Origin of the sequence: Devosia riboflavina (assembly GCF_000743575.1) — a bacterium.
Taxonomy (GTDB): domain Bacteria; phylum Pseudomonadota; class Alphaproteobacteria; order Rhizobiales; family Devosiaceae; genus Devosia; species Devosia riboflavina.
In genome coordinates, this window is sequence record NZ_JQGC01000002.1 from 1 (window position 1) to 112983 (window position 112983).

The following is a 112983-nucleotide window of genomic DNA, read 5'->3' on the forward strand; positions in this document are numbered from 1 at the left end:
CGCCCTGCCATGCCGCAGGGGCCGCTCACCTATGGCCCGCCCGCGGGGGTGGCCGGCGCAACGCCCGGCGCTGCAGCGCCGCGGGCGGGAGCAACGGGGCTGGCTGCCGGCATTGCAGCGCCCGTGGCCGCGTCAACTGCCGCGCCGGCACCGTCGGCGCAGGCCGGTGGCCCGATCATTGCTCCGCCGGGCGCTGCCGTTGCGCCATCCGGGCCCGCATTGCAGCGGCCGGGCGCGGCGCCTTATGGCATGGCGGGGCTCGGTGCGAACCCGACAGGCTCGCCGCCCGGTACCGTGCCTGCGCAGGGTGCATTGCCGGGTCCCCAGGCGGCAGCGCTGGCGCAAATGGTGCAACAGGCCTTGCCGGGCCAGGGCAGTATCGGCGCGCTTACCGGCATGCTCGCTGCAGCCATCGGACGGGCGGGCCTACCGGAACCGGTGCTGAAGGCCGCGCGGCAGATCCTCGACAACCAGTTGACCACACGAGACGGCAAGATCGATGCTGGCGCGCTCAAATCTGCGCTGCGCAGTTCCGGCATTTTCCAGGAGGCGATGCTGGCGCAGGGATCTCCGGCGGCCGCAGGCGCCGACACAAAGTCGGGGCTGCTTGCCATGCGACAGGGCCTTGCCCAATGGCTCGGCAACCAGCCGCAGATTGCTCAGATTTCACAGATTCCGCCGCCGCTGCGGCACGTCCTGCCGCGCGCAAAACTGCCCGAGGTGCCACTGCTCGATTTGCCCGACGAGGCAGAAGACCTCGGGCGCTTGCTGCTGGAGCGTACCGAAGGCGCGCTGTCGCGGGTGCGTCTCCATCAGCATGCGTCGCTGCCAGAGGCCCAGAGGGGCGGCGAGAGCCAATGGAACATGGACCTGCCCATTGCCCTCGGCCAGCAGCAGGCCGTGCTGCAATTGCAAATCCATCACGATGGCGGGGGCGACGCCAATCGACCCGAGGATCGTGGCTGGCAGGTGCGCTTTGCGGTCAATTTGCCCGATCTGGGCGAGGTCGGCGCGCAGGTGTCGCTGCGCGGACAGACGACCGGCATTATGCTCTGGGCCGATCGCGACGAAACCGCCAAGGCGTTTTCTGACAATATCGAGGAGCTGCGCACCAGCCTTGAATCCGTCGGCCTCAAACCCGGCGCGCTCGTCGTTCGCGTCGGCGCCCCGGGAGAAACGCATGCTCCGGCTGCCGCCGGTCACTTTGTGGATGCGAAGCGATGACGGACGAGCCGAAAGTGACGCCGCTGGCCGTAGCGCTGCAATACGAGAAGGAAAGCGACCAGGCGCCGCGTATCGTGGCCAAGGGCAGGGGGCTGATTGCCGAGCAGATCCTGGCCATTGCCACGGAAAACGACATCGTCATCGAGGCCAATCCGGTGCTGGCGGAGGCGCTGAGTCATGTCGAGGTGGACGATACCATCCCGGTCGAGCTCTATGAGGCCGTGGCGGCAGTGATCGGCTTCGTGCTGCGGCAGAGCCAGGCGACCGGCTGGAAACCGGACGAACCCGAGCTCCAGTGAAATCCATGTGACCGCCGCCTTGCGCCATTGCATCGCGGGCAAAGTCTTCCCATGTCCAATCACAGACGAGGGAGACCATCATGATCAGACCCGAAGACGAACGCGCCATCGACGATCTGTTCGAACGGCTGCACAATGTGGAGCGCAACAGCGATCCGCGCGATGTCGACGCCGAGCGGCTCATCCGCCAGCGTCTCTCCGAAAATCCGGCTGCGGCCTATTACATGGCACAGACGATCATCGTGCAGGAAGCCGCCTTGCGCGAGGCTCAGGAGCGCATCGAAGCGCTGGAGGCCCGGCAGGGGCAGGGCGGCTTTCTCGGTGGCATCTTCGGCAATGACCGTCCGACACCGCCCCGCGCTCCGCAGCGCAGCCCGTGGGGCCAGGGTCCCGATGACGCCGACCAGTATGACCGGCGCCGATCGGCCGGCGGCGGCGGGTTCCTTGCCGGCGCAGCACAGACCGCGCTTGGCGTAACCGGCGGGCTACTGCTCGGCAGTGCGTTGGCGGGTCTCTTTACCGGCGACGCTCAAGCGGCGGAACCGGAAGTGCCAGCCGAACCGCAGGATCCCGGCATCGATGATGGTGGCGGCGATTGGGGTAGCGATTTCGATATCGGCGGCGACTTCTAGCGGGTTCGCTTCTCGTAGAATTCGTTGCCGCCGGCTTCGAGCACGTAAAACATGTTGTCGTAGGGGAAGCGCAGGCCTGCCGTATGGAAATGCTGGGCATTCTGGACACCCGGATGACGCGCGCCGCGCAGAACCTGATCGGCGACCTGCGAAGCCAGCACAGCGCCGCTATCGGTCATCGGCTTGGTGAGAACGCCCTGGGCGAACTGGTTCTTCTGGCCGACGACGCCGCAGACGCTCTTGGGATAACGCGAGTCATAAAGGCGATTCATCACCACGGTGCCGACGGCAAGCATGCCGTCGGGGCTCGACCGGTTGGATTCGAAATACATGGCCCGCATCATGCATTCCTTGTCGCTCATCTGGGCCATGCCGAAATTGATGCCGAGAAAGCTGCAGCCGGCGAGGCTGGTGGCGACGACGGCAAGGGCCGAGATTTTGATGGCGAGGCGAGCAAAGGGGGCCAAGGTGCATCTCCGGAGTGTTGCCGAGTTGCGGCTTGGTCCGAAAATGCGCCGACAGCCTTAAGGAAGACCTCAGAAGGAGGGTTAAGAGATTGCTAGCGCCGACGAGCGATGAGACTGGCCAGCAGAACGGCCGTTCCGAGGACCGCAATGACCGGCACGGGATCGCGCTGCACCGCGCGAGCACCCTGGACCGCCTTGCGGCTGGCAACGCCGGCGAGCCAGGCGCCCTGACGGGCCGCGTCATGGCCCCAATCGGAAAGGGTATCGCCGAGATCGCCCGCTACGTCGCCGGCATTGTGCGACAAAGTGCGGCTGATATGCCTCGTCTGGCGGCGCAATTCGCCGATCTGGGCGGCAAGGGCGTCAAGCGGATCGTGTTGACGGCGGCGGTTCGTGAACAAATCTTCAAGATGCATGGGTTACTCCCTGATTATGGGCGCAACGCCATTGGCCGGACACAAGTTCCGTACACAATCAATGACTTCGACCCCGCGACCCGGGGCCGAGAGCTAGGGAGCCGGATGGTTTCGACATGACGAGCAAGCACGCCCAACGTCTCAATCGACTGTTCGACAAGCTCGAGCGCAGGATTCCGCGCACTGCCGGCGGCTGGCTGGCACGCCTGCGCCGGCCGGAAGCACGCTGGATCCGCATCCCGCTCGGCATTCTGCTGGTGCTCGGCGGGATTTTCAGCTTCCTGCCGGTCCTCGGTATCTGGATGCTGCCGCTGGGCCTTTTGCTGCTGGCCCTCGATCTCATCTTCCTGCAAAGCCCGGTTAACCTGGCTATCGTGCGCGGCAGCCGCAAATGGACCACGTGGCAGCGCAAGCGCCGCGACCGCAAGAACACGCCTAAGGCGTGAGGTCGATTTCGCCCGAAGCATAGGCCGCTTCGATAATATCCACGGCCGCGGCAAGCCGCTCGTCGATGATGTGCAGGTATTGCGTCCAGTCCTCGATGCGGCTGACCGTTTCGGCACCATCGGAAATGCCGCGCAGGCCGAGCAGCGGCACGCCAAAACCCTGGCAGGCGCGCTTCACGGCAAAGGTCTCCATGTCGACCATGTCTTCGGCAATGGCGTCATAGGCCTTGCCGGTCACGACATTGCCGCCGGTGGAGAGCGTCGCGGGCACGAGGCCGGCAACAGGCGGCACAAGGCCAAGCGTTGGCGGCAGGTCCGTCAGGGGCGTGACGCCTTTCGGAAAGCCCAGGGCCGAAGCATCCATATCGCGGTAAGACGCGGAAATTGCCTGGTAGATGCCAAGCTGCTCCAGCCGGTTTGAACCCGCCGAACCCAGGCAGACGACCAGCTTGGGCAGATTGTCGCGCCGTTCGAGGAGAGCTCTGGTGGTTGAAACTGCCGCCTCGACCGGACCAATGCCGATCATGACGGGCTGGATGCGGGCGGCCAGGTGCGGGCCGAATTCTGCCTTGGCGGCCATGAGATAGAGAATAGACATTCCTCAAACTAGCATGGCTGCCATGCCGCTCAAGTACTGGTCGTTACCGGTTATGTAACGGAATGATGACATATTGAACCATGCTCCCGGCGTTTGGGGAGCGGGAAGGCAGGCGTATCGTGCGGTTCGCAGTCATCAGTGGGTCACGGGAGTGGACGGAAGCATTGCCTGAAAGGGCCATGCCACAGCGTGCCGTCGAGGTCGAAGACGTGCAGTACGAAGCGCGCCGCCGCCTGAAGTCGCTCAAGATCGAAGAATGGCGCGTTCGCGAATTCGTCACCGGCACTCCGGTTCCTGACAATATCCGCCACCTTGCCCTGCAGATCGAATATGCCGCCCAGGCCATCGGCCGTCTTTCGCCCATTCCGGCCGATTATGCCGACGACGTCTACTGGCCGCGCGTCTGGTAAAAGAAAAGCAGGAGCGGCGGCGGACCACTCCTGCTGCTATTTCCGTCCCGACAACCCAATCAGGCTCAAGCCGCGACCTTCTTGGCGCGCGGTGCGGCGCGTTTGCGCGGCGGCTTGATGGTCTTGGCGGCGTCTGCCGCGATTTCGGACACGGCTTTGAACCAATAGGTCTGGTCCATACCTTCGGGGCGACCATCGGCCTCCCACAGATGATAGGCGCGTCGCTGGATTTCGTCCTGCATGGTGCTCTCCGTTCAAGCGTAACCAGAAGCGAGCGTGAGGGGTTTTGGTTAACGTCCTGTTACGCGTAGCAAGCGCTTGAGATCGCTGGGAGACTGGCGGCGAAGGGGAGAATCGCGGGCGCAACCGGGGCCGGCGGCAGTGGTGATCTCGGCGGGATTCGAACCCACGACCCCAGGATTAGGAATCCTGTGCTCTATCCTGCTGAGCTACGAGACCAGCCGGGATTGGACCTACCAGCCAAGGCCGCAACATGCAAGATGGGCGCCCCGAGGATGCTGATTTGACCAAAGTCGACCCCTTCATTTTCTATCCCGATTTGCGGCTCAACGAGGCCGCTTCCGCCCACCCGGTGGACGCCGATCTGCTCGATGTCGGCCGGCGCCTGCGGGCTGCCGCCGAAGAGGCGCGAGCCTATGGGCTTGCCGCCGTCCATATCGGCATTGTGGCGCCCGTTGCCGTGGTCAGCCTGGGCGATCCCACAACGCGCGACTATCGCGTGCTCTACAATCCACGCGTGCTTTCCACCGATGGACCGCAGGAGCTTGGGCCGGAAGGCTCGGTTTCCATGCCCGGCATCGAGGTGGAGGTCCTGCGCGGCCACTCGGCCGTGATCGCCTTTGACGGTGAGGCGGGGCAGGGGCAGGAACTCGCCCTTTCCGGCTTTGCTGGCCGCGTGGCCCAGCACGAGATCGACCAGGTCAATGGCGTGTTCTTTCTCACCAAAATCTCGCGGCTGAAGCGCGAGGCGGCTATTCGGCGCTTTGCCAAGCTCGGCCGCCGCTGACGCAAAGGTTGATCCCCGGGCGTCGCTCCGCTAAACGGGGCGCACTTTCGAAAAGGAACTTTTGATGCGCGCGGAAATTGAAAAGGCCGTTGCCGAAATCGAGCAGGTGCTTACCCTGCTGAGGAGGCATCTTTGACTGGGATACTGCACAACTCCGTCTCGATGCGCTAACGGCGCAAACTGAATCTCCCGAATTCTGGAACGATCCGGAAAAGGCCCGCGTAACCATGCGCGAGCGCGACGAACTTGATGTGGCGGTGAAGGCCGTGCGCGAGTTTGAATCCGGCATTTCCGACAATATCGAACTGATCGAACTCGGCGAAGCCGAGGGCGATGCCGATATCGTGCGCGATGCCGAAAACGCATTGCTCGAACTCAAGCAGGCGGCCCGCCGCCAGCAGATCGAAACGCTGCTCTCCGGCGAAGTCGATTCCAATGACTGCTATGTCGAAATCCACTCCGGCGCCGGCGGCACCGAGAGCCAGGATTGGGCCAACATGCTCCTGCGCATGTACACCCGCTGGGCCGAACGCCGGAAGTTCAAGGTCGACGTGCTGGAAATGCACGACGGCGAAGAAGCCGGCATCAAGTCCGCGACCATCCAGATCAAGGGCCACAATGCCTATGGGTGGCTCAAGACCGAAAGCGGCGTGCATCGTCTCGTCCGCATCAGCCCCTATGACTCGGCCGCGCGTCGCCACACCAGCTTTTCGAGCTGCTGGGTCTATCCGGTGGTCGATGATTCCATCGAGATCGAGATCCGCGAAGCCGACCTCAAGGTCGACACCTATCGAGCCTCGGGCGCTGGCGGCCAGCACGTGAACACCACAGACTCGGCCATCCGCATCACCCACGTGCCCTCGGGCATCATCGTGGCGTGCCAGCAGGAGCGCAGCCAGCACAAGAACCGCGCCACGGCCATGGCCATGCTGAAATCCCGTCTCTACGAGATGGAATTGCAGAAGCGCGAAGAAGCGGCAAACGCCCAGGCGGCCAACAAGACCGATATCGGCTGGGGCCACCAGATCCGTTCCTACGTCCTGCAGCCATATCAGATGGTGAAGGACCTCCGGACCGGCGTGGAAAGCGGCCAGCCTTCCGTCGTGCTCGATGGCGATCTCGACGAGTTCATGGAAGCAGCCCTGGCGCAACGCGTCGGCGTGGCCACGGACGTGGCGGGCGAGGCGTAAGCGTCGTTGGAAGCCTCAATACCGCCAAAATAACTGTGCTGCCCTCGGGCTCGACCCGAGGGCCAGTCGGTGAGCCGCGTCAGCTTTTGATACGCGCGGATAGCGACCCTCGGGTCGAGCCCGAGGGCAGCCCGGTGGGTTGGCTTGGCAACCTGCAAACTACCCGATCACAGCCACGAGCCGCTTCCCCGCATCCAAAAACGCCTTGGGGTTGATCGCCTCATCCGCCTTGCGGATTTCAAAGTGCAGGTGCGGCCCAGTCGAGCGCCCCGTGGAGCCCACCTTGGCGATCGGCGTGCCGGTATTCACCGCCTGACCTTCGCGAGTAAGATAGCCGCTCAAATGTGCGTAGCGGGTGACGAGACCATTGTCGTGCGTCACTTCCACCACCATGCCATAGCCCGACTTCGTGCCCACATAGGTCACGACGCCGGCCGCCGCACTCATGACGGTCGTGCCGCTCGGCGCAGCAAAGTCCATTCCCGAATGAAAGGCGCGGCCCCCGGTAAACGGGTCCTTGCGATTGCCGAAGTTTGAGCTCTGCCGGAAATTGCCTGAAATCGGCATGTGCACCGGCGCGGTATCAAGACTTTCGCGCGCCGCCTTGTAGCGCAGCAGTGCCGACATGACGGCATTGGCGTCGTCGAGCATCGGCGTGCCGTTGAGTTCGTCCGTCGCCGGCAGCAGCGGGCCGCCCATGGCGTCGGCTTCGGGGTCGGGCAGGGCGAAGGGAATGCCCAATTGGCGCATTTCCGTGGCGATTTCGTCGGCGCGGGTCGAGGCGACGGCGGCGATGCCGTGCATGGCCATCTGCGTCTCGCCCATCATGCGTTCGAGGCTGAGAGCCGTGGCGTCGACATCGGGATTGCCGGTCATGCTGGCGAGAGGCAGAGTCTCGGCCATGTCAGTGCTTGGCAGGTCGGCAGCGGCTATCCCCAGGGAATCGGCTTTCTCCACCAGCACCTTTACGAGCTGGTGCTGCTCCAGCAGCACTTCCTGCTGCTGGGAAAGCTCCTGCAATTGCAGGTTGATGTCGCCCGCCTGGGCAAAGCTGCGCGAATGCAGGCGGTCGATCTCGACCCGCATCTGCGCAATCCGGTCCTCATAGGCGCCGATCACTTCATCGGTGCGGCCATTGAGCAGCCGGGCAATGTCGGGCGAGAGATAGAGGGCGGTACCGGCAAAGACATTGCCGGCAAAAAGCAGGGCGAACATGCCATAGAAAATGCCGGGATGAACGCCCCGCATTGGCGGCTTGCCCTGGCGTTTGCGGTCTGCGAACCCGGCCGTGGTGACCACCTTGCTTTCCTCACGCTACGAACACCTATGGTAAGTAGACTATGAGCGCGCATGGTTAAGAAAACCCGAAGGATGCCAGAGACTTCAGGCGGCGGGGCCCAATTCCTCAAGCGCGGCAAGCATTTTGGCGGCATGGCCCTTGATGCGCGTGGCCCGGATGATGCGTTCGACCTTGCCATCGGCGCCGATGATGAAGCTGGTGCGGATCAGGCCCATGAATTCGCGGCCATAGAGCTTCTTCATCTGCCAGAGCCCAAAACCTTCGATCGCCAGATGACCTGGATCGGCAGCCAACGGCACCTTTAGCCCATATTTGGCGCGGAATTTCTGGTGGCTCGGGATTTCGTCGGGCGAGATGCCGACGAGCACGGCGCCACGCGCCGCAAATTCCGGCGAAAGGTCTGAGAATTCGATGTTTTCGTCGGTGCAGCCGCCGGAATCGTCTTCCGGATAGAAGTAGATCACCACCCGTTTGCCGCGCTGGGCAGACAGGGTGAAGCTGCTGCCATCGTCACGGGGCAGGGTGAAGTCTGGAGCGGGATCGCCCGGTTTCAAATGCGTCATGATCGACTCGCCTTTGGAAGCAAAGCATTAGAGGGTGTCAGCGCCACAATCCAGCCGGTATCATTGGGCATTGCAGCCCGGCTGGCGGATGATTCTGCAACGAATTAGCACTGCTTAAGATGTGTTGAGGTAGATTTCTGGACGAGCCGAAAAACTGCGATGGGCAGGCCGTCTTCTTTTGCATCTCCATGCACCTTTGGGTGACCCTGATCTGGATAGACGTGAGCGAGTGACAATTTCGGCAGATCAGCCCGCGCCAACATCGCCGCCTCGTCCTCCCGTTGCACCACGGCGCCGGAAACGGCGCATTCTCGGCTGGCTCCTCGGCGTTCTGGCCTGCCTGCTGCTGGTTCTCTATCTCGTTCTGCTGATAACCCCGATCCGCCTGCCATTTTCGGGGGATGCGACCCGCGGCTTCGTGCAATCCATGCTGCCGGCCACGTCAAAGCTCGAAATGGGCGATCTGGCTATCGCCGTCGAGAATGGTGTCTGGCCGGTCGTGCGGTTTTCGCCCGTTGTGCTCACCGACACGCTTTCGGGTTCGCGTATCGCCATGGAGGCGCTGGAAGTCGGCTTTTCGCCCCTGCGCGCGCTCATGGGCCAACCCGGCGCCTCGATCACCGTGGTGGGGCCGCACCTCCAACTGGTGCAGGACCTGCACGGCCCGCGCCTTGCGCGCATGGAGATCGTCGAAGATCCCGAGGGCGGCGTGCCGACGCTGCGCGTGCTCGAAGGCGAACAGGCCTATTCCCCCGTGGGCATCGGCGCCGAAGGGCTGAACCTGGGCGCTGACGGCACCAAGCTGCGCTCGGACAACGACTGGCTAGTCTACAATCTTGAAGCCATGGAAGTCGGCATCGACGATTTCGTCGAGATGACCCAGCAGGGCCGCTTTTCAAAGCTCGTGGTCCGCGACGCGACCATCGACATGACCGATTCCGTCTACGGCCTCTATCGCCGGTTCGACGATGTCGCTCTGGAAGTCGGGCCATCCGCCGATGGACGGCAGACGACGGGCGAATTTTCCGCAAGGATCGGCGGACGAACCGTCACCGGCACGATCGATCGCGTGGTCGAGGACGATGGAACGTCACGGCTCAAGGTCGATGCGACCAATATCGATTTTGCCGCCATGCTGCCCTTTATCGACGATGCGACGAGCATGGCCGCGATGCGTGGCACTGGTGCGCTTTCCATCGATATCGGTTTCGATCCGGCCGGCGGCAAACTCGTCGACGGCACCTTTCGCGTAGACCTGACCGGCATCGACCTGCGCATCGGCACAGATTATTTCCCGGTGGTCAGCTCGATCATGGAAATCGACTGGAATCCCGATCTCGGGCAGTTCCGGCTCGCCGATTCCGCCATCCAGATTGGCCAGAGCAAGGGGCGCATTTCAGGCATTTTTGCCATGGGCCTCGACCAGAAATATGGCCCGACCATAGGCATGTCGGTGCGCGCCACCGACGTGGCACTGCACCCCAATGACATGGCGGCGCCCGAACAGCCCTTCGACACAATGGATTTTTCCGGCTGGTCGGCACCGCTTTACGGCGCAGTCGGCATCGACCGGTTCGTTGCCAAGAAGGGCGACGCCATCATCGAGACCACGGGTCGCATGGACATGCTGCAGACCGGCCTCGGCATAGACATGACCGTCGCCGGCAAGGGCGTCACGGCCGACGACGTCAAGCGCATCTGGCCCTATTTCATGGGGGGCGAGAGCCGCGACTGGTTCGTCGCCAATGTCACCGGCGGTCACGTGGTCGAGGGGCGGCTGGAATTCGATTTTCCCGTCGGCACGCTTTCGGTCGATGGCTCGGCCAAGGCCATGCCCAAGGACGCGATGGATATCAACATCGTCGGCGACGACGTGGTTATCCGCGCAACCGAAGCCATGGACCCGATTGCTCTCGATGGCCTGACGCGCCTGCAGGTGACCGGCACCAAGACGACGATTTCCGCCGATGGCGGCAATATCGACACCGATGAAGGCACGATCGCCGTCAGGCGTCCCGCCATGATCTTCGAAACCTCCAATCCCGAGGAGAGCATTTTCGAAGTGTCCGGCAGCCTCGGTGCGCCGATCCCGGCTCTGCTCTCGCTGGCCGAACAGTTACAGCCCGAGGCGCTGGACCAGATCGAGCTTCCGGTCGACCTCGCCGCCATTACCGGCAATATCGATCTCGGCCTCGTCGCCACCATCGGTCTGCCCGCCGAGGAGACGGGCAAAGAGATGGATATCGACTATGCGGCCAATGGGACCGTCACCAATTTCGCCAGCAGCGAGCCGATACAGGACCGCACGATCGGCAATGGCCAACTGACCTTTTCGGCAACGCAGGACAGCTACCAGCTTGGCGGCACGGCCGAAATCGACGGCATGGCGGCCGATCTCGCGGTCACCGGCACGCCGACCACCGCGCCGGTTTTCCAGCTTGGTTCGACCGTCGAGGTGGCCGATCTCGCCAAGCTCGGTTTCGACGCCTCGGAATTCCTGTCGGGCAAAGTGCGGTTCGTGGCCGAGCCGGCAGCAGACGGCACGATGAAGATGTCCGTCGATCTCGTCGATGCCGGCCTCACCATCAAGGACCTTGGCATCACCAAGGCCGCCGGCACGCCGGGCAGCCTCACCGCCACCGTGAAGATGGATGGCGAGGTGACCCATCTCACCGATATCAGCCTCGGCTTTGGCGCGGTGCAGCTATCGGGCAAGATCGACTATCACGCGACTGACGGTCTGGTGCTCGCTGAGTTCGACAAGGTCGCCCTCAGTTCCGGCGACAGCGCGCAGCTTACCCTCAAACCAAATGGTGGCGGGTTCGATGTACAAATCCGCGGCGCGCAACTCGACCTGAAACCGCTCCTCAGCCGCTTCTTCAGCCTCGGCGAGGGCAGTGGCGGCGTGCAGACCACGCAGATCGACCAGGCCATCAATCTCGACGTCCAGCTCGACCGCGCCATCGGCTTCTATGCGACCACGGCCTTCAACGTCGATCTCAACCTCAGCCTGCGTGGCTCCGATCTCCGCCGCGCGACGGTCTCGGCTCAATTCGGCGAGGGTAATGGACTCTCCGTCACTACCAATCCGGCGCCCAATGGCCGCACGCTCAGCGTCGCCTTCAACGATGCCGGCACGGTGTTGCGCTTCCTCGGCGTCTATTCCCAGCTTGCCGGCGGCAGCGGCAGCCTCGTGCTCACCACCGACCGAGAAGCGGACGCCGAAGGCGGGCGCCTGCTCATGCGCAATTTCGCCATCGTCGATGAAGCCAATGTGGCGCAAATCCTGGGCAATCACTCCGATTCCCGTGCCGCCATCGCCCGCAGCAATCGCCTCGATTTCGACGCCGCCGAAGCCGATTTCATCCGCCGCAGCGATCGCGTCGAAGTCACCCGCGGCGTGCTCTCGGGCAGCACGGTCGGCGGCACCATGCGCGGCTTCATCTACACCAATAGCCGCCAATACGACCTGACCGGCACCTATGTACCGCTCTTCGGCCTCAACAACGCCTTCCAGCAAATCCCGCTCCTCGGCCCGCTCCTGGGCGGCCGCGACGGCGAGGGCCTCGTCGGCGTCACCTTTGCGGTGCGTGGGCCGCTGGACAATCCGCAGTTCCAGATCAACCCGCTGTCCCTGCTGGTCCCCGGCGCGTTCCGCGAGCTGTTCGAATTCCGGGCGCGGGAATTGCCGCAGGAATGAAAAAGGCGCCGCACCGACGTGCGACGCCTAAAAATCAAACCCATCCTTCGTCGTCATTGCCGGGCTTGTCCCGGCAATCCATCTCGCCTCCGCTGGGGACCACCGGGACAAGCCCGGTGGTGACGATGGAGGGGAGGGGCTAGCGAGCTGTCAGATCGGCTTGATCAGCGCGTGGCGCTTCTTGCCGACTGAAAGCTTGATGACGCCTTCCGGCAGCAGCGCCTTGTCGCCAAGGCTCAGCTTGTCGTCCTCTACGCTCGCATCGTTGACCTTCACGGCCCCCGAAGCGATATGTCGACGCGCTTCGCCGTTCGAGGCAGCAAGACCGGCCGTTACCAGAGCGTTGAGAATGCCGATGCCGGAATTGAGTTCGGCATGCGTCACTTCAGCCGTCGGCAGCGACAGATCGATGGCGCCGGATTCGAACGTCGCCAAGGCCGTTGCCGCCGCCTGAATGGCCGCGTCACGGCCATGGACGATGGCGGTCACTTCCGTGGCCAAAATCTTCTTGGCCTCGTTGATCTCATTGCCACCGAGCGCACCGATGCGCTCAATCTCCGAAATCGGCAGGCGGGTGAAAATCTTGAGGAATTTCACCACGTCGGCGTCTTCGGTATTCCGGAAATATTGCCAGAAATCATAGGGCGAGAAGAGGTCGCCATTGAGCCACACGGCGCCGGAAGCGGACTTGCCCATCTTTTCGCCGGAGGACTTGGTCAACAGCGGCGTCGTCAGCGCGTAAAGCTGCGGCCCGCCCATGCGATGGCTGAGGTCGACACCATTGATGATGTTGCCCCACTGGTCCGACCCACCCATCTGCAACACGGTGCCATAGCGCCGGTTGAGCTCGGTAAAGTCATAGCCCTGCATGATCATGTAGTTGAATTCGAGGAAGCTCAGCGACTGCTCGCGGTCGAGGCGCAGCTTTACCGAATCGAACGACAGCATGCGGTTGACCGAGAAGTGGCGGCCTACATCGCGCAGGAATTCGATGTAATTGAGCTTCAGGAGCCAATCGGCATTGTTCACCATGATGGCCGGGTTCGAGCCTTCATAGTTGAGAATATTGCCGTAGACGCGCTTGATGCTGGCGATATTGGTTTCGATCTGCTCGACCGTGAGAAGCTTGCGCTGATCGTCGCGGAACGAAGGATCGCCCACCATGGAGGTGCCGCCGCCCATCAGGCTGATCGCCTGGTGCCCGGTTTCCTGCAGCCAGTAGAGCATGGTGACGGTGATCAGATTGCCGATATGGATCGACGTCGCCGTCGCGTCATAGCCGACATAGCCGGTGATCTTGGATGTCGCCGCGAGCGTATCGAGGCCCTCGGGATCGGAAATCTGATGGATGAAGCCGCGCTCATCGAGGACGCGCAGGAAGTCGGATTTGTACTTGGTCATTTTGGTGCGATCCAGATGCTGCCCCTCCCACAATGTCATTCCCGCAAAAGCGGGAACCCCTGTTGAAAGGCCGGCGGTAGAAAACGGAGGTCCCCGCTTTCGCGGGGATGACAATCCAGTGGGTGTGACCGCAATGATTGCGCTCTAAATCAACGCCCGCCGCCGTCCGCGATCTCCTGACGGCGGCGGTCGAGATATTCGGCACACCGGGTCGTCAGTTCGTCGATCTTGCCTTCGTAGAAGTGGTTGGCACCCTCGACGATCTGCTGGTCGATGGTGATACCCTTCTGGGTCTTGAGCTTGTCCACGAGCTTCTGCACCGAAGTGGGCGGTGCCACGCGGTCCTTGTCGCCATGGATGATCAGGCCCGAAGACGGGCAGGGGGCCAGGAACGAGAAGTCGTAGAGGTTTTCCGGCGGGGAAACCGAGATGAAGCCTTCCACTTCCGGGCGGCGCATCAGCAGTTGCATGCCGATCCAGGCGCCGAAGGAGAAGCCGGCAATCCAGCAGCCGCGAGATTCGCGGTTGATGATCTGCAACCAGTCGAGCGCTGCGGCAGCGTCCGAGAGTTCGCCAATGCCGTGGTCGAATACGCCCTGCGAGCGGCCGACGCCGCGCGAATTGAAGCGCAGCACCGAGAAACCGCGCTCGGCGAACATATAGAAGAGGTTGTAGACGATCTGGTTGTTCATCGTCCCGCCGAACTGCGGATGCGGATGCAGCACGATGGCGATCGGCGCGTTCGGTTCCTTGCCCGGCTGGTAGCGGCCTTCGAGGCGGCCCTCGGGGCCATTGAAGATAACTTCAGGCATGGTGTCTTTTCCGGCCTTTTTCGGCTCTGTCACTAAGTTGATCCGACTATTCAGGTTTGCTTTCCGCGCGGCTTGACTAAGCGCGGGAGCCTCCCTAAAACATGGGTCGAAAAAACCAGTTTAGAATGGTTCGAAATTCGGTTTTTGGCCGCAAGCGGCCATGTTGAGCGCCCCTTGTAATGAAGTTGGGCGGCAAATTTCAAGAAGTGTTTGGTTTGCGGGATGTTCCAGCGTCCCGATCCCAGCATGGAAGGTATGTCGGGCACGAGAGCCCCAAAGAAGGCAGATGGCGAAAGAGAGCATCTATCTCGATCACAATGCCACCGCTCCGCTTCGACCAGAAGCGCGCGCGGCGCTCTATGCTGCGCTCGATTTGACCGGCAATCCGTCCTCTGTTCACGCCCATGGCCGCAAGCTGCGCGATCTCATCGAGACCGGCCGCCAACAGGTCGCGCGCCTTGCCGGCGCCGAGACCCGTCAGGTCGTCTTTACCGGTTCGGCCACCGAAGCCCTGACCCAGGCCGTTGTCGGCGGCGCGCGCACCTTCTCGGCAGGCGCCGTGGCGATCAGTGCGGGGGAGCATGCTGCGGTCGCCAAGGCGGCCGACGCCACGGGCCTGCCGGTCTGGACAATTCCACTTCAGCCCGATGGCCGTATTGATCTGGATCAACTTCGCGCCGCTTTGCAGCGCGCGGATGATGAAGGCGTCACGCTGCTCGTTGCCGTTCACTGGGTGAACAACGAGACCGGCGTGGTTCAGCCGATCGGCCCGATTTCCGTTCTCGTCGGCCCGACGCGCCATACCCTGGTCATCGATGCGGTCCAGGCCTTGGGCAAGGTCGATCTGGATTTTGCCGCCTCGGCTGCCGATATGGTGGCTATCAGCGGCCACAAGATCGGTGCACCGGCCGGTATTGGTGCGCTGTTGGTAAAAGGCCATGCCGATACAGTGCGGCTCATTCCCGGTGGCGGGCAGGAGCAGGGCCGTCGTGGCGGCACGGAATCGGCGCCGCTCATCAGTGCCTTCGGTGCTGCGGCCGCTGCGGAACGTATGAATATGGAATCCGTCCGGGCGCTCACGAAGCGCGTGGAAGATGGACTTCGGGCCATTGCGCCCGATGTTGTGATTTTTGGCGACAGCGTCGAACGCGTCGGCAATGTGGTCAATTTCGCCGTGCCGGGCGTAAGAAATGCCACGGCAATGATGGCGCTCGATCTGGCTGGCCTCTCGGTTTCGGCCGGCTCGGCCTGTTCATCGGGGAAAGTTGGCGCCAGCCATGTGCTTCTCGCCATGGGCGTCGAGCGCGACCTTGCCGATTGCGCTTTGCGCGTGAGTTTTGGCTGGAACTCCAAGGCAGAAGATGCCGAGGCGTTCCTGGCCGGTTTTGAAACGATCCTTGCCCGCCACAAGCGGACGGGACAAGCGGCTTAGGCTGCTGGGAATAAAAATGTTCGCGGCGGCCTTGAACCGCCGAGGGACGAAAAGGAGAGCCTGATGGCGGACTACGATATTCCGACGCTCAAGGAAGAAATCGACCGGGAAACGGTTGAGCAGGTTTTGGCGCTCGACGTCGACAAATACAAATACGGCTTCGAGACCGACATCGAGTCCGACGTGCTGCCGCCCGGCCTCACCGAAGAAACGGTCCGCTTTATCTCCGCCAAGAAGGACGAGCCGGAATGGATGCTGGAATGGCGTCTCGACGCGTTTCGCCGCTTCCAGACCCTTGAAGAGCCAACCTGGGCCAAGCTCCACTATCCCAAGATCGACCTGCAGGAGATCAGCTTCTACGCGGCTCCCAAGTCCTTCAAGGGCCCCAAGAGCCTCGATGAAGTCGATCCGGAACTCCTCAAGACCTATGCCAAGCTCGGCATTCCGCTGAAGGAACAGGCCATCCTCGCCGGTGTCGAAGGCGCCGCTGAATCCGTCGGCACGCCCTTCGGCGCCAATGTGGCCGTCGACGCCGTGTTCGACTCCGTGTCGGTCGTCACCACGTTCCGCGAAGAGCTGGCCAAGGTCGGCATCATCTTCTGCTCGATCTCGGAAGCCGTGCGCGAGCACCCCGAGCTGGTGAAGCAGTATTTGGGCTCAGTGGTTCCGGTTTCGGACAACTACTATGCGACGCTGAATTCGGCTGTCTTCACCGATGGGTCCTTCGTCTACATCCCCAAGGGCGTTCGCTGCCCGATGGAACTGTCGACCTATTTCCGCATCAACGAGAAGAAGACCGGCCAGTTCGAGCGCACGCTGATCATCGCCGACGATGACAGCTACGTCTCCTACCTCGAAGGCTGCACCGCACCCTCGCGCGACGAAAACCAGCTTCACGCTGCCGTCGTTGAGCTCGTTGCCCTCGATAATGCCGAAATCAAGTACTCCACCGTCCAGAACTGGTATCCGGGCGACAAGGACGGCAAGGGCGGCATCTACAATTTCGTCACCAAGCGTGGCGACTGCCGCGGCGTCAATTCGCACATTTCCTGGACCCAGGTCGAAACCGGTTCGGCCATCACCTGGAAGTATCCGAGCTGCATTCTGCGCGGCGACGGTTCGCGCGGCGAATTCTACTCGATCGCCATTTCGAATGGCTATCAGCAGGTCGATAGCGGCACCAAGATGATCCACCTGGGCAAGAACACATCCAGCCGCATCATTTCCAAGGGCATCGCTGCCTGCTTTTCGGACAATACCTATCGCGGCCAGGTCTCGGCGCATGCCAAGGCCAAGAACGCCCGCAACTTCACCCAGTGCGACTCGCTGCTCATCGGCGACAAGTGCGGCGCCCACACGGTTCCCTATATCGAGAGCCGCAACGGCACCGCCGTCTTCGAGCACGAAGCGACGACTTCGAAGATTTCCGACGACCAGATGTTCTATTGCCTGCAGCGCGGCCTCAACGAGGAAGAGGCTGTGGCCCTGATCGTCAATGGTTTCGTCCGCGACGTGCTCCAGCACCTGCCGATGGAATTCATGGTCGAAACCCAGAAGCTGATTTCCATCAGCCTCGAAGGATCAGTCGGCTAACATGACGATGGAAACGCGCAGTCCGGTTGTTACCCTTGCCTCCCTGGCGCTCGACGCCTGGGAGCAGGGCACGCTTTACAAGTCTGCCGACACCTCGTTCGGCAAGCTCCTGGGTCTGCGCGCACTCGGCATCAGCTACAACGAAGTGCCGCCCGGCAAATCGAGCTGCCCCTTCCACAACCATCACGTCGAAGAAGAGCTCTTCATCGTGCTGGAAGGCGAGGGGACTTATCGCTTCGGCACCGAGCGCTATTCGTTCAAGGCGGGCGATGTACTTGGCGCGCCGACCGGCGGCCCGGAAACGGCGCACCAGATCCTCAATACCGGATCGGTGACGCTGAAATATCTGGGCGTGGCCAACAATGCCGATACCGAAGTCTGCGAATACCCTGACTCGGGGAAGTTCCAGGTCTCGAGCCGCTCTTCGGCTACCCGTCGCCTGCGCCACAATGGCCGCGAAGGCCAGAACAACCTTGATTATTGGGATGGCGAGCCGGGCGCCTGAGGCGCTGCCAGCTATCCCTTCCGCAATTGGAGAAGAAAATGACCACTCCCGTTCTTGAAATCCGCAACCTGCACGCCCGCATCGAGGAACGCGAAATCCTCAAGGGTGTGAACCTCGTCATCCCGCAGGGCGAAGTCCATGCCATCATGGGCCGCAATGGCTCTGGCAAGTCGACGCTGAGCTATGTGCTCGCCGGCAAGGAAGACTATGAGGTCACCGAGGGCGAAATCCTGCTCAACGGCGAGAACATCCTCGAGATGGAACCACATGAACGCGCTGCTGCCGGCCTGTTCCTGGCCTTCCAGTACCCGATCGAAATCCCGGGCGTTGCGACCATGACCTTCCTCAAGGCCGCCATCAATGCCCAGCGCAAGGCCCGCGGCGAAGGCGAGTTGACGACGCCGGAATTCATGCGCGCCGTCAAGGAAGCCGGTGCCCAGCTCAACGTCGATAGCGACATGCTCAAGCGCCCGCTCAATGTCGGTTTCTCCGGCGGCGAAAAGAAGCGCGCCGAGATCATGCAGATGGCGCTCCTCAAGCCCTCGCTGGCCGTGCTCGACGAAACCGATTCCGGTCTCGACATCGACGCGCTGCAGGTCGTGTCCAAGGGCGTGAATGCGCTCCGCGATGGCAAGCGCTCCATGCTGGTCATCACCCACTACCAGCGCCTGCTGAACCACATCGTGCCCGACGTCGTGCATGTGTTCTCGGATGGCCGGATTGTCGAAAGCGGCGACAAGGACCTGGCGCTTCAGCTCGAAGCCAAGGGCTATGCCGACTATGACGGCCAGGCGGCGTAACCAACCATGCGCCAGACCTTTCCTGTCCGCCTCGGCGCTGCCGAGGAATCGCTGATCGCCCAGCTCAAGGCTGCCGGCGCCGACCAGGCCGCCGAACGCGTCACCGTGGCCGGCCTGCCGACCCGTCGCGTCGAGGCCTATCACTATACCGACCTGAAAACCCTGCTGCGGGCCATCCCGCCGCTGGCACAGGCCGCCAACGAGGCCTCCGGGACCGCTCTGCGCGTTCCGGGCGCCTACGCCCTGTCGATCGTCAATGGCGCCGTTCTGAACGCCGCTACGGCGCCGGAAGGCGTCAAGGTGGGCAAGACCCACGGTGGCGTTCTCACAAACCGCGATGACGTGATTGTCAGTGTTAGCAATGCGCTAGCAACAGAGACGCTTAGTCTCGACCTGAAGGGCGCTATCGAGCAGGTCGTCCAGATCGACCACCGCATCGAAGGCGAAGCCGGCCATGTCGCCGACGCCACCAAGATTTTCGTTGCTGACGACTCCTCCGTCGTCGTCCTCGAAACCTTCTCGGGCTCCGACGCCGCTCACGTGGGCAATCACGCGACCTACCTCGCGCTCGGCAAGAATGCCGTCGTGACGCACGTCACCATCGATCTAAGTGGCCGCGCCACCTCGCATTTCGCGACCAACGAATATCATCTCGCCGACGGCGCACAGCTCCGCACGCTGGTGATCCACGCCGGTGCCGGCCTTGCCCGCACGCACCTCTTCCCCAAAATGGAAGGCGAGGGCGCACATGCCGACGTGACCGGTCTCAACCTCGTGTCAGACGGCCAACACTCTGATATCACGATGGAAACGCAGCACGCCGTGCCGTACACTTCCTCCCAGCCGCTGTTCAAGTCCATCACCCGCGGTCGCTCTAAATCCGTGGTGCAGGGCAAGCTGATCGTCGCCCGCGACGCGCAGAAGACCGACGCAAAGTTCATGCATCAAGGCCTGATGCTGTCGGACGAAGCGGAAATCCTCTCGAAGCCCGAACTCGAAATCTATGCCGACGACGTCGTCTGCGGCCATGGTTCGACCTGCGGCAAGCTGGATGAGGACAGCCTGTTCTATCTCCTCAGCCGCGGTATTCCCAAGGCCGAGGCGGAAACCATTTTGGTCCGCGGTTTCATTGCCGAACTCATTGATCCGATTGAAGATGAAGCGCTGAACGAAGCTCTTCAGGGTATCGTCGACGGCTGGCTGCTGGGTAACTGAAGCCGCAGGTGGCGCCCGATGGTGTCACCATCACTGCGCGGCACCTCCCCCTTGACGGGGGAGGTTGGGAGGGGGTGCGAGAGCCACAAAATAGTGGCTGCCATACCCCCACCCTTGATCCCTCCCCGCAAGGGGGAGGGTGACGACTGAAACATCGCAGGTTCACTAGGACCAACAAGATGACCCTCGACCTCGAAAAAGTGCGTGCCGACTTTCCGATCCTGTCGGAAGTGATCCACGGCCATCGCCTGGTCTATCTCGACAGCGGCGCCTCGGCCCAGAAGCCGGTACAGGTGCTCGACCGGATGGACCATGCCTTCCGGCACGAATACGCCAATGTTCACCGTGGCTTGCACACGCTCGCCAATCGCGCCACCGACGCCTATGAGGCCGGCCGCGAAAGCGTGCGGCGCTTCCTCAATGCTGGCCGGATCGAAGAAATCATCTTCACCCGCTCGGCCACCGAAGCGATCAATCTCGTTGCGCAATCCTTTGCCGGTCCGCGCATCGGGGCAGGGGACGAGATCGTCACCACGATCATGGAGCACCACTCCAACATCGTGCCCTGGCATTTTCACCGGGAGCGTAAGGGCGCCGTCATCAAGTGGGTCGACGTCCTCGACGACGGCAGCTTCAGCCTGGACGCCTTCGCGGCCGCGCTGTCGGACAAGACGCGTATCGTCGCCGTTACGCATATGTCGAACGTACTCGGCACAGTGACGCCAATCAAGCAAGTGATTGAAATCGCTCATGCTCGCGGCATCCCGGTGCTGGTCGATGGCTCGCAGGGCGCAGTCCATACCAAGGTCGATGTGCGCGATCTCGACGCCGATTTCTACATCATGACCGGCCACAAGCTCTACGGCCCGACCGGCATTGGCGTGCTCTATGGCAAGTACGATCTCCTCGCCGAAATGCAGCCCTACCAAGGCGGCGGCGAGATGATCGACACGGTCACCCTCGACAACGTCACCTACAACGAGCCGCCGCATCGTTTCGAGGCCGGCACGCCGCCCATCGTCCAGGCCATCGGCCTAGGCGCGGCGCTGACCTATATGGAAACGCTTGGCCGCGACGAGATCGCCGCGCATGAGCACGACGTTGCCGCTTATGCCCACGAAAAACTCAGCCGCATCAATTCGTTGCGGCTGATCGGCACGGCGCCTGGTAAGGGCGGCATCTTCTCCTTCGAGATCGCGGGCGCCCATGCCCACGATGTTGCCACCATTCTTGACCGCTACGGCATCGCAGTCCGTGCCGGCACCCATTGCGCGCAGCCGCTGCTGAAGCGATTTGGCGTCACCTCTACCTGCCGGGCATCCCTCGCCCTATATAACGGCAAGGACGATGTTGACGCGCTCGTGGATGGCATTGAGCGCGCCCGTAAATTTTTCGCCTGAGAGACCTATGATGAGCGAAGACACCACACCAACAGCCGACGAACAGATCGATGTCCGCATCCAGCCGACCATGCCCGAAAACCTGGGCGACGGTGAAGTCGAGCGCATCACCACCGATCTCATCGGTGCGCTGAAGACCGTCTATGACCCGGAAATCCCGGTCGATATCTATGAGCTCGGGCTGATCTACAAGGTCGATCTCGACGATGACCGCAACCTGACCATCGATATGACGCTGACCGCGCCAGGCTGCCCGGTTGCCGGCGAAATGCCGGCCTGGGTCGAAAACGCCGCCCGCGGCGTCGAAGGCATCCAGGACGTGAAGGTCAACATGGTCTTCGATCCGCCCTGGGATGCGAGCCGTATGAGCGAAGAAGCGCAAGTTGCGTTGAACTGGTGGTAATTCCACGCGTTTAGTTCTATATATCGCAAAGTAACGATAGAGGCAGAGCATCCATGGCCTTCAAGATCATGTCGCTGTCCGATGCGGCAGCCGAGCGCATCAAGGAAATCATGGAAGATTCCGATAAGCCGGTCATCGGCCTGCGCGTCGGGATCAAGAATGCCGGCTGTGCTGGCGTCGCCTATACGATGGACTATGTCAGCGAGCCGCTGAAGGGCGACGACCACGTCACCGATCGCGGCGTTGATGTCTGGGTCGATCCCAAGGCAACCATGTATCTGCTTGGCACGGTCATGGATTTTGAGCAGACCAAGATGTCCTCGGGCTTCACCTTCAAGAACCCGAACCAGACCGGCGCCTGCGGCTGCGGCGAGAGCGTCACGCTCAAGGCTGCGGACCTGAAGGCGATTGCGGACGCGCGGGCGGCGGCGGTTTAACGGCGCTCCTGCGTAGCTCTAGGCATCAGTAGTAGACCTCATCCTGAGCCTGTCGAAGGACGAGGTCGTAGCAGGATGCTACCATGTGCCACGCCCTCGTGGTTCGAGGCTTCGCGTTGCTCCGCACCTCACCATGAGGTCTACTGAAATATCGCCGGAAGCGGATGACGGGATTTGTGCGATAGCGGATAGCTATCCGGTTGCGAATATATTTCCGCTGGTGCATTGATCCGGCATCATGCCGAAAACGCTCCCGCCTGCCTACACAATCGTCCCTCCTGGTCGTCCGCTTTCGGGTCGCGTTTCGCCTCCCGGCAGCAAGTCCATTACCAATCGCGCTCTGCTGCTCGCGGCCCTGGCCAAGGGCACGAGCCGCCTGACCGGCGCGCTCAAGAGCAAGGACACGGTGCTGATGGCGCAGGCTCTGCGCCAGATGGGCGTTACGGTCGAAGAGCCTGATGCGACAAGTTTTTTGGTAATCAGCAGCGGCAAGTTGACGGCGCCTGAAGCCCCGCTCTTTCTTGGCAATGCCGGCACCGCCACGCGCTTTCTGACCGCCGCAGTCGCGACTATTGATGGCACTGTGGTCGTCGATGGCGACGAGGACATGCGCCTTCGGCCGATCAAACCATTGGTGGATGCTCTGCAGTCGCTGGGCATCGATGCGGAAGCCCCGACCGGTTGCCCGCCGGTGACCATTCGTGGCACTGGCCGTTTCGGCAAGGGCAGGGTGGAGATCGACGCTTCGCTCTCGAGCCAATATGCTTCAGCGCTGCTGATGGCCGCGCCGTTTGGTGACGGGCCCATTGAAGTGGCACTGGCTGGCAAGGACATTGGCGCCCGCGGCTATGTCGACCTGACGCTGGCTGCCATGCGCTCGTTCGGCGCGAAGGTCGAAGAGACTTCGCCAGGCACGTGGCAGGTTGAGCCGACCGGCTATGTCGCGACGGATTTCCATATCGAGCCCGACGCCTCCGCCGCCACCTATCTCTGGGGCATCGAGGCACTGACGGGCGGCAAGATCGATCTTGGCGTGGCGGCAGATGCCTTCACGCAACCGGACGCAGCCGCACAGGTCGTTATCGCGCAGTTCCCGAATATGCCAGCGATTATCGACGGCTCGCAGATGCAGGATGCCGTGCCGACCATGGCTGTGGTCGCCGCCTTCAACAATCAGCCGGTCCGCTTCGTTGGCATTGCCAATCTGCGCGTCAAGGAAACCGACCGCATTCGGGCCGTCGCCAACGAGCTCAACCGCATTCGTCCCGGTTTGGCGAAGGAAGAGGGGGACGACCTGCTCGTTGCATCCGATCCCGCTCTGCTCGAAGCGGCGCAGCGCAATGTCACCTCGCGCATCGAGACCTATCATGATCATCGCATTGCCATGAGCTTTGCGTTGGCAGCGCTGCGCGTGGGCGGCGTGACCATTCTCGATCCGGCCTGCACGAGCAAGACCTATCCGGATTATTGGGACATGCTGGCTTCGCTCGGCGTCGAACTGGTTCCGACTGCTTGAAGGATCAGGCGGCGGTGACGCCGCCTCGCGACTCGTTGATCTCGGCGAGGCTCTCTTCGGTCAGCACGCGATTGCGGCCGGCATGCTTGGCCGCATAGAGGCACCGGTCCGCGCGTTCGATCAGCGAGCCAGCCGTGTCCGAGGCATGAAAGGCCGCGATGCCGAACGAAGCCGTGATGCGGCCGAGCTTTTCATTGGTGGAACGCTTCAGCAGTTCCTTGCCGTGGATGGCCTGGCGCACATTCTCTGCAACGATGGTTGCGCCCTTGAGGTCGGTATTGGGCAGGATGGCGACAAACTCTTCGCCGCCATAGCGAGCGGCCAGGTCTCGCCCCTTGATATTGGACTTGATGGTCATCGCCACGAGCCGCAGCACCTGATCGCCGGTCTGATGGCCATAGGTGTCGTTAAAAGTCTTGAAGTGGTCGATATCCATCAGGATGAGGCAGAGCGGGTTGCCGGTCTGCCGCGCTTCGGCAATGGCGGAGCGCAGGCCTTCATCAAAACTCTTGCGGTTGGCAATCTTGGTCAGCGGATCGAGCAATGACTCGCGACGAACATCATCGAGATCGCGCTGCAAGGCCGCAATGTCATCGCGCGAGGCCTCAAGCTTCTGCTCGAGCATGCGGTTGGTATCCTGCATGCGGCGCGTTTCGGTCAACAAGCGCGCTGCCAGCGTTTTCAGGTCTTCCGGTTCAATATCCCGCTCAAGATCGCCCTGGGCCGCCTGCAACGAGCCCGAATAGGCATTGGCCGTCGTCATCGCGTGATCGATGGCCAGATGGACCGCCTCGATGCGCACCTGCATGCGCTCGGACACGGTCGACATGCGATCGTTGACGTCAGACTTCAGAAATTCATTGTAGAGCGTTTCGGCAAGGCTCGCCGAAGGGGACTCGCCGGACGCAAAGATGGCGTTGATCCGGTGATTCAATGTGGGATTTACACCGGTCGCATAGGTGTAAAGCAGTTCATAGAACTGCGGGTAGGGCGGGATACTGCTCTTCTTGAGAAGATCGAGCGCTGAATTCGCATAGCCCAGCGCTCGCTTGAATTCGTGATCCGACACAGACTTCCCCGCGCCCCGTTACGCCGACCACCGGCCCTGAATCTTTACCTTAAAGTCATCTACAAGTCATAACGGCAGGCAACACAACGTGTCGACTAGCAAATTTTCGAAAACTGGCAGTATTTTACTCAGATTCCTGTTCGGCCGTACGGGTCGAACGCAGCAGGAAAGCCGGAATTGGTCCAGCGTCGCCGAACGGCGAATCGGGCACGATGTCCGAGATTGGCGCCGGAGTGTCCTTTGGCCGGCGACGGGCGTTGCGGGCCGGAGCCTTTTCAGGGGCCGCCTCGGCCGGTTGCGGCTCGCTCGCGCGCGCCGGAGCCTTGCGTCGGGAGGTGCGGGCAGGCCTTGCAGCCGGAGCTTCCTCTTCGTCGTTCTGGCTTGATGCGACCGGAGCCACATCGAGCCATTCGATCGGCTTCTGGATCAGTTTCAGAATGGCATCGAGATGTTTCTCGTCGCCGGGGCCCACCAGAGTATAGGCCGTGCCCAAACGTCCCGCCCGACCGGTGCGGCCGATACGGTGCACGTAGTCCTCGGCGTGAACCGGCACGTCGAAATTGAACACATGGCTCACGGCCGGAATATCGAGACCGCGCGCGGCCACGTCGCTGGCGACGAGCAGCGTCAGGTTGCCCGACTTGAAGGCGTCCAGAGTTTCCATGCGGCTCTTCTGGTCCATGTCGCCATGGAGCGAGCCGGCACTGTAGCCGTGGCGCTGCAAGGAGCGGGCGAGGGTCGCCACATCGCGCTTGCGATTACAGAAGATGATAGCGTTGGTCAGGCCTTCGGCAGCATTGATCCGGGCGCGCAGCATGGCGCGCTTCTGGTCCGGACGTCCCGAAACCTTGACCAGCTTCTGGTCGATGGTGTCGGCAGTGGACGCCGTGCGCGAAACCTGCACATGCACCGGATCCTTGAGGAAGCGCTTGGTCAAGCGCTCGATCTGCGGATCCATGGTGGCCGAGAACAGCATGGTCTGGCGGCGCGGCGGCAGGCGAGAGCAAATCTTCTCGATGTCGTCGATAAAGCCCATGTCGAGCATGCGGTCGGCTTCGTCGATGACGAGGATTTCGACACCCGTAAGCAGAATCTTGCCGCGATCGAATTGATCGAGCAGGCGGCCGGGCGTCGCGATCAGGACGTCCACGCCGCGATCGAGCTTCTTGTTCTGGTCTTCGAAGGAGACGCCGCCGATGATCAGGGCCATCGAGAGGCGGTGGTTCTTGCCGTACTTTTCGAAATTTTCGGAAACCTGCGCCGCGAGTTCGCGCGTCGGTTCGAGAATGAGCGTGCGGGGCATGCGGGCGCGGGCGCGTCCGGCCTCGAGCAGCGTGAGCATGGGCAGCACGAAGGATGCCGTCTTGCCGGTGCCGGTCTGAGCAATGCCGATCAGGTCCTTCTTCTGCAGAAGGTGCGGAATCGCCTGCGACTGAATTTCAGTCGGACGCGTATAGCCGGCTGCGGCAACCGCGTCGGTAACTTTGCTCGAAAGGCCAAGGCCAGAAAAATCGTCGGTCAACGTCAGAGATTCCACTCGTGGGTCATCCGGGTGGCTGAGCGAACCGAAATGTCCGGTACGGCGCACCGCGGAAAATATGTGCAAGGCCCGTGCTTTGGGGCTGTGGCCCTAGACCCAATGTCGAATGGAGCGTCGAATACTTGTTTTCCTGCGCGGGCCCGTTGCCGGGCAGAGAAGACGCAATAGAAAAAACAGGCAATCCGGCAAACCTTGCGGCGCGGACCATAGCGCAAACCCCTTGCGTGTCAACGGTCTTGGCCGGTTTTGGGGTTAACGCGAGGCTTAGCCAACCTTGGCGGAGCTGGCGCGAGCGACGACGCGCGGGGTTACGACGAAGTGTTCGGATTGAGAACGGCCATCAATACGCTCGATCAACAGGCGCGTTGCTTGCAAACCTAGCACTTCGCCGGACTGGTCTATGCTGGTAAGGCGGTTTTGCGCGAATTCGCAGAAAACCGTGTTGTCATAGCCGACAATGGCAATGTCTTGCGGAATAGAAAGCTCGAGTTCAGTCGCCACGCTGATGGCTTCGAATGCCATGAGGTCGGTCCAGCAGAAAATGGCATCCGGGCGGTCACGACTTTCCAGCAGCCGCCGCACGGTTAGCTGCACGTCGCGCAGAACCTGCGGGGCGCGCACAATGTTGATTGCGGCGCCAAGCCCCTGTTCGGTCATTTCCAACCGATAGCCGAGCTCGCGCTGGTTTATGACGGTCGATACGGGCGCTGCGAGGCTGAGCATGGCCACCTTCTTGTGACCATTCTGGCAGAGGTGGCGAACGGCGAGGCGAGCACCCAGTTGATCGTCATTATTGACCGTGTCAAAACGCGCTTCCTTGAGATCGTGGTGGCCGATGGCCACCAGCGGAATGCGGTCGGCAATGTCGTTCAGCCGCTCATTCGTTTCATTGGGGCCGATGAGCACCAGGCCGTCCATCTGCCGGTCGATCATGGCTTCGACCAGCGAGGAGGCGGATACGCTAACCCCTTGCATGGCTTGATATTGCGTCCGCTCCAGCGCGGCGTTCACGCCGACGAAGATATCGGCAAAGAACGGGTTGCGCAGGTCGGGAAAGACGAGGCCGAGCGTATAAGTGCGGCCACGAAGGCCACGGGCCGAGGCGAGGGGACGATAATTGAGCTTGTCCATGGACGCCTGGACCTTGGCGCGCAGCGCGTCGCTGACGCCGTAAGCGTCTCGCAGCACTTTGGAAACCGCCGCCACCGACACCCCGGCATCGCTGGCAACTTCCCGGATGGTGATGCGCGGCGTTCTCGCTGGGCTCTTCTTGGTCATGACGTCCTCCGCCTCAGTCTTCGCACCTAATCTAAAAAAGGCCTATTGCGAAGATCGCAAAAATGTAGAACGCTACACGTAGAACAGTTTACAGCCGCACCAAGCGGCCTGAGGAGACTACCCCCGTGTTGAACGAAACCGCGGCAGAGCTGGCTTCCAGCTCTCGATCTTTCACGCGTGCATGGACCGCAAAGATGGTTCGTCCGCTCGCTGACAAGGGTGTCGGTACCCCAGCGACTTTCGTCGCGAAGACCTTCAACCTCGACGCCGTCTCCGGCGCCGAAATCCTCGACATCACGGCCCTCGGCCTCTACATCGCCTTCATCAATGACAAGCGCGTCGGCGACGATGTGCTGACGCCGGGCTGGACTGCCTATGACGCGCGCCTCAGCTACCAGACCTATGATGTCGGCCCGCTGCTCGTTGCCGGCGAAAACCGCATCGAGATCTGGTTGGGCGATGGCTGGCTGCGCTCGCAGCTCATGTGGGGCAAGTTCCCGATCTACAATACCTGGGGCAGCGAAATTGCGGCTCTGGTTGAACTTCGCGGCAGGGCAGGGGACGCCGAGCCGACCCTGGTGACCGACGCCTCCTGGGAAAGCGGCGAACTGCCGATCCGCAAGTCGGGCATCTATTTTGGCGAAACTTTTGACGCGCGCATCACCCCGTCCGTTTCGGGCGCAACTGCCGCGATCGATTTCGACCATGCCCGCCTCGTCGCCCATGAAACGACGCCAGTGCGCGAGCTTGACCCGCTCACCGCCATCAAGACCTGGACCGATGCCGAAGGCCGCACGATTTTCGACTTCGCCCAGAACGTCGGCGGCTATGTCGCCATCTCGGTTGCCGGTTCTGCCGGTGCCAAGGTGACCGTCGAGCATGCCGAAGTCCTCGACAAGGACGGCAATTTTTACAACGTCAACTACCGCACCGCGGAAGCGACGATCACCTATGTGCTGAACGGGCAGGGGACCGAGAACTACCGTCCGCACTTCACCTTCCAGGGTTTTCGTTACGCCCGCGTTGCCATCGAAGGCGATGCCAAGCTCGTCGACATCAAGTCGATCCCGATCAGCTCGGTGACCGAACAGAAGGCGACCTTCACAACCGGCAATGAGCTGGTGAACCGCCTTTTCCTCAACACGCTCTGGAGTCAGCGCGGCAATTTCATCGAAGTGCCGACGGACTGCCCGCAGCGTGACGAACGGCTGGGCTGGACCGGCGACGCGCAGGTCTTTGCCGGCGCCGCCGCTTATTTGGGTGAAGTGCAGGGCTTCTTCCACAAGTGGGTCCGCGACCTGATGGTCGACCAGCGCGAAGATGGCGCTGTCCCACACGTTTGCCCCGATCCGACCCGCATGCAGCCGGAACACTATCCGGGTTTCTACGGCTCGACCGGCTGGGGCGATGCCATCTATCAGGTGCCGTGGCAGGTTTATCTGCACTACGGCGACAAGGACTTCCTCAAGGAAGTGCTGCCCAGCATGGTCAAGTGGGTCGATTTCGTCTGGTCGATCAGCGACGGCCCGATCGTTTCGCCGCCGCGCGAATGGGGGGCTCGTGGCTTCTCGTTCGGCGATTGGCTGCAGCCCAAGGGGCCGAGCGCCAAGCCGCTGCCGACTATCGGCGACGATGCTGCCGCGACCATCTACCTCTACATCGCCGCCAAGCAGGTGGCCGAGATTGCCGGCATTGTCGGCGATGCGGTCACCGCACAGCGCCTTGCCAAGATCGCAGCCGACGTGAAGACCGCTTTCCAGGGCGAATTCATCACCGTGTCCGGTCGTCTGGCCTATGACGACCAGACCTCCTATGCGCTGGCCATCGTTCATGACCTGATCCCGGCGGACAAGTACGAAGCCGCCAAGGGCTACTTCAAGAACACCATCGCTCGCGCCGAAGGGCGTATCGGCACCGGCTTTATCGGCACCCCGGCGCTGCTGCCGGCGCTGATCAAGATCGGTGAATGGGGCCTCGCCAGCGAAGTCTTCCTGCAGGAAGAAGTCCCGGGCTGGCTTTATCAGGTGAAGATGGGCGCCACCACGATCTGGGAACGCTGGGATGCGATCCAGGCCGATGGCTCGATCTACAACCCGCAGATGAACTCCTACAACCACTATGCCTATGGCGCCGTTTGCCAGTGGCTCTTGGAGGGGGTTGCAGGTTTCCGCCCGGACGAGAAGGATCCCGGATTCAAGACGGTTGTCTTCGAACCGCTGATCCTGCCCGAACTGTCCCCGGTCAAGGCCGACCACCACAGCCCGGCCGGCAAAATCCGCGCCGAATGGACCATTACCGGTGAAGCCGTGCGCTACGAAATCGAAGTGCCGGCGGCAAGCCGCGGCGTTCTGCGCCTCGCCTCCACCTATCGCGACGCTACCCTCGATGGCCAGGCCATCAGGGCGGGACAGGACGCGGCTCTCTCGGCCGGCAAGCACGTCGTAACCTTCAACTACACGGCACCAAAGCGCGAGGAGCGCCAGAAGTCGCTGGTGAACGCCAACACGCCCTAAGGCGCGTATCTGCAAGTTAAGCACGGCTCGCCGTGCTCGAAGGTGATCAGCCGCTGAGCTGACGGCGCAAAGAGTCTCCTCCCAACAGGGCTCCGGCAATGCCGGGGCCCTTTTTCCTTGGCCTGTCGAAATTGCGGGGCGCCGAACGTCGCTGACACATCCTGTCTCAGTGCAGGGCTACGCCATTTGACTTGCCGCCATGGCCGGGAGAGGGGAAAGTGCTCCGCCCGGCTGAAATGACCTGAAATTCAGAGGACTAAGCAATGCGTCCCTTTCATCGTCTGCTGGTGAACAATCTCGTGGCCAATGTCACGAATTTCACCGTCTGGTTTGCCGTAACCTTCTGGGTTTTCATCGAAACCCAGTCGGTTTTCGCGACCGGCATGATCGCCGGCATCTATCTCGTCTTTACAGCCGCCTTCGGCATCTGGTTCGGCTCGATCGTCGACCACAATTCGAAAAAGCTCGCCATGCTGGGCTCCAGCGTGGTCTCCGGGCTTTGCTATGTCGTGGGCCTCGCCATGGTGCTCCTCGAACCCGAAGGCGCGTTCCGCAACCCCTATGGGCCTTATCTCTGGCTGTTTATCCTGGTGGTCATGCTGGGCGTGATTGCCGGCAATATCCGCGCCATCGCGCTGCCGACGCTCGTCACCATCCTCATTCCCGAGGACAGCCGGGACAAGGCCAATGGCCTTGTGGGCATGGTGGGCGGCATCGGCTTTCTCACCACCTCGGTCATTTCCGGCTTCCTCGTCGCGTTCACCGGCATGCTGGGCGTGATGGTGCTGGCGCTGGCGGCGACTGCTCTTGCCTTCGCGCATCTGGCCTTCGTGACCATCGACGAGGGCAGGGCGCCTGTCGACCCCGAGGTGCCGGCCGAACCCAAGCGCGTCGACATTGCCGGCACCATAGCCGTCATCGCCGCCGTTCCGGGTCTCTTCGCGCTTATCTTCTTCGCGACGTTCAACAATTTCCTCGGCGGCATCTTCATGGCGCTGCTCGATGCCTATGGATTGTCTCTCGTCTCCGTCGAAGTCTGGGGGCTGCTGTTCGGCGTTCTCTCAACCGCCTTCATCGCGAGCGGCATTATCATTGCCAAGACCGGCCTGGGCAAAAATCCGCTGCGGACGCTGCTGATGGTCAATGTCATCACCTGGGCGGTGTGCTGCGTGTTCACGCTGCAATCGTCCATCTGGCTGCTGGCGGCCGGCTGTTTCGTCTGGATGCTGCTCGGCCCCTATGCCGAAGCCGCGGAACACACGACACTGCAGAAAGTGGTGCCGCTCGAACGCCAGGGCCGCGTCTTCGGCTTTGCCCAATCGGTCGAGCAAGCCGCCTCGCCACTGACCGCTTTCCTCGTCGGGCCGCTGACGCAGTTCGTGGTGATCCCATTCATGACGGATGGGGCAGGGGCCCAAACCATCGGCTCCTGGTTCGGCACCGGTCCCGCTCGCGGAATTGCCCTGGTCTTCACCGTCGCCGGGTTCCTCGGGCTCCTCGTCACCATCCTGGCCTTCAACTCCCGCTACTATCGGGAGCTGTCGGCGGCTTATGCCAATAACAAGGATGATGATGAGGACGGCGGGGCGACTGTCGCCAGCCCCGCCTGATCGTTCTCTACGCCGGCAGCGCGTCTGCCGGCGTTTCCTTGACGGTCTTGGGCGGGAATGCCAGCGCCAGAGCGGCAGCGGCAAGGCCAACACCGGCCGACGCGACATAAAGCCAGTGATAGTCACCGAAAGTATCGAAGAGCCAACCGCCGCCGACCGGCCCAAAAGCCATGCCGATGGAGGAGGTCATGGTGATACCACCGAGCACGGTACCCATGACATTAGGCCCAAAATAGTCGCGCGCCAGCACCGAATAGAGCGGCATCACACCGCCATAGACGAGGCCGAGCACCACAGCCAGCATGTAGAAATGCGGCAGCTCGCTGACATAAATATAACTATAAATACCAATGGCTTGCAGTGCGAGGCCAATGACGATGACACGCTTGACGCCGATCCTGTCAGCCAAAACGCCAAAGATGACGCGGCCAAACAGTCCGGCAAAACCTTCGACGCTGTAGATGCTGGCCGCCGCCAACGCCGAGGCGCCGCAGAGCATGGCATAACTCACCGTGTGGAAGATCGGGCCCGAATGGGCCGCACAGCAGAGGAAGAAAACACCGGCGAGAATGAAGAACTGCGGCGTGCGGAAAATCGCGCCCATATTGGTGGGCGTCGGCTCGGCAGGCGCCACGTCGCTGCCCGGTGACGGCGCCTCGGCCATAACCGCGGGTGCGCGGCGGATCAGGAATGCGGCGGGAATGATGAGCACGGCTGCCGCAATCGCCGTCATCATCATGGCATTGCGCCAGCCATAATTCGCGATCAAGACCGTGGCCAGCGGGGTAATCGTCATCGGCGCGATACCGCCGCCGAGCGAGACCAGCGAAACCGCAAGGCTGCGGTGCTTGTCGAACCAGCCGAGCGTCGTGGCGATCAGCGGGGCAAAGAAGGCGCCACCGGATGCGCCGATAAGACCGCCATAGGCAATCTGGAACATCAATAGATCAGTCGCACGGCTGGCAATGAAAAGGCCGAGACCAAGTAGCACGGCCGCGACCAGGATAACCGGACGAGCGCCAATGCGGTCCGTCAACGTGCCCCAGATAAAACCCGCCACACCCATGACGATGAAACCGACCGTCATTGCGCCAGAGATGCCGGCTCTGGTCCAACCGGTTTCGTCCGCAATGGGCTGAAGATAGACAGGCAGGGCGAACATGGCGCCCATTGCCAGACAGGTAATCACCGCGCCGGCGGCGACGATGACCCAACCATAATGCCGTTCCATTCCGAAGGTCCTCCAAGTGGAATATGCCTTCACGACGGATGAGACGCGCGGATTTCAACACGCGCAACGAAAAATCGTGGAATGCCGAGGGATCGGCCCACAAACTTATCCACGCGAGCCCGGCAGCTTGTATCATGGCAGCCCAAAGCCCCGGTTAGTGCGCTTTCGCACATATAAAAGTTCCATAATATATATTATGCGAAAACTGGATGTAGCGAATTGGGCGTCTCAACTGGCGCATATTCTGGTGCTGCAGCCCTCTCGCGACATCCTTGCCCCAGACGAAGATGACGCTACGCTCGCACTCGTCCACGACGGGGCGAAGAAGTGCCAACGTCCAGATGACGCGACGTGAGCTCGAGCGTAAGCGTAAGGCAAGACAGTCCCGACGAACACGAAAAGGACCTCAGGACTGGAGGAAGAAGCGTGGCAAGGACAATCCCTTCCTCTCATCTAATTTGGCCACCTAGCGAAACCATCGTGGGGGCCTCTCCCGCCCCTACCCTGCTTCGTGCCGCCCCCCCCTGACCAACCTTTTCCAGTCAATCATGATATCTGGCTACCTTGGCCATTTTTAGTTGCCTCTACCAACTCCTGTCGCATGGCGTGCCGAAGTCCCCCTCTCCGTGATTCCGGTACACAGAGCTCCTCGAACAAAGGGGTCGAACGCAGTCGATGGCCACGCCTGCCATTTGACATCGCCCTAGACGACGAGCGTCTTGTCCAACCACAGGGCGAAGCCGCCCTTGAAGGCGTTGGTATTGTCGCCGCGTCGGGCTTTTGGCGGCAGTTTGTCGAGCCTGGCGACATTGCCACCGCCGATGACCACATAGTCCGGCTCCAGAGCCGCGGTGAGCTGTTCCACGGCGTCGAAGACGTGCTTTTGCCATTTGTCATGGCCACGTTTTTCGCGGCTGGCTTCCCCAAGATAGTCTTCGTAAGTGCTTCCCTTGCGATAAGGCAGATGCGCGAGTTCCATGGGCTGGGCGACGTTTTCGACGATCATGGCGGCCCCAAGCCCTGTGCCGAGGCCGAGGAAAAGCATTCGACCGCCTTCATAACTGCCGATGGCCTGCATCAGCGCGTCGTTGACGATCCGTACTGGCTTGCCGAAGCGTTTGGCAAAGTCGAAACCGACCCAGCCGGGCGCGAGATTGTGCGGATCGCTGAGAATCTTGTCGTGGACGACCGGGCCGGGATAGCCCATGGCGATAACGTCGAAAGCGATGCCATCGGCCAGCTTTTCGACGATGTCGGCCATCGACGCCGCGTTCATCGTGGGGCCGGAAACGGCTTTGCGTTCTTGACCGCCGGCGCTCGACAGGATCTTGACGTGTGAGCCGCCGATATCGATGGCGAGGACGATTGGTTCTTTATTTTCCATGGATGATCACTCCCTCCTTGCCGGGATCGACCCAGCCGCGGGGCGGCTCAAAGCCCTGCATCGCGGCCAGTGGTCCCCAGCTGCCGGGAGCATAGGGCGCCGGCTCGGATTTACGGGCAAGGACGGGGTTGACCACGCGCCAGGCGAGTTCGGACGCGTCCTGCCGGGTGAAAAGCTGGCGCTTGCCGTCCATGGCGTCGCCGATCAGGCGCTCATAGGGCATCATATCGTCGGTGGTGTCGTCCACCGCGTCGAGTTCGACGGGTTCGCCGATCATGTCGCTGCCCGGCGCCTTACGGCGCGCGCCTATGCCGATCATCACCTGCGGGCCGACGCGGAAACGGACATAGTTGGCATCGGCGTCCTCGACGTCATCAAAAAGTGCGACGGGCGGCTTGCGGAACCGCACCACGACTTCGGTGGCGCGAACCGGCAATTGCTTGCCAGCGCGGATGTAGAAGGGCACGCCCTTCCAGCGCCAGTTATCGACGAAGAGGCGGACGGCGGCGAAGGTCTCGGCCTTGGAATCCGGGGCGACGCCGGGCTCATCGCGATAACCGTCGAACTGGCCACGGACCACATCGGCTTCGGTCAGCGGCCGCATTGCCTTGAGAATCTGGACCTTTTCGTCGCTGAGGTCGTCTGAGGCACTGGTGATCGGCGGCTCCATGGCGAGCAGCAGCAGGACATTGACCAGATGGTTCTGTATCACGTCGCGAATGCAGCCGACCTCGTCGTAGAACTTGCCACGGCCGGCAATTCCAAAATCCTCGGCCATGGTGATCTGCACGCTTTCGACATAGGTGCGGTTCCAGACCGGCTCGAGGAAAGCATTGGCGAAGCGGAAATAAAGCAGGTTCTGCACCGCCTCCTTGCCGAGGAAATGGTCGATGCGGAAAACCGCATCTTCGGGGAAGGCACGATGCAGCACGGCGTTGAGCGCCTTTGCCGTCGCAAGGTCATGCCCAAAGGGCTTTTCGACCATCAACCGGGATTTCTTGGCGATGCCAGCGGCCTTAAGCGCGTCGATAACTATGCCGAAGAGCGAGGGCGGGATGGCAAGATAGTAGAGCGGGTGCGTGGCACCACCGAGCGCTTCGCGTAGCTTGTCGAAGGTCTCTGCATTCTTGTAGTCGCCGCTGACATAGCGCAGTTGCGACTTGAAGCGGGCAAAGACTGCCTCATCGACACCACCAAATTGCCTGGTGATGCCGTCTCGGGCGCGCTCGGCCAGTTTGTCGGTGTCCCAATCGTCGAAGGCAACACCGACTATGGGTTCGCTGAGATGGCCACGACGCACCATCTGGTACAGCGATGGCAGGATCATCTTGTGTGCGAGATCGCCCGTCGCGCCAAATACCACGAGCGCGTCGGAGCGGTCGTCCACGGGTCTGGTTGTGCTCATTTTTCTTCGTGCCCACCGAAGGAATAGCGCATCGCCGAGAGGAGCTTATTGGCGAATTCGTCGTTGTCGCGCGAGGCGAAACGGTTGAAGAGCGCGGAGGAGAGGACTGGCGCAGGAACGCCGGTTTCGATGGCAGCCTGCAATGTCCAGCGCCCTTCGCCGGAGTCCGAGACCTTGCCACCGAAGCGCGACAGCGTTGCGTCATCCTTCAAGGTTTGAGCGGTGAGGTCGAGCAGCCAAGAACCGATGACGCTACCATGGCGCCAGACTTCGGTGACGGCGGCGAGATCGATATCGAACCGATAGTATTCGGGATTATGGAGGGGCGCAGTCTCGGCGTCGGCGGCGCGCTTCTCGTTGCCGGCATCGGCGGCCTTGAGAATGTTCAGGCCCTCGGCATAGGCGGCCATGATGCCGTATTCGATGCCGTTGTGGACCATTTTAACGAAATGCCCGGCCCCGGGCGGGCCGCAGTGGAGATAGCCCTGGCTGGCCGTGTCAGTCGTGCCCGGTGTGCCGCCGGAGCCGTCATGGCCAGGGGCGAGCGAGGCGAGGATCGGGTCCATAGTCTTCACAGCCTCGAAGGGGCCCCCGACCATCAGGCTGTAGCCGCGCTGCAGCCCCCAGACGCCACCGCTGGTGCCGACATCCACATAGGAAATACCCTTGGAGGCAAATTCGGCGGCAAGATCTACCGCATCGCGATAGTTGGAATTGCCACCATCAATGAGAATATCACCCGGTTCCATCTGGCTGGCGATCTGGCGAGCGACCTTGCCGGTGATCGCGGCCGGGAGCATCAGCCAGACGGCGCGGGGCTTTTCGAGCTTGCTCAGCAGGTCAGCAATGTCGGCGGCGCCGATGGCGCCTTCGGTAACCAGAGCTGAAACGCTTTGCGGGTTGAGGTCGCTCACGACGCACTGGTGGCCCGCCTGCATGAGGCGTCGGACCATGTTGGCTCCCATGCGACCCAGACCGATCATTCCCAATTGCATATGACTACTCCTGTTTGACGCCTATTCGCCGACGACTTGAACCCTGAACTCGGACGCATCCCAGCGCTTGCCATCGAGCCAGAAGAACGTGAAGACCACCGCCCTGCCCGGCTCCAGCGCGGATAGGTCGAGATCGACCACATGGGTTCCGAGGCCACTCGCGCGCGTCTTCGTGTCAGTTACCGCCTGCCAGTCGTCGAGCCCCCAGTGGACGAGGGCGGCCTCGGCCAGTTCGAGCCGCAGCGTCTTGCCTGGTGGCAGGCGCGTGATGGCGTTGTTGAGCCGCCAGATGCGCAAGTGTGACGGGGATTTGTTGGCAATGTAGCGCGCATGCGTCTGGGGTGGCTTGTCGAAAACGGTGCCATCGGCGAGCGAGCGCAGGAGCTTGATGTGTTCGGCATGGGCCCAGACGAGCGGCATGGCGCTACCCGAGGCGCGACCGAGGAACAATTCGCGAGCGGGAATGTCGGGCGCGTCCCAGCTTTGCTCGGGCAGCAGGCCTTCGACGCTCGCCGACGCTTCGAGCGTCTTCAGCAACCGCTCGGCCTCCTCTGGACGACCGGCGCAAAGCTCGTAGTGGGCGCGTTCGCCTGCGAGCAGTGGCCATGCACGTCCCTGCCCCGTGCCATTGAAGGCGGAGCCATCGATATGTTCGCCATAGCCGTCACCCGTATAGCGATACCAGAGCGGGCCTTGCGGCAGGTCGACCTTGAGGGTGGCGTCGATCATCCTGACAGTATCAAGGATGCGCGGATCGTCGGCCGCCCGCAGGCCGAAACGCACCAGAGCAAGTGCATCGGGGCTCAGGACATTACGGGTCGGCAGTTCGGATTTGCCGATAATCTGGTTGCGGATAGTGGTCACGCCGGAACCGGCATCGGCAATGTCGGTAGTCAGATCATTCCCCACGCGGACATAGTAGCCGGCAACGCCGAGACTGGGGTCGGGATCGCCGACATAGGTCCAGTTTTCGATCTGCTCGTTCCAGCAATCCGCCGTCTCGCGCAGGTGCTGCCCGGCCTGTTCATCGCCGAGAAGATCGGCCGCTGCGAGTAGGGCGGCGATCTCGACTGCAAGCGTGAAGGGGCTGTAGCCCCCGTCCTCCTCCCAACGGTCCTGTCGGCTGGCCGGGCCATTGGCGATGATATAGCCGGCAGCGGCCCGAACCATAGGCATATAGCGATGCAGGGCCTCGCCCTTGAGAACACCCTCGCGCCGCAGCAGGTCCGTGAGAAGGATCGGAAAGGCGCATTCATCCATCTGAACGCCGCGCCAATAGGGCCTGCCATCGAGCCACATATTCTGCGCCCAATGGCCTGAGGCCAATTGCACCTCGCGCAGATATTCGAGGATGCTCCAGGCCTCGCGGTGATCGCCGGCCGCCAGAAATCCCCCCGCGGTTTCCACGAGGTCGCGCGGCCAGACGAGATGGTAGCCTCCCATATCGTCGTCGCCCTTGCTCGTACCCCAGGGGATCGAGAGGCTGGCGACTACGGCTCCCGGGCGGTCAACTGCGCGATGGCTGGCGAGAACGGCGGTCGACACCCGATAGGCATTGATCTTGCCCGGCTCGGCCAGATCAAGGCCCTTGAGGCCGGATTGCCAGCCGCGCCAATTCTTGCAGTAGTCGGCCAGCGCGATGTCCCAGCCGCTGCGTAGACTTTCGAGCACATTGGCCCCAGCCTCGGTTTCGGATTGGCCGAAACCGAGCACAAGATCGACCGTGTCCCGATCGCCGAAGCCGATCTCGGCGGTGATGGCGACATTGCCATCGTCGGCGCGCTGATATTGCGGGTCGAGCCTACCGGTCCTGGTCAGTTGCTGGAAGCCATCGGACTGTCCGACAAAGCCCACGGAACGGCTGCGCCAGGGGAGCGAACTGCCGAGCGCCAGGTAGCGCGAGCGGCCACTGGCATAGAGCAGCGTGACGTCGCGTTGCGTGCTGATCCAGGCGGAATTGCCCATGCCGGCATTGACGAGATGCGGCGCGAGCAGCGCGTAGACGCGATAATCGGCCAGCGCCCCGACCAGCGGAATGAAGGTGATCCGCTGGATAAGGCTGGGGCGCGAGGGATCGGAGATGATCTGTTTTTCGATGCGGTAACGACCGTCTCGCGCCGTGTTGGTCACGTTGAACGCGGGCACGCCGTCTTCGTGGTGCGAGGTCGTGCTGTCGCAATCGCGCTTTTCTTCCGAGAGGTAGCCATCTGGCCCCGCGATCAGCAACTCGAAGTCGCGCGTGCAGGCACTGTCGACACGAGGGTAGTAAACCTCGTTGAGAACTCCGTGGCTGAGCGTGAACCAGACGGGGGACTTGCGCGACAGGGCCGTACCGACGCCACTCTTGGCGCTGGACGTCCATCGGGGAGTGATGCCCGGCGCGCCGGGAGCAAAGTCAAGAAGATCGCCTTTTGATAGTGCCATGGCAGAGCCTCGTCGCCCCACGACCACCGGCGCTTCACGAAAGCGTGCCGGAAAATGCGTGGCCGTTAGGTCGTTTATGTCTCCGGTGACTGTCACCTGCAAGGCCCTCCACAATGCCGGATTCATGTACTGCGGTGTCGACGGCGATCGCCGAACAGGTGAAATGCGAGAAGAAAGGCGCTCCAGCCAACTGAAACCGCGAGAGCCAGAAGCAGGGACCAGGTGTTGCCAAGTGAGACCGCGGTCAGGTGCATGACGAGGAACGCGGCGACGACGCCCACAAGGCCGGGCAGAGCGTGAGCCATGACGGCCGCCGATGCCGGACCGCCGTGACGAGATTGAATGATGACCATCATGGCGATGAAGGTGACCGGAACCGAGGCGAAAATACCGGTGGTCTCGGGGCCAGCAAAGGCGGCAGCTATTTCGACGCCGGCAACCATGGCCGCAACGGCGAGGCCGCGCATGGCGAAATCCTGCCATTTGCTGTGACCGGAAGACAGGGGCACATTGCCGAAACGACGGACCAGTGCCGAGCCACCGGCAAAAACGATGATGCTGAGGACGACGGATACAGTGGGGTGCACTTCGAGGCCCAGCAAAAGCACCGTGGAGACAGCCCAAATGATGAGGGCCGATATGACGGAAACCAAGGTTTTCGCTCGTTGGGCGAGGAAAATATAGGCCACTAGCATGATGCCGGCGGCAACCAACCCGCTGAAACTGGTGATCGCGGCGTCGGCAATGAAAGCCGGCGTGTGGCCGAGTGCCAAGAGGTAGTAGACCGGCGCTGACGAGATCGGCAGCGTGGCGATCAGGCCCCCGATGACGGGCCCGGCCCGCTCGGCAAGGGCTGTCGAGGCGACTACCATGAAGGCGATCAGCACCATCTTGGGGATCAGGCCGAGCGTGAACGGCCAGGCCTCGTAAATGAGATGCAGCATCGGGAAGCTCCGCGCTCAGCTATCGGTCGGCAGATCGGCAAGCGATACGGGTGGGCCAAGAAAATCGACCTCCCACTGCACGCCAAAGGCATTGAGCGCGGTGCGGTCGGGCACCCCGTCATGCATGACCCCGGCGAGGCCGGAGAAGAAAGCGGCGGCGTCGAGCGCGGGCGTTATGATGATGTATTGACGTGCCGGCTTGTCCGAAACGTTGACGAAACCATGCTCGACATTGCCGGGAATGGCGACCACGTCGCCTTCCTCAGCGTAAAATCGGCGACCATCGAGCTCATAGAGATAGCGCCCTTCCAGCACGCGGAAAATCTCTGCCTGCGGATGACGGTGTCGCGGCGGCCCCTTGCCCGGCGCGTTGATGGTTTCGATGATCGACATGACGCCAGCGCTTGCGGCTGGCGGCAGATGAACAACGAGGTCGAGGCCAATCGCGGGTATGGCTATCGGCCGGTTGCTGCGGGAATGAATAAACTGAATGCTCATCGTCCTGTCCCTAGCTGCGGTCCGGGCCCCTCAGAGGCCGAGATTGCTCTTCTCGTTCTTGAGAAACATGATCTGGTCGGTATAGGCGCTGACGAGACAGTCGATGTCGGCGCCACAGGCATTGCGCGTCTCCAAGAACTTACCCTGCTGGGTCTTGACCAGCGCGACGGTCGTTGCCGGGGCGCCGCTTCCCACGATGAGAAAATACATGCCGGTCGTCTGCTCATCGAGACTGCTGAGATTGGCATTGCCGCAGATGGCCGTCTCGGCGGGCAGCACTGCGTGGGCGCAGTTGAAGGACTGGGCAATAGCCGGGGGCGGCGTGATGGCGAGGGTCATACCGGCAGCGGCGGTGAGGATCAGCACCGCGGGTATGATCCCGGCCAGTATCTTGCGGATTTGACGCCGTATCATTGCGCACCCTTGGAGACTTCGCAGGTCTCACTCTTGCCGTCGCGCGTCAGGGTAGCGGAATTGCCCTTGATCCAGAATTCGTTGTCCGCATCGGCGTAGCGCCCTCCATCGGCGGACATCGCCTGCGGCAGCACGAGGTCGCCGTCTTCTCCGGCGAACAGCAGTTCCACCTGTCCAGGGGTCGATCCGACAGGCGAGAAGATTGCGGTGAGTTCGGTGCCGCCGTCGCATTTGTAGCTCGCCTCGGTGGCGGAGGCGGTGCCGGTGGCAAGAACAGCAATGGCGAACACGGCGGGGCCGCGCATAAGGGTGATCATGGAAATTTCCTGCATTGGTGGGCGGAGAATGCAGGTCAGATAGACCCGGGCAGAATCTTCCGCGTCCTCAGAAGTGGTGATGCACCTCAATTGGGTGCCGGTTGTCTCGCACGCCCCTGACCTTTGCCCCCTGCACACCATCCTCTTGCCAGTCTGCTGGCCATGATCTGGCGCCACGAGGAAAAATCCGCAGGACGACGGGGCAAGCGGACGACTGCGTCGAGAATGGAACCGTCTAGCTACGAGGCGCGCGAAAGCATCCTTTGCAGGCCGTGCGACTTGGGATTGTCGAGGAGATCGGCCGGCGGACCTTTCTCGACTACGCGCCCGTCCTCCAGGAAAACCAGTTGATCCGCGACATCGCGGGCAAACTCCATCTCATGGGTCACGACGATCATGGTGATGCCTCCGGCAGCCAGATCCCGCATCACCTTGAGGACTTCCCCCACGAGGAGGGGATCGAGCGCGGAAGTGGGCTCATCGAAAAGCAGGGCCTTTGGCTTCATGGCGAGCGCGCGGGCAATCGCGACGCGCTGCTGCTCGCCACCGGAGATATCCCCCGGCCGATAATCGGCCTTGTCGCCCATGCCGACCCGTTCGAGCAGGACCCGAGCCGCGGACATGGCCTCTTCCCGGCCGAGACCACGTACGACGCGGGGCGCCACGATAAGGTTTTCCATGACCGTGAGGTGAGAAAAAAGATTGAACGACTGGAAAACCAGTCCTAGATCGGCGCGCCTACGGGCGAGGACGGCTTCACTGACTTCATGCAGTTTATCCTCGCGCAAGTCGTAGCCCAGGAACCGTCCATCGACCAGGACGTGGCCAGCATCAGGAACATCGAGGTGGTTGATGCAGCGCAGTAGCGTACTTTTGCCGGATCCGGACCGTCCTATGATGCAAGTCACTGTGCCGGCTTCCACGTCCAGACTGACACCATCAAGCACCCGGACGGGCCCGTGACTTTTCGTGACGTCCCTGACGGAGATCATGGCATGGGTGGAACCGTGGCTCATTGGGCACGCCAAAGGTTACGCAGGCCAGCGCCGGCCTGACGGAGCGGCAGCGACCAGGAACGTCTCGAGCGCCTGTCGAACTGGCCAAAATGCGCTTCGAGGAACCCCTGCCCTATCGACATGACAGTCACGACCGCCAAGTACCAGAATGCGACGACGACCAGCAGAGGAATGGTCTCGAAAGTGCGGGCATAGATGCTTTGTGCGGCATAGAAGAGATCGTCGACCGCCACATAAGTCACGAGCGAGGTCAGCTTCAGCAGGCTGATGGCCGCATTGCCGGTGGGCGGAATGACAAAGCTCAGCGCCTGCGGCGCGACGATGCGCCAAAATGCCTGCCGCCGGCTCATGCCGAGACTGCGCGCCGCATCCTCCTGCCCGACCGGCACCGACAGGATGCCGGCACGAACGATCTCCGCCATATAGGCCGCCTCGCAGAGCGATAGCGCGATGACCGCCGCGGTATAGGGCGACAGCACATCGTTGGTATTGAGGGTGAACAGGGTGCCGAACCCCGGCAGAACCACGGAAATCTCGCGGATGACAAGGCCGAGATTGAACCAGAAGATCAGTTGGATAAGGGCCGGAACACCACGGAAAATCCAGACATAGACCAACGCAATTGTTGCTAGAATCCGGCTTGAGGACAAACGCATCAACGCGACCGCCGTGCCCAATAGGGTGGCGATCAGCAGCACCACGGCCGTGAGGGCCAGCGTAATTGCCAGACCACGCAGGATTGCCGGGTGGAAAAGGTAATGGCCGACCGCTTCCCACTGGAAATTGGCATTGCCGCCAATCGACACGATCAGGGAGAGTGCCAGAAAACCGGCAATGCATGCGGCAATCAGCGTGCCGTAACGGGGACGATGGATGATGCGATAGGCGGTGGGAGCGGCAGTATCCTCAGACATCGGTGTTTCGGCCATCGATGCGAAATCCGCCGCTTATTTGCTACGCAGGTCGTCCAGGCTGTCGACGAAGTACGGTGCTTCGACCGCGTAGGCACTCATGCCATGCCTCTCAAGCACCGTCTCATACACGCCATTTTCGAACAGCCTCTCAAGGGCAGACAGCATCATCTGCGCCGTTTCGGCATCATCATTGGCTATGGCCAGGCCGAGCGGGGTGACGTCGTACTGAAGCGGCGTGACGACGAGTTGCCCGCCACTCACGCGCTCAAAATAGCTTGAAGCGGTCGCATCATCGACCCTCGCATCGATCCTGCCGGAAAGCACGGCCTGCACAATGTCCTGCGAGGAGCCGAAGATCGACTTGTCCACCGCCTCCGCCCGCCTCGCGACGCATTCCGCGTCAAGCCGATCGACCAGGAAATCGGATGCGCTGCCGGCAGAGACGCCGACGTGCTTGCCGCAAATGTCCGCTTCGTCGGAAAACTGCTCCAGCAGATCGGGCCGGGTCGACACCGCAAGCCCCCCTTGAAGAAAGACGATAAAATCGACCTGTTCGAGCCGTTCAGGCGTAACGGAGAAGGTTTCCCAGGCGATGCTGAAGCGGCCGGAGGCCAAGCCCGGCATCAAGGCAGGAAACGGGGTGCGCTGCAGGTCGAGTTCGACGCCAAGGAGTTCGGCCACCGCCCCGGCGAGTTCGACGACGATGCCGGTGGGCTTGCCGTCCTCCCCGATATATTCAAACGGCGCATAGTCGATCGTATTGGCGATCGAGAGCTTGCCGCTGGCAGCAACCTCTTCCGACGGGACAATGTCTTGCCCGGCTCCATTGGCCAGGGTGGCAAACGTGCAGAACGAGACGGTCCCAAGCGTGTAGCTGTTCCGGATAAGCGTGCTTCGTCCGGTCTTTCTCCGAGTCACGAAGAAAGATCTCGCCGAAGACTTGACCAAGGCTCCGCCCAGACCTTGCATGAATTGGCCGCTCGATGATTACCAATCCCGATAGTAGACTCAAAATGATCAGCGGTCTACTTTGACGCCATTAATAAAACACTCTGGCTTAAGCAAAACCCCTCATCCTCCCCGCTAATCACAAAATCTTGGGTTCAGGTTGCAATCACCATAAAGAACAGTACTGTATGTCATCGGGCCAAGTGGCCCGGTAGTGACCATGATACAGGCAGACTCGACTTGGATACGACAGACGGCTCCAGCGGAGCAAATGCGGGCGGCCAAGGCGCCACCCAGCGCAAGACCCTAAGCCGGGAAACCTGGCTGGAAGCGGCCCGCAAGGTCCTTGAACGACGCGGCATTTCGGCCGTCAAGATCGATGCCCTGGCCCGACAGCTCAAGGTTACACGCGGCAGCTTTTATTTCCATTTTGCCGGACTGAGCGACCTGCATGCCGGTTTGATCGACATCTGGCGGCAACGCAATTGCGCGCCCTTCGAGGCACTGAAGCAGGCGAGCATCGAAGGGCAGGTTCTGTTCGAGACGGTGGTTCGGGTATGGGTAGACGAAAAGACCTTTGTGCCCTCGCTTGACCTGGCCATTCGAGACTGGGCGCGATCCTCGCGCATTCTGGCGACCGAAGTGGAAACCACGGATCGGTTGCGTCTCGACCTTCTCACCCGCGCCTTTCGCGGCATGGGATATTCAGACGACGAGAGCGTCGTACGCGCGCGGATCACCTATCTCCATCAGATCGGCTACTATGCTATCGGCTTCAAGGAGCCCGCAGCGGACCGCAAACGCTACCAGCCGATCTATGGCCGCGTTCTCGAAGGACCGTTGTCGCAATAGGTCACCGCTCCTCATCAGTTCTGAGGATGTTCATCTCCACGCAGGGGAATAGCTCGTCTTCACACCGATCCGCTGTACCGCGATAATTTCTGGAGACGAGAATGACACTCACCACCGCCGCCTGGCTCGCCGTGGCAGCCTATTCATTGCATATCATGGAGGAATACAGCTTCGACTGGCGAAGCTGGGCGCGCGACGTCATCAAGCTGCCGGTCGAGTGGCCTGACTTCTACGTCACCAATGCGGTCGTCGTTGCCGTGGGCATCGCCCAGGCCATGCTTGCCTCGAGCATGCCGCTCATCGCCCTGGGCTATACGGGGCTCATGCTGATCAATGCGCTGTTCTTCCATTTCCTGCCCATGATCCGGGCAAAGGGGCGCTACTCGCCCGGCGCCTTCACCGCCCTTTTGCTCTTCCTGCCATCGATCGCCTGCTCGTGGTCCGCGGCACTCTCGACCGGTGTCGCCGATATTGGCACCATCGTTCTTGGCGTGGTGATCGGTGCAGTCCTGATGGCTTATCCAGTGGTCATGCTGCACCTGCGTTCACACCCCTATTTCCAGCAGCCACAGCGCGAAGCAACGCGCTGACGGTCACAACCTCACCCCTAAGCAGGAGCTCCAAAATGCTGGTCACTCGTCTTGGCAAGACGGCGATGGTCGCGGCGACGGCGTTCTATGCCAGCCTCGTCGCCTTCGGAAACATCACCGACTACGGCACAAACTACGCCTTTGTCGAACATGTGCTGAAGATGGACACGATCTTTCCAGGCGCCTCCATCACCTATCGCGCGATCGACAATCCCATGCTCTGGCAGGCTTTTTACCTGCTCATCATCACCGCGGAGACGTTGACGGCCATTCTGTGCTGGATCGGCGCCGGAAAAATGCTGGGAAGCCTCAGGCGCGATGCCGCGACCTTCAACCGCTCCAAGGCCTGGGCGATAAGCGGGCTGGGTTTCGGTTTCCTCGTCTGGCAGGTGGCGTTCATGTCCATCGGCGGCGAATGGTTCGGCATGTGGCAATCGACGACCTGGAATGGCGTGCAGTCGGCCTTCCGGATTTTCATCACCATCCTGGGCGTATTGATTTTTGTCGCGCTCAAGGATGATGAACTGCACGATTAGCTCATCAAAAATAGCTAAAGAAAATCAAAGCCCTGCCGGCCATGTCGGTGGGGCTTTTTCGTTTCGGCCGCACGCGTCTCGCTTTTTTTGGCTCATCACCAGTTCTGAGGATGCTGGCGTGGCTGGGGCGGGACTAATCCTGCCGCCATCTTCGGGGCGGACGGTTTTGCCGGTCCGCACAGGCGCACCCGGCCAACGGCCAGCGCTTCAACACCATGCAAGGATACCGAAATGACCACGACCTATACCAGCGCAGCTATCGCCACCTACGACAGCCATATCGATGCCGAGGCCGCCGTGAAGACGCTGACCGCGGCCGGCTTTGCGCCCGGCACATTGAGCGTTGTCGGCAAGGGCTACCACACCGAAGAGAAGGTGATGGGCTTCTACAATGCCGGCGACCGCATCAAGATCTGGGGCAAGCAGGGCGCCGTCTGGGGCGGCCTCTGGGGCGCGTTGCTCGGCGGCCTGCTCGTGACCGCTCCGGCGATCGGCCCGGTCGTGATCGTCGGTTATCTCGGTGCCGTCGCCGTTACGGCGATTGAAAGCGCCGTCGTGGTCGGCGGCGTCAGCGCCATCGGCGCGGCGATCTACAGCATCGGCATCCCGAAGGACAGTGTGCTGCGCTACGAGACCGCGGTGAAGGCCGACGGCTTCCTGGTCATGGTGCACGGCGATGCCGCCGAGGTGGAGCGCGCACGCGCCCTTCTCGCCCGGTCCGCCAGGTCAGTCGATGTGCATAACGACCTCTCGGTACCCGCCGACGCCGCGAGCGCTGCCTGACCAACAGCGCCGGCCCGAGAAACGGCCGGCGCACCTTCCCATTCAATTCTGGCGGCTGCGGGCTGCCTTCGGAGCCAATAGATGTCCCTTTCCAGATTTCTCAAGATTGCAGTTGCCAGCCTGATCCTGGCCATCGCCGCCGCACCCGCGATGCCGGCCGTGGCTCAGGATATGAACGCGACGATCATCGTGCCGGACGCTCCGGGCGGCGCTCGCTTCACCGGCTGCTACAATGTCGGCCAGCGCCTTTATGGCCCCTATCGCATGAGCTTCTGCCTCGAACAGCGCGGCAGCTACACGGTGACCGGCGGCGGCGTGACTTGTAACGGTCGGCTCAATTGGTCTGCCAGCGGCCGCACCATCGAGGTTGATCTCTCCCGCACCTCCTGCGGCAATGGCGTTGCCTGGACCGCAGACAGCATGAGTTGTCAGGGCACGGGTCTTTTCCCGGGATCCGGTGCGGGTTCGATCATCGGTAACGCCGTAGCCAAGGTCATCGCGCCCAACCTGCCCACCGTCAATGGCCTGAGCTGCACCTACTATCCCAATGCTCGTGGCGAACAGCCGACCCAGATCACCGCCCGGCGCATGAGCTGACCCAAGGTCGGCATCGCCCCTGCTCACAAGGATGAGGTTTGAAATGTCTCACGAACAATTGGCGACGACGACCGGGCTTGCCGGCCTGATCACCGTGCGAAATGTAAGCCGCCTGGCGCTTGTCGTCATGGCTCTTTTCCCCACGCTCTGGGGCTTTCTCGGCCTCGTCAACGACGCCACCGACTTCAACGACACGGTCGTTAACGCGGTCAAGCCGATGATCGAGATGACCAATACCTATGGCAATCCGCTCCAGCAGGTGCGTGCCATTACCGCGCCCTGGGCCGCTACGGCCGGGCTGATCGGTATCATGTCCGTCGAAACCCTGGCGGGAATTTTCGGCCTCGTTGGTCTTCTCATGATGATCCGCAATCTTGGCAGCAGCACCGCGGACTTCGCACGGGGCAAGGCCTGGATGATGCTGGGTTGCCTTTTCGCGGTCCTCGTCTGGGGCGTGGGCTTCATGGTCATTGCCGGCGACTACTTCCTGTCCTGGGAAGCCAAGACCATGCCGCTCTCCAATCAGCTTGGCGGCATGATCTACTTCCTCCCCAATGCACTTGGGCTGATCCTCGTTACCCTCCATCGCGAAGACGCTTGAGTTTCAGCCGATGCCCGCGCCGCAATGGCGCGGGCCCATTGACCAAGGATAGATCCCATGTCCATTTCCGAAGATGCGGCGGCACAACTCTATCAGGAGGCGGTGCGAAACAATGTCCGCAAGTCGTCCTTGCGTTACCTGATCCAGGCCGGAGTGATGATTGTCGCCGGTATCCTGGCCATTCTCTTTCCCGTCATTTCCTCCGAGGCACTGGTCCTGACGATTGGCTGGCTGCTGGTGATAAGCGGCCTCGTACAGGCGGTTGGCTTCATCTTCGTGCACAAGGGGCCCTTTGCTGGCCTGCAGATGGTATCAGTGGTGCTGGCCTTGCTGATCGGGTTCCTGATCCTACGCGATCCGGCCCAGTCGCTCGTCACGTTCAGCCTGCTCATCGTGGTGTTCTTCATGATCGAGGGGATTTCCAAGACCATGTGGGCGCTGACCATCCGACCGCTGGAAGGCTGGATCTGGGTGATGTTGAGCGGTGTTCTGGGCGTAGCCCTTTCCATCCTCTTGCTGCTGACCATCGATACGGCGGCGACCTGGCTGCTCGCGCTTCTGGTCGGCGTGCAACTGATCAGCATCGGTGCCAGCCTCTTCTATCTCGCTTGGACTGTGCGCAAGGCAGCCAAGACCTGAAAGCGCCTCCTAACTCCGCCAAATGGACCGGCCCTGCACCCTCAGGCCGGTCCATTTTCATTTTGAGCCAAGACTGCCGTGCATGGCCCGGATGCGAAATTGGACTCGCTAAATAACATACAGTTGTGTATTGTACTTTTATAGCGAGTTGAAAACTGTGACGAGGGAACGGTCATGGAATTTTCTTCGATTATCGGCGACATCTATGATGCCGGCTCGAATACCGGTGACTGGAAGGCAGTTGGACACAAACTGTTCAACTATTTCGGCGCCGATGCGGGCACGTTGCGTCTGAGGCGACCTAATGGCCTCTGGGCCAATGTTTTCGAGGTATCGGCGGAGGGCGAAAGCACGTATTCCAATTACTACAGCCACATCGATCCGATCCGGGCCGCCATCTCGAAGGTGGAGCCTAACGGGAACTGGGCGACAGCGGTTGCGGTCGTATCTGACCTCGTCGACGAAGAGCACTATCGCAAAACCGAATTTTATGCCGATTTCGCCCGGTCGGTTGGCCAGAACCACATGCTTCTGGGTGCCGTGGGAGACAGGGATCACACGATCGTCGGCTTTTTCCGCGACTCTGTGGAGTTCAGCGATCGCGACAAGCGCACATTGGCGACCCTCCTCCCGCACCTGCAACGCGCGATCCAGCTTTCGCAACGGCTACGCAAGGCGGAAATGGATGCTTGCGTCGGCTATGCCGCGTTTGAGTCCCTCCCGGGCGCCGCACTGGTCGTTGATGCAGACCTCAATGTGCTGTTCGCCAATTCGACCGCCGAATGCACATTGTCCGGTCGCGGATTGCCGATCGCTATCAAGGCCGCTTCGCATGCGGACAACTCTCCTCGACTGGCGATCAATGCAAGGGACAAGTCGGCACAGCTTCGCGCCCTGGTTGAAAATGCCGCCCATGGCGGCAGCGGCGGCGCCTTGCGTCTCGAACTCGATAGTGGTGACGACGATCACATCGACCAGCTAGCCGTGTTCGTGTCCCCCCAACCGCCGCAATTCGCCACGCGGCAGGTCGAGTTCGGCGAGACGGCTCCCGTGCTCGTTCTGGTCACTGAACTTTCGCGCCATAGCGCCCCGAGGCCCTCGCTGCTCAGCGACCTTTTTGGCCTCAGCATTGCAGAAGGCGCCGTAGCGCTGGCCCTACTGGGTGGGCAGACGGCGGAAACGGTTGCCCGCGAACGCGATGTTTCGCTCGAAACGGTCCGTAGCCAGATCCGCACGGTGCTACGCAAGACTGACGCCACTAATCTGCGCGACTTCGAGCGCATCGGCGCCCTCCTGACCACGCTGTCCCACTGACCAGGGTTCACCAGTTCTGAGGATGCCGCCAACACCGGCAACCTCTAGGCGTGGGTCGAACCTATTCACTGGATAGCGAGATGCCCTCACAAAGACGTGCGAGATGGCGGCGTAGCGTACTGGTCCCCATTATCGGCGGCGTAATGCTTACGATCATAGGCTCTGCGCTGCTTGCCGACCAGCTTGGCTACATCCTGCCCTATCGCTGGGCATTTCTTGTCTTGCTGATACCGGCGGCTGCTGCCATTGCCGACGGGATCAGGACAGCCACCACGCTTGGCTGGCGCAACGTGCACGCGCTGGCGCGCATGATAGCCGGCGGCCTGTTTGCCGCCATCGGCATGCTGATGTTCTTCCACCTCAACACGGGCATCATTCTCCCCGCCGTTATCATGACCCTCGGCGCAGGCACCGTAGCACGCGCCCTCATCACGCGCGCATAAAGCGGAGCGTCACCAGTTCTGAGGATGCCGGCGACCGGCTCGTGCCGCTAAGTGCCGATCATACTCCTCGGACGCAGCATGGCGGCCAGCATACCAATTCGGGAATTCGATATGCCTTCAAAATTCATTTGGTCCTGCCTGATCACGGTTGTGGGCGCCGGTCTGCTCCTTCTGGCTGGCTTGGCCCCGACCACGGCCCAAACGAGCTTCTACGAAGCGAGTGCTGCAGATATTTCGGACGGACCACCTGGATCTCTCATCCGCAATGCCAAGGACGACGTCTCGGTCTTCGGCGGCAGCAAATATCAGGTGCTTTACCGCTCAACCGGCCTCAAGGGTGAACCGATTGCCGTTTCCGGCATGGTCTTCGTTCCGCCAGGGAACATGCCTGCGGGCGGCTGGCCCATCGTTGCCTGGGCGCATCCGACGAGCGGCCTCGTTTCCAAATGCGCGCCATCCATGGCGGCCGGTGGAACGGGCCAGGTGCAGGGGCTCGAAGCCCTGCTCAACGCGGGCTATGTCGTGACAGCAACCGATTATCCGGGCCTTGGAACTGCGGGGCCGCACCCTTTCCTAGTCGGCGAAAGCGAAGGTCGAGCCGTACTCGATTCCATTCGCGCCGCCCGCGAGCTGATTGGTGGAAAATCGCCGCATGCCGCGCTCTGGGGACATTCGCAAGGCGGGCAGGCCGTATTGTTTGCCGGCGAGATTGCAGGCCAATACGCACCCGACATTGATCTGGTGGGCGTCGCAGCGGCAGCTCCAGCAACCAATCTTGGCCTGCTGATGGACGACGACATCAATACGGGCGGCGGGCGCAACCTCCTAGCCATGGCCCTTTATTCCTGGGCAGAGATCTACGGCGCACCCATCGAGAAGGTGGTGACGGCCGATGCATTGAAGACCGTCGATAGCCTGGCTCAGGATTGCCTCGAATCCATCTTCGACCTACCGGCCCGCTACTTCGACGGACAGGACCTGATGAAGGATTTCCTCTCGGTTTCGAGCATCACCAATATCGAGCCCTGGAAATCCCTGATGGAAGAGAACTCGGCAGGGCCACTGCCTGCGCATCTTCCGGTTTTCCTCGCCCAGGGCACCGCTGACGATACCGTGCCCGAGACTGTCACGGCCGGTTACATGTCGACGCTTTGTGGTGCCGGATCGGCTGTGACGATGCAGCTACTGCTCAATGTCGGCCACCTCTATACCGCCAAGGATAGTGCGGCTGCCTTCGTCGACTGGCTCACCAGTATCGACGCGGGAAAAACTGTCGCCAACAACTGCCCCTGAACCCTCACGAAACCTCCTTTTTCGACACGCTCACCATGGAAATCCTTCAGCAATTTCTGACGCAGACCCCAATTTGGGTTTGGTTTCTTTTCGTCTATCTGATCCTGAAAGGCATCAAGGCGCGCAGGCCCGGCGACACCACTCTCCTGAAGATGGCGATCATCCCGGTCATCTTCACCGCCTGGGGTTTGTCGGACTTGATCACCCTCTATGGCATTGCCGCAGATACGTCCCTGCTCTGGCTTGTCGGCAATGCAGCGGGTTCGGTGATCGGCTGGCTAATCGTTTCTCGATACGCCATCGTTGCCGACCGGGTTGCCGGTGTCATGCACCGCCCGGCAGACTATACCTTGCTGCCGCTACTGCTGCTGACCTTCGCAATCAAGTACGGCTTTGGCGTGATCGGGGCGACGTCCCCGGCGCTCCTGAGCGCGTTGGGTTTCCGCATTGCCGACCTCGTCCTTTCGGGCCTCTTCACCGGCATCTTCATCGGGAAGTTCCTGCGCTATGTCTGGGTCTGGAATGCCGCCGCGACGCCCGCTGCGAAGACGTGAACCGCCCCCTCAACCTTCGGAGACCAGAATGCAAAAGCTATCGCTACCGGTCGGTATGGCCCTCCTCCTTGTCCTCGGCTCGACCGCCTGGGCTCTGGAATGCCCCGTGCCCGCAAAGATTGATGACGCGGCGACCGCGGGCAAGATCCAGGAACTGCTTCCGGCGGACACCGATCTGGATGCGCCTGATGCACTCCAGACCGCCGTGTTCAATCTCAAGACCGCCGGCATTCCGGAAGACCTGATCCTGGACAATCTGATTGCCGTGTATTGCGCCGCAATCAATGCGCAGACCGGCGTGTCGGACGACGAGAAGACCCAGCAGGTTCAAGCATTTTCGCAATCGGCCACCGAGATGGTTTTCGGCGACGTCGACTGACCGCGGGCCAGGCGCGCCGGAAAGGAGACAAATGCATTTTGCGATGGAGGCCGATGCTCGTCATCCCGGTGATCTCCGCTATTGGGGAAGCGGTGATGACGAGCTCGCCGGACCTGGTTTGGCTGACCGCCAAATGGTTCGTCTTTTAGGGGTGGCGTTCGTCTCCTGGCTGCCGTCATCAAGCAAGCACTGCAGCCCTCCATTACGGCGCTAACGATCTTTCACATGGAAAGCCCGGGTGATCGGAAAGAATGCTCGGTTGACGGCGGCACAAGCCGCGTCGCCAATGTGAACAATTCCGGACAAAGATGGAGCTGACATGGACCTGCTGCGCGAAGCCTCGAATTCGGTCGCGCCGTATATCCATTCCTATGGTCTGCTTGCCCTTTTCGCGCTGATCTACCTGGAATCCCTTGGCCTGCCCTTGCCCGGCGAAACGGCACTGCTGGGCGCGGTGGCGCTTGCCTACGAAGGGCAATTGCCCATTTTGGGGATTTTCGGCGTGGTCGTCGTGGCGGCAGTATTGGGCGACAATACCGGCTACCTGATTGGCCGCTATGGCGGCCGAAAGCTGATCGCGCGGTTTGGAAAACTGGTGGGACTGAACGAGGACCGACAAGCCTGGATCGAGGGCCTCTATGCCAGGCGCGGGCCGATCATCGTCATCGGTGCCCGGTTCATCGTGATCCTGCGCCAGCTCAATGGTGTTGTAGCGGGCTCGATGAACATGGCCTGGCCGGTCTTTTTCCTGGCCAATGTCACCGGCGCCATTCTCTGGACCGGCGCATGGTCCTTCGGCCCCTATGTCCTGGGCCATCTCGCGGGGTCCTGGTTCCGCTAGTTCATCCCATCATGCGCTGGTCGAGGCTGGCCATGATCCAGAGACTGCCGCCGACCATGATGAGGATCAGCAGGCCGGTAAAGAGGATCAATTGCAGGTCCTCCCGCTTCTGGCGCGAGAGGTCGATATGGAGGAAGAAGCGGAACTGCGCTGCAATCTGGGCCAGCGCCAGAACGCCGATAGCAGCAAAAAGGGCGGGCCCGGAAAATATCTTGAAGACTGCAAGTCCGAATGCGAGTGCCGTCAACAATGCAGCAAGGCCAAGGCCCCAGAGATAGGAGCGCGCTTCCGCTTTCGCGTCCGAGCTGGGTTGGGTGATCGCATGCCCCTGATGTTCGCCTTCCCAGGGGCCACTCATGATGCCACCGCCGGCAGATAGACAGTTGTAAAGATCACGATCCACACCAGATCCAGGAAATGCCAGAAAAGGCCAAGCCGAAGAATACGCGAGCGCACCTGACGGCTAAGGCCGAAAGTCGAGACCTGCGCCAGCATCACCACGATCCAGATGCAGCCGACCAGCACATGCAGTCCATGGATTGAAAGCAGGACATAAAAGCTCGAGAGGAAGCCGCTTGTCTGGGCGGTTGCGCCCTGCCCGATCAACCCGGCGAACTCGCGCAGCTCAAGGCCGATAAAGCCGAGCCCCAGAACCAGCGTCACGCCCAGCCAAAGCTTAAGAGGATGCTCGCGTCCCTCCTTGAGCGCCACCGCGCCCATGCCGAAGCTGAAACTGCTTAACAGCAGAACCAGCGTCTCGACAAAGGCATTGCCGATATCGAAAAGCTCTGCGCCTGTGGGACCGCCTGCAGTCCGGTTCACCATGGTGGCATAGGTTGCAAAGAGCAGCGCGAAAAGGATCGCGTCGTTCATCAGGAACGTCCAGAAGCCGAAGACAGTGACTTCGGCGTGGCGCTCATCCTCCGGCCGGGAATGGGAGAGGTTGATGCCGGGATGGTGTCTCATCTCCGTGGTCACGAGTTCGCCTCCTGTTTGGCTCTGACATCGGCGTGCCAGCGCAGCTCAGTGGCCATGATCTCTTCCGAGCTGATGATGCGCGTCGTTTCTGCTGCAAAGCTGCGGGCAATGATGGTTGCGATCACGCCGGCAATACCAAAAGCTGCGAGCCACCAGATGTGCCAGACGACGGCAAATCCGAGCACGAAGGCAAGGCCGCCGAAGATGGGGCCAAGCGCGGTATTGCGCGGCACCTCGATGGGCTCGTAATGCGTCGGCCAGACATAGGGCCGCCCTGCCTCCTTGGCGACCTGGAAGGCGTCGAGTTCCGAGACCTGCGGCAATACGGCAAAGTTGTATTCGGGCGGCGGCGAAGAGGTCGACCATTCAAGGGTCTGTCCACCCCACGGATCGCCGGCAAGGTCCATGGTCCCTTTGCGATTGCGGATGCTGACAACGAGCTGGATCACCTGGCAACCGATGCCGAGGAGCACCGAGAACGCACCGACGGCGGCGACCACGAAATAGATCTGCCATTCCGGCTGGTCGTAATAGGCCATGCGTCGGGCAGCGCCCATGAAGCCGAGCACATAGAGCGGCATGAAGGCGAGATAGAAGCCCACGACCCAGAAAACGAAGGCCCGCCGCCCCCAGCGCTCATCGAGCCGAAAGCCAGTCGCCTTGGGAAACCAATAGGCATAGCCGGCGAACAGGCCGAACAGCATGCCCGGGACCAGCATGTTGTGAAAATGCGCGATCAGGAAGAGTGTGTTGTGGAACACATAGTCGAGCGGGGGGATCGACAGGATCACCCCTGTCATGCCGCCGATAACGAAGGTGACGATGAAGGCGATCGACCACAGCATGGGCGTATCGAACCGCAGCCGGCCGCGGTACATGGTGAGGATCCAGTCATAGACCTTCACCCCCGTCGGCACGGCGATCACCATGGTCATGATGCCGAAGAAGGCATTCACATTGGCATCGGCGCCCATGGTGAAGAAGTGGTGCAGCCAGACGGTGAAGGACAGGACGGCGATGCACATGGTTGCGTAGACCAGCACATTGTAACCGAAGAGCTTTTTCTGGCTGAAGGTCGGGATGACGGTCGAGAAGATGCCAAAGGCGGGCAGGATCAGGATGTAGACTTCCGGATGCCCGAATATCCAGAAGATATTTGCATAGTTCATGACGTTGCCGCCGCCGTCATTGGTGAAGAAGTGCATGCCGAGGTAACGGTCGAGCGCCAGTAGGCCACCAGCGACGGTCAGGCCCGGAATGGCAAAAATGACCAACAGGCTGGAGCACAGTGCCGTCCAGCAAAAGAGCGGCATCTGCATCAGCTTCATGCCCGGCGCGCGCATCTTGTAGATGGTGACGATGAAGTTGATGGCGCTCAGCGTCGTACCGATACCGCTGACAAGCAGCGCCATGATCCAGTAGTCGACGCCCACGGTCGGGCTGTAGCTCAGCTCGGTATAGGGCGGATAGCCGGTCCAGCCGCCGGTCGAAAAGACGCCGATGACGAGCGAGGCCATGACCAAGGCCGCACCGGCCGCAGTCAGCCAGAGGCCGATGGCATTGAGGAGGGGGAACGCGACATCGCGGGCGCCCAATTGCAGGGGCACGATATAGTTCATGATGCCGAAGAGAAACGGCATGCCCATGAAGAAGATCATGATCGTACCGTGTGAGGAGAACACCTGCTGGAAGTGATCCGGCGTCAGGTAACCCTCGGCATTCATGGCGATGGCTTGCTGCGCCCGCATCATCAGCGCGTCAACGAAACCGCGCAGCAGCATAACCAGGGCCAGGATCACATACATCATGCCAATCTTCTTGTGATCGGTCGTGGTGAACCACTCGCGCCAAAGATAAGGCCAGGCCCTGAGCCAGGTGATGAGGCCCACGACCCCGGCACCGCCCAGCACAATGACCGCTGCGCCTCCGGCGGCGATGGGGCTGTAAAAGGGCAGCGCGTCGAAAGTGAGCTTGCCGAAAAGCATGCTGGAATTCATGGATTGTGCTCCGCATGCATTGTGCTTGAAGCGTCGGCGGCCACGTGCGGCATGGAGCCATGCGAGGCCATGATGGTGTGGAAGAGGTTGTTTTCGACGCTGGAATAGAGTCGAACGGGGCCAGCTATCGTCGGCGTCGCCAAGGTCTCGAAACTCGCACTATCGAGCGCCTCGCCGGCGTTGCGCGCCTCTGCCACGAATGACTGAAACGCGGCAACATCGACCGCTTCGGCGGTGAAGACCTGTGCCGAAAAGCCATCGCCGTTGAACATGGTGTTACGCCCGTCATAGACTCCGATGCGGTCCGCCATCAGGTTCAGCTCGGTCTGCATGCCTGCCATGGCATAGATCTGCCCGCCCAGAGCGGGAATCATCAGCGAGTTCATCACGCTGTCGGATGTCAGTTCGATCGTCACCGGCCTGCCGACCGGAAAGACAAGACGATTGACCGAGGCAATGTTCTCGTCCGGGTAGATGAATAGCCACTGCCAATCGAGGGCGACGGCCTGAACGACGAGCGGCGGCTGGCCGGACGCAAGGGGTTTGTAAGGATCGAGAGCGTGCGTGCGATTCCAGACGACGAACCAGAGCATGACGACGATCAGCACCGGCATGAACCAGAGACCGAGTTCGACGATCCGTGAGCCGCCCCAATGCGGCGTATATCTCGCAGCGACATTACCCGCCCGATAGCGCCAGACCACCAGCGCGGTGAGAACGATGACCGGCATGACGACGATCAGCATTAGGCCGACGGAATCGAAGAACAGGTCCCGCGTTGCCGCCGAGACCGGCCCTGCTGGATCGAGCATGGTATCCTTGAACATGGCATCTCCGGCGCGCCGAACAGAGTTTGCCGGCAACGTTCATGGCCACCAATGAACTGTAGTCCTGGTCCGACTGCATCCCCACTTCTGGTGATGATGCTGACTGGCATCGCGGCTATTGGCTGGCACAGAACCTGTGGGGTCACTGCCGTGCCGAAAACCGTAATCGAACATATGCCGACCCGCCTCAAAGCTATCGGCATCAACGACTCGACTGGTGTCTCTATCGAGGTCGACACCGGTCGCTATGTTTCCTCGGACCTGGCACTCAAAATGCAAACAGCAATGCAAGCAATCTACGAGGCGTCGTGATGACCGCACGTGCTCCTGCCAGACCAGCCATGCCCCTCTTCACGCCGGAGGTGCTCCTGCCGGTTACCGCACTCCTGCTCGGCATAGTGCTGCATCTTGCACATGCGCAAATCGCCAATCTGCCGACATTTGCGGAGGTGGCGATATCGCTAGGCATTCTTGGCCTGGTGTTCTGGACCGTCTTCGTCGCGCTGCACCATGCCGAGGCAATCGCGCACAAGGTTGGCGAGCCCTTTGGCACACTGGTCCTGACTACGGCGGTCACCGCGATCGAGGTTTCGGTGATCGTGTCTGTCATGCTGCATGGCACGCCCAACCCCGCCATTGCACGGGAGTCGGTGTTCTCCACCGTCATGATCGTCTGCGCGGGTGTCGTCGGCCTGGCACTGCTGTTGGGCGGCCTGCGGCATCACCATCAGGAACACAAGCGGGAGGGCACCAACGCCCTGCTCGCAGTCATCATCGCCCTTTCGATCCTGGTGCTCGTCTTGCCCAATTTTACGCTGACTACGGCGCCGGGAGCGTTCTCCCCGCCCCAACTGCTTTTTGTCAGTGGTCTCTGCCTGCTGCTATATGTCGGCTTCGTCTTCGCCCAGACCTCTCGCCACCGCGAGGACTTTGTGGACGATCTTGTTGCCATCGAGACGGAGGGCCACCCCAAACCCGCTGGGCTTGTCCGCAGCTTCGTTCTTCTGGGCATTGGCCTTATCGGCATTGTCGTCCTTGCCGAGCACGTCGCCGCCGTTCTCGAAACCGGCCTGGAGGCGATCCATTCGCAACAGACCGATGCGATCGTCGGCGCCTTCATCGCAACCCTCGTTCTCCTGCCCGAGACGATGGCCGCCATTCGCGCGGCCATGCGCAACGAACTCCAGCGCAGTCTGAATATTGCCTTGGGTTCGGCTTGCGCGACCATCGGCCTAACGGTTCCCGTGGTTGCTGCGGCCAGCGTGATTACTGGGCATCCTCTGGTGCTGGGCCTCGGGCCTGGCGATAGCGTTCTGTTGCTGCTCGCGCTGGCGGTCAGCATGGTAAGCTTCGGAAGCGGGCGAACCACGGCGCTGACAGGTTTCGTCCATCTGACGGTATTCCTAGCCTACATATTGCTGATTGCTCTCCCGTAAAAGCAGACGAGCATCGCGCCATCTCGGGCAATGACGAGCCGTCGGTTGGGAGCAGCAGGCAAGACGCATGATCTGATCTGCTCAAACAAGCCCGGGAATGGGGCTAGGTCCCTGCTCAGCCCTTATGGGGCTATCCGCTTGACTGGTTAGCTGCGTATTCTATGCTATTGATACTAAAGCACGTTTTTTCACGTTGACGCAATTTGACGTTGGCTAGGGCCGAAAATGGTGACAATCAATCTGAAACGGCGATGACTTGTGCCGTGGATACTGCAGGACTTCCGGGGCTCTGCAGCGCTCCAGATCGCACCAATAGCCGCTAAAAATCACCATCTGGACATTGCCCATGCAGCCCTCTCGCGATATTTCCCGCCTTATCGAAATCATGGCCGCCCTGCGCGATCCCAATGGTGGTTGCCCTTGGGATCTCGAACAGGACTTTTCGACGATCCGCCACTACACGATCGAGGAAGCCTATGAGGTGGCCGACGCCATCGAGCGGCAGGATTTTCATGATCTCAAGGAAGAGCTCGGCGATCTGCTGTTGCAGCCGGTCTTTCACGCGCAGATGGCCAAGGAAGCCGGCCATTTCGATATCGGCGACGTCGTCTATGCCATCACCGAGAAACTGATCCGCCGCCATCCGCATGTCTTCGGCGATATCTCGGCCGACAGCGCCGCCGGCGCACAGGTCAATTGGGAAGCGATCAAGACGCAGGAACGCGCGGCCAAGGCCGCACGGCGCGGCGATGCGGTCACGTCCGTACTCGACGATGTGCCTCAGGTGCTCCCTGCCCTGGCGCGCGCCGAAAAGCTGACCAAGAAGGCCGCCAAGGTCGGTTTCGACTGGCCCGATTTTGCGTCGGTGATGGCCAAGGTGCAAGAGGAAGTTGCCGAGGTCGCCGAAGCGCAGGCGGCTGGTGACAACCAGGCCACTCACGAGGAGATCGGCGATCTGCTCTTTGCCGTCGCCAATCTGGCGCGCCATGCCGGGGTCGATGCCGAGGCCGCGCTGCGCGATGCCAATGCCAAGTTCACGCGCCGCTTCCACTATGTCGAGGCCCGCAGCCGCGAAGACGGTATCGAGCCCAAAGATGCCGGGCTCGATCGTCTCGATGGCTACTGGAACGAAATCCGCGCTGCCGACAAAGCCAAATAGGCTTCAGAGGTCTGACAGCGCGATCCGGCCGTTGAATCTCTCGAGAAATGCCGTCTTGTGGCGCGGCTCGACGCGAACGACATAGTCCTGACCCCTCTCGGTCGGCTCGTCGCGCGAAATAACCTCGGCATTGGTGTGCAACCAGCCGATATCGGCACCAGCGCTATGTGGCACATGCACGTGATAGGTCCGGCTCTGCTCGCCGAGCGAACGCTCGATGAGGTTGAGCAGATCCTCGATGCCCTGTCCCGTATGGGCGGAGACCGGCATGCTCGCCAGCACCTTGCCGGCCGGCGCCGCCCCACCCAGGGTCACGCCGGGCTCTACCAGCAGGTCGATCTTGTTCCAGACTTCGATGATCGGCGTTGTTTCCGAGGAAACACCCAACTCGTCGAGAACGGTCAGAACGTCTTGGGCCTGGGCCGAGTGGTCGGGATTGGCGACGTCGCGGACATGCAGGATAATGTCGGCATCGACGACTTCTTCGAGCGTTGCGCGGAATGCCGCGACGAGGTCGTGCGGCAGATCAGCGACGAAACCCACGGTGTCGCTCAGCATGACCTCACGGCCGTGCGGCAGTTCGATCTTCCGCACAGTGGTATCGAGCGTGGCAAAGAGCAGGTCTTCGGCAAAGACCCCTGCCCCGGTCAGCCGGTTGAACAGCGTCGACTTGCCAGCATTGGTATAGCCGACCAGAGCCACGACGGGGATGGCCGCACGGATGCGTTGCTGGCGCTGCTGGGCGCGCGTCCGCTTCACCTTGTCGAGGCGATCTTCGAGAAGAACGATACGGTCGGTGATCTGCCGGCGATCGCTTTCAATCTGGGTTTCACCCGGACCACCCATAAAGCCGGTGCCGCCACTGCCGCGCTGGCGCTCAAGGTGGGTCCATGACCGCACGAGGCGGCCCTTCTGGTAATTGAGATGAGCGAGCTCGACCTGCAACACGCCTTCGCGGGTTGCGGCGCGTTCGCCGAAAATTTCGAGAATCAGCGCGGTGCGGTCGAGCACCTTGGTATGGGTCTCGCGCTCGAGATTTCGCTGCTGGATCGGCGACAAGGACGCATCGACCAGCAAAAGTTCGATATTCTCGGCCTTCACCTTGGCGGCAAGGGCCTCCACGTGACCGGCGCCCAGATAGGTCGCCGGCCGAATTTCGCGGACTTTTACGACGTCGGAAAAGATGACGTCGAGCCGAATGGCCTCGGCAAGGCCCTCAAACTCGGCCTGACGTGCTTCTAGGCTGTGATAGGACGATTTTCCACGCACATCGGGACAGACGAGCCCCACTCGTGTCGGCTGTTCCTGCCGGTCGATATAGGGCTTGGGGCCGCCCGGGAGGCGGCCATCCTCGTCGTCAAAATCGTCCATATGGTCCGTCAGTCGTGGTCGTTGTTCTGCTCGGGATCGAACAGTTGGATCGGCGCGCCCGGCATAATCGTCGAGATGGCGTGCTTATAGACCAGTTGCGACTGCGCGTCACGGCGCAGCAGCAGGCAGAAATTGTCGAACCAGGTGATCACGCCCTGCAGCTTGACGCCATTCACGAGGAAAATCGTGACCGGCACCTTCTGCTTGCGAACATGATTGAGGAAGGAGTCTTGCAGATTTTGCTGCTTCTCACTGGGCATTCAGGCCTCTTGCCGCGGCATTTATTGTCGCTGTTTTGTCGCAATCGCTTGCGTCCGGATTTTTGGAGACTGCCGCCCAGTCCCCTTCCCCGGAATTATCATACATTATCAACTATGCCACAAATCGGCTGCGCTGCCTACCCGCGGCAAATGCATGGCACACTGCCATTTTCATGGCTGTACTAAAGTCCAAGCGATTTGATCTTCCGGTGCAAGGCACTGCGCTCCATGCCGACGAATTCCGCCGTCTTGGAAATATTGCCACCGAACCGTTCGATCTGCGCCAAAAGATATTGCCTTTCAAAGACTTCGCGGGCATCGCGCAGCGGCAGGCTCATCAGGTGCGCCGAGGCATCTGTGTCGCCTACGGTGGGCAACACTTCGCCGATATCCGAGGGCAACATGCTGGCCGTAATGACCCCATCCTCGGGCTGCTGATCCTTCATGAGAATAAGCAGGCGCTCGATGGAATTGCGCAATTGCCGCGCATTGCCTGGCCAATCCTGCGCCTGAAGCACGGCGATGGCATCGTCACCGATGGCCATGCGCTGCAGATTGTGCATGCGGCAGATTTGTTCGATGAAGACGCTGACCAGCGGCGGGATATCCTCGCGGCGCTCCTTGAGCGGCACCAATTGCACCGGCACGATAGCGAGACGGTGGAAAAGGTCCGAGCGGAATTCACCGGTTTCGGTCAGGCCCGAAACATTTTGCGAGCTCGAGGAGATGATGCGCACGTCGATCGGCACGGCCTGCGCGCCGCCCACGCGGTTGAAGCGATTCTCGACAAGCGTGCGCAAGAGCGCCGTCTGCACCTGGGCCGGAAGCGTCGTGACTTCCGAGAGGTAGAGCGTGCCGCCATGAGCGCGTTCCAGCGCACCGACTTCTACCTGCAAGAGGCCGGACTTGTCGCGCCCCTCACGCCCGAACAGCACCACCGAAACTTCATCAGGCGCATAGAGCGAGGCGTTGATCTCGACAAAGGGCGCGTCATTGCGCGGGCTACGCTGATGGATCAGGCGCGCCACAAGACCCTTGCCGGCACCCGAAGGGCCAGCAATGAAGATGCGCGAATTGGTCGGTGCCGACTTGTCGATGAGCCCCCGCACCTGTTGGAGCGAGGGCGACGTGCCGACCATATCGGCGCTCTTGGAGGCCGAGCGCTCCTTGAGTTCGGCCACTTCGTTGCGAAGGCGCGTCGCCTCCATGGCCCGCTGCGTCACATGCAGCAGCCGATCGATCTTGAAGGGCTTTTCGATATAGTCATAGGCGCCTCGGCGAATAGCCGAGACGGCGGTTTCGACATTGCCGTGGCCCGAGATCATCACCACGGGCATATCCGGGTGCTGGCTCTGGAATACGTCCAGAAGCTGCAGGCCATCGAGACGCGAGCCCTGCATCCAGATGTCAAGAAACACCAGGCTCGGCCGCCGGCGGGCGATTTCATTGAGGCCGCTATCGGCATCATGCGCCTGGCGCGTCTCAAAACCTTCATCCTCGAGGATGCCGGCAATGAGATCGCGGATATCGTCTTCGTCGTCGATGATGAGAATATCTAGAGCCATCTACTTCTGGACAATCGCTGGCACCAGCGACTCCTCCTCTTGGGGCAATTCGGGCTCGACCTGGACCGAATCGTCCTTTTCATTTGTTTTTTGCGGGGCGCGCAGGGGTAGCGTGAAGGTCACGCAGGCACCCACCCTGCCCTGTTCGTCGGGTTCGGCATCGACCAGTTCCACGATCCCGCCATGCTGCTCGATGATCCTTGCAACGATGGCGAGACCCAGTCCGGTTCCCTTTTCCCGTGTCGTCATATAGGGCTCAAGCAGCCGCTGCCGGTTCTCCTTGGGCCAACCCTTGCCGTTGTCGGAAACCGACACGCGGGCATGATTGCCCTCGTAATGCGCTTCGACCTTGATGCCCGGCTGCCAGTCCGAGCCTACGTCCAGCCCCTCGAATGCCTCGACGGCATTCTTGATCAGGTTGGTAAGAGACTGCGCCACCAGCCGCGTGTCGAACCAGGCATAGATCGCTTCATCGGGCAAATCTGTGGCAATGGCAACTTCCGGCAAGCGTACACTCTCGAGAAAAACGGCTTGGCGGATGGTATCGGACAGGTCAGCACGCTCGGGCGCCGCTTCCGGCATGCGGGCAAAGGCAGAAAACTCGTCGACCATGCGGCCGATATCGCCCACCTGGCGCACGATCGTATTGATGCACTTGTCGAAAACATCGCGGTCGTCTTCGAGCTTGGCGCCATAACGGCGGCGCAGGCGCTCAGCCGAAAGCTGGATCGGGGTCAGCGGGTTCTTGATTTCGTGGGCAATGCGGCGCGCCACGTCGGCCCAGGCGCTGGTGCGCTGGGCGGATTCGAGATCGGTGATGTCGTCGAAGGTCAGCACATAGCCCTTGGACTCGGTGATAGAGCCTTCGCGGGTGAGCTGGATCTGGTAGATGCGCCGATTGGTTTCATTACCCAACTGGATCTGGTCGCGCACCTGCCCCCGGCGGGCGGAACGAGCCTTATCGATGGTCGGGGCGATCTCGGGAAGAATTTCTTCCATGGGCTCGCCCATCATCTCGACTTCGGTTCTTCCCAGCATCTGGCAGGCGCGGGCATTGACCAGCGTCACGGCGCCAAAGGGATCAAGACCGACGATGCCGGCCGACACGCCTTCCACCACAGCCTCGGTAAACTGACGACGCTTCTCGTTGACCTCGTTGGCCATGAGCAGCTCTTCGCGCTGCGTCTTGAGCTGCTCGGTCATGCGGTTGAAGCCGTTGGAGAGATCGCGGAAGTCGCCTCGTCCAGCCTGTACCGGCACCCGCACATCGAGGTCGCCGCCGCTGACGCGGCGCGAGGCGATCATGAGATTTCGGATCGGGTCCACGAAGCGGTTGGCGAGCGCAATACCGATCCAGAGCGCCGCGAGCAGCAGCACCACGACCAGGCCGACATACATGATAGTGAAGGTGATCTGGAAGACGAGGCGATTGGACGCGTACTGACGATATTCCGTGATATTATCGTCGGTTAGGCGCATATATTGAAGTACTTCCGCATCCACCGGACGAGCCACGAAGAGGAATACGTCGTCATAGCCGCGCAGCTTGATGACCGAACCGACGAGGTTGGTGCTACCCGGCGAAATTTGCGTCGGAATGCCTTCTACGACGCCCTCAGTGATCCCCTGGGGAAGACGCGGATAGCCACCAGCGACGTTGATCTGAGCTCGCTGCAACATATTCCCCTCGCCATCGATCAGGGCGGTGAATGGCAGCGAACGCGTCACCGCGAGAGCCGTAAGAATACGTTCGAAGCGCGAGGGATCGTCGATATAGGTCGCGTGGGATTGCTCAAGTTCCGTCGCGACCCAGATGATATCGTCGCGCAGCACCTGAGCGTGCTCCAGCATATAGGAGCGCGCCACAAGCCGGCTGCTTTCCACCATGGCGCGGGTGCGCTCGGAGAACCACTGGTCGAGGCCCTGGTTAAGCGCGATCGTCGCAACGATGGCCACGAGAACAGCCGGGATGCCGGCGACCAGCGCAAACATCGCCACCATGCGCATCTGCAGCGCCGAGCCGGGCACGCGCTGAATGCGCGCCTGAACGAGCAGCACCGCCTCGGTCACCACCAGCGCCAGAACCAGCAGCACCAGAATGCCGGTCGCGACCCAGATCACCGTCCAGATTTCGGCCGAAGGCTCGATATTGGTCGTGCCGGAAAGGATGAGGAACGACACCGAGGACAGCAGAACGGAAGCAAACACAACCAGGAAGCCGAGCACGCGCAAGGGACCATTCCCCTCGGCGGAGAACAGCGAACGTCCTACACTCGTCCTCGCCATGGGTTTGGCGGGGGCGTCGATGTCTCGGCTAACCGCCTCAGTCATGCAATACTCGGTATGCTCCGGCTTTCTGTTCCAGCAAAGGCACCACTGCGTAACGCAAATTAAACGCAATTGCTGCTTTAGGCCGCAAAGCCTGACCCAATTCGCCGGACCCTTCAAGATAATTGTTGCCGAAATGTGACAGTGCGCCCCTGCAAGGGCAAAAGTTCGTCACTGGACAATGGCATCGGGCACGGGCAAAGAGGGCCGAAATCGCCCCGCGAGCCTCCCGTGACCACGCCCTCCCTAACCAGTACCGACACCGCCAGCCTCAAGGGCATGGCCATGGGCATCCTTGCCTATACGCTGTTCGCCGTGCATGACGCCTTTATCAAAGGCATCATCCATGCGCTGCCGGCCGCCCAGATTCTGTTCGTGCGCGGCGTGATCATTGTTTTGCTATGCATGGTCATCGGCCGCAGCTTTCTGTTCGGAAAACTCTGGGCGTCGTCCAATCGCGGAATGATCCTGGGCCGCGGCCTGCTCACACTCGCTGCCTGGGTGATGTACTACAGCGCCGGCCGCGACCTGCAACTCGCCGAGATGACGACGCTCTATTATTTCGCGCCGGTGCTCACCACGGTTCTTGCCGCCATCTTTCTCAAGGAGCGCCTGACGCTCGCGCGGGTCGGCGCGGCGTCGATCGGCTTTTTCGGCGTTATCGTGGCGGCCAATCCCGGCGGCTTTACCCTGAGCTTGCCCGTCATCATGGTGTTGCTCGCCGCCTTGAGCTGGGCCATCGCCATGATCCTGATGCGGACCATTTCAAAGTCCGACAGCGCACTCGTGCAGGTCTTTGCCCAGAACCTCATTCATGCTCTCGTCATGGGTGTTGTCAGCATCCCGTTCTGGCAGGGCATGGGCTGGCAGGAATTGCTGTTCATCGTCGCCGCGGGCATCATCGGCGGCGTAGCCCAGTTCATCCTGGTCGAGGCCGCCAAGCTCGTCCCCGCCAGCGTGCTCGGCACCGTAGAATATGGCGCCCTGATCTGGGCCTTTGTCTTCGGCTTTCTCTTCTGGGGCGAAACGCCCCTGCCCTCGGTCTATGCCGGCGCCGCTCTCGTCATTGCTGCCGGGCTGATGCTGGCCTGGACCGAACACCGCACCCGTCGCGAGCAGATGCGGCGCTAGTTTTCAGTCGCGCTTCCGAACCGGAAAACCGGTTCCCACTTTTCCTGGAAGCGCTCTAGTTGCGCCGGCTGTGCTTGACGATCTCGATGGAGTGCGTGCGGATCTTCTTGCGCAGCGTATTGCGGTTCAGCCCGAGAAGATCGGCCGCCTTGATCTGGTTGCCGCCACAGGCATTGAGCGCCATGGCGATCAGCGGGGCTTCCACGCGGTCGATGACGCGCTGGTAAAGCCCGGCCGGCGGCAGGTTCGGCTCATATTCGCGCAGCAACTGACCGACATGGCTTTCGACGGCCGTCGAAACATCCACAGGGCCGGTCGCCGCCGTTACGGTCGGTCGATCGGCGATATTGAGTTCGTTCTGCACGATCTCCGCCGAGATGCTTTCGTCGGCATAGAGCGCCGACAGGCGACGGACGAGATTTTCCAACTCACGGATATTGCCCGGCCAGGAATAGTTCTGCATCAGCCGGATCGCTTCGGACGATAGTGTCTTGGGCGCCTCGCCTTCACGCTCTGCAGCACGCAAAAAATGCTGCACAAGGTCCGAAATATCATCGATGCGCTCGCGCAGCGGCGGCAGGCGGATCGGCACGACATTGAGGCGGTAGTAAAGGTCCTCGCGGAATAGCCCCTGCCGGATCATCTGGCTGAGATCGCGGTGCGTCGCGGCAACGATGCGGACATTGGTCTTGATGGCGTTGCGGCCACCGACCATGGTGTATTCGCCTTCCTGCAACACGCGCAACAGGCGGGTCTGGGCGTCCATCGGCATGTCGCCGATTTCGTCAAGGAACAGCGTGCCACCCTCGGCCTGTTCGAAGCGGCCGGACGAACGGGTATTGGCCCCGGTGAAGGCGCCCTTCTCATGACCGAAAAGCTCTGCTTCGATGAGGTCACGGGGAATAGCGGCCATGTTAATGGCGACGAACGGCCCATTGCGACGCTTGCCGAAGTCGTGGAGCGCCCGCGCCACCAGTTCCTTGCCAGTGCCGCTCTCGCCGGTGATCATCACCGTAAGGTCGGTCTGCATCAGGCGCGCTAGGGCGCGATAAATGTCCTGCATCGCGGCCGAGCGACCAACGAGCGGCATGGTATCGCCCGCTTCCTCGACCTTTCGCTCGGCACTGGCCGGCTTCTTGGCGTCTGCCAATGCACGCGAAACCACGGAAAGCACTTCGGTGATATCGAACGGCTTTGGCAGATATTCATAGGCGCCGACTTCGGACGCGCGGATCGCCGTCATGAACGTGTTCTGCGCCGACATCACGATCATCGGCAGATCGGGACGCAACTTCTTGATCTTGGGCATCACCTCGAAGGCATTGCCGTCGGGCATGGCGACGTCGGTGATGAGAACATCACCCTCGCCGCGGCTCACCCAGTTCCACATGGTCGAAATATTGCCGGTCGGGCGCACTTCATAGCCGGCGCGGGTCAACGCCTGGTTGAGCACCATACGGATGGCGGCATCGTCGTCAGCGAGCAAAACGACATGGCTCATTTCGTCGATACCTCATACGAGCTTTGTTGGAAGGCGCCGCTGGCGACCGGCAGCAGTATGCGGAAACGCGTCCGCCCGGGGCGGCTATCGCAATCGATTACCCCGCCGTGATCGCCCACGATTTTTGCGACAAGCGCGAGGCCCAGCCCGGAGCCATTGGTCTTGGTGGTCACAAAGGGATCGAAGAGGAAAGGCAGAGTATCGGGCGACACACCGGGCCCATTGTCCTCGATGACGATTTCGAGCGGCAGCGAGATACGCTCGGCCACCCCAGCCACGCTGATACGGATGCCGGGCCGGAACGCCGTCGACAGCCGAATTTCCGGTTTCGGTGTTCTTTCAAGCGCTTCCGCCGCGTTCTTAACGAGGTTCAGGAAGACCTGAATAAGCTGATCACGATTGCCGAAGACCGGCGGCAGCGAGGGATCGTATTCTTCGAAGAAGGTAATGCCGCGCGCCACGCCATTGCGCGCCAGCAGTTTTACCCGGTCGAGCACGACGTGGATATTGATCGGCTCGCGCTCCATCGGGCGCTCATCGCCGAACACTTCCACGCGGTCGATCAGACCCACAATGCGGTCCGTCTCCTCACGGATCAGCCGCGCCAGCGGGACCTCGTCGCTCGAAACCGTCTGTTCCAGCAATTGCGCCGCGCCACGAATGCCCGAAAGCGGGTTCTTGATCTCATGCGCCAGCATGGCGGCAAGGCCCGTCACGGAACGCGCCGCGCCGCGCGACACCATCTGCCGGTCGATCTTGTCGGCCATGGTGCGTTCCTGGATCAACAGGGCAACGCGCCCATCGACATCCGAAAGCGGACTCGCAAAGACGTCGGCAATGCGCTCGTCGCCAAAGCGGGAAGAGCCGATGCGCACGCGATACTCCGTCATCGGCGCACGGCGCTGCACGACGGTCTCGACCAGCGAAATGATCGGCGAGCCGAAGGCGATGAGATCATCGAGCTTCTGTCGCGTCAGCACGCTCAGCGAAGCGCCGAAAAAGGCCTCAGCCGCATAGTTCACGAACTGGATCTTGTGCTGCTCATCGAGAACGATGATCGGCTGCGGCAGGGCCTGCAAAACCGAGCGGGACGGCAGTGTATCGGGGGCCGATATGGCAGCACTCATGCAGCCACTCTCCATTCAGGCGAAAACACCCGGCCGATCAGGTCGATGACCTCGGCCGGTTGGTCATTGTTGAGAAGAGCCGTGCGGGTCGGCTTGTCGAGTTCGAGATTGGCCGCCTCGGCATACCAGTCGAGATGTTTTCGCGCCGCGCGCGAGCCGACCTCGGTGCCGTATTCGACAAGCATCTCTTCGTAGTGCGCCTGGATCAGCGCGATCAGTTCTGCACCCTTTGGCGCTTCCCGCGGCGTTTCGCCGGCAAGGGTCGCGCCGATCTGGCCCACCCGCCACGGACGCCCCTGCGCGCCGCGCCCGAGCATCACAGCAGCAGCGCCGGACTGCTCCAGCGCCGTCTCTGCGCTTTCGGCATCGACGATATCGCCATTGACCACAACCGGCACCGGAATCGCCTCGACGACCGCGCGCACCAGTGCCCAGCGGGCCGTGCCCTTGTAGAACTGCTGCCGCGTCCGTCCATGCACCGTAATCATCTGCGCGCCTGCATCGACCGCCATGCGCGCAATCTGCGGCGCATTGAGGCTATCGTCATCCCAACCGAGCCGCATTTTCACGGTGACCGGCAGATTGGTGGCGCCAACGACCGCCTCGACAATCGCAAGCGCCTGGTCCGGCACGCGCATCAGTGCCGAGCCGGCATAGCCATTGGTCACGCGCTTGGCGGGGCAACCGAAATTGATGTCGACGATGTCGGCCCCTGCCCCTTCCGCAATCCGGGCGCCCTCGGCCATCCAGCCGGCCTCGCAGCCGGCAAGCTGCACCATGTGCGGCAGGTCACCGGCGCGGCGCAGTTTTCGCACCATGTCCACATGACCGGTCCCGAGCGCGGCGCTGGCAATCATTTCGGACACGACCATTCCGGCCCCATGGCGCTCCGCAATCTCGCGGAAGGGGCGGTCGGTGATTCCGGCCATGGGGGCAAGGAAGGCGCGGCTGCGGACAGCATGCCCGCCAATGCTCAATGTAAAGGCATTACCCGACAACGACTGCCCCAGAAATGGTCAATTTATAGAAGGTGCCCGCACAATAATCATTTTGAGGCGTGGCGCAACTGTTAAGGCCCCCGCGCCAAGTGGGAACCAGCGCTGCTCTTGCCGCATGCCAAGGCGGAGGCTAGACCAATCAGACAAACGACGGTCCGAGTTCCCCCTGCCTATATGTCTACGCGTCCAAAATTCATAGCCGCCATCATTGTTGCCGCCGGAAAAGGCGAGCGCGCGCAAACAGGGGATTTTGCCGAACCCAAGCAATACCGCCGCGTCGGCGGCCGCCCGGTTCTGGCGCGTACCATCGACGCTTTCCTTGCCCATCCCGGCATTTCGGCCGTTGTTCCAGTCATCCACGTAGACCATGCCGAGCGCTATCAGGCGCTGAGCCTTGCGGACGAGCGTCTTCGTGATCCGGTTCCCGGCGGCGCCAGCCGCCAGGCATCGGTACTCGAAGGCCTCAAGGCCATCGCAGCACTGCGGCCGGACCTCGTGCTGATCCAGGACGCAGCGCGGCCTTTCGTCACCGTCGAGCAGATCGACGCCGTGATTTCGGCCCTCGCCTCGCATGATGGCGCCTTGCCCACCCTGCCGCTGACCGACACGATCAAGCGCGCGCCGGACGGGCAAGTAGTGCTCACGACGGAAGACCGCCGCACGCTCTTTGCCGCCCAGACGCCGCAGGGTTTTCGTTTCGGCCAGATGTTTTCCGCTCACATGCGCGCCGCAACCGTGCGCCGCGAATTCACCGACGATGCAGAGATCGCCGAATGGGCCGGCCTCCGCGTCGCCATGACTGCGGGCGACCGCAACAATTTCAAGATCACGCATCCGGAAGATTTTCGACGGGCAGAGCGGCATATTTCAGGAGACAAGGCCATGGAAACCCGCGTCGGCACCGGCTTTGACGTTCACCCCTTCGAACCCGGCGATGCGGTCTGGCTCGGTGGCGTGCGCATCGAGCACACGGCCAAACTCAAGGGCCATTCCGACGCCGACGTAGCCCTCCATGCCCTCACGGACGCCATTCTGGGCTCCATCGGCGAAGGCGATATCGGCGTTCACTTCCCGCCCAGCGACATGCAATGGCGCGGCGCGGCCTCCACGCTCTTCCTCAAACATGCCGGCGACCTCGTCGCAAAACGCGGCGGACGCATTGTCAATCTCGATGTGACCATCGTTTGCGAGGCGCCGAGGATTGCCAAACACGTTCCAGCGATGTGCACTGTGATTTCCCAGACTCTGGGGATCAAGCCCGATCGCGTGGCGATCAAGGCGACAACGAGTGAGAGGCTCGGCTTTACCGGGCGGGAGGAAGGTATCGTGGCCATGGCAAGTGCAAGCGTCGAAGTACCGAGGGATGAGTGATGGCCAAATCCCCTCAGCCCAGCATAGAGAAACGCATCATCGACCTGCTGCGTGACAGCAATAAGACAATCGTCACGGCCGAAAGTTGTACCGGCGGGCTCATCGCCGCCGCCCTCACCGATATCCCCGGCGCCTCGGCAGCGCTCTATGGCGGCTTCATCACCTATTCCAACACCGCCAAGGCCCGCATGATCCAGGTGCCGCAGCGCCTGATCCACGACTATGGGGCCGTGAGCAACCAGGTCGCCCGCGCCATGGCCGACGGCGCCCGCAACACGGCCCGCGTCGACATCGCCGTTTCGGCTACCGGCATTGCCGGTCCCGATGGCGGCAGCGAGAAAAAGCCCATTGGCCTCGTCTATGTCGCCGTGTCCACCGATCTTGCCACCGTCGTCATCGAGCACCGTTTTGGTGACATCGGCCGCGACGAGGTGCGCAAGGCAACGGTGAACGCGGCCTTGGACCTCGTAATGCAGGTGCTGACGAGCGACGAAGACTAGGCGCTATCCGCCGTAGCGTTGGTCAGCCTCGTCGGCGAAGGATTGCATGATTTCGTCCTGCTTGGCCGCAAAGGCCGGCTCGGCGACAGCGGCAATCAGCGGGTTTGAGATCTTGAAATCGATCTCGAAACGCACGCGCGTGCCCTGCCCTTCGGGCTCAAAACTCCAGACGCTGTCGAGATAGGCAAAGGGGCCGTCGACCGCCTTGGCGGTGATGGTCAAAGCTTCCGGATCAACCGTAACCCGGCTCGTATAGGCCTGAGTGATCGGCCCAAAACTCAGTGTCATCCGGGCCAGACGCACATCCCGCCCCCGCGCTGCCGGGTCGGGACGAACCTCCATCGCCTTGCAGTTGGCGATGAATTCCGGATAGCGCTCCAGATCCGCCACGATCTCGAACATCGGCCGAGGCAGGTGCGGCACGTGCCGCTCGAAAAATCGCTTCATCAGTGCCCCAGCTTGGCCAGACGCGCAGCCTTGAGCTGAGCAAAATCCTCGCCGGCATGGTGCGACGAGCGCGTCAGCGGGCTTGAGGAAACCAGCAAAAATCCCTTGGCATTGGCGACGGTGGCGTAGGACTTGAATTCTTCCGGCGTCACGAAGCGCTGCAAAGGATAGTGCTTCTTGGTCGGCTGCAGATACTGGCCGATCGTCAGGAAGTCGACATCGGCCGAACGCAGGTCGTCCATGAGCTGCAGAACTTCGTTCCGCTCTTCGCCGAGGCCGACCATGATGCCGGACTTGGTGAAGATCGACGGATCGATTTCCTTCACCCGCTGCAAAAGCCGGATCGAGTGGAAGTAACGGGCGCCGGGACGAACTTTCAGGTACTTCGACGGCACGGTTTCGAGGTTGTGGTTGAAGACGTCGGGCTTGGCCGCCACGACGATCTCCAGCGCGCCTTCCTTGCGCAGGAAGTCCGGCGTCAGGATTTCGATCGTGGTTTTTGGCGTCGCCGCGCGAATGGCAAGGATCACGTCGGCAAAGTGCTGGGCGCCGCCATCGGCCAGATCATCACGATCGACCGAGGTGATGACGACGTGTTCGAGGCCAAGCTTGGCCACGGCCCGGGCGACGTTTTCCGGTTCATTGGGATCGAGCGCAGTCGGCATGCCCGTGCGCACATTGCAGAAGGCGCAGGCGCGGGTGCAGATCTCGCCCATGATCATCATGGTCGCGTGCTTCTTGCTCCAGCACTCGCCGATATTGGGGCAGCCCGCTTCTTCGCAAACCGTGACGAGATTGTTCTCGCGCACGATCTGCTGGGTTTCCTTGTAGACGGGCGAACCCGGCGCCTTGACGCGGATCCAGTCGGGCTTGCGCAGCACAATGCTGTCGGGCCGATTGGCCTTTTCCGGGTGGCGCGGTTTTGCAACCGAATTGTCGATGAGCGTGACCATGATAGTCCTGTCTGGGGCTTGCCCCTATATCGCTCCCTTGAGCCGTCGGTTCAACCCGACCTTAGTGATAGGCAGGCTTGCGTTGACGCTAGCCTAAAACTTCAGAGATCTCGGTCCAGTCGCCTCCACGCGAGGCCGAGAGAATGCTGGTCTGCACCAGCGCCAGCGAGCCGAGATTGTCTTCGCCCGAACTGAAGCCGACCGGCACCTTGCCGGTCTCGATGACGCCGGCAATGGTATTGAGCGTGCCGCGTCGATCGGGGAATTCGACAGTATCAAGCTTGACCGGCTTGGGCTTTTCGTCGAGCGCCTGAAGCGTAACCACATCCGGACCGGTCTTGTCGCGAAAATGGTCGCGTGACGTCCAGTGGATCTGGCCTTCGGCCGCATCCATCACCCATTCACCGGCCCATGGCGTCACCGGACCCGAATTCATCCAGCTCGCGCGGTAAGACACCATCGTGCCCTTGGAGAATTCGATCAGCGCGGCGCCGCTCGGATGGAAATGGAACGGGCTACCCGGCGGATTCCAAGTGCGGCAGGAGAGCCGGACCGGTTCGTCATTGAGCACATAGCGCATCAGGTCGAAGTGGTGGATCGACATGTCCGCCAGCAGCGGATCGGGCATGTCCCAGTAGCGGTAGCCCTGGCTCGGTCCATGCCGGCGGAAGTCGATCGACACCATGTTCATGGCGCCGAACTTTCCTTCCGCAATCAGCTTGGCCGCCGCAATCGGCGCCGGCTGGTGCCGATAGTTCTGGCTCACCATCAGCACCTTGCCCTGTGCCTTGGCGAGCGCCACCAGTTCCTTGCCCTGGGCAATGGTCGTGGTGAAGGGCTTTTCGACGATGACGTTGTAGCCAAGCTCTAGGCAGCGCTTGACGACCGGGTAATGCGCCTCGGTGCGGAGCGTGCATATGGCGAGAACGGCATCGGTATGCTTGGCAGCCTCGTCGAGGCTCGAAAAACAGAGTTTTGGGTCGATCCCCAGCTCGGTCTGAACGCGGGCCGTGGCGTCGAGGCTGGTATCCACATAACCCACCATCTCAACAGTGGGAACTTTGGGGATAACTTCCTTGGACCAGCTAAAACCCCAGTGTCCGAGGCCGATCTGAATTGCCTTCACCATGTGGATAACTCCTCTGGTTTTCTGCTTCCCCCATCCTCCGATGTCATCCCGGCGAAGGCCGGGATCCATCCTGAGGTGGTGCCTCGATCACAGTGCTCAGGATGGGCCCCGGCCTTCGCCGGGGTGACACCCTGAGTTTGCCAGACGCAATCAGATGTTCAGCGCGCGCCCATAGGCGTCGAGCACGCTTTCCTTCATCGTTTCGCTTAGCGTGGGATGCGGGAAGATGGTGTGGATGAGTTCTTCTTCGGTGGTTTCGAGATTCATCGCCACGACAAAGCCCTGGATGAGCTCGGTGACTTCGGCACCAATCATGTGGGCGCCGAGGAGTTCCCCAGTTTTCGCATCGAAGATGGTCTTAACAAGGCCATCGGGCTCACCCAGCGCGATGGCCTTGCCATTGCCCACGAACGGGAAACGGCCGACCTTGATCTCGCGACCGGCTTCCTTGGCCTTGGCTTCGGTCAGACCCACGCTCGCCACCTGCGGCTCGCAATAGGTGCAACCCGGAACCTTGAGCTTTTCCAGCCCATGCACCTTCATACCGGCGATCTTTTCGACCGTAATAACGGCTTCATGCTCGGCCTTGTGCGCCAGCATCGGCGGGCCGGCGACGTCGCCGATGGCCCAGATGCCATCGACATTGGTCTTGCCATAGGCATCGATGACGATGGCGCCGCGCTCGGTCTTCACGCCAACCGTTTCGAGGCCCAGGCCTTCGATATTGCACTGCACACCAACAGCCGAGATCAGCTTGTCCCCAGCGATCTGCTGCGTCTTGCCATCCTTGGTTTCAACGTGAGCCACAACGCCGTCCTTGGTCTTCTCGACCTTGGCGACCTTGGCTTCCGTCAGAATCTTGATGCCACGCTTTTCCAAGCGCTTGCGGGCCAGAGCCGAAATCTCGGCATCTTCCACCGGCAGAATCTGCGGCAGCAATTCGATGACGGTCACTTCCGCGCCCAGCGAGCGGTAGAAGGAGGCGAATTCGATGCCAATGGCACCCGAACCCATGACCACCAGCGACTTCGGCATTTCCGCCGGCTTCAGCGCTTCAAAATAGGTCCAGATCTTGTAGCCATCGGGCTCGATGCCCGGCAGTACGCGCGGACGCGCACCGGTGGCGATGATGATGTTCTTGGCCTTGTAGGTGCCATCGCCGAGCGCATTCTTCGGCACGGGGCCCTGCGGCTGCACGATCGGCTTCTTCGAGGCAGCAACCTTGATCTCACCCGGTTTGGTGATCGTCGCCTCGCCCCAGATGATGTCGATCTTGTTCTTCTTCATCAGGAACTGCACGCCATTGTTCATCTGCGCCGCAATGGCGCGCGAACGCTTGACGATGCCGTCGATGTCAAAGCCGAATTTTTCCGCCGTCAGGCCATAATCCTTTGCATGGCCCATATGGCCATAGATTTCGGCCGAGCGCAGCAGCGCCTTGGTCGGGATACAACCCCAGTTGGAGCAGATGCCGGCCATGTGCTCGCGCTCGACGATGGCCACCTTCATGCCAAGCTGCGCGCCGCGAATGGCAGCAACATAACCGCCGGGACCGGCGCCGATGACGAGAAGATCGTATTGGTCAGCCATGAGGGCCTCCAGAAAATAGGCGGGTCAGAGACCCAGAATTTGTTTGACGAGCGGCACGAGGCCTTCGCCGATGGCGCGGGTATTGGCCGCGTCGAGATGAATACCGTCGAGCGGCGAGGCAACGGCCACCGTCGCTGCGTCGAAGAAGCCGGTGTTCCACTCCTGCGCCCGCTTGGCGTAGTGGGTGGCAAACTGTCGGGACTGTTCGAGACCGTGAGCGAAGCCACCGAAATGACCCATCATGTCGGCATTGTCGCTGTCGCAAACCAGCGGCGGCGCGACGAGAACGATCTGCGGCGCGGTCTCGCCCTTGCCGGCATAGTGGCCACGGATGACCTGCACCAGGCGCCGCATGCCGAACGAGGCTTCGAGCGCTGAACCGCAAATGGCCGGCTTCAGGTCATTGGTGCCGAGCATGATGATGACGAGATCGAGCGGCGAATGGCTCTCGAGCAACGTCGGCAGTATGCGACCGCCATTGCGATCAGCAGCGGCGTACCAATCGTCGGAGACGGTGGTGCGGCCGCCAAGGCCCTCGGCGATGACGCGAGCCCCGCCGCCCAGGCCGCGCTCCAGCGCGGTCGGCCAGCGGTCTTCGTAGGCATGGCGGGGGCCACCCGGCTGCGGATTGGCCCCATAGGTCAGACTGTCGCCATAGGCGAGGATGGTTTTCATGCGCCCTGCCCCTAGGCCAGCATCATCACCGGGTTTTCGATTAGGCCCTTGAACACGCCGAGCAGTTCCGCACCCAGCGCACCATCGACGGCGCGGTGATCGCAGGAGAGCGTTACCGTCATGAACTGGCCGATCTTGATCTGGCCGTTCTCGGGATAGACGCGCTCTTCGCCGGCGCCGACCGCGAGGATCGTGCCATGCGGCGGGTTGATCACGGCGGCAAAGTGCTTGATGCCGAACATGCCGAGGTTGCTGACCGAAGACGAACCGCCCTGGTATTCATGCGGCGCCAGCTTCTTGGACTTTGCACGCGTTGCCAGATCCTTCACCTCTTCCGAGATTTCGCGCAGGGTCTTGGTGTCGCAAGACTTCACCACCGGGGTGAAGAGACCACCCGGCACCGAGACGGCCACGGCAACATCCGAACGCTTGTGATAAAGGATCGAGTCCCCGGCCCAGGTCGCGTTGGCGGCCGGCACGCGCTGCAGCGCAACGGCCCAGGCCTTCATTACAAAATCATTGACCGAGAGCTTGTAGCCCGGCTTGCCGTCCTTGCCCTTGGGCGCGGCGGCGTTGATCTGTTCACGAGCTGCCATCAGCGCATCGATCTTGCAATCGAGCGTCAGGTAGAAGTGCGGAACGGTCTGCTTGCTTTCGGTCAGGCGTGCCGCCACGACCTTGCGCATGCCGTCGTTCGGGACGACTTCGTACGAGCCTTCCTCATAGAGCGCCATGACCTGGTTCTTGCTCATGCCGGCCGCAGGCGCAGCGACAGCAGCCGGAGCACCGGCAGCCGGCTTGCTGACACCCTTGCCGGACTTGGCAGCTTCGACGTCTGACTTGACGACGCGGCCCTTCGGGCCCGAGCCGGCGATGCTGGAAAGGTCGATGCCTGCGTCCTTGGCAAGACGCTTGGCCAGCGGCGAAGCGAACACACGACCACCTTCCGACTTTGCCGGGGCCTTGGTCGCGGCAGCCGGAGCGCTGGAGCCGGTATTGGCATTCGGCGCGGCTGGCGCGGGTGCTGCGGCCTTCGGAGCTTCCGCAGCAGCAGCAGGAGCCGGTGCGGCCTTGGGCGCTTCTGCCTTCGGTGCACTGACAGCGCTGGCGTCTTCGCCTTCCTGCAGCAGCACGGCAATAACGGCGTTGACCTTCACATTCTCGGTGCCTTCAGCCACGAGAATCTTGCCGATCTTGCCCTCGTCCACGGCCTCGACTTCCATCGTGGCCTTATCGGTTTCGATTTCGGCGATCACGTCACCGGAAGAAACACTATCGCCTTCCTTGACGTGCCATTTGGCGAGCTTGCCCTCTTCCATCGTGGGAGAGAGCGCCGGCATGGTGATATCGATAGGCATACCGGGTCTCCTTACGAGCGATAGGTCACGGCATTCACAGCCGCGATCACTTCGTCAACATTGGGCAGTGCCAGCTTTTCGAGGTTCGCAGCATAGGGCATCGGAACGTCCTTGCCGGTCACGCGCAGCACGGGCGCATCGAGATAGTCGAAAGCCTGTTCCATGACGCGGGCGGCGAGTTCAGCGCCGATACCGCCCTGCGGCCAGCCTTCTTCCACCGTCACGAGGCGGCCGGTCTTCTTGACCGACTCGATGACGGTGTCGCTGTCCATCGGGCGCAGCGTGCGCAGATCGATCAGTTCAACGTCGACACCGGCCGCAACCAGCTTCTCGGTCGCCTGGGTCGCATAGCGCATGCCCATGGAGAAGGAGACGATGGTCACATCGGCACCCTTGCGGGCAATACGGGCCTTGCCGATCGGCAGGACATAATCATCGACCTTCGGCACAAGGCCGGTCGAACCATAGAGAATTTCGTTTTCGAGGAAGACAACCGGGTTCGGCGAACGGATCGCCGCCTTGAGGAGGCCCTTGGCGTCGGCCGCGCTATAGGGCGCGATAACGGTCAGACCCGGAACGTGGCTATACCATGCCGAATAGTCCTGGCTGTGCTGAGCGGCAACGCGCGAGGCAACGCCGTTCGGACCACGGAACACCATCGGCGCGGTGACCTGGCCGCCGGACATATAGAGCTGCTTGGCAGCCGAGTTGATGATCTGGTCGATTGCCTGCATGGCAAAGTTCCAGGTCATGAATTCAACGATCGGACGCAGGCCGGCAAAAGCCGCACCGACGGCGAGACCGGCAAAGCCGTGCTCGGTGATCGGAGTATCGACAACGCGCTGCGGACCGAATTCCTGCAGCAGGCCCTGGGTGACCTTATAGGCGCCCTGATATTCGGCGACTTCTTCACCCATGATGAAGATGTCGGGATTGGCGCGCATTTCTTCGGCCATGGCTTCGTTGAGCGCCTGGCGAACGGTCAGTTCCACCATTTCGACGCCTTCCGGCAGATCCGGATCAGCCTGGGCTTCAAACTTCGGTGCAGCCGGAACGGCAGCAGCGGGAGCCGCATCATTGGCCTTTTCTGCCGCAACGACCGGAGCCTCGGACGGCTCGGGAGCGGTTTCCTTGACCGGCGCAGCGCCTGCGCTCTCGCCTTCGGCCAGAACCAGCGCGATCGGGGTATTCACCTTCACGCCTTCGGTGCCTTCGGCCACGAGGATTTCACGAACCACGCCTTCGTCGACGGATTCGACTTCCATCGTCGCCTTGTCGGTTTCGATTTCGGCCAGCACGTCGCCGGACTTGACGGTATCACCGACCTTGACCAGCCACTTGGAGAGCTTGCCCTCTTCCATCGTTGGCGACAGGGCGGGCATGAGGATTTGGGGCATATCAGCTCTCCAGAATGGTAGTGCCGGGCATGGGGGCCACGCGGCGAATTTCGAATTGTTCGGCAAATTGCGCGGCGGGCAGCACGCGCCAATCATTGATAAGGGCAGACGCGGCGACGGGCGCCGGCGCCTGGCGCTGGTTGACGACCCAGCCACTAAGGATCAGGCCAAGGATCACGAAGAAAAGGCATGCGATGACGGCACGCTTGTAGATGGCAGCCTGCACTTCGCCGCTGAGGCCTGCCCAGCCGGCGACGCGTTCAAAGCGCCACCAACTGAAAAGCCATTCGCGCCAGCTCGGGCCGCTCGCCGCAGCCAAACGGCTGATGGCGATCGCCTGCCCCGCCGCCAGAACGGCGGAGAGCAGTGCGAAGAGCATGATGACGCCGAGCAGGATGCTCATCGTGAGATCAGGCCTCGATCGTGATGTCGGTCCACAGCTCCGAAGCATCGGGCTCCGGATCATTGGTGGCAAAATCCGCCGCTTCCGTGACGATGGCACGAATGTCGGTCTCGATTTTCTTCAGATCGTCTTCGGTGATGACGCCAGCTTCGAGCAGACGCGCACGGACCTGTTCGATCGGATCGCGTTCCTGACGATACTTGGTCACTTCGTCCTTGGAGCGATATTTCGCCGGGTCGGACATGGAGTGGCCGCGATAGCGGTAGGTCAGCATTTCGAGGATGTAGGGGCCATTGCCGGACCGGGCATGCTCGATAGCGCGCTTGGCGGCATCATAGACCATGCGCACGTCCATGCCGTCGACCTGCTCGCCCGGAATATCGAACGAAGCGCCGCGCATGGAGAAATCGGTCGTCGCAGCAGCGCGCTCAATGGAAGTGCCCATGGCGTATTTGTTGTTTTCGATCACGAAGACAACCGGCAGCTTCCAGAGCTTGGCCATGTTGAAGCTTTCGTAGACCTGGCCCTGATTGGCAGCGCCGTCGCCGAAATAGGCAAGGCTCACCGAGCCGTCGCCCTTGTACTTCGAAGCGAAAGCGAGGCCCGTGCCGAGCGACACCTGCGCGCCGACGATGCCATTGCCGCCATAGAAGCGGTGCTCGTTGGAGAACATGTGCATCGAGCCACCCTTGCCCTTCGACAGGCCGCCCTGGCGACCGGTCAATTCGGCCATGACGCCCTTGGGGTCGAGACCCATGACCAGCATGTGGCCGTGATCACGATAGCCGGTGATCTGGGCGTCCTTGCCCTTTTCCGAGGCCATGGTGATGCCGGTGACGACAGCTTCCTGGCCGATATAAAGGTGGCAGAAGCCGCCGATGAGGCCCATGCCATACATCTGGCCGGCCTTTTCCTCGAAACGCCGGATCAGCAGCATTTCGCGGAAAGCTTCGAGGTCCTGTTCACCAGTGAACTGGGGGGCATTGGGCTGCGTCTTGGCCTTGGTGGCCGTCGCCTTGCGCGCCATGGGTGGGGCTCCCGGTATAGAATGGAATTTGCCGCTAGGCCGATCAGGCCACTTCTCGCACTATAGCGCAAGCGTTTGACAGATAAAATTGCTCCAGAAACGCATAATAATGCATCTTAGAGCGTTGAATCTGCTTCGATAATCCGGATTAACTCATCATCGATTAATTCTTGGAATTTACCGGAAATCGGTTTACCGGTTGCCGGATCGACCATGATGAGGATGTCATCGGCATTGGCCATGTTGAGCAGCGCCCTTGCCCGTTCCGTCACGATATCGGGATCGAGGTGACGCGGGTTCATCAGCGAATTGCGGTGACGAAAGCTGTCGATTTCAGCCTGCAGGGCCGAAGAACGATCCTTGAGCACCTGAATGTCGGCGTGGATTTCGTCGCGACCCTCAATGCCGAATTGGCCACTGATGGCCGAATAGCCGAGATAGCCCTGGAAAGCCAGGAGTGTCACGGCTAGGGCCAAAGGACGCCAGAATGGTGGGCGTTTAAGTCGAGTGGGCATGTACGGACCGGTCTAGGGTCCTCCACTATGCCGTCTGAGGAATTAATGTCCGGTTTAGCTCTTTAGCTATTCGGCCGCGACCCGCGCCGGCAGGCTGTCTTCCTCGAAAAGCGCGCTGACCGATTCCCCGTTATTGATGCGGCGCATCGCTTCGGCCAAGGCCGGCGCGACAGACAGCACCGTCAGCTTGCCGTGAGCCTGCAACGCCGCGTTCGGCAGCGTATTGGTGCAGACGATCTCGATCACATCAGGCTCGGCCGCCAGACGCGCAACCGCATCGCTACCGAAGATGCCATGCGTGCAGGCGACACGCGCCGAGCGCGCACCATTGGCCCGCAGATGCTTCAGCAGTTCGAGGATAGAACCGCCGCTGGCGATTTCATCGTCGAGAATGATGACATCCTTGCCCCGCACTTCGCCGATGATGGCCGAGATACGCACCTGCGTATCGGTGATACGCTCCTTGGCCCCGGCAGCGACAGGCGTACCGAGGCTCCGCGCAAAGGCCGCCGCCGTCTTGGCATTGCCCAGGTCCGGCGAAACGACGACCGTATTGCTGAGATCGAAGCGGCGGAAATGCATGGCCAGTTCGTGCAGCGCATGCAGGTGATCCACCGGTACGCTGAAAAAGCCATGCACCTGCGGCGAGTGCAGGGTCATGGTCAGCACGCGGTCGGCGCCGGCGGTCTTGAGAAGATCGGCAACGAGGCGCCCGCCGATCGAAATACGCGGCGCATCCTTTTTGTCTGATCGCGCGTAGGAATAGTGCGGAATGACCGCCGTGATGCGCGCTGCCGAAGCCCCACGCGCCGCGTCGAGCATCAACAGCAATTCCATCAGGTGTTCCTGAACCGGCGCGCTCAGCGTCTGGACCAGGAACACGTCCTGCTCGCGGCAATTGGCCTGCAATTGCACTTCGATACAGTCATTGGAGAAGCGTTTGACCCGCGTCGGGAGCAGCGGCACGCCGAGATCGGCGCATATCTCCTTAGCCAGCTCGGGGTGAGCACTGCCACTGAACACAGCAATCTGGTTCATGGAACTTCCTCGGCTTTTGGCGATAAGGATTTATGCGGCGGTCTTAACCTACGCGGCCTCAGAGCGCAACGTAGTCGATCTCCTGAAATTTTGCGACTTCCGGCACCCAGCGTCCCTGCACAAAGGCGACGTGGTCAGGATGCACATTGTAGCCGTCATAGGCCGCCTGGTCGGCGAACTCCATCGAGAAGCCATAGGCATAGTCGGCCTTGGGGCTGACCTGCTTCAGGCGCTCGAATTTTTCGACACCCGGGATGCGTTCCAGCACGAGAGCATCCCGCAGAAAGGCCGCCTCGGCCTCCGAGCCGGCCGCATGCTTGAGCGAGAAAACGACGGTGTGACGGATCATCATTCGGCTCCGATGGCTTCATTTGCGGCAATGGCCGCCATATTGACGATGCCGCGGCTGGTCACGGACGGGGCAAGGATGTGCGCCGGAGCGCGCGTACCCATCAGGATCGGACCGACGGCCAGGGCATTGTTCATTTCCTTGAGCAGCGTCATGGAAAGGTTGGCCGCATCGAGATCGGGGAAGATCAGGAGATTGGCTTCGCCCTTGAGCACAGTTTCCGGCACATAGCGCTCGCGGAGCACTTCATTCAGCGCCAGGTCGCCCTGCATTTCGCCCTCGACGATCAGGTCCGGTGCCACGGCTTTGAGCTTGGCATAGACCTCGCGCATCTTGAAGGCGCTGTCGCCATCGCGCGAACCGAAGTTCGAATAGCTCAGGAGCGCCATGCGCGCCTCGATATTGAAGCGCTTGAGGTGATCCCGCGCCTGCAGCGAAATGCTGACCAGTTCGTCGGCAGACGGGTTCTGGTTCACATAGGTGTCGGCAAGGAAGAAGGCGCCGCGCGGCATGATCAGCATGGAGAGCGCCGAGACATCGCTCACGCCATCCTGCAGCCCGATGATCGAGCGGATGTCACGGACATGCTTGATGTAGCGACCCTGAAGACCACAGATCAGGCCGTCGGCTTCGCCGCGCTTCACCGCCAGCGCGCCGATCACCGTCGTATTGGTGCGCACGATGGTGCGGGCCGTGTCCGGCGTCACGCCATTGCGGCCCACCAGCGAGTGGAACAGGTTGACATAGTCGCGGTAGCGCGGATCGTCTTCGGGGTTGATGATTTCAAAGTCGCGACCCGGCTGGATGCTGAGGCCGAAACGCTCGATGCGCGCCTCGATCACGGCCGGACGGCCGATCAGGATCGGGCGGGCAATCCGCTCTTCGAGCAGCACCTGGGTTGCGCGCAGCACGCGTTCGTCTTCACCATCGGCAAAGGCGATGCGCTTGTTCTGGCCCTGGGCGCGATCGATGATCGGCTTCATCACGAGGCCGGAGCGGAAGACGAAGCGGTTAAGCTGGTCCTGGTAAGCATCCCAGTCGGCAATCGGGCGCTTCGCTACGCCCGATTCCATCGCCGCCCGCGCGACGGCCGGCGCAATACGCAGGATCAGCCGCTGATCGAACGGATTGGGAATGATGTGATCCGGACCGAACACGGCCGGCGCACCCGAGGCAGAGACTTCAAGACCCGGCTCGTGCGCAAGCTTGGCGATGGCGCGAACGGCCGCCAGCTTCATCTCTTCATTGATCGTCGTCGCATGCACGTCGAGCGCGCCGCGGAAGATGAAGGGGAAGCAGAGGACGTTGTTGACCTGGTTGGGATAGTCCGAGCGCCCAGTGCAGACCATGGCGTCAGGCCGCGCTGCCTTCGCCACTTCCGGCATGATTTCCGGATTGGGATTGGCCAGCGCCAGGATCAGCGGCTTTGGCGCCATCTTCTCCAGCATTTCCGGCTTCAGCGCGCCGGCAGCCGAGAGGCCGAGGAACACGTCGGCGCCCTCGATGACCTCGGCCAGCGTCGTCGCATCGCTCTGGCGGCGGAACTGGCCGCGCCACTTGTCATTCACATCGTTGCGCTTGTGCGTGACGAGGCCGTCCTTGTCGGCGACCCAGATGTTTTCGTGCTTGGCGCCGAGCGCCACCAGCACGTTGAGGCAGGCAATGGCCGCGGCCCCCGCCCCCGAGGTGCAGATCTTTACCTCGTCGATCTTCTTGCCGGTCAGTTCGAGGCCGTTGAGCACCGCCGCGCCGACGATGATGGCAGTGCCATGCTGGTCGTCATGGAACACGGGGATCGGCATGCGCTCGCGCAGCGTCTCTTCGATCTCAAAGCAGTCCGGCGCGCGGATGTCTTCAAGATTGATACCGCCAAAGGTCGGCCAGAGCGGCGCCACGGCATCGATGAATTTCTTGGGGTCGATCTCGTCGATTTCGAGATCGAAGACGTCGATGCCGGCGAATTTCTTGAACAGAACTGCCTTGCCTTCCATCACCGGCTTGGAGGCCAGCGCGCCGATATTGCCGAGGCCTAGCACGGCCGTACCGTTCGAGATGACGGCCACAAGGTTCTGTCGCGACGTATAGCGCGCCACAGCCTCGGGGGTCTGCGCAATCTCTTCACAAGGCGCGGCAACGCCGGGCGAATAGGCCAGCGCCAGGTCGCGCTGATTGCCCAGCGGCTTCAGCGGCTGGATTTCCAGTTTGCCGGGCTTCGGAAACTCATGGAAGTGGAGGGCCGCTTCGCGCAGAACCTTGCGTTGTTCATTGGGATCGGTCGACACGCTTTCCTCCGGCACAGCTTAGATGGCGTCGTACCTGCCACCAATCAGCGTCGAAGGAAAGGGGCGCGGGCTCCTCTGAAGGCAAGAAATACGGCCTTCGCCGCCCCCAAAATGCCCGACTCTCGGTCAGGCCGCGTCGGTAACGATTTCAGAGGGATCCTGCATGTCGGTATAGCTCGCGGGGGTCGAAGCCAGCGCCAGCGCCAGTTCCTTGAACGCACCCACTTTCAGGGCCGGCGCAAAGATATAACCCTGTGCCTGAACCACCCCGCGCGAGCGCAGATAGATCGCCTGCGCCTCGGTTTCGACGCCCTCGGCCACGATTTCGCAATCGAGGTCCTTGGCCATGGCGATAAGGCCGTCCAGCACCGGCACCTGAGTCGTGCCCGGCTTGATCATGTCGACGAAGATGCGATCGATCTTGATGACGTCGACGCCGAGTGTCGCGATATAGGCAAGGTTCGAGTGGCCCGTGCCGGCATCGTCCATGGCAATGCGCGAGCCGAGCGCATGGAGGCCCGAGATGACGCTGTTCACTGCCAGCGAGTTTTCCAGCGGCCGCCGCTCGGTGATTTCAAACACGAGCTGGTCGTAGGAAATCGGCGAATTGCCAAAGATCGCCTGCACGTCGTCGACGATACCGACATCGCGGAAATGGCCCTCGAAAAGATTGATCGAGATTTTTAGGCCCGGAATCTTCTGCGAGAGATCGCTGAGGTCGTAGCGCACCTGCTGCATCAGCGAGAGCGTCATCGGAATGGCCATGCCCGAGGCTTCGGCATAGTCGATGAAGACGCCAGGCGGTACGATTTCCCCGCTTGGCTTTTCCCAGCGGCAGAGCACTTCGCAGCCCATCAGGCCACCTGTACGCAGGTTGATGACCGGCTGGTAATAGGGCTTGATTTCGTTGCGGCCAATGGCGCGCTCGAGATCGAAGGACGGTGTGCGCGAGCGGCGTGCATAGCGCAACGTCAGCAGCAGCAGGCCGGCGCTGAGAAGGCATGCCAGAATGGTGAAGAGCACATCGAGATCGGCATAGCCCGCCCGCGCCTGGGCAAAGGGCAAGAGGTAGCGAACCTTGATCGGCAGTTCGCCGGCAAAGCTCTGCACCGCCAGATAGTCGCCGCGCGCGGCCTGGCGGTCGAAATCGACCGTCGTGCCGAGAGACAGAACCGGCAGGCCGCTGGTCAGGGCAATGTCCAGCATCGCCCCATCGGGCAGATTGTCGTCGAGTGCTTCCTGCGTCGTCGCCATCAGTGGGGTAAAGGCCGAAATACGCCGCACCCCGCCCAGGGTCTGCGTAACCTTCAGGGCCGGCATCACCATCTCGGCGAATTTCACGACGGTGATCGTCTCGGTGAGACCCGGCACCGGCAGGGATTCGGACAGCGGCGAATAGGCAACATTGCGACCGAAGGCGTCGCAATACTGCACCCCGTCCATGTTCTCGACGAGAATCTGCTTCACGTTGAAGCTGTTATCGATCGCCGTCTGCGCAAAGCCGCTAAAGGTCGGCGTGCAGAACGATGGGCTGTCGGCGACCACCTGCCGCAGGGCCGCGACGGCGTTAGCCGCGTTGTAATTGATCTCGGAGCTGAGGGCATCGACGCGCATCTGCAGCGCGGCCACTTCCTTGTTCCGCGCATAGGCGTCCAGCAGATAGTCGACCGAGACTATGGGGACGAAGGCCAACAAGGCGCCCAGCAACATAAGAACGTGCGAGAACTTCGCCTTCACCGACCATATCCACTTCTACAAGGCAGTATCCCATTGATAGTGCTGCAATGTTAAAGACCCATTAACCAGCACACCAGTCTGCGGTGGAAACGAAAAAGGCAGGCCTTGCGGCCTGCCTTTCGTAGAAAATCAGTGCGCTGAAATCAGCTTTGCACGTTGAGGCGGATGCTGAGCTCACGCATCTGCTTGGCCGAAGCCGGGCTCGGCGCACCCATGAGCAGGTCTTCGGCCTGCTGATTCATCGGGAAGGCCGTGATTTCGCGCAGGTTCTGCACGCCGCAGAGCAGCATCACGATACGATCGATACCGAAGGCAGCGCCACCATGCGGCGGAGCGCCATACTGGAAGGCGCGGTAGAGGCCGCCGAACTGCTCTTCGACTTCCTCGCGCGACTTGCCGGTCAGTTCGAACGCCTTGACCATGGTCTCGGGTTCCTGGTTACGAATCGACCCGGAGGCGATTTCGTAGCCGTTGCAGACCGCGTCATACTGATAGGCCAAGAGCTCCAACGGACTATCGGTGTTCAACGCCTCCAAGCCGCCCTGAGGCATCGAGAACGGATTGTGAGCAAAGTCTATTCGCTTTTCCTCTTCGTTCCATTCGTAGAATGGGAAGTCAACGACCCAGCACAACGAAAACTGCTCGGTGTCAACCAGATCAAGATCAAATCCAACCTTGTTCCTGGCCTCGCCAGCAAACTTGTAGAATGCCCTGGGAACGCCGCACACGAAGAAGACAGCGTCGCCATCAACAAGGCCTAGTTGATCCCTAATCGCATTTGTGCGTTCTTCCCCAATATTCTTTGCGATGGGTCCAGATCCCTGCCCATCCTTGAAGAAGATGTAGCCAAGTCCAGGCTGTCCTTGGCCTTGTGCCCAGGCATTCATTCGATCACAGAAAGCACGGCCAATTGGTTCAGCCCCCACCTTGTTCTTGGCAGGGATCGCCCAAACTTGAACTTTGTCATCCGCTTCAATTTGATTCGCAAAAACCTTGAATCCGGAGCCACGGAACCATGGGGTAGTGTCCGCCATCTCAATCGGGTTGCGAAGATCAGGCTTGTCGGACCCATATTTGCGGATCGCTTCCCAGTAGGGAATGCGCTTCCATCCCTTGGTGACGCGCTTGCCGTCGGCAAACTTCTCGAACACGTTGGTGATCACCGGCTCTACGGTGTTCCACACGTCTTCCTGCGTCACAAAGCTCATTTCGAGGTCGAGCTGGTAGAATTCGCCCGGCAGACGGTCAGCGCGCGGGTCTTCGTCGCGGAAGCACGGCGCAACCTGGAAATAGCGGTCGAAACCGGCCACCATAAGAAGCTGCTTGTACTGCTGCGGCGCCTGCGGCAGGGCGAAGAACTTGCCGGGGTGGATACGGCTCGGCACGAGGAAGTCGCGCGCGCCTTCCGGCGAGGAGGCCGTCAGGATCGGCGTCGAAAATTCGGTAAAGCCGGCGTCACCCATTCCGGCGCGCATGGCCGAAATGACCTTGGTGCGCTTCAGGATATTGGCGTGCAGCTTTTCGCGACGCAGGTCGAGGAAGCGGTAGCGCAGGCGAATGTCTTCCGGATATTCGGCATCGCCGAAAACCGGCAGCGGCAATTCCTTGGCCACCGACAGGACTTCGATTTCACGAATGAAGATTTCAATGCCGCCGGTGGCGATGTTGGTGTTCACCGCCGCGGCGTCACGCAGCTTCACTTCGCCATCGATGCGCAGCACCCATTCCGAACGAACCTTTTCCGCATCGGCGAAAGCGGCGGAATCAGGGTCGATCACGCATTGGGTGATGCCGTAGTTGTCGCGAAGGTCGATGAACAGCAGGCCGCCATGGTCGCGGATGCGGTGGACCCAACCGGAAAGGCGCACATTATTGCCGGCATCGTCCGCCGTCAGGGCGCCACAGGTGTGGGTGCGGTAGCGATGTGTCGTCATTTTCTTTTCCGAAAAAGTGCAAAAAGGGCCGGATTCTCGCGCGGGAAAAGCGCATGGAGCACCCTGATTGTCAAGCGTCAGGCCTTTCCCTGGCCGCGGCGGAAATCCGAGGTGGAGCAATCCTTCCGCACCTGCTAGGAACGATAGTGACTATTTTGAGACGGTATTCATATGGACCTGATTGTTTCCACAGAGGCGCTCTCGGCATTTTGCGAGCGCGCAGCCCAGTTTGATTTCGTGACGGTGGACACCGAATTCCTGCGCGAAACCACCTATTGGCCTCGCCTCTGTCTCATTCAGGTGGCCACGGACGACGAAGCCGTGCTCATCGATCCCCTGGCCGATCACCTCGATCTCAAGCCCTTCTTTGCGCTTCTGGCCAATCCATCGGTCACCAAGGTGTTTCACGCCGCGCGGCAAGATATTGAAATCTTTGTCAAACTGACCGGCGCCGTGCCGCACAACATCTTCGATACGCAGATCGCGGCCAGCGTGTGCGGCTTTGGAGATAGCGCGTCCTATGACAGCCTCGTGCGCGCCATCTGCAAGGTCGAGCTCGACAAGTCCTCGCGCTTTACCGATTGGTCGGCCCGCCCCCTGTCGGAAAAACAGCGCCTCTATGCGCTGGCCGATGTCACCTATCTGCGAGACATCTACCGCGAACTGCGCAAGCAGGTGGAACAGACTCGCCGCTGGGATTGGGTCGAAGACGAACTCACGGTCCTGCGTAGCATCGATACCTATGTCGTCCAGCCCGAAGAGGCCTGGGAACGGCTCAAGATGAAGATCAACCGCCCGCGCGATCTCGCCGCCCTCAAGGTCCTGGCAGAATGGCGCGAGCGCAAGGCGCAGACATCAGACCAGCCACGCAGCCGCGTCTTCAAGGACGATGCCCTGTTCGATCTCGCCATGCAGCGCCCCCTCACCCCCGACGCTTTCGACAAGCTGCGCGCCGTGCCCCGCGGCTTCGGCCGCAGCTCCGCCGCCGCCGAGATCATCGAGCTCCTCAAGGGCGTGGAGGCCCTGCAAAAGGCCGACCTCCCCACCCTGCCCGAGCGCTATCGCGGCCCCTCGCCCAAGGGCGCCGTGGGCGACCTCATCCGCGTGCTTTTGAAATCGGTCGCCGAGCAACACGGCGTCGCCGCCCGCATCCTGGCGACGTCGGATGACATCGACGCCCTTGTGCTCGATGACGACGCCGACGTTCCCGCCCTCAAGGGCTGGCGCCGCAAACTCTTCGGCGAAAAGGCCCTTGCCATCAAGCACGGCCGCATCGGCCTCGCCGCGACACGAAAAGGCGTCATCGAGTTTGCCGTCAATCAGGCCGAGGCGGCTGAGTAGCCAGGTGGCAAAGGGCTGGTCGCATGCTATATTTCCTGCATGCCGAATATTGCCCGCGATGAATTGCTGACCAGTCTAAGGCGATTGCGCCCCGATTTAGAGCGGGATGGCGTGACGCATATGAGCCTGTTTGGCTCAAGGGCGCGCGGCGACCATCGTCCAGACAGCGACATAGACCTGATGATCGAAGTAAACGACGATCAGCCGTTCTCGATGCTGAAGGTTGTAGGCATCGGCCACATCGTCGAAGACAGCATCGGCCTGCCCGCGAACATCTTCATGAAGCGAAGCTTGGACGACAAGTTCGTCAGGGAAGCCCAGCCGGACTTGGTCCGGATTTTCTGATGACCCGGCGCACAATCTATCGGCTGGCTGATATCAGGGACTCAATTGCCAATATTCGCCGGTTGCTCGACGGAAAGACGTTCGAGCAGATGTATGCCGATCCCGACATTCGCGCCGCATTCGAACGATATCTGGAGATTGCGAGCGAAGCGTCTCGGCACATTCCGGACGACCTTAAAAGCAGCCATGGGCAAGGCGTTCCTTGGCGAAACGTTGCGGACCTTGGCAACGTTCTGAGGCACACCTACCACAAGAGCGACGCCAGGTCGCTGTGGGACATCTATACGACCGAACTCGATTCCCTAGACCATGCGGTCACCGCGATGATGACGGCCGTTTCGGATCCTGAGTAGCCCTCAGCCCACCTCAACCCGTGCATCCGCGTGCTCTGCAAAACTGGCGAACTGGCTCAGCCGGTTGCGCAGGTGTTCGCCATTGAGGAAGGCATAGTCTTCCGGCAGTTGCAGCACCAGCACATCGCCCTCCAGCCGGAAGCGAATGCGCGGCAATATGCCCGGCATGGCCGCGGTCATCGGATAGGCCACGCGGAACAGTGTGCCGATCAGCCGCCCGCGCTTAATCATTTCCGGCGAAGCCAGCGGGATCAGCGTATTGGCCGACTTTGTCTTGAGCCCGTCATAGCGCACAGCGATGGCATGGGCGAGCACGGCACGGCCGGGATGATCGACGCCCGTCAGCGAGCCATAGGCTACAGAATCGACGCTCTGCGGCCCGCGATAATCGGGATGCGCGCGCCAGCCGATATCGGCCAGGAGGCACGCCACCTGCCGCAGCCGGCTTTCCTCTGCCGTTTCGACAGTACCGGTGGCCGCAAAATACTGCGCGGTAAACTCGACCAGATCGGACGCATGAGCCGGAGAGCGCGACCGCAGCACCGACAATTCCTCGGCGCCCTGAATCAGCGGATCGACCGCCTGCTCGGCTTCCGACAGCAGTCCGTGCAGATAGCCTTCGCGGACCCCCAGCGCCGAGAATACGACACTCTCGAACTTCCCGGCGCGTAGCACTTCCGCCAGCACCGCCGCACCGAACGGCACCAGCTCTCGGCGCGAATTGCTGGCGCTGTTCGAGCCCGGATAGGTCTTCAGCGACTCGGCCGCAATGATCTCTTCGCAGACCGCGATCATCTCCGCCGCCGGCACGACATAGTCCTGCACCATGTGCAAGGGATAGTCGCGCAGCTCGAGATGGAGCTTTGCAAGGGACCGCCAGGTGCCGCCGATGGCCGCAAATTGCCCACCTGGCTCAATGCCCGCCAGCAACGACTTCTTGAGCTTTTCGCGCACTAGGGCCGCAGCCTTCTTGGGCGACCCATCGGCATCGTCCTGCAGGCGAATGACGCCCAGTTCGTGCGACTGCCCGTTGGCGTCACGGCCGTTGGTTATGATCGATAGCTCAAGGCTGCCGCCGCCGAGATCACCGACCACACCTGCAAATCCCGGAATGCCAGCAACCACGCCAAGCGCCGCAAAATGCGCCTCTTCCTCGCCCGAAAGCACCCGAACCGGCGCCTCCATGATCGCTTCGACGGCCGAGACGAATTCTTCCCGATTGGCCGCATCGCGCACGGCCGAAGTCGCCAGCACATGTACCTTGCCGACGCGCATCATCCGCGCCACCAGCGCGAAACGCTTGATGGCGTCGAGTGCCTTTTCGACATTTGCATCGGCCAGCCGCCCGCTCTGGGCAATGCCCCGGCCGAGCGCGCAGGCCGATTTTTCGTTGTAGAGTGGCGTCAGCGAGCGCGCATGGCGCTCGTAGACGACAAGGCGAACCGAGTTGGACCCGATATCAAGGACAGCCACCGGCTGGGCCCCCTTGAGACGGCCCTGGGCCGTAGGATCCGCGTCTACGCCCCAGAATTGTGTCAAACTCAGCCCTCGTCGTCTCCAATACCCGCGCTGCCGCGTCCGGACAGCGAAGGATTGGTCATGAAATAGTCATGCGCATTGAAGGGTTCCGCCCCTTCCGCAACGCGCAAGCGATGGGAACTGCCATCTGGCAAGACTTCCCAACTTTGCTGATTGTCCTTCAAATAGGCAACTAGCGTTCTGTCAAGAATCTGCTTGTGCACGGTTCTGTTGAGAATCGGCACCATCACCTCGACGCGGCCGTCGAGGTTGCGGCCCATCAAGTCCGCTGAGGAAATATAGACCAGCGCCCGCTGTGAAGGCATGGATTCGCCATTGCCGAAGCAATAGATGCGACTGTGTTCGAGGAACCGTCCGACCACCGACTTAACCCGGATATTGTCCGAGAAGCCGGGAATGCCTGGCCGCAGGCAGCAGATGCCGCGGACGATGAGATCGACTTTCACCCCAGCCTGGCTCGCGTCATAAAGCGCATCGATCACCTGCGGATCGACCAGCGAATTCATCTTCAACAGGATCGATGCCGGCTGGCCGCTGCGCGCGAATTCGATTTCGCGGGCGATGTTATTCACCAGCGTCTCGCGCAGGTTGACAGGTGAAACCGCGATGGTTTCGAGCTCGGTTGGCCGCGCGTAGCCGGTGATGAAATTGAAGACGCGCGCCACGTCGCGAGTGATGGCCGGATCGATCGTGAAGTAGCTGAGATCGGTATAAATCTTGGCCGTAATCGGGTGATAGTTGCCCGTGCCGATATGGCAATAGCTGACGAGCTTGCCCTTTTCGCGCCGCACCACCTGGCTCAATTTGGCGTGGGTCTTCAGCTCGATAAACCCGAAAACCACCTGCGCCCCAGCCCGCTCGAGGTCGCGGGCCCAGCGGATATTGGCTTCTTCGTCGAAGCGCGCCTTGAGTTCGACGAGGCAAGTCACCGACTTGCCCGCCTCGGCCGCCATTACTAGCGCCTTGACGATCGGACTGTCCGACGACGTGCGATAAAGCGTCTGCTTGATAGCAACCACATCGGGGTCGCGCGCCGCCTGCATCAGGAATTGCGCAACGACGTCAAAGCTCTCGAACGGGTGGTGGACCAAAATATCCTTGGCCCGGATGGCAGCAAAATTGTCGCCGTTATAGTCGCGGATACGCTCGGGGAAGCGCGCGATATAGGGCGGGAATTTCAGGTCCGGCCGCTCCACGTCGCAAATCTTGCGCGCATCGGCGAGCCCGAGGAAGCCGTTGACCTCGAACACGTCGGCATCCCTGATGCCCATCTGCTCGCCGATCTGGCGCTGCAGGGCACGCGGCATCGATCGCTCGATTTCAAGCCGGATCACCTGGCCGCGACGACGCTGGCGCAGGGCGCTTTCGAATTCGACCACGAGATCGGCTGCTTCATCGTCGATTTCGATTTCGCTGTCGCGGATAATGCGGAACGCACCCGAACCGACGACCTCATGACCCGGAAACATCTTGTGGAAGAAGAGCTTGACCAGCGTGTCGATGGTCACGACTTCGCTGCGCCCCTCCGAAACCAGTTCGTTGGGCAGGTTGATGAAGCGATCGAGATTGCCCGGAATACGAACCAACGCCGTCAGTGGCTGGTCGCTGTCGGGACGCTTCAGTTCAAAGGCCAGCGCCAGCCCAAGATTGGGAATGAACGGGAACGGATGTGCCGGATCGACTGCGATCGGGGTCAGCACCGGAAAAATCTCTTCGCGGAAGAGCTTTTGCAGATACGCCACCTGCTCTTCACTGAGATCGTTGGATTCGTGGATCACGACATTCTGCGCGAACAGTTCCTCGCGCAGCGTTTCCCAATGATCCTGCTGGTCCCGCTGCAGGTGCTGGGCCAGCGTCGCGATTTCCTCTAGCTGCTCGGCCGGCGTCAGCCCATCGGCACTCTGCTTGGTTAGGCCCGCCCGTATCTGGCCCTTGAGGCCCGCCACGCGCACCATGTAGAATTCGTCGAGATTATTGGCCGAAATCGACACGAAGCGCAGGCGTTCGAGCAGCGGATGCGCCTCGTTGCCGGCTTCCTCCAATACGCGCATGTTGAACTGCAGCCAGCTCACCTCGCGGTTGACGAACCGCGCCGGGCTGGTTCGCAACGCCTCGACATCCGGCCCAGCGCCTTCTGCCTCGGTGATCTCGCTCATGTCATTCATCGCTTAAAGGGTCCCAGTCCTGTTGGCTGCCACCGTCGCGCTCCGCCTCCCGGAGCGCCAGGGCCTCTGCTGCAATCGTTCGGGTAATGGCCGTGCCCCTCGCCAGGGCCAGCCGGTCCATGCGGTCGGCCAGTTCGCCCACTTCCTCGGGGCTGCGTTCCATGCGCGCCACGAGATAATGGATGATTTTTGGGTCGACCTTGATCTGACGATCGCCGAAAAGTTTGGCGAACATCTGTGACAGTTCTATGTCGTCGCTGACCTCGAGCCGGAAGGCCGGGGCGCGCCGCACGCGCGAGCGCACGTCGTCGGTCCTGAGCGGCCACTTGGCAATGTCGTCGCGCGCCGTCAGCAGCAGCGTCCGGTTGCCGCGCATGGCCTGATTGAGCAGGTGAAAGAGGCTCGGTTCGTCATAGCCCAGCCGGTCCACATCCTCGACCAACAGCGGCCCGCGCCCGTCAGCTTCGGCAATGGCTGTGATCGTCTCCGGCGTCACAATCACCGCATGGCTGCGATCGGCAAAAATGCGCGCCAGATGCGATTTCCCCGAAGCCGGCGGGCCAATGAGCAGCGTCACGGCATCCGGCCAATGCGGCCAGGCGCCAATGCGCCCATGGGCCAAGGCATTGCCTTCCCCCACCAGAAAATCGTCCGCGGCGTGAGATGGTGTATGCTCGAACTCGAGCGGCAATTGCCGCAGCCGGTCGTTACGCAGTGGGGTTACCACCCTGGCCACCATGGGTTGATCCGAGATAGAGGCTGCTACCCTTATACTTGCGAATGCCGTAGCGCACGAGCACCCCGCCGATCGCCGCCAGCGGCACAGCCAGCAACAGGCCGACAAAGCCGAACAGGGCGCCGAAAGCGAGCAGGGCAAACATCAGCCAGACCGGATTGATATTGATCGAGCTACCGACCAGCTTGGGATAGAGCACATTGCCCTCGACGAACTGCCAGCCCATGAAAAGGCCGAAGACGAGGGCAATCATCCACCAGTTGGGCCAGAACTGAACCGTGGCAATGCCCATGGAAAGGGCGAAGCCGACACCGAACCCGACATAGGGAATAAAGCTCAAGAGCCCCGCAATCAGCCCCACGGCGAGGCCATAATTGAGCCCGACGAGCGATAGTGCGCCCGCATAGAACACGGCGTCGATAACAAGCACACCGCCCTGCCCGCGGATCACACCGGCCATGGAGCTGTCGATATCTCGCAAAATGCCGAGGATTTCCGGGCGCTGCTTTCGCGGCAACAGATCATGCAGCCCGCGCACCATGCTGTCCCAATCGAGCAGCAGGTAGAACGCGACGACGGGAGTAAAAATCGCAAAACCGATCACGCTGATCAGCGTCATGCCGGAAGCGAGAATTTCCGAGGTGACGACACCGGCAAAGCCGACGATCTGCCCCAGCATATCCGAAACGGTGCGCTCGACCTGCGCGGCGCGCTCCGGCCCCAGCCACTCGTTGAGTTCGGGCGCCCATTTACGCACCATGGCCTCGAGATCCGCCGCATAGCCCGGCAGGCGCTGCACCAGCCCCACGACCTGCTGCGCCACCATCGGAACGATCATGACGAAGATGCCGGCAATGATGGCGACAACGCTGAGCAGCACGACCGCCGTGGCCCAGCCACGGTTGAAATGCCAGCGCTGCAATTGGTTGACCAGCGGATTGAGCAGATAGGCCAGTGCCGCGCCGACCACGAAGGGCAGGAGTATGCCGCGGAAGATCCACAGAGCCAGGATCAGGAAGACAAAGAAGCCGATCCAGATCAGCACTTGATTTCTAAGGTTCATGGTGCCGGGCGGCCCTTGCGTCTGACTATCCAAGAAGCTATCAGGCCTTCAGGCGAAATAAGCAGAAAGCGTCTATCACTTTCGGCTTACGAAACCGCCGCAAAAACAAAGACCTGGAGCGTTGCGCGATTCGAGGATCGCACGAAAAGCTCTAGCGGCCAGCACCGTTAAGTTCAACCAGACCGGGTCTCGGTAGCCAAAGCGTTCCCGATATCCCCAGCAATGGCTTTAGGCTCATGTCCGACGCGCAAAACCTGCCATCAAACGGCCTGTCATACAAGCAGGCGGGTGTCGATATCGATGCTGGCAATGCTCTGGTCGAGGCGATCAAGCCCGCCGTACGCTCCACCCGCCGCCCCGGCGCCGATGGCGAAATCGGCGGTTTTGGCGGCCTTTTCGACCTCAAGGCCGCTGGCTTCAAGGATCCGGTTCTCGTCGCTGCCAATGACGGCGTGGGCACGAAGCTGAAAATCGCCATCGATACCGGCAAGCACGACACGATCGGCCAGGACCTCGTCGCCATGTGCGTCAACGACCTCGTCGTGCAAGGCGCCGAGCCGCTTTTCTTCCTCGATTATTTCGCCACCGGCAAACTCGACGTCGCCCAGGGTACCGCCATCGTTGAAGGCATTGCCCATGGCTGCCGCCTCGCCGGCTGCGCGTTGATCGGCGGGGAAACCGCCGAAATGCCGGGCATGTATCACGGCAATGACTATGACCTCGCCGGCTTCGCCGTCGGCGCCGCCGAGCGCGATGCCCTGCTGCCGCGCAAGGATATTGCCGCCGGCGACACGCTCGTCGCCATCGCCTCTTCGGGCGTTCATTCCAACGGCTATTCGCTTGTCCGCAAAATCGTCGATCTCTCCGGTCTCGCCTGGACAGCCGATGCCCCCTTCGAAGCCGGCAAGACCCTCGCCGAAGCCCTCCTCGAACCCACCCGCATCTACGTAAAACCGCTCCTCGCCGCCCTCAAGGCCGGCATTGGCATCAAGGCCCTGGCCCACATCACCGGCGGCGGCTTCATCGACAATATCCCGCGCGTCCTGCCCGACAACCTCGCGGCCGATGTCGATCTCGATGCCGTCACCGTGCCTGCCGTCTTCGGCTGGCTCTCAAAGGTCGGCGGCATGAGCGAGCGCGAAATGCTGCGCACCTTCAATTGCGGCGTCGGCATGCTCGTCGCCGTCACGCCGGAAGATGCCGAAAAGCTCGTGGAAAGCCTCACCGCCTCGGGCGAAACCGCCGCGATTGTCGGCCAGTTGACCCCGCGTAGCGGCGAACCCGTCACCTTCCGCGGAAAGCTCGCCCTGTGAGCCGCAAAAAGGTCGGCGTCCTCATTTCCGGCCGCGGCTCCAACATGTCCGCGCTCATTGAAGCCAGCAAGGCTCCCGACTATCCCGCCGAGATCGTCGGCGTTCTCTCCAACAAGGCGGCCGCGCCGGGTCTGCTCACAGCCCAGGAGCATGGCATCGCCACGGCCTCCCTGGCCCAGAGCAAGTTCCCGAGCCGGGAGATGTTCGAAGACACGATGACCCAGATCCTTGAGAGCTGGGAGGTCGACTATGTCTGCCTCGCCGGCTTCATGCGCATCCTGGGCGAAGATTTCGTGTTGCGCTGGCAGGGCCGGATGGTCAACATCCACCCCTCCCTCTTGCCCCTCTACAAGGGCCTCGACACCCATGCCCGCGTGCTGGCCGCCGGCGATGCCGAACACGGCTGCACCGTGCACTTCGTCACGCCCGGCCTCGATGAAGGTCCCACCATTCTCCAGGCCCGCGTGCCGGTCCTCCCTGGCGATACGCCCGAGACGCTGACCGCACGCGTGCTCGTCGAAGAGCACAAGCTCTATCCCCTGGCCCTGGCGATGCTCGCCCGCGGCGAAGTCTCGCTTTAGGCGGCAGCCGTGGCCCGACCCTCACGCCGCAGCACGACGATCTGCACGATCAGCCCGACGACAAAGGCCAGCAGCAGCGCGCCATGAGACCCCAGCACAATGGGCGAACTCACGCTCGATGCCAGCGGCGCCCCATCCGGCACCCGCGTCAGCGTTTCCGTGGTCGTCGGCAACAATAGCAGCAAGACGCTGAAACTGAGGCTGATGGTTTCGATATAACGCCGCAGGCGACCCAAAAAGGTCACGTGGTGAATGCCATAGCCCACGGCGATCAAGATGAGCGTCAGGCCGCCAATGGCATAGCTTACCGGCTGCTTGGCCACCAGAAACGCCGTGGCGCCGCCCAAAACCATCGAAGCAAAATAGATCGCGCCCGGAATAGACCGCGGCACGATGCGCCCATGCCGCACCAGCATATAGGCAGCCATGGCGAGGGCGGGCAGGCTGCCAAGCGTATGAACCCAACCAATGGGAGAAATACCGAACATTTTTGGTCCTTCATATCGAGAGGCGCACCACACGCCCATATATCTACTAGTTGGTAGGCAGTGCTGCCAAATATCGGCGCGCGCCCCCGAAACCTTACCTGACAAAGCGCTCCACAAGCGGCCCGACGATCATTTCGAATACTGCTGCATCGCCATGGGCGCGGCTCGAAAGCATGGCCCCATGCACAGTGGCCACAAAAACTTCCGCTTCGATCTCGGGCGCGTGCACCATCTGCAGGCCTCCCCGCTCGATGCCCTCGCGGAACACGCTCGCTACCCACACAGCCAGCGCCCGAAAATGCGCCCGTACCTCTGCCGCCACTTCTTCGGGCAAGGCCGGCATCTGGCTCGCCAGCAAAGCGCAAACACAGAACGGCTCCGAACCCGAGGCAATGCAGGTCTGCCAATAGCCCGTGTAGGCCCGCAGTCTTTCTGCCGGGTCCGCAATGGCCTGATCCATTTGCCGGAGCCCTTCTACGGCCTCGCGGCGATACTGCTCCACCAGAACCCGAACCAATTGCGCCTTGGTCGGAAAATGGTGATGGATGCTGGCCTTGCGGATACCGACCACGTTGGAAATATCCGCATAGCTGAATCCGTCATATCCGCCCGACAAAATGAGCGGTCGCGTGCGGCGAATGATTTCTTCGGCAGTGCTGGAAAGCTCGGTCATGCAATTTACCTACCTTCTAGTAGGTTGTTCGTCAATCGACAATCTCCTCAGGCCAAGGTTCGAACTGCAGTTCCGGCCAAAGCTGCAGCGCGCGCGCCCCTTTGCCCTCATGCGTAGCCCGGCTGGGCAATGCCGGGTTCGGCGTCAGCCGAAACGAGAACATGTCGTCGAGCCCGAAGGGCGCAAAGATGACAATCTTCCCGTCCTCTATCCGCGCTGCAACCGCATGTGTCCTGGTGGCAAAATAGCGCAGCATGTCCGCGCTACAGCTCAGTTCCGGATAGGCCAGCCCGAATTTTTCTGGAAACCAGAGGTGCACCCGCGCCTGATTGCGCACTTCGACCGGAATCGGGCTGTCGGCAAAATAAGCCCGCGCCCGTCGAATGACCCGATCTTCCGCCTCATAGCTTCGGTCGCTCGCGTCGAAATAGACGACATCGGCATCCTTAATGCCCCGATGCCTCTCGCGACCTGTGAGAACATTCCAGACCGTATTGTAGATCGCCCCCGAGCCGAGCAACGGGTCAGGCAGTCCGAGCTCCGCCATGCCCCTCAGCAGCACCATCAGCACCGGATCATCGACGATAATGTCGATCAGCGCCTGGCGCTGTATGTCGGCATCGAGTCCGGAATACTTGAGATGCGTCATCGCCGCTGCGTCTCCTCGTCCTCGCAAGGCACCAGAGGCCGCTGACACACACTGTCAGCAGACAAGGGCCTAATGCCCGCAGGCAAACCGAACGCATCAACGCAATTGATGGCCCCCATCGTCAAAATCGGTTCGACGCGACTCCTTTTGCCCGCTAACCTCAGCACAAAAGGAGAACGCCTGTGCCGCTACGCTATTGGTTGCTGATCATTCTGCTCGGTGCGGTCTGGGGCAGCTCCTTCCTTTTCAATGCCATTCTTATTCGCGAGATCAGCCCACTCTGGGTCTCTGCCGGTCGCGTCACGCTCGGCGCGGCAATCTGCTGGGTCTATTTCTTCGCCACGCGCAAAACCCTGCCCAAGGACGGCAGGATTTATTGGCAATTGCTGGTCCTGGGCATTCTCAACTATGCCATTCCCTTCTCGCTCTTTCCCTTTGCCGAGCACACCGTCGCCAGCAGCATTGTCGGCGTCATCAATGGCCTGACGCCGATGAGCACCGTCATCGTCTCGCAGCTCTGGCCGGGCGGCGAAAAGGCGACCTGGAACAAGATCGTCGGCGTCATCGTGGGGTTCCTCGGCGCCGTCATCCTCGCCCTGCCCTCGCTTGGTGCCGGCGCCTCCGCCCAGGTCATCGGCCTCCTCGCCGCGCTTCTTGCCACCATCTGCTACGCGGTGACCCTCAACTATGCCCGGCGCTTCAAGGCCATCGAACCAGCCGTCGTCGCTACCTGTTCGCTCACCGGCGCCGCCCTGGTGTCGCTGCCGGTAGCGCTGCTCTTTTCGGGTCTGCCCATCATCACCCGGCTCGAAACCTGGGGCGCGCTCTTTGCCATCGCGACTTTCTCGACCAGCTTCAGCTTCCTGCTCGTCTACTGGCTGCTGCCCCGCGTCGGCCCCACCAATCTCTCGCTCAACACCTACATCACGCCGATCTCGGCGATTCTCCTTGGCGTGCTCATCCTTCACGAGCGCTTCGAGCCCGTGCACATCGCCGGCATCGTGGTGATCTTCATCGGCCTGATCTTCATGGATGGCCGTCTGGTGCAGCGCTGGCGCCCGACCGCAGCCAAGTCTGCCGGCTGACGCGGAACCCTCCTTGAAGCCCCACGTTGGCCTCAAGGAGGTGTGCCATGCCAGAACCAAGACCCGATATCGACCCGCGGCCGGTCCCCGAAATCATCCCGCAGCCGGAACCATCGCAGCCCCAGCCCGTCGAGCCATACCCGCCGGGCCCGGAAGAACTTCCTCCGCCGGACCAGCCGGACGAAGACCCCATGCCGTCGCCGCCACCCGGTCCGGGAAACGAACCGCGCATGGGCTCAGCTATTTCTGAGAGTTAGGCTTCGTAGCCTTCCACGACCACGAAATCGACCACGGCAGCATTTTCGCGCATCGCAACGCCGCCCTGATATTCGGCGGAATCATACGCTTTCAACGCAGCCTCATAGGTCGGAAATTCGACGACAACGGTGCGCTGTCGCGCAGTGCCTTCGGGAATGGTATGGCGTCCCCCGCGTACGAGAAAGCGCCCATCGTGCTCGGCCAGAAAAGGGCCAACGAAAGCCTGGTAAATCTTGAACTGTTCGGGATCGGTCACATCGACCCGAACCACCCAATAGCCTTTCGCCATGCCCCCTCCAGATTGGTTTATTCGATGCCGAGCTTCTTCTTCATGAGATCGTTCAGCGCCTGCGGATTGGCCTTGCCGCCCGAAGCCTTCATGGCCTGGCCGACGAACCAGCCGATCATGGTCGGCTTGGCCAGAACCTTGGCTACCTGATCCGGATTTGCCGCGATGATTTCGTCGACGATCTTCTCGATCGCGCCGAGATCGGTCACCTGCTTGAGGCCACGACGCTCGACGATCTCGGCCGGATCACCTTCGGGCTCCTCGGCGATGAGAATCTGCAGCACATCCTTGCCGCCCTTGGACGAGATCGTGCCGCCGGCGATGAGATCGACGAGGCCAGCAATCTGCGCCGGCTGCAGATGCGTTTCCCACACGGCAAGACCCTGGCTGTTCGCAAAGGCCGCGACGTCGGCATTGAGGATATTGGCCACGGCCTTGCCGTCGCGCTTGGTGCCGCCATGGGCAACACAGGCCTCAAAATAATCGGCCGTTTCGCGATCAAGCGTCAGCACCATCGCGTCATAGGCAGTCACGCCATAGTCGGAAATGAAGCGGGCCTGCTTTTCGTCCGGCAGTTCCGGCAGGTTCTTGCCCAGCTCGGCGACGAAAGCATCGTCGAACTCGAGCGGCAGCAGGTCCGGATCTGGGAAGTAGCGATAGTCATGCGCTTCTTCCTTGGAGCGCATCGAGCGCGTTTCGCCATTCTTGGGATCGAACAGCCGCGTTTCCTGATCGATCGAGCCGCCGTCTTCCAGAATGTCGATCTGGCGACGCGCTTCATATTCGATCGCCTGGCCGGCGAAACGGATCGAGTTGACGTTCTTGATTTCGCAACGCGTACCGAATTCGCCGCCCGGACGACGCACGGACACGTTCACGTCGGCGCGCATGGAGCCCTGCTCCATATTGCCGTCGCAGGTGCCGAGATAGCGCAGGATGGTGCGCAGCTTAGAGAGATACGCCTTGGCCTCTTCCGAAGACCGCAGGTCGGGCTTTGACACGATTTCCATCAGCGCCACGCCAGACCGGTTGAGGTCGACAAAGCTCATGTTCGGATGCTGATCGTGGATCGACTTGCCGGCGTCCTGCTCGAGGTGCAGACGCTCGATGCCGATCTCGATCTGCTCACCATCGACATCGAGCAAAACCTTGCCCTCGCCGACGATCGGATCCTTGAACTGGGAAATCTGATAGCCCTGCGGCAAGTCCGGATAGAAATAGTTCTTCCGGTCAAACACCGAGCGCTTGTTGATCTTGGCCTTCAGCCCGAGGCCGGTGCGCACAGCCTGGCGCACGCATTCCTCGTTGATCGTCGGCAGCATGCCGGGCATGGCCGCATCCACAAAGCTCACATTGGCATTGGGCGGATTGCCGAAGGCCGTCGAAGAGCCGGAAAACAGTTTCGACTCGCTCGTGACTTGCGCGTGCACTTCCATGCCGATGATCACTTCCCAATCCCCGGTCGAACCGGAAATCAGGCGCTTCTTGTCAGGGGTGCGGGTGTCGACGAGGGTCAATTGGATGTCCTGAAAGGCGAGGCAAATCTAAGTAAGTGCTTACTTATGTTGGCGCGGCGATGCAACCGAATAGCCCGGTTTCGGGCCCTTCAATCCTCTCCGATTTCGCCGGCAAAGGGTTGCAACTGTTTTTCAAGATGCACACTCGCAAACGGATCGTGCCCGCTCCGCGGCTCTCCGCGCAGCGCCAGGATGTGATAGCCTTGCCGCTCATAGAACCGCACGGCGCGCACATTGTCGGCCGGTGTCTCCAGATGCACCTTGCTGGCGCCCTGCAGTTCGAGGATCGTTTCCATGCGATTGAGCAGGCTGGCGCCAATGCCATGGCCCTGCATGTCGGGCATCACGAAGAGATAGGGAATGTAGCTGCGCCGCGACGACCGGCAGCACCAGCCCACCACGATGCCATCGATGGTCGCGACAATCGTGTTCTGCCAGTTCATCGCCGAAGCCTGCGAGAGCCGGGCCCGTTCGCTTTCGCGCTGGCCGGGCCGCTCGTCGAGTAGCGGACGAATGCCCGTGTCCCAGGCCGCAAAAGCGATGTCGGCCATGCGTGGGGCGTCGGATATTTCGGCCTTCCGAATTTCGATCACCGCCACGCCCAACTCCCGCTACGCTTCAGTTACGCCTGATATCATCGCGCCCGGCGACGCGCGGCGATGATGCCCTTTTCGTAGTTCACGTTCCAGTCGATCAGGGTCCGCCACAAGAGTTCGGCCTGGTCTTCGTCCAATTCAAGGTCGCCGCTGCGTGTGCGAACTCTGGAAATGATCGCTTCGATGCGCTGGGGATCATAGGCCTCATGCGGATCGGTTTTGATCTCGGCCATTCTTGTCACATAGCGGTGACGCTCGGCAAGCAGGGTAAGCAGGGCCTGGTCGATCCGGTCGATTTCGGCCCGCACGTCATCCTTGCTTTCACATTCGGCGGGCAGTTTGGCGGCAGCGGTCACGGTCTATCCTCAAAGTCCTAGCGTCTGTTGCTGGTTTGCACCGCCATGGCCCCGATTTCAACCGCTGCTTTCTCAGATTCTGGACGCGCCGGCCGCGCAGCGGTAAACAATGCCGCATGTCTAGTCAGTTTGAGATTGCCTAAGACCCCGTCCAATCGCGACGGGGCAGAATGAACCGACCAGCCGCCGAGCGCGATGCCGGCGGCGGGCTTTGTTTGTTCGCGTGCCAAACGGCACGCTTGCTCAGGCATCAGACTATCAATGGATATTTCCCGAGACGAACAGCGCGTGCTGCATGCACTCGCGCAGGGTGGCTATATAACCGCCATCAAGGATGAACGCGGCAAGATCACCGAATTCGAATTCATCAACCGCGAAGGCTGGCAGATCGGCGGCTTCACGCCCCTGCTCTTCTCCAAGCTCAAGGCGAAGAGGGCGATCAAATCCCAGGGCGGCAAACCCTACCGCATCACCAAGCGCGGCTTGGAACTGGTGCGGAGCCAGGTGGATAATCGGTAAGGACCGCCCCTATTGCCAACCCAACCACTGTGCTGCCCTCGGGCCCGACCCGAGGGCCATTCAGGCCACGCACCGTGCCAAAAGTGGCCCTCGGATCAAGTCCGAGGGCAGCACCGCGGAAGAACGCACCAAATACGCTCTGCTTCAATGCATTGGCGCGTAGCGCACTCTAGTGCTTGGTCACTTCGCTCAGCGCCGCGGCGATATGTTCCCATTCGGCGCCGACGCTTGCCGTCGCCCGGCGCTTGCCGGCGCGACGATACCAATAGTCGGCATTGCCCATATCGGCTTCGATCCAGTGCATGAGCGCATGCACCCAATCGAAAGCCTGCACCCCTTCCATCGCCTGGACGATGTTGTGCGCCTTTTCCCATTCGGGCCCGACGCGCAGCTCGCCCTTCTTCAGCCACCAGAGCGCCTGCAGGGGCTTGCTCATGTCCTTGGGCGGCTCGGACCAGTCGAGCGTGGTGAAAATATCAATGGCCATCGGCGAAATTCCTGTTGGCCCGGACGCTGCCACAGGGCGCGTCACAACCAGTTTAAACTTGTGCATGGGGCGCAAATAGTGCGGAACGGCGGCGCAATCAAGCGCCGCCGTCTCCGAACGTCTTGTCGCTTACCACCAGCGAGTGGGCGAAAAGTCGGTACCGGTGCTCTTTTCGATCACGCGCGCCGCAGCAAACAGCGTCTCTTCATCGAACGGCTTGCCGATCAACTGCAGCCCCAGCGGCAGGCCCTTGCCGTCCTTACCCGCCGGCACGGCGATGCCCGGCAGGCCCGCCATGTTCACGGTCACGGTAAAGACGTCATTGAGATACATGGCCACCGGGTCAGCCGCCAAAGCCTCGTCGCCGATGGCAAAAGCAGCCGACGGCGTCGCCGGGGTCAAGACCGCATCAACGCCTGCATTGAAAGCGTCCTCGAAGTCTTTCTTGATCAGCGTGCGGACCTTCTGCGCCTTGACGTAATAGGCATCAAAATAGCCGGCCGACAGCACATAGGTACCGATCATGATGCGGCGCTTCACTTCGCGCCCAAAACCGGCAGCGCGTGTGAGTTCATAAAGGTCCGTGATGTCCTTGCCCGAAACGCGCAGGCCATATTTCACGCCATCATAACGGGCGAGGTTGGACGAGGCTTCGGCAGGCGCCACGATATAGTAGGCCGGCAGGGCATATTTGGTGTGCGGCAGCGAAATGTCCTTCACCGTCGCGCCTTCGGCCTTGAGCCATTCAAGACCCTGGTTCCACAGCGCCTCGATCTCGGCCGGCATGCCGTCCATGCGATATTCGCGCGGTACGCCAATGGTGAGCCCCTTCACGCCACGCTCGACCGCAGCGGCAAAGTCAGGCACAGCCAGATCGACACTGGTCGAGTCCTTGGCGTCAAAACCCGACATGGACTGCAGCATCAGCGCCGCGTCTTCCACAGTGCGGGCAATCGGCCCGGCCTGATCCAGCGAGGAGGCGAAAGCCACCGTGCCCCAGCGCGAGCAACGGCCATAAGTCGGCTTGATGCCGACGGTACCGGTAAACGCGGCCGGCTGGCGGATCGAGCCACCGGTATCGGTCGCGGTCGCGCCAGCGCAGAGCCATGCGGCAACGGCCGAGGCCGAACCACCCGACGAGCCACCCGGCACAAGATTGGCATTGCTGCCTTCGGCGCGGAACGGGTTGATCACCGAGCCATAATAGCTGGTCTCGTTGGAAGACCCCATGGCGAACTCGTCCATGTTCAGCTTGCCCAGCATCACGGCGCCATCGCGCCAGAGATTGGCCGTCACGGTCGATTCGTATTCGGGCTTAAAACCGTCGAGGATGTGGCTCGCCGCCTGGGTGTGCACGCCCTTGGTCGCGAACAGGTCCTTCACGCCCAGCGGAATGCCTTCCAGCAAGCCGGCTTCGCCCTTGGCGAGTTTCGCGTCACTTGCCCTAGCCATGTCGCGCGCCTGGTCCGGCGTCGTCGCCACATAGGCGTTGAGCTTGTCATTGGCCGCGTCGATGGCACCGATATAGGCCTCGGTCAGCTCCAGAGCGGAAAAGCTCTTGTCCTTGAGGCCCTGGCGGGCATCGGCGAGGCTCAGCTTGGTCAGTTCAGTCAACGGTAATCTCGCTCAGATTGTCGCAGCGCGTATAAATGGTGGTGCCCGTGGGCACTATGGCGTCGGCCGATTCCGCTTCTTCGGGCTCAAAATTCATGGCCCACATGATGTCAGCGGAAGACGCCACCTGTATCTCGGTTTCCGAATACGGCGTCACGGCCAGGATGTCAGGATAAATTTCGCCCGGAAGCTCGCAGATCGCATCAATGAACAGATGCGTCGAGCCTTTCCGGCTTTTGACGTCGAAGAAGTTGCAGTGAAACTCCATCGACTGGATGCCCTTGGAAAAATCCAGGGCCAGGAAGTCGAGGTCCATGAAAGCGTCGATGCCCTTGTCCTCGATCACGCCGCACGCCTTGGCGTCGCTGACATAGATCTTGGTCTGGTCGATCTTGAGGTCTTCCTGCGCGAAGGCAGGCACCGTCAGAGCGAGCAGGGAAACAAGGGCAAGACGGATCATGCGGCTTTCTCCCCATCGAGGCGCAGCTCGAAGAAAGCCGACCACTCGCTATCGGGATAGTCAAGGAAAGGTCCGCGCGCCACGAATCCGTAACGTTCATAGAGCCGATGCGCTTCGAGCATGCCGTCGCCGGTGCCGGTCTCGAGCATCACGAACGGCATGCCGCGCTCGCGCGCCAGCTCGACGATACGCTCGAGCAACTGCCGGCCAACGCGCTGCCCGCGCACTTCCGGCACGGTGAACATGCGCTTGACCTCGCCAAGCTCCGGCCCATGCGCCTTGAGCGCCCCCATGCCCACCGCGGCGCCGTTCTCGTCCCGCGCCACGAACAGCGTCGTGTCGCTATCGGCCATCTGCTCAACCGTCATCTTGAACTGGAATTCCAGCGGCGATAGCGGCAGCAAATGGTCATTGAGGCGCTCGACGAGCCCGCGCACGTCGTCCTGAAGCGGGGTTTCGATGGCGATCGAGATCGCCATTTATTCGACCACCTTGGGCACCATGAAGAAGTTGTCCTCCGTCAGCGGCGCATTCTGAACGATTCTCTCGGGATAGCCGCCATCGGTCACGACGTCATCACGGCGGCGCAACTGCATCGGCGTCACCGATGTCATCGGCTCGACGCCATCGACATTCACTTCACCGAGTTGTTCGACAAAGCCGAGAATGGCATTGAGTTCGTTCTGATAGCCGGCAACTTCCTCCTCCTCGATACGAATACGGGCAAGGCGCCCGATGCGCTTGACGGTGGTGGCGTCGACAGACATGGCAAACTCCAGCGAATAAGGCCTTCTTTGCCGCTTCATTAGCAATGCAGCGGCCCAAAAGACAATGAAAATGGCTTATGCGAGGGATCAGACTTCCACAGCCATTCCACGCTCCAGCGCAATCAGCCCCGTCCCATCGAGCCGATCCCGCAACGCATCAAAGGCCGCATCCACCGCCGACTCGCTGCCTGCCAGCGCAATCAGCCGCGGCGCAGCACGCTCCAGCAGCTTGCCACCGCGCTCCGCCAGCCCCTCGCCGATCAGCACGACCACTGCCTGCCCCAGCCAGCGCCCCGTCGCTGAAAAATCCTCCCGCGCCAACACCAACGGCGCCTCTCCATCGGCATCGACCACCAAGGCGCCCTGTCCCAGCCCAACGACCTCCGGCTGTCGCATGGCCTCATCCACCTCCAGCATCCGCAAGGGCGCCCGCGGTTTCCAATCCCCGCTTGCACTGCTCATCGCCCCAGCAAACGCCACGACCAGATCCGCCCCACTCACCAGCTCCGCCCGATCCACCCCCGGCAAAGCCCCTTCACCCTCCACGACCACAATCGCCCCCGCCGCATGAATGCGAAACGTGTCGTCTCCGAACCAGGTGAGTTTCATGTGTCTTGATCGCTATCCGCTATGTCGCTGTCGCTCCATCAAATGGCGCGTCGCTAATGCTACTGTCCGAGGAATTGGCCTGTTTTTCCGATAGTCGGCAACGAGTCGGCGAGCAATGCCCAAACGCGCCGCCATGCCGTCTAAGCTCATGTGGAGGCTTTCCATGGCAGATCGGAACTCGTCATTTGTCAGCTCTGCAGGTTCAGCCAGTTCGTACAGCCATGTTGCAGCTAATTCAGTACCGTCGGACCAGACCACTGCGTCGCCATATTCATCCTTGGTAGCGGTAGCGAACAACTCGTCATTTGATCGCAATTCGACAAACAGTCGGTGGCTAAGCAAGGCAGGCATCACGTCGACGTCGTGTACCTCGCCAGACTGCCAAGCGACCCGTAGCGAACGCCCGTTGAGCGCCTCAACACGCTCGATGCGAGGCAGAGGAACGCCCGTGCCCACGATGTCATTGCTAACCATTGAGTTCATTCCAAAGAGCCCACAGTTCAGTGCTATGTTCCATCGCCCAGGCCTTGGCCATCTCGTATGTCTGCCTAGGTAAATTCCCTGATATTATTTCGAACGTCTCAAGGGAGATCATTGCGGCAAAGTCAGGTGTGCCGACATGGAAATGGGGCGGATTGTAATCTTTGCCGTACATAGTGAACTTCGCATTGCCGAAACGATAGATCGTTGGCATTCTCCGCCCCTAAAATAGTGCACCTCACGCACTACGACAATATCCCATTGGGAAAACCGTGTATGTACGCACGACTACTTACGTGTTCTATCGTATCTTTGTTCTTCTATTGTTTTCTTTTTGTTCCGTCAAGTCGGGTGAAAAATGTCTGATGAATTGGCCGCCATCCCCGCCACGGGAAAAATCCTTGGCCTCGACCTCGGCACCAAAACCATCGGCGTCGCGGTGTCGGATGGCATGCGCTATTCGGCGAGCCCGCTCGAAACCATCAAGCGCACCAAGTTCACCCAGGACGCGGAACGCATCATCGAGCTCGTCGCCGAGAACAATGCCGTCGCCCTCATCCTCGGCCTGCCGCTCAACATGGATGGCACCGAGGGCCCGCGCGTCCAGTCGACCCGCGCCTTTGCCCGCAATCTTGCGCAAAAACTCGACCTGCCGATCGCCTTCTGGGATGAGCGCCTCTCTACCTCGGCCGTGACCCGCATGATGATCGAAGCCGATCTCCGCCGTGATCGCCGCGCCGAGGTCGTCGACAAACTCGCCGCCAGCTATATCCTGCAGGGTGCGCTCGATCGCCTACGCCCCTAGGCGGCGCACCGTCACCGGCGCCTCGCCAAACAGCTTTCGGAACGCCCGCGAAAACGCCGCCTCGGATTGGTAACCGCTGGCTTTCGCAATGCGCGATACCGGCTCTCCCGTATCGACCAGTTTCAGCCGCGCCAGATGCAGCCGCCACTGAGCGAGATAGGTCATGGCCGGCTGCCCCACGAGCTCTGTAAACCGCGCCGCAAAACCCGAGCGCGACATGCCCGCCTCCTTGGCCAATCCCGCCAGCGACCAATCCACCTCCGGCCGCCGATGGATCAGCGCCAGTGCGCGTCCGATCTGCGGATCCCGCAGCGCCGCAAGCCACCCCTGCCGCGCTTCGGGCGCCGTATCGAGCCATTCGCGGATCGCCTGGATCACCAAAATATCCGCCAGCCGCGTCATCACCGTTTCCCCACCCGGCCGCAGCGACGTCGCCTCGCGCGCAATCAGCCCCAGCGTGCTCTGCACCCAGGCATCCAGCGCCTCGTCCCACGCCTGAATCAGAATTTTCCGCGGCAAGAGATCGAGCAGCCGCTTCCCCGCCACGTGGTCAAATTGCACCACGCCCGCCATCGCCCGCACCAGTTCGCCACCGCCCCCCAGCGTCATGATCTCATAGCGCTCGCTGATCTTGTCCACGGGCAGGTCAAACAGCGGCACGCTCGCTACGCCCGATCCACTCAACAGCCGAAATTCCTGCCCATGCGGCAACACCAGCATGCTCCCCGCCTTGAGCACGATGTCCTCGCCATCCACCTCGGCCACGCCCTGCCCCTCGGTGACGATGACGAACATCATCGACTCGATAAGCCGCGGCATGTCCATGCCCCAAGGCGCCGTCATGGTCGCGCGGCAATAGAGTGTCCCGGTGAGCCGCAACATATGCAGCACCTCGCCGAGCGGATCGGAAAGTGGGGCCGGCTGAAAGCAATCCATGACAACACCGTCGGTTTGGACGATCTGCAAAATAGTGCGGACTTCACGTGATTGATAGTCCCAATCACCGCCCCAAAATCTCCCCTGTCATCAAGAGGAGATTTTCATCATGACAACCCAAAACCCCGTTCTCGTCATCGGCGCCACCGGCAAGACCGGCGCCCGCGTCGCCGCCCGCCTCGCCGCCTTGGGCCATCCCCACCGCGGCGTCTCGCGCCGCTCCGAGCCGGCCTTCGATTGGGAAAAGCCCGAAACCTGGGCGCCGGCCCTTGAAGGCATGAAGAGCGCCTACATCACCTACGTCCCCGATCTCGCTGCCCCCGAAGCCCAGGAAAACATCCGTCGTTTCGCCGAAGCGGCAAAATCCGCCGGCCTCAAAAAGCTCGTCCTCCTTTCCGGTCGCGGTGAACACGGCGCCGAAGTCTCGGAAGATCGAATCCGCCAAAGCGGCCTCGATTTCACCATCGTCCGCGCCAGCTGGTTCAACCAGAATTTCGACGAAGGCTTCTTCCACTCGTCCATCCTCGACGGCGTCATCGCCCTGCCCGCCGCCAAGCGCGTGGAACCTTTCATCGATGTGGAAGACATTGCCGAAGTCGCCGTGGCCGCGCTCCTCGACGACAAGCACAATGGCGAAACCTACGAAGTCACCGGCCCCCGCCTTCTTACTTTTGCCGACGCCGCCGCCGAGATCGCGGCGGCCAGCGGCCTGCCCGTCAGCTATGTCCCCATCGACGGCGCCACCTTCCACGCCGCCCTGCTTCCCGCCGTCGGTCCCGAGATCGCCGATCTCATGACCAATCTCTGCGCCGAAGTTTTCGACGGCCGCAACGAACGCCTCAGCGATGGCGTGCAGCGCGCCCTCGGCCGTCCCCCGCGTGATTTCTCAGACTATGTGAAAGCGGCAGCCGCCCGCGGCGCCTGGCGCAAGGCCGCGTGATGATCCGCCTCACGCAAGCCTATCTCGCCCTTGCAGCGCTCACCGCGCTTTTCGTCGGCCTCGGCATGCTCAGCATGCCGGTGGCCTTCTACGGCAGCTACGGCATCGACCCGACGCTGTCCCCGAGCCTCGCCAGCGAACTCCGCTCCCCCGGCGTCCTGCTGACATCAATCGGCCTTTTCTTCGCCTATGGCATCATCTCGCCTCGGTGGCGCAATTTCGCCCTTTGGACCGCCGCGGTCTTCTACCTCGGCTACGCCACCGCCCGCGCCCTCTCGCTGGCCCTCGACGGCATACCATCCACCGGCCTTCTCGTCGCCGGCGCCTTCGAACTCGCCCTCGGTCTCGCGGCGGCAGCGCTGCTCCTCACCCAGCGCAGAACCATCACCGCCTAAAAACCCCAGCGCCGACCATCGGCCGGCGCCCCAACATCCGTTGAAAACCCAATCATGGGTTGAACGTGTCGCCCCCCTCGGATAGACCGCAGCAAATCTGAAGGGATCCGAGCATGGCCGACACGCCCGCCAGCACCTCCGGCGACTTCCCCCCGTTCCGCCAACGACACCTTATTTCCATTGCTGATCTCAAACAGCACGAAATAATCGACCTATTGGACCGCGCCGAGCGCATGGTCCCGGTAAGCAGGCAGGAGCGCAAATCGCTCCCCACGCTTTCCGGCAAAACCCAGATCAATCTGTTCTTCGAGCCATCCACCCGGACCCAGTCCTCCTTCGAGATCGCCGGCAAGCGCCTCGGCGCGCTCGTGGTCAACATGTCGGTCAAAACCTCGTCGGTCTCCAAGGGCGAGACCCTTGTCGATACCGCCGCCACGCTCAACGCCATGCGCCCCGACGTGCTGGTGGTTCGCCATGGCGCTGCCGGCGCGGTGGAACTCCTCTCCCAAAAAGTCGGCTGCTCAGTCATCAAT

Annotated in this window: 117 protein-coding genes, 1 tRNA gene and 1 pseudogene (1 of these 119 only partly in view); 49 read left to right on the plus strand and 70 right to left on the minus strand. The window is 61.4% G+C overall.

The genetic code is table 11. The annotated features are described in order from the left end of the window. From fliK to JP75_RS02090, 3 genes are all read left to right on the plus strand, one after another. Positions 1-1224: flagellar hook-length control protein FliK (gene fliK / locus JP75_RS25010; RefSeq protein WP_051960162.1), on the plus strand; the 1224-nt coding region annotated here is incomplete at its 5' end. Then, a complete protein-coding gene (locus JP75_RS02085) occupies positions 1221-1523 on the plus strand; it encodes an EscU/YscU/HrcU family type III secretion system export apparatus switch protein (RefSeq protein ID WP_051960164.1) in 303 nt (100 codons plus the stop codon). The genes fliK and JP75_RS02085, both read left to right, overlap by 4 nt. An 80-nt stretch (positions 1524-1603) precedes the next feature. After that, complete coding sequence (locus JP75_RS02090; protein WP_035078616.1) at positions 1604-2155, plus strand: DUF2076 domain-containing protein; 552 nt, start codon at positions 1604-1606, stop codon at positions 2153-2155. On the opposite strand, the pseudogene JP75_RS02095 reads toward JP75_RS02090, so the two are convergent. Continuing rightward, positions 2155-2526 (minus strand): annotated as a pseudogene (locus JP75_RS02095) (cell wall hydrolase); the annotation flags it as partial. The gene JP75_RS02090 and the pseudogene JP75_RS02095 sit on opposite strands and share 1 nt — an antisense overlap. A 188-nt stretch (positions 2527-2714) precedes the next feature. Next, positions 2715-3038: a hypothetical protein gene (locus JP75_RS02100; RefSeq protein ID WP_035078619.1), complete on the minus strand. Its 324-nt coding sequence runs from the start codon at positions 3036-3038 to the stop codon at positions 2715-2717. Positions 3039-3154: 116 nt separating this feature from the next. Here JP75_RS02100 and JP75_RS02105 point away from each other — a divergent pair, with 116 nt between their 5' ends. Next, on the plus strand, positions 3155-3484 hold the full coding sequence (locus JP75_RS02105) for a hypothetical protein (protein ID WP_035078622.1): 330 nt from the start codon (positions 3155-3157) through the stop codon (positions 3482-3484). On the opposite strand, the gene JP75_RS02110 is transcribed toward JP75_RS02105, so the two are convergent. Beyond that, a complete protein-coding gene (locus JP75_RS02110; protein WP_051960170.1) occupies positions 3474-4082 on the minus strand; it encodes a 5'-methylthioadenosine/S-adenosylhomocysteine nucleosidase in 609 nt (202 codons plus the stop codon). The two genes, JP75_RS02105 and JP75_RS02110, sit on opposite strands and share 11 nt — an antisense overlap. 179 nt (positions 4083-4261) lie before the next feature. Here JP75_RS02110 and JP75_RS02115 point away from each other — a divergent pair, with 179 nt between their 5' ends. Then, the gene (locus tag JP75_RS02115) at positions 4262-4492 is read left to right on the plus strand and encodes a hypothetical protein (RefSeq protein WP_051960171.1); all 231 of its coding nucleotides are present in this window, start codon (positions 4262-4264) and stop codon (positions 4490-4492) included. A gap of 65 nt (positions 4493-4557) precedes the next feature. On the opposite strand, the gene JP75_RS25730 is transcribed toward JP75_RS02115, so the two are convergent. Together JP75_RS25730 and JP75_RS02120 are read right to left on the minus strand one after the other, a co-directional pair. Next, positions 4558-4734 (minus strand): DUF2934 domain-containing protein, encoded by a 177-nt coding sequence (locus JP75_RS25730; protein ID WP_084587415.1) that lies wholly within the window; start codon positions 4732-4734, stop codon positions 4558-4560. 140 nt (positions 4735-4874) lie between these two features. After that, positions 4875-4951, minus strand: a tRNA-Arg gene (locus JP75_RS02120). A 64-nt stretch (positions 4952-5015) separates the two neighbouring features. Between JP75_RS02120 and JP75_RS02125 the strand changes: the two genes are divergently transcribed. Together JP75_RS02125 and prfB are read left to right on the plus strand one after the other, a co-directional pair. Beyond that, positions 5016-5519 (plus strand): peptide deformylase, encoded by a 504-nt coding sequence (locus JP75_RS02125; RefSeq protein WP_160194627.1) that lies wholly within the window; start codon positions 5016-5018, stop codon positions 5517-5519. A 64-nt stretch (positions 5520-5583) separates the two neighbouring features. Continuing rightward, positions 5584-6709, plus strand: a protein-coding gene (gene prfB, locus JP75_RS02130; protein WP_152565704.1) for a peptide chain release factor 2 whose coding sequence is annotated in 2 segments (ribosomal slippage) — positions 5584-5652 and positions 5654-6709 — 1125 coding nt in all. Because the reading frame shifts where the segments join, the coding sequence is not laid out codon by codon here. Positions 6710-6868: 159 nt separating this feature from the next. On the opposite strand, the gene JP75_RS25015 is transcribed toward prfB, so the two are convergent. Continuing rightward, positions 6869-8008, minus strand: a complete 1140-nt coding sequence (locus tag JP75_RS25015) for a M23 family metallopeptidase (protein WP_051960174.1) — start codon at positions 8006-8008, stop codon at positions 6869-6871. Between the two features lie 84 nt (positions 8009-8092). Next, a complete protein-coding gene (locus JP75_RS02140; protein WP_035078627.1) occupies positions 8093-8572 on the minus strand; it encodes a peroxiredoxin in 480 nt (159 codons plus the stop codon). Between the two features lie 229 nt (positions 8573-8801). On the opposite strand from JP75_RS02140, the gene JP75_RS02145 reads away from it, so the two are divergent. Beyond that, positions 8802-12272: a hypothetical protein gene (locus JP75_RS02145; protein ID WP_035078629.1), complete on the plus strand. Its 3471-nt coding sequence runs from the start codon at positions 8802-8804 to the stop codon at positions 12270-12272. 150 nt (positions 12273-12422) lie between these two features. On the opposite strand, the gene tyrS is transcribed toward JP75_RS02145, so the two are convergent. After that, complete coding sequence (gene tyrS / locus JP75_RS02150; RefSeq protein ID WP_035079128.1) at positions 12423-13673, minus strand: tyrosine--tRNA ligase; 1251 nt, start codon at positions 13671-13673, stop codon at positions 12423-12425. A 149-nt stretch (positions 13674-13822) separates the two neighbouring features. Beyond that, positions 13823-14485 carry an alpha/beta hydrolase gene (locus JP75_RS02155; protein ID WP_035078631.1) on the minus strand — a complete coding sequence of 221 codons (663 nt, stop codon included), beginning with the start codon at positions 14483-14485 and terminating at the stop codon, positions 13823-13825. A gap of 286 nt (positions 14486-14771) precedes the next feature. Between JP75_RS02155 and JP75_RS02160 the strand changes: the two genes are divergently transcribed. The 9 genes from JP75_RS02160 to aroA all read left to right on the plus strand — a co-directional run bounded on the left by JP75_RS02160 (position 14772) and on the right by aroA (position 23786). Beyond that, positions 14772-15917, plus strand: coding sequence for a cysteine desulfurase family protein (locus tag JP75_RS02160; protein WP_035078633.1), 1146 nt, complete (start codon positions 14772-14774; stop codon positions 15915-15917). Between the two features lie 63 nt (positions 15918-15980). Continuing rightward, the gene (sufB, locus tag JP75_RS02165) at positions 15981-17510 is read left to right on the plus strand and encodes a Fe-S cluster assembly protein SufB (RefSeq protein ID WP_152565705.1); all 1530 of its coding nucleotides are present in this window, start codon (positions 15981-15983) and stop codon (positions 17508-17510) included. 1 nt (position 17511) lies between these two features. Continuing rightward, positions 17512-18015, plus strand: a complete 504-nt coding sequence (locus tag JP75_RS02170; protein ID WP_035078634.1) for a cupin domain-containing protein — start codon at positions 17512-17514, stop codon at positions 18013-18015. Between the two features lie 38 nt (positions 18016-18053). Next, positions 18054-18815 carry a Fe-S cluster assembly ATPase SufC gene (gene sufC, locus JP75_RS02175; protein ID WP_035078636.1) on the plus strand — a complete coding sequence of 254 codons (762 nt, stop codon included), beginning with the start codon at positions 18054-18056 and terminating at the stop codon, positions 18813-18815. A gap of 6 nt (positions 18816-18821) precedes the next feature. Further along, the gene (sufD, locus tag JP75_RS02180; RefSeq protein WP_035078638.1) at positions 18822-20030 is read left to right on the plus strand and encodes a Fe-S cluster assembly protein SufD; all 1209 of its coding nucleotides are present in this window, start codon (positions 18822-18824) and stop codon (positions 20028-20030) included. Positions 20031-20209: 179 nt separating this feature from the next. Further along, positions 20210-21430, plus strand: a complete 1221-nt coding sequence (locus JP75_RS02185; protein ID WP_035078640.1) for a cysteine desulfurase — start codon at positions 20210-20212, stop codon at positions 21428-21430. A gap of 70 nt (positions 21431-21500) precedes the next feature. Beyond that, positions 21501-21833, plus strand: a complete 333-nt coding sequence (locus tag JP75_RS02190) for an SUF system Fe-S cluster assembly protein (protein ID WP_084587448.1) — start codon at positions 21501-21503, stop codon at positions 21831-21833. A gap of 53 nt (positions 21834-21886) precedes the next feature. Then, complete coding sequence (locus tag JP75_RS02195; protein ID WP_035078645.1) at positions 21887-22270, plus strand: HesB/IscA family protein; 384 nt, start codon at positions 21887-21889, stop codon at positions 22268-22270. A gap of 238 nt (positions 22271-22508) precedes the next feature. Then, a complete protein-coding gene (aroA, locus tag JP75_RS02200) occupies positions 22509-23786 on the plus strand; it encodes a 3-phosphoshikimate 1-carboxyvinyltransferase (protein ID WP_035078648.1) in 1278 nt (425 codons plus the stop codon). Between the two features lie 4 nt (positions 23787-23790). Here the strand turns inward: aroA and JP75_RS02205 are convergent, their stop codons facing one another. From JP75_RS02205 to JP75_RS02215, 3 genes are all read right to left on the minus strand, one after another. Further along, complete coding sequence (locus tag JP75_RS02205; RefSeq protein WP_035078651.1) at positions 23791-24855, minus strand: GGDEF domain-containing protein; 1065 nt, start codon at positions 24853-24855, stop codon at positions 23791-23793. A 124-nt stretch (positions 24856-24979) separates the two neighbouring features. Further along, positions 24980-26392 (minus strand): DEAD/DEAH box helicase, encoded by a 1413-nt coding sequence (locus JP75_RS02210; protein WP_244446236.1) that lies wholly within the window; start codon positions 26390-26392, stop codon positions 24980-24982. Positions 26393-26659: 267 nt separating this feature from the next. Beyond that, a complete protein-coding gene (locus JP75_RS02215; protein WP_035078656.1) occupies positions 26660-27673 on the minus strand; it encodes a LacI family DNA-binding transcriptional regulator in 1014 nt (337 codons plus the stop codon). A gap of 194 nt (positions 27674-27867) precedes the next feature. Here JP75_RS02215 and JP75_RS02220 point away from each other — a divergent pair, with 194 nt between their 5' ends. Both JP75_RS02220 and JP75_RS02225 read left to right on the plus strand, forming a co-directional pair. Further along, positions 27868-30186: an alpha-L-rhamnosidase gene (locus JP75_RS02220; protein ID WP_051960176.1), complete on the plus strand. Its 2319-nt coding sequence runs from the start codon at positions 27868-27870 to the stop codon at positions 30184-30186. A 263-nt stretch (positions 30187-30449) separates the two neighbouring features. After that, a complete protein-coding gene (locus JP75_RS02225) occupies positions 30450-31796 on the plus strand; it encodes an MFS transporter (protein WP_051960178.1) in 1347 nt (448 codons plus the stop codon). Positions 31797-31803: 7 nt separating this feature from the next. Here the strand turns inward: JP75_RS02225 and JP75_RS02230 are convergent, their stop codons facing one another. The 12 genes from JP75_RS02230 to JP75_RS02285 form a co-directional block, all read right to left on the minus strand. Beyond that, positions 31804-33027, minus strand: coding sequence for an MFS transporter (locus tag JP75_RS02230; RefSeq protein WP_035078660.1), 1224 nt, complete (start codon positions 33025-33027; stop codon positions 31804-31806). Positions 33028-33730: 703 nt separating this feature from the next. Further along, positions 33731-34411 (minus strand): ROK family protein, encoded by a 681-nt coding sequence (locus JP75_RS02235; RefSeq protein WP_035078663.1) that lies wholly within the window; start codon positions 34409-34411, stop codon positions 33731-33733. After that, complete coding sequence (gene zwf, locus JP75_RS02240) at positions 34401-35816, minus strand: glucose-6-phosphate dehydrogenase (protein ID WP_035078666.1); 1416 nt, start codon at positions 35814-35816, stop codon at positions 34401-34403. The genes JP75_RS02235 and zwf overlap by 11 nt, the downstream gene beginning before the upstream one ends. Then, complete coding sequence (gene gnd, locus JP75_RS02245) at positions 35813-36811, minus strand: phosphogluconate dehydrogenase (NAD(+)-dependent, decarboxylating) (RefSeq protein ID WP_035078669.1); 999 nt, start codon at positions 36809-36811, stop codon at positions 35813-35815. Before gnd ends, zwf begins: the two co-directional genes overlap by 4 nt. 21 nt (positions 36812-36832) lie before the next feature. Continuing rightward, complete coding sequence (locus JP75_RS02250) at positions 36833-39235, minus strand: glucan 1,4-alpha-glucosidase (protein WP_035078672.1); 2403 nt, start codon at positions 39233-39235, stop codon at positions 36833-36835. Between the two features lie 122 nt (positions 39236-39357). Continuing rightward, entirely contained in the window at positions 39358-40179 is an 822-nt protein-coding gene (locus tag JP75_RS02255) for a hypothetical protein (RefSeq protein WP_051960180.1), read from the minus strand. A 15-nt stretch (positions 40180-40194) separates the two neighbouring features. Then, positions 40195-40677 (minus strand): cupin domain-containing protein, encoded by a 483-nt coding sequence (locus tag JP75_RS02260; protein WP_035078675.1) that lies wholly within the window; start codon positions 40675-40677, stop codon positions 40195-40197. 30 nt (positions 40678-40707) lie between these two features. Then, entirely contained in the window at positions 40708-41091 is a 384-nt protein-coding gene (locus JP75_RS02265) for a lysozyme inhibitor LprI family protein (protein ID WP_051960182.1), read from the minus strand. Then, positions 41088-41408 (minus strand): MliC family protein, encoded by a 321-nt coding sequence (locus JP75_RS02270; protein WP_244446237.1) that lies wholly within the window; start codon positions 41406-41408, stop codon positions 41088-41090. Before JP75_RS02270 ends, JP75_RS02265 begins: the two co-directional genes overlap by 4 nt. A gap of 239 nt (positions 41409-41647) precedes the next feature. After that, a complete protein-coding gene (locus tag JP75_RS02275; RefSeq protein WP_051960183.1) occupies positions 41648-42424 on the minus strand; it encodes an amino acid ABC transporter ATP-binding protein in 777 nt (258 codons plus the stop codon). Continuing rightward, positions 42421-43338 carry an amino acid ABC transporter permease gene (locus JP75_RS02280; protein ID WP_152565706.1) on the minus strand — a complete coding sequence of 306 codons (918 nt, stop codon included), beginning with the start codon at positions 43336-43338 and terminating at the stop codon, positions 42421-42423. The genes JP75_RS02275 and JP75_RS02280 overlap by 4 nt, the downstream gene beginning before the upstream one ends. 33 nt (positions 43339-43371) lie before the next feature. Continuing rightward, positions 43372-44307: an ABC transporter substrate-binding protein gene (locus JP75_RS02285; RefSeq protein ID WP_084587419.1), complete on the minus strand. Its 936-nt coding sequence runs from the start codon at positions 44305-44307 to the stop codon at positions 43372-43374. A gap of 219 nt (positions 44308-44526) precedes the next feature. Between JP75_RS02285 and JP75_RS02290 the strand changes: the two genes are divergently transcribed. From JP75_RS02290 to JP75_RS02350, 13 genes are all read left to right on the plus strand, one after another. Continuing rightward, entirely contained in the window at positions 44527-45138 is a 612-nt protein-coding gene (locus JP75_RS02290; RefSeq protein ID WP_035078682.1) for a TetR/AcrR family transcriptional regulator, read from the plus strand. A gap of 101 nt (positions 45139-45239) precedes the next feature. Beyond that, entirely contained in the window at positions 45240-45728 is a 489-nt protein-coding gene (locus JP75_RS02295) for an HXXEE domain-containing protein (RefSeq protein WP_035078686.1), read from the plus strand. 35 nt (positions 45729-45763) lie between these two features. Then, entirely contained in the window at positions 45764-46264 is a 501-nt protein-coding gene (locus tag JP75_RS02300) for a DUF2165 family protein (protein WP_035078689.1), read from the plus strand. Positions 46265-46495: 231 nt separating this feature from the next. Then, entirely contained in the window at positions 46496-47047 is a 552-nt protein-coding gene (locus JP75_RS02305; protein ID WP_035078692.1) for a general stress protein, read from the plus strand. 81 nt (positions 47048-47128) lie between these two features. Continuing rightward, positions 47129-47644, plus strand: a complete 516-nt coding sequence (locus JP75_RS02310) for a hypothetical protein (RefSeq protein ID WP_035078696.1) — start codon at positions 47129-47131, stop codon at positions 47642-47644. Between the two features lie 43 nt (positions 47645-47687). After that, positions 47688-48245 carry a DUF2165 family protein gene (locus tag JP75_RS02315; RefSeq protein WP_051960188.1) on the plus strand — a complete coding sequence of 186 codons (558 nt, stop codon included), beginning with the start codon at positions 47688-47690 and terminating at the stop codon, positions 48243-48245. Between the two features lie 57 nt (positions 48246-48302). Next, entirely contained in the window at positions 48303-48884 is a 582-nt protein-coding gene (locus JP75_RS02320) for an HdeD family acid-resistance protein (RefSeq protein ID WP_035078699.1), read from the plus strand. A 174-nt stretch (positions 48885-49058) separates the two neighbouring features. Beyond that, a complete protein-coding gene (locus JP75_RS02325) occupies positions 49059-50198 on the plus strand; it encodes a helix-turn-helix transcriptional regulator (RefSeq protein WP_035078702.1) in 1140 nt (379 codons plus the stop codon). 143 nt (positions 50199-50341) lie between these two features. Beyond that, entirely contained in the window at positions 50342-50641 is a 300-nt protein-coding gene (locus tag JP75_RS02330) for a hypothetical protein (RefSeq protein ID WP_035078704.1), read from the plus strand. Between the two features lie 111 nt (positions 50642-50752). After that, the gene (locus tag JP75_RS02335; protein ID WP_035079159.1) at positions 50753-51934 is read left to right on the plus strand and encodes an alpha/beta fold hydrolase; all 1182 of its coding nucleotides are present in this window, start codon (positions 50753-50755) and stop codon (positions 51932-51934) included. Between the two features lie 35 nt (positions 51935-51969). Beyond that, entirely contained in the window at positions 51970-52488 is a 519-nt protein-coding gene (locus tag JP75_RS02340; RefSeq protein ID WP_035078707.1) for a DUF6622 family protein, read from the plus strand. A 28-nt stretch (positions 52489-52516) separates the two neighbouring features. Then, positions 52517-52867 (plus strand): hypothetical protein, encoded by a 351-nt coding sequence (locus JP75_RS25020; RefSeq protein WP_051960190.1) that lies wholly within the window; start codon positions 52517-52519, stop codon positions 52865-52867. A 319-nt stretch (positions 52868-53186) separates the two neighbouring features. Beyond that, positions 53187-53708, plus strand: a complete 522-nt coding sequence (locus JP75_RS02350; protein ID WP_035078709.1) for a DedA family protein — start codon at positions 53187-53189, stop codon at positions 53706-53708. Between the two features lies 1 nt (position 53709). Here the strand turns inward: JP75_RS02350 and cyoD are convergent, their stop codons facing one another. From cyoD to JP75_RS02370, 4 genes are read right to left on the minus strand one after another with little or no spacing between them, the layout of a single operon-like run. Further along, on the minus strand, positions 53710-54066 hold the full coding sequence (gene cyoD, locus JP75_RS02355) for a cytochrome o ubiquinol oxidase subunit IV (RefSeq protein ID WP_152565707.1): 357 nt from the start codon (positions 54064-54066) through the stop codon (positions 53710-53712). Next, positions 54063-54686, minus strand: coding sequence for a cytochrome (ubi)quinol oxidase subunit III (locus tag JP75_RS02360; RefSeq protein WP_201772894.1), 624 nt, complete (start codon positions 54684-54686; stop codon positions 54063-54065). Before JP75_RS02360 ends, cyoD begins: the two co-directional genes overlap by 4 nt. Further along, the gene (locus tag JP75_RS02365) at positions 54683-56683 is read right to left on the minus strand and encodes a cbb3-type cytochrome c oxidase subunit I (RefSeq protein WP_084587421.1); all 2001 of its coding nucleotides are present in this window, start codon (positions 56681-56683) and stop codon (positions 54683-54685) included. The genes JP75_RS02360 and JP75_RS02365 overlap by 4 nt, the downstream gene beginning before the upstream one ends. Further along, positions 56680-57510: a COX aromatic rich motif-containing protein gene (locus JP75_RS02370; protein ID WP_051960192.1), complete on the minus strand. Its 831-nt coding sequence runs from the start codon at positions 57508-57510 to the stop codon at positions 56680-56682. Before JP75_RS02370 ends, JP75_RS02365 begins: the two co-directional genes overlap by 4 nt. 90 nt (positions 57511-57600) lie before the next feature. Between JP75_RS02370 and JP75_RS02375 the strand changes: the two genes are divergently transcribed. From JP75_RS02375 to mazG, 3 genes are all read left to right on the plus strand, one after another. After that, the gene (locus JP75_RS02375) at positions 57601-57822 is read left to right on the plus strand and encodes a hypothetical protein (protein ID WP_035078712.1); all 222 of its coding nucleotides are present in this window, start codon (positions 57601-57603) and stop codon (positions 57820-57822) included. Then, entirely contained in the window at positions 57822-58946 is a 1125-nt protein-coding gene (locus JP75_RS02380) for a calcium:cation antiporter (protein ID WP_084587423.1), read from the plus strand. Before JP75_RS02375 ends, JP75_RS02380 begins: the two co-directional genes overlap by 1 nt. A 346-nt stretch (positions 58947-59292) precedes the next feature. Then, positions 59293-60105 (plus strand): nucleoside triphosphate pyrophosphohydrolase, encoded by an 813-nt coding sequence (gene mazG / locus JP75_RS02385; protein ID WP_035078717.1) that lies wholly within the window; start codon positions 59293-59295, stop codon positions 60103-60105. Positions 60106-60108: 3 nt separating this feature from the next. Here the strand turns inward: mazG and hflX are convergent, their stop codons facing one another. The 4 genes from hflX to JP75_RS02405 form a co-directional block, all read right to left on the minus strand. Beyond that, positions 60109-61476: a GTPase HflX gene (hflX, locus tag JP75_RS02390; RefSeq protein ID WP_035078719.1), complete on the minus strand. Its 1368-nt coding sequence runs from the start codon at positions 61474-61476 to the stop codon at positions 60109-60111. An 8-nt stretch (positions 61477-61484) separates the two neighbouring features. Beyond that, the gene (gene hfq / locus JP75_RS02395) at positions 61485-61736 is read right to left on the minus strand and encodes an RNA chaperone Hfq (RefSeq protein ID WP_035078721.1); all 252 of its coding nucleotides are present in this window, start codon (positions 61734-61736) and stop codon (positions 61485-61487) included. Positions 61737-61918: 182 nt separating this feature from the next. Beyond that, the gene (gene ntrX / locus JP75_RS02400; RefSeq protein WP_035078723.1) at positions 61919-63301 is read right to left on the minus strand and encodes a nitrogen assimilation response regulator NtrX; all 1383 of its coding nucleotides are present in this window, start codon (positions 63299-63301) and stop codon (positions 61919-61921) included. After that, a complete protein-coding gene (locus JP75_RS02405) occupies positions 63302-65632 on the minus strand; it encodes a sensor histidine kinase NtrY-like (RefSeq protein ID WP_084587425.1) in 2331 nt (776 codons plus the stop codon). Positions 65633-65860: 228 nt separating this feature from the next. Between JP75_RS02405 and JP75_RS02410 the strand changes: the two genes are divergently transcribed. After that, positions 65861-66760 (plus strand): DMT family transporter, encoded by a 900-nt coding sequence (locus JP75_RS02410; protein WP_051960197.1) that lies wholly within the window; start codon positions 65861-65863, stop codon positions 66758-66760. Between the two features lie 55 nt (positions 66761-66815). Here the strand turns inward: JP75_RS02410 and ntrC are convergent, their stop codons facing one another. The 3 genes from ntrC to dusB are packed head-to-tail and all read right to left on the minus strand — an operon-like array spanning position 66816 to position 70386. Further along, a complete protein-coding gene (ntrC, locus tag JP75_RS02415; protein ID WP_035078726.1) occupies positions 66816-68261 on the minus strand; it encodes a nitrogen regulation protein NR(I) in 1446 nt (481 codons plus the stop codon). Then, the gene (locus JP75_RS02420; RefSeq protein ID WP_035078727.1) at positions 68258-69388 is read right to left on the minus strand and encodes a two-component system sensor histidine kinase NtrB; all 1131 of its coding nucleotides are present in this window, start codon (positions 69386-69388) and stop codon (positions 68258-68260) included. Before JP75_RS02420 ends, ntrC begins: the two co-directional genes overlap by 4 nt. Beyond that, positions 69385-70386: a tRNA dihydrouridine synthase DusB gene (dusB, locus tag JP75_RS02425; RefSeq protein WP_084587427.1), complete on the minus strand. Its 1002-nt coding sequence runs from the start codon at positions 70384-70386 to the stop codon at positions 69385-69387. Before dusB ends, JP75_RS02420 begins: the two co-directional genes overlap by 4 nt. A gap of 174 nt (positions 70387-70560) precedes the next feature. Between dusB and JP75_RS02430 the strand changes: the two genes are divergently transcribed. Further along, positions 70561-71757: a bifunctional 2-C-methyl-D-erythritol 4-phosphate cytidylyltransferase/2-C-methyl-D-erythritol 2,4-cyclodiphosphate synthase gene (locus JP75_RS02430; protein WP_035078731.1), complete on the plus strand. Its 1197-nt coding sequence runs from the start codon at positions 70561-70563 to the stop codon at positions 71755-71757. Further along, positions 71757-72257: a CinA family protein gene (locus tag JP75_RS02435; protein WP_035078733.1), complete on the plus strand. Its 501-nt coding sequence runs from the start codon at positions 71757-71759 to the stop codon at positions 72255-72257. Before JP75_RS02430 ends, JP75_RS02435 begins: the two co-directional genes overlap by 1 nt. 3 nt (positions 72258-72260) lie before the next feature. On the opposite strand, the gene JP75_RS02440 is transcribed toward JP75_RS02435, so the two are convergent. The 15 genes from JP75_RS02440 to aspS all read right to left on the minus strand — a co-directional run bounded on the left by JP75_RS02440 (position 72261) and on the right by aspS (position 89091). Further along, positions 72261-72704, minus strand: a complete 444-nt coding sequence (locus JP75_RS02440) for a type II toxin-antitoxin system RatA family toxin (RefSeq protein ID WP_051960202.1) — start codon at positions 72702-72704, stop codon at positions 72261-72263. After that, entirely contained in the window at positions 72704-73657 is a 954-nt protein-coding gene (lipA, locus tag JP75_RS02445; RefSeq protein WP_035078736.1) for a lipoyl synthase, read from the minus strand. Before lipA ends, JP75_RS02440 begins: the two co-directional genes overlap by 1 nt. A gap of 88 nt (positions 73658-73745) precedes the next feature. Next, a complete protein-coding gene (locus tag JP75_RS02450) occupies positions 73746-74786 on the minus strand; it encodes a Gfo/Idh/MocA family protein (protein WP_051960204.1) in 1041 nt (346 codons plus the stop codon). 150 nt (positions 74787-74936) lie between these two features. After that, complete coding sequence (gene lpdA, locus JP75_RS02455; RefSeq protein WP_035078739.1) at positions 74937-76376, minus strand: dihydrolipoyl dehydrogenase; 1440 nt, start codon at positions 76374-76376, stop codon at positions 74937-74939. Between the two features lie 24 nt (positions 76377-76400). Beyond that, positions 76401-77051 carry an SGNH/GDSL hydrolase family protein gene (locus tag JP75_RS02460; protein WP_035078741.1) on the minus strand — a complete coding sequence of 217 codons (651 nt, stop codon included), beginning with the start codon at positions 77049-77051 and terminating at the stop codon, positions 76401-76403. A gap of 11 nt (positions 77052-77062) precedes the next feature. Further along, complete coding sequence (locus tag JP75_RS02465; RefSeq protein ID WP_035078744.1) at positions 77063-78409, minus strand: pyruvate dehydrogenase complex dihydrolipoamide acetyltransferase; 1347 nt, start codon at positions 78407-78409, stop codon at positions 77063-77065. An 11-nt stretch (positions 78410-78420) separates the two neighbouring features. Continuing rightward, the gene (locus tag JP75_RS02470; RefSeq protein ID WP_035078747.1) at positions 78421-79806 is read right to left on the minus strand and encodes a pyruvate dehydrogenase complex E1 component subunit beta; all 1386 of its coding nucleotides are present in this window, start codon (positions 79804-79806) and stop codon (positions 78421-78423) included. 1 nt (position 79807) lies between these two features. After that, on the minus strand, positions 79808-80209 hold the full coding sequence (locus JP75_RS02475; RefSeq protein ID WP_035078751.1) for a hypothetical protein: 402 nt from the start codon (positions 80207-80209) through the stop codon (positions 79808-79810). Between the two features lie 7 nt (positions 80210-80216). Continuing rightward, the gene (pdhA, locus tag JP75_RS02480) at positions 80217-81236 is read right to left on the minus strand and encodes a pyruvate dehydrogenase (acetyl-transferring) E1 component subunit alpha (protein ID WP_035078752.1); all 1020 of its coding nucleotides are present in this window, start codon (positions 81234-81236) and stop codon (positions 80217-80219) included. Between the two features lie 116 nt (positions 81237-81352). Beyond that, entirely contained in the window at positions 81353-81700 is a 348-nt protein-coding gene (locus JP75_RS02485; protein ID WP_160194628.1) for an FtsB family cell division protein, read from the minus strand. 117 nt (positions 81701-81817) lie between these two features. Then, complete coding sequence (locus JP75_RS02490; RefSeq protein WP_035078756.1) at positions 81818-82789, minus strand: ribose-phosphate diphosphokinase; 972 nt, start codon at positions 82787-82789, stop codon at positions 81818-81820. A gap of 58 nt (positions 82790-82847) precedes the next feature. After that, the gene (locus tag JP75_RS02495; RefSeq protein WP_035078757.1) at positions 82848-83138 is read right to left on the minus strand and encodes a Dabb family protein; all 291 of its coding nucleotides are present in this window, start codon (positions 83136-83138) and stop codon (positions 82848-82850) included. After that, positions 83138-85420: an NADP-dependent malic enzyme gene (locus JP75_RS02500; RefSeq protein WP_035078758.1), complete on the minus strand. Its 2283-nt coding sequence runs from the start codon at positions 85418-85420 to the stop codon at positions 83138-83140. The genes JP75_RS02495 and JP75_RS02500 overlap by 1 nt, the downstream gene beginning before the upstream one ends. Before the next feature lie 126 nt (positions 85421-85546). Continuing rightward, on the minus strand, positions 85547-87157 hold the full coding sequence (locus JP75_RS25025) for an EAL domain-containing protein (RefSeq protein ID WP_152565710.1): 1611 nt from the start codon (positions 87155-87157) through the stop codon (positions 85547-85549). A gap of 143 nt (positions 87158-87300) precedes the next feature. Beyond that, complete coding sequence (gene aspS, locus JP75_RS02510; RefSeq protein WP_035078760.1) at positions 87301-89091, minus strand: aspartate--tRNA ligase; 1791 nt, start codon at positions 89089-89091, stop codon at positions 87301-87303. 171 nt (positions 89092-89262) lie between these two features. Between aspS and rnd the strand changes: the two genes are divergently transcribed. The 3 genes from rnd to JP75_RS02525 are packed head-to-tail and all read left to right on the plus strand — an operon-like array spanning position 89263 to position 91130. After that, entirely contained in the window at positions 89263-90432 is a 1170-nt protein-coding gene (gene rnd / locus JP75_RS02515) for a ribonuclease D (RefSeq protein ID WP_035078763.1), read from the plus strand. Between the two features lie 39 nt (positions 90433-90471). Then, positions 90472-90777, plus strand: coding sequence for a nucleotidyltransferase family protein (locus JP75_RS02520; protein ID WP_051960209.1), 306 nt, complete (start codon positions 90472-90474; stop codon positions 90775-90777). Beyond that, a complete protein-coding gene (locus JP75_RS02525) occupies positions 90777-91130 on the plus strand; it encodes a HepT-like ribonuclease domain-containing protein (protein WP_035078766.1) in 354 nt (117 codons plus the stop codon). The genes JP75_RS02520 and JP75_RS02525 overlap by 1 nt, the downstream gene beginning before the upstream one ends. 3 nt (positions 91131-91133) lie before the next feature. Here the strand turns inward: JP75_RS02525 and JP75_RS02530 are convergent, their stop codons facing one another. The 4 genes from JP75_RS02530 to JP75_RS02545 all read right to left on the minus strand — a co-directional run bounded on the left by JP75_RS02530 (position 91134) and on the right by JP75_RS02545 (position 96633). Beyond that, entirely contained in the window at positions 91134-92603 is a 1470-nt protein-coding gene (locus JP75_RS02530; protein ID WP_035079189.1) for a Ppx/GppA phosphatase family protein, read from the minus strand. 68 nt (positions 92604-92671) lie between these two features. Continuing rightward, positions 92672-94834, minus strand: a complete 2163-nt coding sequence (locus JP75_RS02535) for an RNA degradosome polyphosphate kinase (protein WP_035078769.1) — start codon at positions 94832-94834, stop codon at positions 92672-92674. Further along, the gene (locus tag JP75_RS02540) at positions 94827-95561 is read right to left on the minus strand and encodes a P-loop NTPase family protein (RefSeq protein WP_152565711.1); all 735 of its coding nucleotides are present in this window, start codon (positions 95559-95561) and stop codon (positions 94827-94829) included. The genes JP75_RS02535 and JP75_RS02540 overlap by 8 nt, the downstream gene beginning before the upstream one ends. After that, entirely contained in the window at positions 95542-96633 is a 1092-nt protein-coding gene (locus JP75_RS02545) for an AI-2E family transporter (protein WP_035078775.1), read from the minus strand. The genes JP75_RS02540 and JP75_RS02545 overlap by 20 nt, the downstream gene beginning before the upstream one ends. Positions 96634-96869: 236 nt before the next feature. Between JP75_RS02545 and purM the strand changes: the two genes are divergently transcribed. Both purM and purN read left to right on the plus strand, forming a co-directional pair. Next, positions 96870-97946 (plus strand): phosphoribosylformylglycinamidine cyclo-ligase, encoded by a 1077-nt coding sequence (gene purM / locus JP75_RS02550; RefSeq protein WP_035078778.1) that lies wholly within the window; start codon positions 96870-96872, stop codon positions 97944-97946. Beyond that, on the plus strand, positions 97943-98527 hold the full coding sequence (gene purN / locus JP75_RS02555; protein WP_035078781.1) for a phosphoribosylglycinamide formyltransferase: 585 nt from the start codon (positions 97943-97945) through the stop codon (positions 98525-98527). The genes purM and purN overlap by 4 nt, the downstream gene beginning before the upstream one ends. Here purN and JP75_RS02560 read toward each other — a convergent pair. The 3 genes from JP75_RS02560 to JP75_RS02570 all read right to left on the minus strand — a co-directional run bounded on the left by JP75_RS02560 (position 98524) and on the right by JP75_RS02570 (position 100337). After that, positions 98524-99015, minus strand: a complete 492-nt coding sequence (locus tag JP75_RS02560; protein WP_035078784.1) for a hypothetical protein — start codon at positions 99013-99015, stop codon at positions 98524-98526. The two genes, purN and JP75_RS02560, sit on opposite strands and share 4 nt — an antisense overlap. A gap of 94 nt (positions 99016-99109) precedes the next feature. After that, positions 99110-99688 carry a TetR/AcrR family transcriptional regulator gene (locus JP75_RS02565; RefSeq protein ID WP_035078786.1) on the minus strand — a complete coding sequence of 193 codons (579 nt, stop codon included), beginning with the start codon at positions 99686-99688 and terminating at the stop codon, positions 99110-99112. 31 nt (positions 99689-99719) lie between these two features. After that, complete coding sequence (locus tag JP75_RS02570) at positions 99720-100337, minus strand: nucleotidyltransferase family protein (protein WP_035078789.1); 618 nt, start codon at positions 100335-100337, stop codon at positions 99720-99722. A 182-nt stretch (positions 100338-100519) separates the two neighbouring features. On the opposite strand from JP75_RS02570, the gene JP75_RS02575 reads away from it, so the two are divergent. Next, positions 100520-101422 (plus strand): DMT family transporter, encoded by a 903-nt coding sequence (locus JP75_RS02575; RefSeq protein WP_035078792.1) that lies wholly within the window; start codon positions 100520-100522, stop codon positions 101420-101422. A gap of 253 nt (positions 101423-101675) precedes the next feature. On the opposite strand, the gene JP75_RS02580 is transcribed toward JP75_RS02575, so the two are convergent. From JP75_RS02580 to JP75_RS02595, 4 genes are all read right to left on the minus strand, one after another. After that, positions 101676-101969, minus strand: coding sequence for a DUF1330 domain-containing protein (locus tag JP75_RS02580; RefSeq protein WP_035078794.1), 294 nt, complete (start codon positions 101967-101969; stop codon positions 101676-101678). A 17-nt stretch (positions 101970-101986) separates the two neighbouring features. Beyond that, complete coding sequence (gene gatB / locus JP75_RS02585; RefSeq protein WP_035078797.1) at positions 101987-103486, minus strand: Asp-tRNA(Asn)/Glu-tRNA(Gln) amidotransferase subunit GatB; 1500 nt, start codon at positions 103484-103486, stop codon at positions 101987-101989. Between the two features lie 89 nt (positions 103487-103575). Then, positions 103576-104085, minus strand: coding sequence for a GNAT family N-acetyltransferase (locus JP75_RS02590; protein WP_152565712.1), 510 nt, complete (start codon positions 104083-104085; stop codon positions 103576-103578). Positions 104086-104120: 35 nt separating this feature from the next. After that, complete coding sequence (locus JP75_RS02595) at positions 104121-104438, minus strand: chorismate mutase (RefSeq protein ID WP_035078799.1); 318 nt, start codon at positions 104436-104438, stop codon at positions 104121-104123. 261 nt (positions 104439-104699) lie between these two features. Here JP75_RS02595 and JP75_RS02600 point away from each other — a divergent pair, with 261 nt between their 5' ends. Then, positions 104700-104957, plus strand: coding sequence for a YjhX family toxin (locus tag JP75_RS02600; RefSeq protein WP_035078802.1), 258 nt, complete (start codon positions 104700-104702; stop codon positions 104955-104957). 169 nt (positions 104958-105126) lie between these two features. Here JP75_RS02600 and JP75_RS02605 read toward each other — a convergent pair whose 3' ends face one another. The 8 genes from JP75_RS02605 to JP75_RS02640 form a co-directional block, all read right to left on the minus strand. Then, positions 105127-105444: a hypothetical protein gene (locus JP75_RS02605; RefSeq protein ID WP_035078805.1), complete on the minus strand. Its 318-nt coding sequence runs from the start codon at positions 105442-105444 to the stop codon at positions 105127-105129. Between the two features lie 129 nt (positions 105445-105573). Next, positions 105574-107058: an Asp-tRNA(Asn)/Glu-tRNA(Gln) amidotransferase subunit GatA gene (gene gatA, locus JP75_RS02610; protein ID WP_035078808.1), complete on the minus strand. Its 1485-nt coding sequence runs from the start codon at positions 107056-107058 to the stop codon at positions 105574-105576. After that, positions 107051-107518: a hypothetical protein gene (locus JP75_RS02615; protein ID WP_035078811.1), complete on the minus strand. Its 468-nt coding sequence runs from the start codon at positions 107516-107518 to the stop codon at positions 107051-107053. The genes gatA and JP75_RS02615 overlap by 8 nt, the downstream gene beginning before the upstream one ends. Then, a complete protein-coding gene (locus JP75_RS02620) occupies positions 107515-107997 on the minus strand; it encodes a GNAT family N-acetyltransferase (RefSeq protein WP_035078814.1) in 483 nt (160 codons plus the stop codon). The genes JP75_RS02615 and JP75_RS02620 overlap by 4 nt, the downstream gene beginning before the upstream one ends. Continuing rightward, positions 107998-108285 carry an Asp-tRNA(Asn)/Glu-tRNA(Gln) amidotransferase subunit GatC gene (gatC, locus tag JP75_RS02625; RefSeq protein ID WP_035078817.1) on the minus strand — a complete coding sequence of 96 codons (288 nt, stop codon included), beginning with the start codon at positions 108283-108285 and terminating at the stop codon, positions 107998-108000. A gap of 87 nt (positions 108286-108372) precedes the next feature. Continuing rightward, positions 108373-108894, minus strand: coding sequence for a hypothetical protein (locus JP75_RS02630; RefSeq protein WP_035078820.1), 522 nt, complete (start codon positions 108892-108894; stop codon positions 108373-108375). Between the two features lie 12 nt (positions 108895-108906). Beyond that, positions 108907-109368: a helix-turn-helix domain-containing protein gene (locus JP75_RS02635; protein ID WP_035078823.1), complete on the minus strand. Its 462-nt coding sequence runs from the start codon at positions 109366-109368 to the stop codon at positions 108907-108909. After that, on the minus strand, positions 109361-109588 hold the full coding sequence (locus tag JP75_RS02640) for a DUF4160 domain-containing protein (protein WP_035078826.1): 228 nt from the start codon (positions 109586-109588) through the stop codon (positions 109361-109363). Before JP75_RS02640 ends, JP75_RS02635 begins: the two co-directional genes overlap by 8 nt. A 144-nt stretch (positions 109589-109732) precedes the next feature. Here JP75_RS02640 and ruvX point away from each other — a divergent pair, with 144 nt between their 5' ends. Continuing rightward, a complete protein-coding gene (gene ruvX, locus JP75_RS02645; RefSeq protein WP_035078830.1) occupies positions 109733-110179 on the plus strand; it encodes a Holliday junction resolvase RuvX in 447 nt (148 codons plus the stop codon). Here ruvX and JP75_RS02650 read toward each other — a convergent pair. Beyond that, complete coding sequence (locus JP75_RS02650) at positions 110168-111115, minus strand: AraC family transcriptional regulator (RefSeq protein WP_035079193.1); 948 nt, start codon at positions 111113-111115, stop codon at positions 110168-110170. The two genes, ruvX and JP75_RS02650, sit on opposite strands and share 12 nt — an antisense overlap. A gap of 109 nt (positions 111116-111224) precedes the next feature. Between JP75_RS02650 and JP75_RS02655 the strand changes: the two genes are divergently transcribed. The 3 genes from JP75_RS02655 to JP75_RS02665 form a co-directional block, all read left to right on the plus strand. Further along, positions 111225-112055, plus strand: a complete 831-nt coding sequence (locus tag JP75_RS02655; RefSeq protein ID WP_035078832.1) for an NAD(P)H-binding protein — start codon at positions 111225-111227, stop codon at positions 112053-112055. Then, on the plus strand, positions 112055-112450 hold the full coding sequence (locus JP75_RS02660) for a DUF4345 domain-containing protein (RefSeq protein WP_035078835.1): 396 nt from the start codon (positions 112055-112057) through the stop codon (positions 112448-112450). The genes JP75_RS02655 and JP75_RS02660 overlap by 1 nt, the downstream gene beginning before the upstream one ends. A gap of 113 nt (positions 112451-112563) precedes the next feature. Then, positions 112564-112983 carry the start of an aspartate carbamoyltransferase catalytic subunit gene (locus tag JP75_RS02665; RefSeq protein WP_035078838.1) on the plus strand. Its footprint extends 543 nt past the window's final position, so only the first 420 of its 963 coding nucleotides appear in the window; the start codon lies at positions 112564-112566; the stop codon falls past the right edge of the window.

Excerpts from the sequence above, each read along its gene's own strand:
- JP75_RS02085 (WP_051960164.1), top strand. The coding sequence starts at position 1,221 with ATGACGGACGAGCCGAAAGTGACGCCGCTGGCCGTAGCGCTGCAATAC.
- JP75_RS02090 (WP_035078616.1), top strand. The coding sequence starts at position 1,604 with ATGATCAGACCCGAAGACGAACGCGCCATCGACGATCTGTTCGAACGG.
- JP75_RS02100 (WP_035078619.1), bottom strand. The coding sequence starts at position 3,038 with ATGCATCTTGAAGATTTGTTCACGAACCGCCGCCGTCAACACGATCCG.
- JP75_RS02105 (WP_035078622.1), top strand. The coding sequence starts at position 3,155 with ATGACGAGCAAGCACGCCCAACGTCTCAATCGACTGTTCGACAAGCTC.
- JP75_RS02110 (WP_051960170.1), bottom strand. The coding sequence starts at position 4,082 with ATGTCTATTCTCTATCTCATGGCCGCCAAGGCAGAATTCGGCCCGCAC.
- JP75_RS02115 (WP_051960171.1), top strand. The coding sequence starts at position 4,262 with ATGCCACAGCGTGCCGTCGAGGTCGAAGACGTGCAGTACGAAGCGCGC.
- JP75_RS25730 (WP_084587415.1), bottom strand. The coding sequence starts at position 4,734 with ATGCAGGACGAAATCCAGCGACGCGCCTATCATCTGTGGGAGGCCGAT.
- JP75_RS02140 (WP_035078627.1), bottom strand. The coding sequence starts at position 8,572 with ATGACGCATTTGAAACCGGGCGATCCCGCTCCAGACTTCACCCTGCCC.
- tyrS (WP_035079128.1), bottom strand. The coding sequence starts at position 13,673 with ATGACCAAGTACAAATCCGACTTCCTGCGCGTCCTCGATGAGCGCGGC.
- JP75_RS02155 (WP_035078631.1), bottom strand. The coding sequence starts at position 14,485 with ATGCCTGAAGTTATCTTCAATGGCCCCGAGGGCCGCCTCGAAGGCCGC.
- JP75_RS02160 (WP_035078633.1), top strand. The coding sequence starts at position 14,772 with ATGGCGAAAGAGAGCATCTATCTCGATCACAATGCCACCGCTCCGCTT.
- sufB (WP_152565705.1), top strand. The coding sequence starts at position 15,981 with ATGGCGGACTACGATATTCCGACGCTCAAGGAAGAAATCGACCGGGAA.
- JP75_RS02170 (WP_035078634.1), top strand. The coding sequence starts at position 17,512 with ATGACGATGGAAACGCGCAGTCCGGTTGTTACCCTTGCCTCCCTGGCG.
- sufC (WP_035078636.1), top strand. The coding sequence starts at position 18,054 with ATGACCACTCCCGTTCTTGAAATCCGCAACCTGCACGCCCGCATCGAG.
- sufD (WP_035078638.1), top strand. The coding sequence starts at position 18,822 with ATGCGCCAGACCTTTCCTGTCCGCCTCGGCGCTGCCGAGGAATCGCTG.
- JP75_RS02185 (WP_035078640.1), top strand. The coding sequence starts at position 20,210 with ATGACCCTCGACCTCGAAAAAGTGCGTGCCGACTTTCCGATCCTGTCG.
- JP75_RS02190 (WP_084587448.1), top strand. The coding sequence starts at position 21,501 with ATGCCCGAAAACCTGGGCGACGGTGAAGTCGAGCGCATCACCACCGAT.
- JP75_RS02195 (WP_035078645.1), top strand. The coding sequence starts at position 21,887 with ATGGCCTTCAAGATCATGTCGCTGTCCGATGCGGCAGCCGAGCGCATC.
- aroA (WP_035078648.1), top strand. The coding sequence starts at position 22,509 with ATGCCGAAAACGCTCCCGCCTGCCTACACAATCGTCCCTCCTGGTCGT.
- JP75_RS02215 (WP_035078656.1), bottom strand. The coding sequence starts at position 27,673 with ATGACCAAGAAGAGCCCAGCGAGAACGCCGCGCATCACCATCCGGGAA.
- JP75_RS02220 (WP_051960176.1), top strand. The coding sequence starts at position 27,868 with ATGGTTCGTCCGCTCGCTGACAAGGGTGTCGGTACCCCAGCGACTTTC.
- JP75_RS02225 (WP_051960178.1), top strand. The coding sequence starts at position 30,450 with ATGCGTCCCTTTCATCGTCTGCTGGTGAACAATCTCGTGGCCAATGTC.
- JP75_RS02230 (WP_035078660.1), bottom strand. The coding sequence starts at position 33,027 with ATGGAACGGCATTATGGTTGGGTCATCGTCGCCGCCGGCGCGGTGATT.
- JP75_RS02235 (WP_035078663.1), bottom strand. The coding sequence starts at position 34,411 with ATGGAAAATAAAGAACCAATCGTCCTCGCCATCGATATCGGCGGCTCA.
- zwf (WP_035078666.1), bottom strand. The coding sequence starts at position 35,816 with ATGAGCACAACCAGACCCGTGGACGACCGCTCCGACGCGCTCGTGGTA.
- gnd (WP_035078669.1), bottom strand. The coding sequence starts at position 36,811 with ATGCAATTGGGAATGATCGGTCTGGGTCGCATGGGAGCCAACATGGTC.
- JP75_RS02250 (WP_035078672.1), bottom strand. The coding sequence starts at position 39,235 with ATGGCACTATCAAAAGGCGATCTTCTTGACTTTGCTCCCGGCGCGCCG.
- JP75_RS02255 (WP_051960180.1), bottom strand. The coding sequence starts at position 40,179 with ATGCTGCATCTCATTTACGAGGCCTGGCCGTTCACGCTCGGCCTGATC.
- JP75_RS02260 (WP_035078675.1), bottom strand. The coding sequence starts at position 40,677 with ATGAGCATTCAGTTTATTCATTCCCGCAGCAACCGGCCGATAGCCATA.
- JP75_RS02265 (WP_051960182.1), bottom strand. The coding sequence starts at position 41,091 with ATGATACGGCGTCAAATCCGCAAGATACTGGCCGGGATCATACCCGCG.
- JP75_RS02270 (WP_244446237.1), bottom strand. The coding sequence starts at position 41,408 with ATGATCACCCTTATGCGCGGCCCCGCCGTGTTCGCCATTGCTGTTCTT.
- JP75_RS02275 (WP_051960183.1), bottom strand. The coding sequence starts at position 42,424 with ATGAGCCACGGTTCCACCCATGCCATGATCTCCGTCAGGGACGTCACG.
- JP75_RS02280 (WP_152565706.1), bottom strand. The coding sequence starts at position 43,338 with ATGTCTGAGGATACTGCCGCTCCCACCGCCTATCGCATCATCCATCGT.
- JP75_RS02285 (WP_084587419.1), bottom strand. The coding sequence starts at position 44,307 with ATGCAAGGTCTGGGCGGAGCCTTGGTCAAGTCTTCGGCGAGATCTTTC.
- JP75_RS02295 (WP_035078686.1), top strand. The coding sequence starts at position 45,240 with ATGACACTCACCACCGCCGCCTGGCTCGCCGTGGCAGCCTATTCATTG.
- JP75_RS02300 (WP_035078689.1), top strand. The coding sequence starts at position 45,764 with ATGCTGGTCACTCGTCTTGGCAAGACGGCGATGGTCGCGGCGACGGCG.
- JP75_RS02305 (WP_035078692.1), top strand. The coding sequence starts at position 46,496 with ATGACCACGACCTATACCAGCGCAGCTATCGCCACCTACGACAGCCAT.
- JP75_RS02310 (WP_035078696.1), top strand. The coding sequence starts at position 47,129 with ATGTCCCTTTCCAGATTTCTCAAGATTGCAGTTGCCAGCCTGATCCTG.
- JP75_RS02315 (WP_051960188.1), top strand. The coding sequence starts at position 47,688 with ATGTCTCACGAACAATTGGCGACGACGACCGGGCTTGCCGGCCTGATC.
- JP75_RS02320 (WP_035078699.1), top strand. The coding sequence starts at position 48,303 with ATGTCCATTTCCGAAGATGCGGCGGCACAACTCTATCAGGAGGCGGTG.
- JP75_RS02325 (WP_035078702.1), top strand. The coding sequence starts at position 49,059 with ATGGAATTTTCTTCGATTATCGGCGACATCTATGATGCCGGCTCGAAT.
- JP75_RS02330 (WP_035078704.1), top strand. The coding sequence starts at position 50,342 with ATGCTTACGATCATAGGCTCTGCGCTGCTTGCCGACCAGCTTGGCTAC.
- JP75_RS02335 (WP_035079159.1), top strand. The coding sequence starts at position 50,753 with ATGCCTTCAAAATTCATTTGGTCCTGCCTGATCACGGTTGTGGGCGCC.
- JP75_RS02340 (WP_035078707.1), top strand. The coding sequence starts at position 51,970 with ATGGAAATCCTTCAGCAATTTCTGACGCAGACCCCAATTTGGGTTTGG.
- JP75_RS25020 (WP_051960190.1), top strand. The coding sequence starts at position 52,517 with ATGCAAAAGCTATCGCTACCGGTCGGTATGGCCCTCCTCCTTGTCCTC.
- JP75_RS02350 (WP_035078709.1), top strand. The coding sequence starts at position 53,187 with ATGGACCTGCTGCGCGAAGCCTCGAATTCGGTCGCGCCGTATATCCAT.
- cyoD (WP_152565707.1), bottom strand. The coding sequence starts at position 54,066 with ATGAGTGGCCCCTGGGAAGGCGAACATCAGGGGCATGCGATCACCCAA.
- JP75_RS02365 (WP_084587421.1), bottom strand. The coding sequence starts at position 56,683 with ATGAATTCCAGCATGCTTTTCGGCAAGCTCACTTTCGACGCGCTGCCC.
- JP75_RS02370 (WP_051960192.1), bottom strand. The coding sequence starts at position 57,510 with ATGTTCAAGGATACCATGCTCGATCCAGCAGGGCCGGTCTCGGCGGCA.
- JP75_RS02380 (WP_084587423.1), top strand. The coding sequence starts at position 57,822 with ATGACCGCACGTGCTCCTGCCAGACCAGCCATGCCCCTCTTCACGCCG.
- mazG (WP_035078717.1), top strand. The coding sequence starts at position 59,293 with ATGCAGCCCTCTCGCGATATTTCCCGCCTTATCGAAATCATGGCCGCC.
- hflX (WP_035078719.1), bottom strand. The coding sequence starts at position 61,476 with ATGGACGATTTTGACGACGAGGATGGCCGCCTCCCGGGCGGCCCCAAG.
- hfq (WP_035078721.1), bottom strand. The coding sequence starts at position 61,736 with ATGCCCAGTGAGAAGCAGCAAAATCTGCAAGACTCCTTCCTCAATCAT.
- ntrX (WP_035078723.1), bottom strand. The coding sequence starts at position 63,301 with ATGGCTCTAGATATTCTCATCATCGACGACGAAGACGATATCCGCGAT.
- JP75_RS02405 (WP_084587425.1), bottom strand. The coding sequence starts at position 65,632 with ATGACTGAGGCGGTTAGCCGAGACATCGACGCCCCCGCCAAACCCATG.
- ntrC (WP_035078726.1), bottom strand. The coding sequence starts at position 68,261 with ATGAGCCATGTCGTTTTGCTCGCTGACGACGATGCCGCCATCCGTATG.
- JP75_RS02420 (WP_035078727.1), bottom strand. The coding sequence starts at position 69,388 with ATGAGTGCTGCCATATCGGCCCCCGATACACTGCCGTCCCGCTCGGTT.
- JP75_RS02430 (WP_035078731.1), top strand. The coding sequence starts at position 70,561 with ATGTCTACGCGTCCAAAATTCATAGCCGCCATCATTGTTGCCGCCGGA.
- JP75_RS02435 (WP_035078733.1), top strand. The coding sequence starts at position 71,757 with ATGGCCAAATCCCCTCAGCCCAGCATAGAGAAACGCATCATCGACCTG.
- JP75_RS02440 (WP_051960202.1), bottom strand. The coding sequence starts at position 72,704 with ATGAAGCGATTTTTCGAGCGGCACGTGCCGCACCTGCCTCGGCCGATG.
- lipA (WP_035078736.1), bottom strand. The coding sequence starts at position 73,657 with ATGGTCACGCTCATCGACAATTCGGTTGCAAAACCGCGCCACCCGGAA.
- JP75_RS02450 (WP_051960204.1), bottom strand. The coding sequence starts at position 74,786 with ATGGTGAAGGCAATTCAGATCGGCCTCGGACACTGGGGTTTTAGCTGG.
- lpdA (WP_035078739.1), bottom strand. The coding sequence starts at position 76,376 with ATGGCTGACCAATACGATCTTCTCGTCATCGGCGCCGGTCCCGGCGGT.
- JP75_RS02460 (WP_035078741.1), bottom strand. The coding sequence starts at position 77,051 with ATGAAAACCATCCTCGCCTATGGCGACAGTCTGACCTATGGGGCCAAT.
- JP75_RS02465 (WP_035078744.1), bottom strand. The coding sequence starts at position 78,409 with ATGCCTATCGATATCACCATGCCGGCGCTCTCTCCCACGATGGAAGAG.
- JP75_RS02470 (WP_035078747.1), bottom strand. The coding sequence starts at position 79,806 with ATGCCCCAAATCCTCATGCCCGCCCTGTCGCCAACGATGGAAGAGGGC.
- JP75_RS02475 (WP_035078751.1), bottom strand. The coding sequence starts at position 80,209 with ATGAGCATCCTGCTCGGCGTCATCATGCTCTTCGCACTGCTCTCCGCC.
- pdhA (WP_035078752.1), bottom strand. The coding sequence starts at position 81,236 with ATGGCGCGCAAGGCGACGGCCACCAAGGCCAAGACGCAGCCCAATGCC.
- JP75_RS02490 (WP_035078756.1), bottom strand. The coding sequence starts at position 82,789 with ATGAACCAGATTGCTGTGTTCAGTGGCAGTGCTCACCCCGAGCTGGCT.
- JP75_RS02495 (WP_035078757.1), bottom strand. The coding sequence starts at position 83,138 with ATGATCCGTCACACCGTCGTTTTCTCGCTCAAGCATGCGGCCGGCTCG.
- aspS (WP_035078760.1), bottom strand. The coding sequence starts at position 89,091 with ATGACGACACATCGCTACCGCACCCACACCTGTGGCGCCCTGACGGCG.
- rnd (WP_035078763.1), top strand. The coding sequence starts at position 89,263 with ATGGACCTGATTGTTTCCACAGAGGCGCTCTCGGCATTTTGCGAGCGC.
- JP75_RS02520 (WP_051960209.1), top strand. The coding sequence starts at position 90,472 with ATGCCGAATATTGCCCGCGATGAATTGCTGACCAGTCTAAGGCGATTG.
- JP75_RS02525 (WP_035078766.1), top strand. The coding sequence starts at position 90,777 with ATGACCCGGCGCACAATCTATCGGCTGGCTGATATCAGGGACTCAATT.
- JP75_RS02535 (WP_035078769.1), bottom strand. The coding sequence starts at position 94,834 with ATGAATGACATGAGCGAGATCACCGAGGCAGAAGGCGCTGGGCCGGAT.
- JP75_RS02545 (WP_035078775.1), bottom strand. The coding sequence starts at position 96,633 with ATGAACCTTAGAAATCAAGTGCTGATCTGGATCGGCTTCTTTGTCTTC.
- purM (WP_035078778.1), top strand. The coding sequence starts at position 96,870 with ATGTCCGACGCGCAAAACCTGCCATCAAACGGCCTGTCATACAAGCAG.
- JP75_RS02560 (WP_035078784.1), bottom strand. The coding sequence starts at position 99,015 with ATGTTCGGTATTTCTCCCATTGGTTGGGTTCATACGCTTGGCAGCCTG.
- JP75_RS02565 (WP_035078786.1), bottom strand. The coding sequence starts at position 99,688 with ATGACCGAGCTTTCCAGCACTGCCGAAGAAATCATTCGCCGCACGCGA.
- JP75_RS02570 (WP_035078789.1), bottom strand. The coding sequence starts at position 100,337 with ATGACGCATCTCAAGTATTCCGGACTCGATGCCGACATACAGCGCCAG.
- JP75_RS02580 (WP_035078794.1), bottom strand. The coding sequence starts at position 101,969 with ATGGCGAAAGGCTATTGGGTGGTTCGGGTCGATGTGACCGATCCCGAA.
- JP75_RS02600 (WP_035078802.1), top strand. The coding sequence starts at position 104,700 with ATGGATATTTCCCGAGACGAACAGCGCGTGCTGCATGCACTCGCGCAG.
- JP75_RS02605 (WP_035078805.1), bottom strand. The coding sequence starts at position 105,444 with ATGGCCATTGATATTTTCACCACGCTCGACTGGTCCGAGCCGCCCAAG.
- JP75_RS02615 (WP_035078811.1), bottom strand. The coding sequence starts at position 107,518 with ATGATCCGTCTTGCCCTTGTTTCCCTGCTCGCTCTGACGGTGCCTGCC.
- JP75_RS02620 (WP_035078814.1), bottom strand. The coding sequence starts at position 107,997 with ATGGCGATCTCGATCGCCATCGAAACCCCGCTTCAGGACGACGTGCGC.
- gatC (WP_035078817.1), bottom strand. The coding sequence starts at position 108,285 with ATGTCTGTCGACGCCACCACCGTCAAGCGCATCGGGCGCCTTGCCCGT.
- JP75_RS02630 (WP_035078820.1), bottom strand. The coding sequence starts at position 108,894 with ATGAAACTCACCTGGTTCGGAGACGACACGTTTCGCATTCATGCGGCG.
- JP75_RS02635 (WP_035078823.1), bottom strand. The coding sequence starts at position 109,368 with ATGGTTAGCAATGACATCGTGGGCACGGGCGTTCCTCTGCCTCGCATC.
- JP75_RS02640 (WP_035078826.1), bottom strand. The coding sequence starts at position 109,588 with ATGCCAACGATCTATCGTTTCGGCAATGCGAAGTTCACTATGTACGGC.
- ruvX (WP_035078830.1), top strand. The coding sequence starts at position 109,733 with ATGTCTGATGAATTGGCCGCCATCCCCGCCACGGGAAAAATCCTTGGC.
- JP75_RS02650 (WP_035079193.1), bottom strand. The coding sequence starts at position 111,115 with ATGGATTGCTTTCAGCCGGCCCCACTTTCCGATCCGCTCGGCGAGGTG.
- JP75_RS02655 (WP_035078832.1), top strand. The coding sequence starts at position 111,225 with ATGACAACCCAAAACCCCGTTCTCGTCATCGGCGCCACCGGCAAGACC.
- JP75_RS02660 (WP_035078835.1), top strand. The coding sequence starts at position 112,055 with ATGATCCGCCTCACGCAAGCCTATCTCGCCCTTGCAGCGCTCACCGCG.